The organism is Staphylococcus sp. EG-SA-14, assembly GCF_017151935.1.
Taxonomy (GTDB): domain Bacteria; phylum Bacillota; class Bacilli; order Staphylococcales; family Staphylococcaceae; genus Staphylococcus; species Staphylococcus aureus.
Window position 1 is genome coordinate 1 of record NZ_JACVZM010000002.1, and the last position, 115343, is coordinate 115343.

General features: G+C 32.6%; 102 protein-coding genes and 1 pseudogene (1 of these 103 running past the window's edge). 4 read left to right on the forward strand and 99 right to left on the reverse strand.

Going from position 1 to position 115343, the window contains the following annotated elements:
* From IDG63_RS14655 to hflX, 11 genes and pseudogenes are all read right to left on the reverse strand, one after another.
* A pseudogene (locus tag IDG63_RS14655) lies at positions 1-66 on the reverse strand (hypothetical protein); the annotation flags it as partial.
* Between the two features lie 128 nt (positions 67-194).
* Positions 195-299, reverse strand: coding sequence for a hypothetical protein (locus IDG63_RS02275; RefSeq protein WP_000477492.1), 105 nt, complete (start codon positions 297-299; stop codon positions 195-197).
* A 511-nt stretch (positions 300-810) separates the two neighbouring features.
* On the reverse strand, positions 811-996 hold the full coding sequence (locus IDG63_RS02280; protein WP_000006110.1) for a hypothetical protein: 186 nt from the start codon (positions 994-996) through the stop codon (positions 811-813).
* A gap of 427 nt (positions 997-1423) precedes the next feature.
* Positions 1424-1534 carry a hypothetical protein gene (locus IDG63_RS02285; protein ID WP_001788716.1) on the reverse strand — a complete coding sequence of 37 codons (111 nt, stop codon included), beginning with the start codon at positions 1532-1534 and terminating at the stop codon, positions 1424-1426.
* A 700-nt stretch (positions 1535-2234) separates the two neighbouring features.
* Positions 2235-2441 carry a hypothetical protein gene (locus tag IDG63_RS02290; RefSeq protein WP_001002340.1) on the reverse strand — a complete coding sequence of 69 codons (207 nt, stop codon included), beginning with the start codon at positions 2439-2441 and terminating at the stop codon, positions 2235-2237.
* 296 nt (positions 2442-2737) lie between these two features.
* Entirely contained in the window at positions 2738-2956 is a 219-nt protein-coding gene (locus IDG63_RS02295) for a helix-turn-helix domain-containing protein (protein ID WP_075111596.1), read from the reverse strand.
* A 687-nt stretch (positions 2957-3643) separates the two neighbouring features.
* Positions 3644-3841 carry a helix-turn-helix domain-containing protein gene (locus tag IDG63_RS02300; protein WP_001793526.1) on the reverse strand — a complete coding sequence of 66 codons (198 nt, stop codon included), beginning with the start codon at positions 3839-3841 and terminating at the stop codon, positions 3644-3646.
* 498 nt (positions 3842-4339) lie between these two features.
* Entirely contained in the window at positions 4340-5680 is a 1341-nt protein-coding gene (glnA, locus tag IDG63_RS02305) for a type I glutamate--ammonia ligase (RefSeq protein WP_001126603.1), read from the reverse strand.
* 18 nt (positions 5681-5698) lie between these two features.
* Positions 5699-6067 carry a MerR family transcriptional regulator gene (locus tag IDG63_RS02310; RefSeq protein WP_000624945.1) on the reverse strand — a complete coding sequence of 123 codons (369 nt, stop codon included), beginning with the start codon at positions 6065-6067 and terminating at the stop codon, positions 5699-5701.
* A gap of 243 nt (positions 6068-6310) precedes the next feature.
* Positions 6311-7549, reverse strand: coding sequence for a methionine gamma-lyase family protein (locus tag IDG63_RS02315; RefSeq protein WP_000652052.1), 1239 nt, complete (start codon positions 7547-7549; stop codon positions 6311-6313).
* Positions 7550-7567: 18 nt separating this feature from the next.
* A complete protein-coding gene (gene hflX / locus IDG63_RS02320) occupies positions 7568-8806 on the reverse strand; it encodes a GTPase HflX (protein WP_000068614.1) in 1239 nt (412 codons plus the stop codon).
* Between the two features lie 111 nt (positions 8807-8917).
* On the opposite strand from hflX, the gene IDG63_RS02325 reads away from it, so the two are divergent.
* The gene (locus IDG63_RS02325) at positions 8918-9394 is read left to right on the forward strand and encodes a glutathione peroxidase (protein WP_000448078.1); all 477 of its coding nucleotides are present in this window, start codon (positions 8918-8920) and stop codon (positions 9392-9394) included.
* A 221-nt stretch (positions 9395-9615) separates the two neighbouring features.
* On the opposite strand, the gene hfq is transcribed toward IDG63_RS02325, so the two are convergent.
* The 16 genes from hfq to IDG63_RS02405 form a co-directional block, all read right to left on the reverse strand.
* Positions 9616-9849, reverse strand: a complete 234-nt coding sequence (hfq, locus tag IDG63_RS02330) for an RNA chaperone Hfq (protein WP_000561358.1) — start codon at positions 9847-9849, stop codon at positions 9616-9618.
* Positions 9850-9863: 14 nt separating this feature from the next.
* A complete protein-coding gene (gene miaA, locus IDG63_RS02335; RefSeq protein WP_001641463.1) occupies positions 9864-10799 on the reverse strand; it encodes a tRNA (adenosine(37)-N6)-dimethylallyltransferase MiaA in 936 nt (311 codons plus the stop codon).
* A 17-nt stretch (positions 10800-10816) separates the two neighbouring features.
* Positions 10817-11731: an alpha/beta fold hydrolase gene (locus IDG63_RS02340; RefSeq protein WP_000136946.1), complete on the reverse strand. Its 915-nt coding sequence runs from the start codon at positions 11729-11731 to the stop codon at positions 10817-10819.
* A gap of 149 nt (positions 11732-11880) precedes the next feature.
* A complete protein-coding gene (locus IDG63_RS02345; protein ID WP_001218601.1) occupies positions 11881-13554 on the reverse strand; it encodes a glycerol-3-phosphate dehydrogenase/oxidase in 1674 nt (557 codons plus the stop codon).
* A 157-nt stretch (positions 13555-13711) separates the two neighbouring features.
* Positions 13712-15208: a glycerol kinase GlpK gene (gene glpK, locus IDG63_RS02350; RefSeq protein ID WP_000417385.1), complete on the reverse strand. Its 1497-nt coding sequence runs from the start codon at positions 15206-15208 to the stop codon at positions 13712-13714.
* Between the two features lie 128 nt (positions 15209-15336).
* Complete coding sequence (locus IDG63_RS02355; RefSeq protein ID WP_001103743.1) at positions 15337-16155, reverse strand: MIP/aquaporin family protein; 819 nt, start codon at positions 16153-16155, stop codon at positions 15337-15339.
* 464 nt (positions 16156-16619) lie between these two features.
* On the reverse strand, positions 16620-17162 hold the full coding sequence (locus tag IDG63_RS02360) for a glycerol-3-phosphate responsive antiterminator (RefSeq protein WP_001077635.1): 543 nt from the start codon (positions 17160-17162) through the stop codon (positions 16620-16622).
* Positions 17163-17167: 5 nt separating this feature from the next.
* Positions 17168-19177 carry a DNA mismatch repair endonuclease MutL gene (gene mutL, locus IDG63_RS02365; protein WP_000516265.1) on the reverse strand — a complete coding sequence of 670 codons (2010 nt, stop codon included), beginning with the start codon at positions 19175-19177 and terminating at the stop codon, positions 17168-17170.
* A 12-nt stretch (positions 19178-19189) separates the two neighbouring features.
* The gene (gene mutS / locus IDG63_RS02370; protein WP_000073352.1) at positions 19190-21808 is read right to left on the reverse strand and encodes a DNA mismatch repair protein MutS; all 2619 of its coding nucleotides are present in this window, start codon (positions 21806-21808) and stop codon (positions 19190-19192) included.
* A gap of 302 nt (positions 21809-22110) precedes the next feature.
* Positions 22111-22602 carry an energy coupling factor transporter S component ThiW gene (thiW, locus tag IDG63_RS02375; RefSeq protein ID WP_000842277.1) on the reverse strand — a complete coding sequence of 164 codons (492 nt, stop codon included), beginning with the start codon at positions 22600-22602 and terminating at the stop codon, positions 22111-22113.
* 26 nt (positions 22603-22628) lie between these two features.
* Positions 22629-22994, reverse strand: a complete 366-nt coding sequence (locus IDG63_RS02380; protein ID WP_000282386.1) for a YlbF/YmcA family competence regulator — start codon at positions 22992-22994, stop codon at positions 22629-22631.
* Positions 22995-24539 (reverse strand): tRNA (N6-isopentenyl adenosine(37)-C2)-methylthiotransferase MiaB, encoded by a 1545-nt coding sequence (gene miaB / locus IDG63_RS02385; protein WP_001001521.1) that lies wholly within the window; start codon positions 24537-24539, stop codon positions 22995-22997.
* 133 nt (positions 24540-24672) lie between these two features.
* Positions 24673-24966, reverse strand: coding sequence for a thiamine-binding protein (locus tag IDG63_RS02390; protein ID WP_000655666.1), 294 nt, complete (start codon positions 24964-24966; stop codon positions 24673-24675).
* A gap of 93 nt (positions 24967-25059) precedes the next feature.
* Complete coding sequence (locus IDG63_RS02395; RefSeq protein ID WP_000190138.1) at positions 25060-25926, reverse strand: 2-oxoacid:ferredoxin oxidoreductase subunit beta; 867 nt, start codon at positions 25924-25926, stop codon at positions 25060-25062.
* Positions 25927-27687: a 2-oxoacid:acceptor oxidoreductase subunit alpha gene (locus IDG63_RS02400; RefSeq protein ID WP_000804317.1), complete on the reverse strand. Its 1761-nt coding sequence runs from the start codon at positions 27685-27687 to the stop codon at positions 25927-25929.
* Positions 27688-27826: 139 nt separating this feature from the next.
* Entirely contained in the window at positions 27827-28624 is a 798-nt protein-coding gene (locus IDG63_RS02405; protein ID WP_001222105.1) for a TIGR00282 family metallophosphoesterase, read from the reverse strand.
* A 173-nt stretch (positions 28625-28797) separates the two neighbouring features.
* Here IDG63_RS02405 and IDG63_RS02410 point away from each other — a divergent pair, with 173 nt between their 5' ends.
* The gene (locus IDG63_RS02410) at positions 28798-29013 is read left to right on the forward strand and encodes a hypothetical protein (protein ID WP_000026308.1); all 216 of its coding nucleotides are present in this window, start codon (positions 28798-28800) and stop codon (positions 29011-29013) included.
* 296 nt (positions 29014-29309) lie between these two features.
* On the opposite strand, the gene rny is transcribed toward IDG63_RS02410, so the two are convergent.
* The 46 genes from rny to ylqF form a co-directional block, all read right to left on the reverse strand.
* Complete coding sequence (gene rny / locus IDG63_RS02415; RefSeq protein WP_001050913.1) at positions 29310-30869, reverse strand: ribonuclease Y; 1560 nt, start codon at positions 30867-30869, stop codon at positions 29310-29312.
* A gap of 353 nt (positions 30870-31222) precedes the next feature.
* A complete protein-coding gene (gene recA, locus IDG63_RS02420; RefSeq protein ID WP_000368166.1) occupies positions 31223-32266 on the reverse strand; it encodes a recombinase RecA in 1044 nt (347 codons plus the stop codon).
* 164 nt (positions 32267-32430) lie between these two features.
* On the reverse strand, positions 32431-33582 hold the full coding sequence (locus IDG63_RS02425; RefSeq protein WP_000020361.1) for a CinA family nicotinamide mononucleotide deamidase-related protein: 1152 nt from the start codon (positions 33580-33582) through the stop codon (positions 32431-32433).
* 226 nt (positions 33583-33808) lie between these two features.
* Positions 33809-34387, reverse strand: coding sequence for a CDP-diacylglycerol--glycerol-3-phosphate 3-phosphatidyltransferase (gene pgsA, locus IDG63_RS02430; RefSeq protein WP_001025093.1), 579 nt, complete (start codon positions 34385-34387; stop codon positions 33809-33811).
* A gap of 33 nt (positions 34388-34420) precedes the next feature.
* Positions 34421-34813, reverse strand: a complete 393-nt coding sequence (locus IDG63_RS02435; protein ID WP_000859443.1) for a helix-turn-helix domain-containing protein — start codon at positions 34811-34813, stop codon at positions 34421-34423.
* Positions 34814-34831: 18 nt separating this feature from the next.
* Entirely contained in the window at positions 34832-35659 is an 828-nt protein-coding gene (locus IDG63_RS02440; protein WP_086095890.1) for a YmfK family protein, read from the reverse strand.
* A gap of 104 nt (positions 35660-35763) precedes the next feature.
* Complete coding sequence (gene ymfI / locus IDG63_RS02445; RefSeq protein WP_000646227.1) at positions 35764-36468, reverse strand: elongation factor P 5-aminopentanone reductase; 705 nt, start codon at positions 36466-36468, stop codon at positions 35764-35766.
* Positions 36468-37754: an EF-P 5-aminopentanol modification-associated protein YfmH gene (gene yfmH, locus IDG63_RS02450; RefSeq protein WP_000664766.1), complete on the reverse strand. Its 1287-nt coding sequence runs from the start codon at positions 37752-37754 to the stop codon at positions 36468-36470. Before yfmH ends, ymfI begins: the two co-directional genes overlap by 1 nt.
* Positions 37754-39019, reverse strand: coding sequence for an EF-P 5-aminopentanol modification-associated protein YfmF (gene yfmF, locus IDG63_RS02455; RefSeq protein WP_000089941.1), 1266 nt, complete (start codon positions 39017-39019; stop codon positions 37754-37756). Before yfmF ends, yfmH begins: the two co-directional genes overlap by 1 nt.
* 30 nt (positions 39020-39049) lie before the next feature.
* Positions 39050-39763 carry a GntR family transcriptional regulator gene (locus tag IDG63_RS02460; protein ID WP_100127015.1) on the reverse strand — a complete coding sequence of 238 codons (714 nt, stop codon included), beginning with the start codon at positions 39761-39763 and terminating at the stop codon, positions 39050-39052.
* A 4-nt stretch (positions 39764-39767) separates the two neighbouring features.
* On the reverse strand, positions 39768-42137 hold the full coding sequence (locus tag IDG63_RS02465) for an FtsK/SpoIIIE family DNA translocase (protein ID WP_000035773.1): 2370 nt from the start codon (positions 42135-42137) through the stop codon (positions 39768-39770).
* A 255-nt stretch (positions 42138-42392) separates the two neighbouring features.
* Positions 42393-44066: a ribonuclease J2 gene (gene rnjB / locus IDG63_RS02470; protein WP_100127014.1), complete on the reverse strand. Its 1674-nt coding sequence runs from the start codon at positions 44064-44066 to the stop codon at positions 42393-42395.
* Positions 44067-44301: 235 nt separating this feature from the next.
* Positions 44302-46398, reverse strand: a complete 2097-nt coding sequence (pnp, locus tag IDG63_RS02475) for a polyribonucleotide nucleotidyltransferase (protein WP_000076693.1) — start codon at positions 46396-46398, stop codon at positions 44302-44304.
* A 369-nt stretch (positions 46399-46767) separates the two neighbouring features.
* Positions 46768-47037, reverse strand: a complete 270-nt coding sequence (rpsO, locus tag IDG63_RS02480) for a 30S ribosomal protein S15 (RefSeq protein ID WP_001018328.1) — start codon at positions 47035-47037, stop codon at positions 46768-46770.
* A 114-nt stretch (positions 47038-47151) separates the two neighbouring features.
* Positions 47152-48123: a riboflavin biosynthesis protein RibF gene (gene ribF / locus IDG63_RS02485; RefSeq protein ID WP_000864185.1), complete on the reverse strand. Its 972-nt coding sequence runs from the start codon at positions 48121-48123 to the stop codon at positions 47152-47154.
* A gap of 14 nt (positions 48124-48137) precedes the next feature.
* Entirely contained in the window at positions 48138-49055 is a 918-nt protein-coding gene (gene truB / locus IDG63_RS02490; RefSeq protein ID WP_000282305.1) for a tRNA pseudouridine(55) synthase TruB, read from the reverse strand.
* 169 nt (positions 49056-49224) lie between these two features.
* On the reverse strand, positions 49225-49575 hold the full coding sequence (gene rbfA / locus IDG63_RS02495) for a 30S ribosome-binding factor RbfA (protein ID WP_000097322.1): 351 nt from the start codon (positions 49573-49575) through the stop codon (positions 49225-49227).
* A gap of 385 nt (positions 49576-49960) precedes the next feature.
* Positions 49961-52078 (reverse strand): translation initiation factor IF-2, encoded by a 2118-nt coding sequence (gene infB / locus IDG63_RS02500; RefSeq protein ID WP_000043635.1) that lies wholly within the window; start codon positions 52076-52078, stop codon positions 49961-49963.
* Positions 52079-52082: 4 nt separating this feature from the next.
* Positions 52083-52400 (reverse strand): YlxQ family RNA-binding protein, encoded by a 318-nt coding sequence (locus IDG63_RS02505; protein ID WP_000020853.1) that lies wholly within the window; start codon positions 52398-52400, stop codon positions 52083-52085.
* On the reverse strand, positions 52397-52681 hold the full coding sequence (gene rnpM / locus IDG63_RS02510) for an RNase P modulator RnpM (protein ID WP_000727423.1): 285 nt from the start codon (positions 52679-52681) through the stop codon (positions 52397-52399). Before rnpM ends, IDG63_RS02505 begins: the two co-directional genes overlap by 4 nt.
* A 20-nt stretch (positions 52682-52701) precedes the next feature.
* Complete coding sequence (gene nusA / locus IDG63_RS02515) at positions 52702-53877, reverse strand: transcription termination factor NusA (RefSeq protein ID WP_000097462.1); 1176 nt, start codon at positions 53875-53877, stop codon at positions 52702-52704.
* Positions 53878-53897: 20 nt separating this feature from the next.
* Complete coding sequence (gene rimP, locus IDG63_RS02520) at positions 53898-54365, reverse strand: ribosome maturation factor RimP (RefSeq protein ID WP_000036631.1); 468 nt, start codon at positions 54363-54365, stop codon at positions 53898-53900.
* A gap of 289 nt (positions 54366-54654) precedes the next feature.
* A complete protein-coding gene (locus tag IDG63_RS02525; RefSeq protein ID WP_016169070.1) occupies positions 54655-58965 on the reverse strand; it encodes a PolC-type DNA polymerase III in 4311 nt (1436 codons plus the stop codon).
* 263 nt (positions 58966-59228) lie between these two features.
* A complete protein-coding gene (locus IDG63_RS02530) occupies positions 59229-60932 on the reverse strand; it encodes a proline--tRNA ligase (protein WP_206176351.1) in 1704 nt (567 codons plus the stop codon).
* A 19-nt stretch (positions 60933-60951) separates the two neighbouring features.
* Entirely contained in the window at positions 60952-62238 is a 1287-nt protein-coding gene (gene rseP, locus IDG63_RS02535) for an RIP metalloprotease RseP (RefSeq protein WP_000121116.1), read from the reverse strand.
* A 211-nt stretch (positions 62239-62449) separates the two neighbouring features.
* The gene (locus IDG63_RS02540) at positions 62450-63232 is read right to left on the reverse strand and encodes a phosphatidate cytidylyltransferase (RefSeq protein ID WP_000868412.1); all 783 of its coding nucleotides are present in this window, start codon (positions 63230-63232) and stop codon (positions 62450-62452) included.
* A 6-nt stretch (positions 63233-63238) separates the two neighbouring features.
* A complete protein-coding gene (locus IDG63_RS02545; RefSeq protein ID WP_086095891.1) occupies positions 63239-64009 on the reverse strand; it encodes an isoprenyl transferase in 771 nt (256 codons plus the stop codon).
* A gap of 372 nt (positions 64010-64381) precedes the next feature.
* Positions 64382-64936 (reverse strand): ribosome recycling factor, encoded by a 555-nt coding sequence (gene frr / locus IDG63_RS02550; RefSeq protein ID WP_001280006.1) that lies wholly within the window; start codon positions 64934-64936, stop codon positions 64382-64384.
* An 18-nt stretch (positions 64937-64954) separates the two neighbouring features.
* Entirely contained in the window at positions 64955-65677 is a 723-nt protein-coding gene (gene pyrH / locus IDG63_RS02555) for a UMP kinase (protein ID WP_000057330.1), read from the reverse strand.
* Positions 65678-65813: 136 nt separating this feature from the next.
* Positions 65814-66695: a translation elongation factor Ts gene (gene tsf, locus IDG63_RS02560; protein WP_000201387.1), complete on the reverse strand. Its 882-nt coding sequence runs from the start codon at positions 66693-66695 to the stop codon at positions 65814-65816.
* 34 nt (positions 66696-66729) lie between these two features.
* The gene (locus tag IDG63_RS02565) at positions 66730-66843 is read right to left on the reverse strand and encodes a hypothetical protein (protein WP_001789890.1); all 114 of its coding nucleotides are present in this window, start codon (positions 66841-66843) and stop codon (positions 66730-66732) included.
* A 33-nt stretch (positions 66844-66876) separates the two neighbouring features.
* Positions 66877-67644 (reverse strand): 30S ribosomal protein S2, encoded by a 768-nt coding sequence (gene rpsB / locus IDG63_RS02570; RefSeq protein WP_000268484.1) that lies wholly within the window; start codon positions 67642-67644, stop codon positions 66877-66879.
* Between the two features lie 198 nt (positions 67645-67842).
* Positions 67843-67935 (reverse strand): hypothetical protein, encoded by a 93-nt coding sequence (locus IDG63_RS02575; protein ID WP_031788481.1) that lies wholly within the window; start codon positions 67933-67935, stop codon positions 67843-67845.
* Positions 67936-67985: 50 nt separating this feature from the next.
* Entirely contained in the window at positions 67986-68759 is a 774-nt protein-coding gene (gene codY / locus IDG63_RS02580) for a GTP-sensing pleiotropic transcriptional regulator CodY (protein ID WP_000055337.1), read from the reverse strand.
* A gap of 24 nt (positions 68760-68783) precedes the next feature.
* The gene (gene hslU / locus IDG63_RS02585) at positions 68784-70187 is read right to left on the reverse strand and encodes an ATP-dependent protease ATPase subunit HslU (protein ID WP_000379054.1); all 1404 of its coding nucleotides are present in this window, start codon (positions 70185-70187) and stop codon (positions 68784-68786) included.
* A gap of 65 nt (positions 70188-70252) precedes the next feature.
* Positions 70253-70798, reverse strand: a complete 546-nt coding sequence (gene hslV / locus IDG63_RS02590; protein WP_000072681.1) for an ATP-dependent protease subunit HslV — start codon at positions 70796-70798, stop codon at positions 70253-70255.
* Positions 70795-71691, reverse strand: coding sequence for a tyrosine recombinase XerC (xerC, locus tag IDG63_RS02595; protein WP_001015602.1), 897 nt, complete (start codon positions 71689-71691; stop codon positions 70795-70797). The genes hslV and xerC overlap by 4 nt, the downstream gene beginning before the upstream one ends.
* Before the next feature lie 416 nt (positions 71692-72107).
* A complete protein-coding gene (trmFO, locus tag IDG63_RS02600) occupies positions 72108-73415 on the reverse strand; it encodes a methylenetetrahydrofolate--tRNA-(uracil(54)-C(5))-methyltransferase (FADH(2)-oxidizing) TrmFO (protein ID WP_000195254.1) in 1308 nt (435 codons plus the stop codon).
* A 155-nt stretch (positions 73416-73570) separates the two neighbouring features.
* A complete protein-coding gene (gene topA, locus IDG63_RS02605) occupies positions 73571-75646 on the reverse strand; it encodes a type I DNA topoisomerase (RefSeq protein WP_001557331.1) in 2076 nt (691 codons plus the stop codon).
* A 173-nt stretch (positions 75647-75819) separates the two neighbouring features.
* Complete coding sequence (gene dprA / locus IDG63_RS02610) at positions 75820-76692, reverse strand: DNA-processing protein DprA (RefSeq protein WP_000593192.1); 873 nt, start codon at positions 76690-76692, stop codon at positions 75820-75822.
* 172 nt (positions 76693-76864) lie between these two features.
* Positions 76865-78109 (reverse strand): FemA/FemB family glycyltransferase FmhC, encoded by a 1245-nt coding sequence (gene fmhC, locus IDG63_RS02615; protein WP_000672867.1) that lies wholly within the window; start codon positions 78107-78109, stop codon positions 76865-76867.
* A 27-nt stretch (positions 78110-78136) separates the two neighbouring features.
* Positions 78137-79255 carry a LysM peptidoglycan-binding domain-containing protein gene (locus tag IDG63_RS02620; protein ID WP_001041666.1) on the reverse strand — a complete coding sequence of 373 codons (1119 nt, stop codon included), beginning with the start codon at positions 79253-79255 and terminating at the stop codon, positions 78137-78139.
* Positions 79256-79481: 226 nt separating this feature from the next.
* On the reverse strand, positions 79482-80390 hold the full coding sequence (gene sucD / locus IDG63_RS02625) for a succinate--CoA ligase subunit alpha (RefSeq protein WP_000110254.1): 909 nt from the start codon (positions 80388-80390) through the stop codon (positions 79482-79484).
* A 21-nt stretch (positions 80391-80411) separates the two neighbouring features.
* On the reverse strand, positions 80412-81578 hold the full coding sequence (gene sucC / locus IDG63_RS02630; RefSeq protein WP_001020808.1) for an ADP-forming succinate--CoA ligase subunit beta: 1167 nt from the start codon (positions 81576-81578) through the stop codon (positions 80412-80414).
* A gap of 108 nt (positions 81579-81686) precedes the next feature.
* A complete protein-coding gene (locus tag IDG63_RS02635; RefSeq protein WP_000176387.1) occupies positions 81687-82454 on the reverse strand; it encodes a ribonuclease HII in 768 nt (255 codons plus the stop codon).
* Positions 82438-83322, reverse strand: a complete 885-nt coding sequence (ylqF, locus tag IDG63_RS02640) for a ribosome biogenesis GTPase YlqF (RefSeq protein ID WP_000236715.1) — start codon at positions 83320-83322, stop codon at positions 82438-82440. The genes IDG63_RS02635 and ylqF overlap by 17 nt, the downstream gene beginning before the upstream one ends.
* 400 nt (positions 83323-83722) lie before the next feature.
* On the opposite strand from ylqF, the gene yfhO reads away from it, so the two are divergent.
* The gene (gene yfhO, locus IDG63_RS02645) at positions 83723-86329 is read left to right on the forward strand and encodes a lipoteichoic acid-specific glycosyltransferase YfhO (RefSeq protein WP_100127011.1); all 2607 of its coding nucleotides are present in this window, start codon (positions 83723-83725) and stop codon (positions 86327-86329) included.
* Between the two features lie 585 nt (positions 86330-86914).
* Here the strand turns inward: yfhO and rplS are convergent.
* The 17 genes from rplS to IDG63_RS02730 all read right to left on the reverse strand — a co-directional run bounded on the left by rplS (position 86915) and on the right by IDG63_RS02730 (position 105556).
* Positions 86915-87265 carry a 50S ribosomal protein L19 gene (gene rplS, locus IDG63_RS02650; RefSeq protein ID WP_000181404.1) on the reverse strand — a complete coding sequence of 117 codons (351 nt, stop codon included), beginning with the start codon at positions 87263-87265 and terminating at the stop codon, positions 86915-86917.
* Between the two features lie 102 nt (positions 87266-87367).
* Positions 87368-88105, reverse strand: coding sequence for a tRNA (guanosine(37)-N1)-methyltransferase TrmD (gene trmD, locus IDG63_RS02655; RefSeq protein WP_000687326.1), 738 nt, complete (start codon positions 88103-88105; stop codon positions 87368-87370).
* Positions 88105-88608, reverse strand: a complete 504-nt coding sequence (gene rimM, locus IDG63_RS02660) for a ribosome maturation factor RimM (RefSeq protein ID WP_001261987.1) — start codon at positions 88606-88608, stop codon at positions 88105-88107. Before rimM ends, trmD begins: the two co-directional genes overlap by 1 nt.
* Positions 88609-88795: 187 nt before the next feature.
* Positions 88796-89071, reverse strand: coding sequence for a 30S ribosomal protein S16 (gene rpsP / locus IDG63_RS02665; protein WP_000268754.1), 276 nt, complete (start codon positions 89069-89071; stop codon positions 88796-88798).
* Positions 89072-89505: 434 nt separating this feature from the next.
* Entirely contained in the window at positions 89506-90873 is a 1368-nt protein-coding gene (gene ffh / locus IDG63_RS02670) for a signal recognition particle protein (RefSeq protein ID WP_000863479.1), read from the reverse strand.
* A 25-nt stretch (positions 90874-90898) separates the two neighbouring features.
* Positions 90899-91231 carry a putative DNA-binding protein gene (locus IDG63_RS02675; protein WP_000531320.1) on the reverse strand — a complete coding sequence of 111 codons (333 nt, stop codon included), beginning with the start codon at positions 91229-91231 and terminating at the stop codon, positions 90899-90901.
* On the reverse strand, positions 91218-92468 hold the full coding sequence (ftsY, locus tag IDG63_RS02680) for a signal recognition particle-docking protein FtsY (protein ID WP_000007687.1): 1251 nt from the start codon (positions 92466-92468) through the stop codon (positions 91218-91220). The genes IDG63_RS02675 and ftsY overlap by 14 nt, the downstream gene beginning before the upstream one ends.
* On the reverse strand, positions 92468-96034 hold the full coding sequence (gene smc, locus IDG63_RS02685; RefSeq protein ID WP_000262686.1) for a chromosome segregation protein SMC: 3567 nt from the start codon (positions 96032-96034) through the stop codon (positions 92468-92470). Before smc ends, ftsY begins: the two co-directional genes overlap by 1 nt.
* Positions 96035-96180: 146 nt before the next feature.
* Positions 96181-96912 (reverse strand): ribonuclease III, encoded by a 732-nt coding sequence (rnc, locus tag IDG63_RS02690; protein WP_000043237.1) that lies wholly within the window; start codon positions 96910-96912, stop codon positions 96181-96183.
* A gap of 115 nt (positions 96913-97027) precedes the next feature.
* Positions 97028-97261, reverse strand: coding sequence for an acyl carrier protein (locus IDG63_RS02695; RefSeq protein WP_000426914.1), 234 nt, complete (start codon positions 97259-97261; stop codon positions 97028-97030).
* Between the two features lie 597 nt (positions 97262-97858).
* Complete coding sequence (gene fabG / locus IDG63_RS02700) at positions 97859-98593, reverse strand: 3-oxoacyl-[acyl-carrier-protein] reductase (RefSeq protein ID WP_086095880.1); 735 nt, start codon at positions 98591-98593, stop codon at positions 97859-97861.
* The gene (gene fabD / locus IDG63_RS02705; RefSeq protein WP_000047348.1) at positions 98586-99512 is read right to left on the reverse strand and encodes an ACP S-malonyltransferase; all 927 of its coding nucleotides are present in this window, start codon (positions 99510-99512) and stop codon (positions 98586-98588) included. The genes fabG and fabD overlap by 8 nt, the downstream gene beginning before the upstream one ends.
* Entirely contained in the window at positions 99505-100491 is a 987-nt protein-coding gene (gene plsX, locus IDG63_RS02710; RefSeq protein ID WP_000239744.1) for a phosphate acyltransferase PlsX, read from the reverse strand. Before plsX ends, fabD begins: the two co-directional genes overlap by 8 nt.
* Before the next feature lie 4 nt (positions 100492-100495).
* A complete protein-coding gene (fapR, locus tag IDG63_RS02715; protein WP_001548538.1) occupies positions 100496-101068 on the reverse strand; it encodes a transcription factor FapR in 573 nt (190 codons plus the stop codon).
* A 202-nt stretch (positions 101069-101270) separates the two neighbouring features.
* Positions 101271-103331: an ATP-dependent DNA helicase RecG gene (gene recG / locus IDG63_RS02720; RefSeq protein WP_001151518.1), complete on the reverse strand. Its 2061-nt coding sequence runs from the start codon at positions 103329-103331 to the stop codon at positions 101271-101273.
* A 189-nt stretch (positions 103332-103520) separates the two neighbouring features.
* Complete coding sequence (gene fakA, locus IDG63_RS02725; RefSeq protein ID WP_000623903.1) at positions 103521-105167, reverse strand: fatty acid kinase catalytic subunit FakA; 1647 nt, start codon at positions 105165-105167, stop codon at positions 103521-103523.
* Between the two features lie 14 nt (positions 105168-105181).
* Entirely contained in the window at positions 105182-105556 is a 375-nt protein-coding gene (locus tag IDG63_RS02730; RefSeq protein WP_000171418.1) for an Asp23/Gls24 family envelope stress response protein, read from the reverse strand.
* A gap of 442 nt (positions 105557-105998) precedes the next feature.
* On the opposite strand from IDG63_RS02730, the gene rpmB reads away from it, so the two are divergent.
* Positions 105999-106187: a 50S ribosomal protein L28 gene (gene rpmB, locus IDG63_RS02735; protein ID WP_000517908.1), complete on the forward strand. Its 189-nt coding sequence runs from the start codon at positions 105999-106001 to the stop codon at positions 106185-106187.
* A 380-nt stretch (positions 106188-106567) separates the two neighbouring features.
* On the opposite strand, the gene IDG63_RS02740 is transcribed toward rpmB, so the two are convergent.
* The 9 genes from IDG63_RS02740 to IDG63_RS02780 form a co-directional block, all read right to left on the reverse strand.
* Complete coding sequence (locus IDG63_RS02740; protein WP_000547902.1) at positions 106568-107209, reverse strand: thiamine diphosphokinase; 642 nt, start codon at positions 107207-107209, stop codon at positions 106568-106570.
* 6 nt (positions 107210-107215) lie between these two features.
* Complete coding sequence (gene rpe, locus IDG63_RS02745; RefSeq protein ID WP_000164337.1) at positions 107216-107860, reverse strand: ribulose-phosphate 3-epimerase; 645 nt, start codon at positions 107858-107860, stop codon at positions 107216-107218.
* Positions 107861-108736, reverse strand: coding sequence for a ribosome small subunit-dependent GTPase A (gene rsgA / locus IDG63_RS02750; protein WP_000847936.1), 876 nt, complete (start codon positions 108734-108736; stop codon positions 107861-107863).
* Positions 108737-108963: 227 nt separating this feature from the next.
* Positions 108964-110958 (reverse strand): serine/threonine protein kinase Stk1, encoded by a 1995-nt coding sequence (gene pknB / locus IDG63_RS02755; protein ID WP_000579564.1) that lies wholly within the window; start codon positions 110956-110958, stop codon positions 108964-108966.
* Positions 110955-111698 (reverse strand): protein-serine/threonine phosphatase Stp1, encoded by a 744-nt coding sequence (locus tag IDG63_RS02760; RefSeq protein ID WP_000888497.1) that lies wholly within the window; start codon positions 111696-111698, stop codon positions 110955-110957. The genes pknB and IDG63_RS02760 overlap by 4 nt, the downstream gene beginning before the upstream one ends.
* A gap of 6 nt (positions 111699-111704) precedes the next feature.
* Positions 111705-112799, reverse strand: a complete 1095-nt coding sequence (rlmN, locus tag IDG63_RS02765) for a dual-specificity RNA methyltransferase RlmN (RefSeq protein WP_000626900.1) — start codon at positions 112797-112799, stop codon at positions 111705-111707.
* 2 nt (positions 112800-112801) lie between these two features.
* Complete coding sequence (gene rsmB, locus IDG63_RS02770; protein ID WP_000572235.1) at positions 112802-114109, reverse strand: 16S rRNA (cytosine(967)-C(5))-methyltransferase RsmB; 1308 nt, start codon at positions 114107-114109, stop codon at positions 112802-112804.
* Positions 114106-115041 carry a methionyl-tRNA formyltransferase gene (gene fmt, locus IDG63_RS02775; protein ID WP_000161291.1) on the reverse strand — a complete coding sequence of 312 codons (936 nt, stop codon included), beginning with the start codon at positions 115039-115041 and terminating at the stop codon, positions 114106-114108. Before fmt ends, rsmB begins: the two co-directional genes overlap by 4 nt.
* On the reverse strand, positions 115034-115343 hold the 3' portion of the coding sequence (locus IDG63_RS02780) for a peptide deformylase (RefSeq protein ID WP_000985289.1). The gene runs 179 nt beyond the window's last position; 310 of the gene's 489 nt are visible here — the last part of the coding sequence; the start codon falls outside the window, past its right edge — the gene reads right to left on this strand; it ends in the stop codon at positions 115034-115036. The genes fmt and IDG63_RS02780 overlap by 8 nt, the downstream gene beginning before the upstream one ends.

Below are 115343 nucleotides of genomic sequence, written 5' to 3' on the forward strand. Positions count from 1 at the left end.
ATCTTCAGGTATATATTCATATATTATAACCTGTTCGTCTTCTTTCAATTTTATTAATGTAAGCATTTAATCCACCTTCTTTTTTATAAAAATTGAATAATCGTATTTTTTTGATACAATTTTATGTGCATAATCATAGTTGAAATTATACTTATTCATCAAATAATGTTCAAGCGCCTCATGACGCAGCAGTATTAAATCTTGTTTTTTATTGTTTTTCCTTCTCTTAAACGTTGCCAACTTACTGCGATATTATATTCTGGATAATAACTTAAAATCGAATAATTCACTTTGAACATAACAAATCACTCCTTGTACAGTGGTGAAGCAAGTATTATTATTAAATTGTAGGAGTGAAATTCCCTCCTGACTGATTAACGCTCGAATGTCCATTCAATCTTTATAAAGTAGAGATTTATTAAGATTAACAATTTGGTACATTTGAGCTTTTTTATTTCCTTCACTCGCACCTACTTAAACTTATATGTTCATTATACAAATATAAAAAGCTATAACAATTTAATGAAAATGCCCCCTTCGAAGTCGACATTGAAAAAATGAAAACTTTGAAGGGAGCATTTCAAGACGATCCATTCCAATCTTTTTTATCATTTAAAACTTAACACTTATTTTCCCTTATTCGATGCTAATTTCGTGCAATAAATTCTAAATGAAACGACATACTCCTTTTTCACAAATTGGAATCTAATATTTTTGTATTTTAATTATTATAATATCCATTTACCATATGATTTTTATTAATAGTTAAATCAAATAAACATAGCTTGATTAATTTATACAGTAGTTATATTACAAAACTTTATTGGCATATTCATATAATTTTTCTGTTGTATTCAGGGTTAGATTATCTACTTCGCGTTTGCCCTGTCTTAATTGTGAAAGTACATATTGAGAAACTCCAGTTTTTTTAGAAATTTCATATCCTGTTAAATTACTTTCAATTAATTCAATTATCTTTTTCTTGTATTCTGACATTTTTTCATCTCCATATCTGTACAATGTTTTCTGCTTTTTTTCGAAATTCTGTGAACTTAACGTATTTTTTATCTATAAATGATTTTATTATTTTTCTATTCATTAATGGCTATCATCACTTCATAATAGTTAAATTTTATATTTTCAATTTTTGTTTCTACATATTAACGACTTTTCATCATCAATTACTTTGTCAAAGATAAACGATTTGTCTTGTATACCTTACGCCTTTTACAAAACTTCAATGTTTAGTATTCATTGAAGTTTACAGCCACTTCTAAAGTTTAACCTTTTATGTATTTTTATTAGATTAGTGTCTTTCAATATTCAAACTACTAACTCCAGTAGTCTATTAAATTTGAGATATTGAGATATCTTTAGAATTTAATTTTTCCGGAGTCATATAGACTTCTCAAATACTATACATTTATTTCATAATTTTGAACCCTAATATTACTAAAATAATTATAAACGTCCCTATTAAAAATTCTATTTTCTCTTTTTTATTTGTTTTTCGCACTTTAATAGTCATCTTCATTTTACTAATGGTGAGAAAGTAATATTTTATTCAAAGAATATGACTTCGTATTAAATCAAATCTCACATTCTTATTAGTTTGCAAATTCAATAGTCCTATCAGAATTAAAATCAAAACATTCAAACTATTTTATCGTTTTTACTTCCTCGACCATTTTCACCTCCTTATAATCTATATAAATTATGTTTACCACACGATTCTTTACACTCGAAAAATTAATTTTGTTAAGAAACATTTAGCCATGTAACTTTGTAATAAAAACATTTTCAAATAAATGTACCAAAAACTTTCATGAAATAAAGTATACTTTTCAAATCTATTAATTTTAGAATCATAAAACCAAATGCTATATTACAATATAATTATCACAAATCATCATATATGCCAATTACACAATTTAATATAAAAAATTGTCAATGAAAAATTATGTGCATAAACATTATTACAAAATATGTATAGTATAGAATACTGCATTAAAGTTAACTTATTTACTGTGTTCAGCCTTTTATATCATCGCTTAAAGATCATTCAAGATTTAATGGCAATGATAATTTCATAATATGCATTTTTGATTATTTAACCATGTACAATTTCTAAAACTAAGAGATTATCTTATTGAGGTGGACAAAACGTGGACAGACAACCATGAAATCATTAGAAATTTAATTTCTTGTCCACCTAACCTAACAAAATATTTTTGTTAACATTCTGTTTTATTTTCTAATGTTCTTTGATATTCATATAACTTGATTATCGTTTTAAATTTAGCTTCTTTTATTTTAGTTTTACCTACCTTTAAATCAGTAACTGTTTGACGTGGTACACCTGAGTTTTTTGAAATACTATATGGTGTATTGTTAGTTAATAACTTTTCTATTTCACTTATAATAGTTTCAATCTCATTCATTATTAATCACACTCTCTTTCTATTTATAATTATAATAATCCTAATGCAGTAACTACGTTTAGCAATACATTGTTTCTTTGTAGTTGCCAAACTAGTTAATTCATAAACTAATACCTAATAGTATTGGCGTTTTTTATTATATATTGATAAAATTTCTTGTCTTCATATATTCTATATTATTTGATAATTTTTTATTTATATTCACATTAAGCTATCCATATTTAATATACTTTAAAATTAGATGATTTAAAAGGCTCACTCCATGATATTTCAAAAGATATGGTCTTATTTTAATCTTAAATCATTATTTCTAATTGTTTTTGGTAATTATAGAGTTTTTCCGCTGTTTCTAAAGTTAAATTATTCACTTTTCTTTTCCCGCTTCTTAATTCACTTATACCACCATAAGAAACACCAGTGTCTTGATTAATTCTATAATTAGATATTGATTTATCATTTAGTAATTTTTCTATTGTATTATAAATTTCTTTAAACTGGTTCATAATTTTTGTCAAATTGAAAGAATAGTTTATTTTTTTCTAGTTAAATTAATAATAAATAATATTAAAGTTGCAATGTTAAGATAGAGAGTTAATTTTTTCCTTAATTCTCTTGTCATAAATACCACCTCCCTATTTAATGTGGTAAAGGTCTTTTGCCCTTTACCTTTTTAAAAGAACGATTTGATAAAATAAAGTACTTGAATTATTAAGCTCGTCACAGCTATTCGAAATTTAATTTTGCTATTCGTTCTTTTTCTTTAACCATTCTTATCATTTTTTCTCCTTTCCTCTTTATAGTTATTTAACATTCCACAAATTGGGGTAAGTGACATGTTGAACTCCCATATCCACTGGCAAGATTTATAATTTGTAATTCTAAATTATAATAGCCTATATTTTTCAAAATCTCTTTTTTTATGATTAACATCCATCTAAGAGCACCTAAAGGTTTTTATGTAATGTAATAAACATTTCCATTTATACATATACATCTTGTAAAAAAGAAAGAACTCCATATATACTCAAAAGGTATACTGAAGTTCTATATATTATATAAAATTATTATACTATTTCGAAAAACATAAGTAAATCACTAAACATGATTTCTTTCACTTTTAGAAAACTTTTAATACTATAGTAACATCCACTCAGTCACTAGATTGGGCAGTTATTATACGCCTATTGAACTCAATGCTTATATTATAATACCTTTTTCGCATATTCATATAAGATCTTTGCATTCTTTAAGCTTAAATTTTCAATTCTTCTTTCTCCACGGCGCATAGCATTAATATTACCGTAACTTATCCCTGTATCTTTATTAATTTGATAACTCGATATCTCTTTGTTTTCTATCAACTTTTTGATTGTATTGAATATTTCATCATAGCAATTCATAAATTAGATGAGGCGAAATTTTTAATTTTTTAGAATATCAATAGTAGTATAACTAAAATGAAAATACCGATCGATAAACAAAAAGATATTTTTTGTTTCTCTTTTCATATAGTATTACCCCCTTAATAATGCGTAGTAAGGTCCCTCTTTTCGGGGTCTTACCTTAGAACGTTCTGCAAATGAATTCGATGAGAAGTAATATGAATATGGCTATTTTCAAGTAATACTCAACGTTTTCGCGACGTTCTTTTATCGCCTCATCTCATCACCTCCAAATATATTAAAATTCATGTGAACTAAAATATAAAATGGTCTTCCCCAGCTTTAAAAAAATAAATACATAAAACATTTACTTGACCAAAACTTGACCAAAACCTGACCAAATCCATTTTTTAACAAAAGTGGTCAAGTGAAATCCCATCTTTCCAAATCAAAAAAGAGCTAAAGCAAAACGCTCTAGCCCTTGATATTACTGATTTCCCATCATTGTTTAGCGTATTAATATTGCTTCATGTACTGATCTCTTTCCCATTCAGATACTTGAGTTCTGTAGTAATCCCATTCAATTGATTTTGAATTAATAAATTGATTATAGATATGATTTCCTAAAGCTTTTTTAATAACTTCATTTTCACGCATTGCTTTTAATGCAGTATAAAGTGTTGAAGGTAAGTCTTGAATGCCTACTGCTTCACGTTCTTCACGGTTCATTTCGTAAATATTTTGGTTAACTGGTTCTGGAACTTTTAATTTATTTTTAATACCATCTAGTCCAGCTTCTAAGATTGCAGCTAACGCCATGTATGGGTTTGCAGCTGGATCTACTGAACGTACTTCGATACGAGTAGATAATCCTCTTGAAGATGGTACACGGATTAATGGTGAACGGTTTTTACCACTCCATGCAATATAACATGGTGCTTCATAACCAGGTACTAAACGTTTATATGAGTTTACTAACGGGTTACATACAGCAGTAAATCCGCGTGCATTTTTAAGCACACCTGCTGTAAATTGATATGCAGTTTCCGTTAAGCCCATTTCAGTATTTGGATCAAAGAATGCATTTTCTTTACCTTTGAATAATGAAACGTTAAAGTGCATACCGCTACCATTCACACCGAATAATGGTTTAGGCATAAATGTTGCGTGTAAATTATGTTTACGTGCGATTGTTTTAACAACCAATTTAAATGTTTGGATATTATCACATGCTGTAACAGCATCTGCATATTTAAAGTCAATTTCATGTTGACCAGGGGCAACTTCATGGTGACTAGCTTCAATATCGAAGCCCATATCCTCTAATTCTAAAACAATATCACGACGACAGTTTTCACCTAAATCTGTAGGTGCTAAATCGAAATATCCACCATCATCATTAAGTTCTAAAGTTGGTTCCCCTTTTTCATCCAACTTAAACAAGAAGAATTCTGGTTCAGGCCCTAGGTTAAAGTCTGTGAAGCCTAAATCTTCCATTTCTTTTAATACACGTTTTAAGTTTGCACGAGGATCCCCTTCAAATGGTGTTCCATCTGTTTTATATACATCACAAATTAAACGTGCAACTTTACCTTGTCCAGCAGTCCATGGGAAGATTACCCAAGTATCTAAATCTGGATGTAAGTACATATCTGATTCTTCGATACGTACGAAACCTTCGATAGAAGAACCGTCAAACATCATTTCGTTATCAAGTACTTTTTCTAATTGGCTTACAGGCACTTCAACATTTTTAATTGTTCCTAAAATATCAGTGAATTGTAATCTTAAATATCTTACATTTTCCTCTTCTGCAAATTTACGAATGTCGTCTTTAGTGAAAGTACGTTTTGGCATTTTAAAATCCTCCAAATTTTATTTAATAAATCGGGATAAATCACCACGATTTATTGGCAAAGTTTCTCCAATAGGCTTTTGCGTGGCATCTACAATCATCTTTTTTCTTATCTCTTGTTCATCTGTTGTTAAATGCTCTTGTGAGTCATAAATGATTTGTTTAATCCCTTTGATATTAAATCCTTTTTCTAATAATGATTTAATTTCTAGTAATCTTTCCAAATCATTGAGTGAGAACAGACGTTTTTGACCTTCTGTTCTTTCAGGTTTGATGAGTTCATGTGTTTCATAGTAACGTATTTGCCTTGGCGTTAAATCCGTTAACTTACTTACTACACTCATAGAGAAGACAGCCATATTTCGTCTGATTGCATCATTCGATATCATTGTTCCTCTCCTCTACTTTTGAACTTGTTAATAACTTATCATAATTTTTTTAGGATTTCAAAAATATGTCAGGTTTTCTGACATAAAGCTCAAAACATTGATATAACTGCAATTCCGACCTTTAAAACGCCATAAAACAATCTACAGCTAAAATATTTTTTCAATTTTTAAAAATAATCTGATAAATCTTCGTAAAAAAATTTCACCCAAAACACATTATCATTTAGGGTGAAATTTAATCTATTATATAAGTCCTTGTTCTTTCAACTGATTAACAGCTCTTGTCACAGCAATTTTAACGTGTTCATATGTTAATCCTCCTTGAACATATGCTTCATAAGGAGGACGAATAGGTCCATCTGCAGATAATTCAATCGATGAACCTTGAATAAACGTACCAGCAGCCATAATAACATCATCTTCGTAACCAGGCATATAACTCGGTTCTGGACTAAAATGTGCATTAATTGGGGATGCGTGTTGAATACTTTGACAAAATGAAATCATTTGTTCTTTCGTTTTAAATTTAACTGTTTGAATTAAATCAGTTCGTTTTTCGTAGTACTTCGGCGTTGTGTTCATATTCATTTTTTCTAAAAATAAACTAGTAAACAATGCACCTTTAAGACTCTGACTGACAACGTGTGGTGCTAAAAAGAAACCTTGATACATTTCAAGCAATGCATTTAATGATGCACCCGCTTCTTTACCAATACCAGGTGCTGTCAATCTATAACCACATCGTTCAATTAAATCTTTTCTACCAGCAATGTATCCACCAATCTTAGCTAAACCACCGCCAGGGTTTTTAATTAATGATCCTGCTATTAAATCGGCACCACATTCTATAGGTTCACGTCTTTCAACAAATTCCCCATAACAGTTATCCACAAATATTAAAATATTAGGATGCACTTCTTTCAACCTAGTAATCACCTGTTCAATTTCATCTAGAGGAATTGAAGGTCTTTGATCATAGCCTTTCGAACGTTGAATCGCTATTACTTTGGTACGCTCAGAAACCCCATCTAACACACTTTCAATATCGATCTTACCTTCTTTAAGTGCAATATCTTTATACGATACACCGTGCTCCATTAAACTTTCAATACCATTTCCGTTTACACCAATGACTTCAAGTAAAGTGTCATATGGACTTCCCGTTATATAAATTAATTCATCACCATGTTTTAATAAACTTTGTAATGCAATAGTAATCGCATGCGTACCTGAAATAATTTGCGGACGAACAATTGCATCTTCTGCTTTAAATGCCTGCGCATATATTTCTTCTAAATGATCACGTCCAAAATCATCATATCCGTATCCTGTTGATCCTTGTAGATCACTTTCGGTTGCTTTGACATGATGAAATGCATTTAATACTTTTTCTTGATTAATATATGCTGTTTCTTCAATTTCTTTAAAATATGGTGCTAACGTTGATTCGACGTCAGCTACTATCTTACTTATATCTTTCATTTGAATTTCGTCCTTTTATTATTTTTTAAATCCTTTTATACGATAAACATTTTCAATTTCATCATATTTAAGTTCAGTCACTAATGTATGTTGTTTTAGAAAATATAATCGATCTGCATTATTCGTCGCAATTGTCTCATCATAATAAGTTAATTGCCTTTTGATTTCATCAATAAATAACGTCTTAACAAGTAATTTATCACCATCATTTTTAGAAGAAACAAAAACATTAGGCAAATCACTTGCTGGACAATTTGATGCATGATCACATAAGTCCTTTTTATTAAAAATAACTATTTGAGAAATATGACTCATATCTAATTGTTTGATTAAATCATTAACTGTGTCATACTGCGTACGGTATTCAGGATGGCTACTATCTACGACATGTACTAATAAATCTGCACCTTTAGCCTCTTCTAAAGTTGATTTAAAAGCTGCAATTAACGTCGTAGGTAGTTTCTGTATAAAACCAACAGTATCTGAAATAATTAAATTAAATCCATCATTTATTTGAATTTGTCGTGTTTTAGGATCTAACGTTGCAAATAATTGATCTTTTTCATACGTCTCTTCATTTGCTAAAACATTAAACCATGATGATTTACCAGCATTTGTATAACCAACTAAAGCTACTTGAAACACCTGATTTTGATTTCTTTTATTTCGATATCTTTCGCGATGTTCTTCTACCGTCCGCAATTGATGTTTAATTTCATTCATACGAGTTCGAATATGTCTGCGATCCATCTCTAACTTCGTTTCACCAGGGCCTCTAGTTCCAATACCGCCACCTAAACGAGAAAGGCTTTTACCATGGCCTTGCAATCTAGGTAATAAATAATCAAGTTGTGCTAGCTCTACTTGCAATTTACCTTCTTTACTTCTTGCTCTTAATGCAAATATTTCAAGAATCAACTGAGTTCTATCAATAATTTTTACACCTAAAGCTTCATTTAGTGATTTGGATTGTGCAGTCGTTAATTCATCATTTGTGATGACTACATCAATATCTTTGAACTCAATAAATGCTTGAATTTCTTCAATTTTACCTTTACCAACATAATATTTGCGATCTACACGATCTCTGTTTTGAGTAATTTGACCCAACACTTCAAGTTGGCAAGTCTCTGATAAAGATGATAATTCCTCCATTGTAGACTCAAAATTAAATTGCTTATCATCTTGAGCATGTACACCGACTAAGACAGCTTTTTCTAGTTTATTTTTAGTATCATGAATTTGTTGCTGAGCCATGTTATACATCTCCTTAATAAAATCCTACTCAAAGTATTCTATCATAGAGTTTTAGTAAAGACTATTACACGATTTTGTGGTACATTTTAAGTAAATCGAAAGGATGATACAATGGAGACAATTTATGATTTTGTAGTAGAAACAAATAAAGGTGTTACTTACAAATTAGATGCATATAAGGGTGACGTTATGCTAATTGTTAATACAGCTAGCGAATGTGGCTTTACTTCACAATTTGAAGGTTTGCAATCATTATACGAGAAATACAAAGATCAAGGGTTTGTAATTCTAGGTTTCCCTTGTAATCAATTTGGTGGTCAAGAACCTGGATCAGGCGAAGAAGCAGCTCAAAACTGTAAATTAAACTATGGTGTTACCTTCCCTATGCATCAAAAAATAGACGTAAAAGGGGAACATCAATTACCTTTATTTAGATATTTGACTGCGGCACAACACGGATTCTTTAATGAGAAAATCAAATGGAATTTCACTAAGTTTTTAGTGGATCGCGAAGGTAACGTTGTTAAACGATTTGCACCTCAAAAAAAACCTGTTCAAATCGAAAGAGAAATAGAAAAATTATTATAAAATATACTAGCTCATAGCAAATAAAACGCTTCATATAAAGTCGTATCATATATTGACTCGACCTTTATATGAAGCGTTTTTATTACAAACATTCCTCTATTGTATCTTGTCATTTGAACATCATTTAATTGATGTCACATATGACTTTATTTCTATATCTATTTATCATACTTCAAACGTTATGTACACGAGTCATTAAATCGTGCCCATATGATTACAACTTATTCTTCACTTTCAGTAGATGCTTGACCTTCAGTTTCTACTGTATAAGTGCTGATCGCATGTTTGTAAATCAAGTGTTGTTTGCCTTGAGAATTTAAGCTTACGACATACTTGTCGTATTCTTCAATAACACCTTTCATTTGGAAACCGTTTAGAAAGAATACAGTTACTTCAGTTTGGTTTGCTTTAAAATTCTCTAGTGCTTTGTCTTGGATGTTTTCGTTTGCAATCATCTGTCGGACTCCTTTTACTTAATCTGGGTTGTAATCTCATCTAACATCATTTGAAGTGACATATTATCTTTATCTAACCAATGAACACTCATTTTATTCTTGAACCATGTCATTTGTCGTTTTGCATATTGGCGTGAATGTTGCTTTAAATCATTGACAGCATCTTCATAAATCATTTGTCCGTTAATCACAGGTATTAATTCTTTATATCCAATAGCTTGCATACTTTGGCAAGATTCATAGCCTTGTTCAACAAGTTGTTGCACTTCTCTAAATAATCCGTGATCCAACATAATATCAACACGTTTATTTATTCTTGAATATAATGTTTTACGCGACATTTCAATCCCTAATAATAATGTATCATAATTTTCAGTAAATTGTTGCACTTTCTTGCGATTACTCAAAAGTTTTTTTGTTTTTAAATAATATTCAATAGCGCGCAATACTCTTTGGCGGTTGTTAGGGTGAATATTTTCTGCAGAAACCGCATCAAATTGAGCTAAATAATCGTGTAGTTGCTGATTATCTAAATGTTCTAATGCAGATAACTTTTGTTTAACTATGGATAATTGTGCAGGTGTAACTGTTTCATCTTCTAATTCATAATTATATATTAATGATTGAATATATAAGCCTGTTCCACCTGCTATGATTGGAACTTTACCTCTATTCGTTATATCAGTAATTAAATCTTCTGCTAATCGCTTGAATTCATATGCTGAAAATGTATCATCAGGATTCAAGATATCAATTAAATGATGTGGAATACCATCCATTTCTTCAGGTGTTACTTTTGCAGTTCCAATATTCATATGTTTGTAGACTTGCATAGAGTCACCGCTTATGATTTCACCATTGATACGCTTCGCGAGTTCGATGCTAAGCTCTGTTTTACCTGAAGCAGTTGGCCCCACAATTACTACAATAAAAGGCTTATTTTTATTCATATTTAATTCCACTTTCTTTATTTTTTATAAAATTGATTCAACCATTTAAACAAGTCTTCCCAAATTTTGTCATGATCTTTTTCAAATAACACTTCATGACGTTTATGATGATAAAGATTCACTTTAACATTTTTAATGCCAGCTTTTCTATATATATTCGCCAATTTTAAAATCCCTTTACCATAATCACCTAAAGGATCGTCATATCCTGAAACTAATAATATAGGCATGGCATGATTTAACATTTTCATATTTTTTAATTGTGATGTATGTAGCATATAATAGGCTGTTTGATATAATAATTGATTTGACACATTAAATCCACTATATGGATCTTTAATAAAGTTATCTACTTCAATTGCATTACTAGAAATCCAATCACTTTGTGTACGTAATGGACGTATTTTTTTATTAAAACTATTTGATACTAACTGGTTAACCCATTCAACTCGTTTCTCAGCACCATAAATTTTTGTAATCAGTTGTAACACTTTAACGGTTGGTAATCCTTTCCATAATGGATACATACCAGTACCACTTAAAATTAGACCATCAACATATTGCGGATATGTTTCTACAAACAATCTAGCTATAACGGATCCCATTGAATGTCCGATTATAATGTATGGTTTATCAACATTGCCTCTCACTGTTTGCGCTACTTCAAAGGCATCACCGATAACTCGTTTCATATCATCGTAATGCCCTCTTGTTGATTCATCAATATTAATACCATGTCCTCGATGATTATGACGTATCACATCGAAGCCATGCTTTGAAAGTGCATGTGCTAATTTATCGTAACGTTCCATATGTTCAGCCATACCATGAAATATATGAATAATTCCTTTTGAATCTACATCTGTAAAATTCACTTTAACTTCAATATTCGTATTATCTTGTACAGTTAATTTAAATTGTTTTTCAGTCATCATCTCACACCTTTAATAACAACGTTTTTATATTCGCTTTTATTATTATCATACATTTAGTGATGCATAGTTTCAATTGACTAATGTATCTCGTATAAAAAAACTGATGCCCTTAAAACAGGACACCAGTTTATGATTGTACAAATTAATTATTCTTTAACTGCTGGTTGATTATTTCCATGTTGCGCTTCTTTAATTGCTTGCTCAACTTCTTCAGTATATGCTTCAATTTGAGCTGGAGAGTAATCAAGCATATCTGCCATAATATCGATGACAGCATCTTTATAATCTAATACATCTTTAATATTGAAATACATTTTACCAGAACGACGAACTAAGAAATCGTTAGGTTTGTATACCATTTCTTGTTGAATACTATAAACAAGTTCTACATAAATTTCTAATGGTAACTTGCTATCATGGTATTGAGATGTTTGCGCAATGTTGAACAATTCATCAACATTTGAACCATATTTAGATGCTAAACGTCTTGCAACATCTTCATCAATGCCGAATCCTTTAGCTACATCTACTTTTTGCTCTACAAACGCATCAAAGTTCTTGCTACCACCTACATCGCCACCTGAAATTGCCAGACCTTTTGTATTACATGGACTAAATGTTAAACCGTAGTCTTTTTTCAAGCGTTTAGATACTAAATCAACAATGTCTTGAGCCATGTGACGATAGCCTGTTAATTTACCACCTGCAATAGTTAATAAACCTGATTTACCTTCCCAAATTTCATCCTTACGAGAGATTTCAGAAGGGTCTTTGCCTTCTTCGTAAATTAATGGTCTAATTCCTGCCCATGTTGATTCAATATCTTCATCTGTAACATTAACACTAGGGAACATGTAATTAATCGCATCGATTAAATAGTCTCTGTCTTCTTGTGTAGTTAATGGTGAAGATTTGATATTGTCATAGAATGTATCTGTAGTACCTACATACGCTTTTCCTTCACGTGGAATTGCAAAAATCATTCTTCCATCTTTTTCAGTATCAAAGTATACTGCTTGACCTAATGGGAATTTTGATTGATCAATAACAACATGTACACCTTTAGTTAAACGTAATTTTTTATTATTGCGTGCATAATCACCACTTCTAACATCATCAACCCATGGGCCTGCTGCATTAACCACTTTTTTAGCCTTAATTGTATAATTTTCATTAGTTAAATTATCTATAACTTTAACACCATTTACTTGTTGATTTTTATCATAAGTGAAGTGTTCAGATTTAGTATAGTTGATAATTTCTGCGCCTTTTTCAGCAGCACGCTTCATAACTTCAATAGTTAAACGCGCATCGTCAGTACGATATTCAACATAGTAACCGCCGCCTTTTAGACCTTCTTTTTTAACTAATGGTTCTTTAGCTAAAGTTTCTTTTTTAGATAACATTTTTTTACGTTCAGACTTCTTAACACCTGCTAAACGATCATACATTCCTAAACCAATTGATGTTGAGAATTTACCAAATGTTCCACCTTTATGCATTGGTAAAAGCATCCACTCTGGAGTCGTAACATGAGGCCCATTTTCATAAACAATCGCACGTTCTTTACCAGTTTCGGCAACTACTCCAATTTGGAATTGTTTTAAGTAACGTAAACCACCATGGACTAATTTTGTAGATCTTGAGCTTGTTCCTTGTGCAAAGTCTTGCATTTCAACTAATGCAACTTTCATTCCTCTTTCACTCGCGTCTAGTGCAATACCTGCACCTGTAATACCGCCACCAATAATTACTAAATCATATTCATCATTTCTTAAATTCTTTTTAATATGTTCTCTCTTAAAAGTAGACAATGCCATTCCAAAACGCCTCCTAAAAAATGTAAAAACGAGAGACTTGTCCCACATAAACAATCCTTCAATTGTACATGTTCGAACAAATCTCTCGTTTCTCGATTCAAATATTAACTTAAATTGATTGTATCACAATGTTTATACAAAAGTCTAATCTACAAGTTTATTCTGTTTTAAAAACTTGTGTTGCTTCAACAGCTTTTTTCCAACCTCTATATAATTTTTCTCTTTCGCCTTCATCCATTTTCGGATCGAATTTTTCTTCTAATTTCCAGTTTTTAGCGATATCATCTTTACTCTCCCAGAATCCAACTGCTAAACCTGCTAAAAATGCAGCACCTAAAGCTGTAGTTTCTTGAATTTCAGGTCTTTCAACAGAAGTATTAACAATGTCTGCTTGGAACTGCATAATAAAGTTATTTTTAACTGCACCACCATCGACACGTAAACTTTGGACATCAATACCAGAGTCTTTTGACATTGCTTCCATAACGTCACGAGTTTGGTAACATAATGATTCTAAAGTTGCACGGATAAAGTGCTCTTTTTCAGTTCCACGTGTTAAACCGAAAATCGCACCACGTGCTTCAGAATCCCAATATGGTGTTCCTAAACCTACAAAAGCTGGAACAACATAAACACCCTCAGTAGAGTCAACTCGTGTCGCATAACTTTCTGATTGTGGTGCTGAATTAATCATTCTTAATCCATCACGTAACCATTGGATTGCTGAACCCGAAACAAAGATGGAACCTTCAAGCGCATAATTTACTTTTCCATCAATACCATAAGCAATTGTTGTTAATAAACCACTTTCAGATTTAACCGCTTTGTCACCTGTATTCATTAACATGAAGCCACCAGTTCCATATGTGTTTTTCACGTCACCACGTTCGAAGCAAGCTTGTCCAAATAATGCTGCTTGTTGATCACCAGCTACTCCAGCGATTGGTACTTCTTGACCATAGAAGTGGTAATCAATTGTCTTACCATATACTTCACTCGAAGCTTTAACTTCTGGCAACATATTTTTAGGTACTGTAAGTAGTTCTAATAACTCATCGTCCCATTCTAAATCATGGATATTAAACATTAATGTACGACTCGCATTTGAATAATCAGTAATATGCGCAGCTTTTCCTGATAATTTCCATACTAACCAAGTATCAATCGTTCCAAATAATAGATCGCCATTTTCTGATTTTTCTCGTGCACCTTCAACATTGTCTAGAATCCATTTAACTTTTGTACCTGCAAAATACGGATCTAAAAGTAATCCTGTCTTATCTCTAAATGTTTGTTCATATCCTTGTTGTTTTAATTCTGAACAAATTGATTGTGTTTGACGTGATTGCCAAACAATTGCGTGATAAATTGGGCGGCCAGTATGTTTGTCCCAAACAACCGTTGTTTCACGTTGGTTTGTAATACCGATACCTGCAATTTGATCAGCTCTAACATCATTTTCATTAATTACTTCCGTCATTACAGCTAACACAGATGTCCAAATTTCATTTGCATCATGTTCAACCCAACCTGATTGTGGAAAATATTGCTTAAACTCACGTTGTGCTACCCCTGCAATTTCCCCTTTTTGATTGAATAAAATCGCTCTTGAGCTTGTTGTTCCTTGGTCTATAGATAAAATATATTTTTCCATTAGTAGTATCTCCTTTATTAAAAAATAATCGCTAACCCATTGTACAAAATCTGTTAAATTTTGGCGAAAAAATAGCATAATCCATGAATCAAACATGTTAAATTATGCTATTTACGTTTCTTTTTATTTTAGTAAATTGATTCGATATCACCTTTTTTTGATGATTTATTTAAAATGTAACCTAAAATCAAAGTAATAATAACTACAACAATTGCAATTGCACAACCAATATTAAATGTATGTTTATAAAATACAGCGTATACCACTGCACCTAATAAACCACCGGCAATTGGTCCTAAGATAGGAACGATTGCATATGACCAATTTGAACCACCTTTACCAGCTATTGGTAAAATCGCATGTGCAATTCTCGGACCTAAATCACGTGCTGGGTTGATTGCATAACCAGTAGCACCGCCTAAACTTAATCCGATTGCAACAATTAATGCTCCGACAATTAAAGGATTTAAACCATCGGCAATTTTGTTTACACCGATAAATAAAATACCTAAAGTTAATGCCATTGTTCCGATAATCTCACTTAAAAAGTTGGCAAAGTAATTCTTAATAGCCGGTGCTGTAGAGAAAACACCTAATTTCGCGCCAGCTTCTTCTGTCGCTTTCCAATGTGGCAAGTACATTAACCATACAATTGTTGCTCCGACAATTGCACCTAACATTTGAGCAACAATATAACCAGGAACTAATGACCAATCAAAACTTCCGTCTAATGCAAGAGCTAAAGACACCGCTGGGTTTAAATGTGCACCTGAGAATTGACCGACAGCAAACACACCCATTGTAACCGCTAATCCCCATCCAGCTGTGATGACAATCCAATCAGCACCATTCGCAGCACTTCTCTTTAAATTGACATTGGCACAAACGCCACCACCAAAAAGGATTAAGATTGCAGTTCCTAGGAATTCTGCTAAATATACATTCATATTAAATGTCCTCCCAAAAAGACAAAGAGATTCCTACACTAGCAGTTTGGCTCGTAGAAATCTCCCGTCTCTATTCTATGTATTAACTTTTATTATATTTGTTATGATACTATCGATATGAAAGCGTTGTCAATGGTTTTTGTAAAAATTTTGTCAAATTTAATTTTTCAAGTCTTTATAAAAGTAGTTTAATTTGAAAACTAGAAATACCAATCCTAACTAATTTATTTATGACGCTCTTTTGTTTAATTGACATTCTTCAGCCATATTTTTTATGACTAGTTGCATTTTTTACTAATAAACACCTCTAAAACTTTAATGATTTTAATCGTTTTAGAGGTGCTAATTATTTTATTTGATTATTTTTTGTTTGATACCTACTGCATATCCCATATGAAAACGGCTTTTTTATTATGTTATATGACTAAATCTCGTGAAAAATGAAATTTTTGCAGACTTATGATTTACCAAAGTTTATCATAACTAGTAGTTACATATTTCGCTCCATTTTTAACAGCTTCATTGACTTCATCTATTGTATTAATTAGGCCACCTGCAATGACTTGTGTGTTTGTTTCTTTCTGAATATGATGAATCGCTTTACTCGCAACACCTGGAAGTACTTCAACAAAATCAGGTTCAACTTTTTTTATCAAATCTATACTGCGTTTCAATGCTTGACTATCAATAATAAATACTCTAAAAATCGTTAAAGTATTTAATGATTTAGCTTTTTTTATTACTTTAGATTTAGTCGATACGATACCTTTTGGCTTGTATTGCTGAATAATAAATTCACTTGCAAATTCATCGTGGCTTAAACCTTTTATCAAATCTATATGAATAAAACACTCTATATGATTTTGCTTCAGCAATTCCATAATACTTTTTATATGTCCTATATGCATATCTAGAAGCACACACATTTTATAGTCTGTTTTAATCAGTTTCTCTAAATCTTTAATGTTTCTTATAGCAGGCAATATGTTGTTATTCACTTGATTCATCCTCTCTACATCACACGCTTAAATAATTTTTCTAATTCGTATTTTGAAAAATTAATGATTATTGGACGACCATGTGGACATGTAAATGGATCTTCCGCTTCTCTTAATTGATCAATTAAATCAGACATTTCATGTTTTTGTAAATAATGATTCGCTTTAATAGATTTTTTACATGACATCATGATTGCTACATCTTCACGTAATTTTTTAATATCTACTTTTTTCTCTTCCAAAATTAGCTCAATCATATCTTTAATGATTTCTTCTACTTCATCTTTAGGGAACCAAACTGGATAGCTACTTACAATATAATCATGACCACCAAAATGTTCTAACATGATACCTACTTGTTGAAGCTCATTTTTATATTGATCAATGACTAATTGTTCATCCTTTGAAAAATGAAATGTTAACGGGATTAATAAATCTTGTACTTCATTGGTAACTTCACCTATTTTATCTCGAAAATATTCATATTTTATTCTTTCTTGAGCTGCATGCTGGTCAATCATGTACATGCCAAATTCATTTTGAGCAATAATATACGTCCCATGTACTTGGCCAACAATTTCCATATATGGAATTCTTCGTTTAGGGTCTTTACTTTTTGTTCCTTTAATATCGTTTACATCATAATAATCATCAGACGCTTTATTCTCATAATTTTGCACAGATGCATCGTCATTTGAATCAAATGTTTGATCCATTTCTTGTAAAATTTCTTGTTGTTTTTTGAAGTAGTCTTCATCTTTTTCACGTGTATTATTATAACCAGAAGATTCATCATCAGTTATTAAACTTTCAGATGTTTTCGTTACGAATGGATTATATGAATCTTCTTTTATAACTATCTCATCGTTTTGATTTTCTGCCATAAATGACTTACTGTTACTTTCTTCAGATGAAAACGTCTTCTCTTGGTTATTCTCTGTGTTTTGTCTTTGTTCAAATTCGATTTTTTGTTGTTCGAATGAATGTAATACTTTATTTTTTTTTGGCACATAATCCAAGTTATTTTTAGGAATTAATATACGGTCTTTAAATGCTTCTTGTATTTTGCTCACAATCAATTGGTATAGTTGCTCTTCTTTTGATAAACGCACTTCTAGTTTTGTTGGATGAACATTTACGTCTACTAAGATTGGATCCATTTCAATATTAATATAACAAATCGGGAACCTACCTATTGTTAAGAGTGTATGATACCCTTCTAAAATCGCTTTATTTAACATAAAGTTTTTAATGTATCGTCCATTAATAAAAATAGAAATATAGTGCTTATTACTTCTAGAATGTTCAGGCTTTGCAACAAAACCTTCAATGTGATAATCACTTGTATCTCCAGATATATGTACTAAATCTCGTGCAACTTTCATCCCATAAATCTCTGCCATCACTTCATTAGTTCGTCCTGAACCATTTGTACTTAACATTGTTTTGCCATCTGAAATGAGTGCTATTCGAATGTCCGGATGGCTCATTGCCATTCTGTTGACAATATCTGTTATTTTACCTAGTTCAGTGTATAAACTTTTAATATATTTTAAACGTGCTGGTGTATTATAAAATAATGATTCTACAAGTATATCTGTTCCTTTTTTCGCTTTTGCAGGCTTATGATTTAATATTTCACCATTTTCTACATATATTTCATTTCCATTAGCATTATCCGTGCAAGTCTTCAATGTTACTTTAGCAACTGATGAAATACTGGCTAGTGCTTCACCACGGAATCCTAATGTCCTAATATGAAATAAATCTTCATCTTGATCTAATTTACTAGTCGCATGTCTATGAAATACTAATCCTAAGTCTTCCGCTTCAATTCCGCTTCCATTATCGACTACGCGAATAGATTGGACGCCAGATTCCTCTACTTCAATGCTTATTTCTGTAGCGCCTGCATCTATAGCATTTTCCAACAGTTCTTTCACAACAGAACTCGGTCTTTCAACTACTTCACCTGCTGCGATTTTATTTGCTAATGAGGTTTGGAGTTCTTTAATTTTCCCCATTTTGCAACACCTCTATTTTAATTGATTTTGTAATTCACTTAACTTCACCAATGCCTCAATTGGTGTCATATTAGATAAATTCAAATTTTTAATTTGTAGTTCAATCTCGCTTTCTTGATCATTTTCAAACAAATCAAATGATGCTTGTTCAAAGTCTTTTTGAGATAAAGTATCAGTTGTTTCTTCAACACTTAAGTTTAAATTTTCTTGATTAATTTCAGGTTCATTTTCGACCATTTTTAAATTTGATATCGATGATTTTTTACCAGCAGACGCTTCAAACTCGCTTAGGATCACTTGTGCTCTGCTAATAACTTTTTCAGGTAAATCAGCTAATTTCGCAACTTGAATACCATAACTATCGTCAACTGCACCATCTTTGACTTTATGCAAGAATATAAGTTCACCTTTATATTCATTAGCAGCGACGTGAACATTTTTTAGACTTGGTAATGCTTGATCTAATGTTGTCAATTCATGATAATGTGTTGAAAATAACGTTTTAGCATGTGATGTTTCAGCTACATACTCTATCATTGCCTGCGCTAAAGCTAAACCGTCATACGTTGAAGTACCACGTCCAATTTCATCGAAAATAATCAAACTATCCTCTGTTGCATAAGTTAATGCCTTTTGTGCTTCTAGCATTTCTACCATAAACGTACTCTTACCTGAAACCAAATCATCTGCCGCACCTATTCTAGTGAATATTTGATCAAATATAGGTAACACTGCCTCTTTACAAGGGACATAAGCTCCCATTTGGGCCATTATACTAATTATGGCAACTTGTCTCATATATGTCGATTTACCAGACATATTCGGACCTGTAATTAAATATATAAATGTTTCATTATCTAATCGACAATTATTAGGCACATAGTCATTATAATCCATTACTCTTTCCACTACTGGGTGCCTAGATTCCACTAATTCTAATGTTTTATTTTCACTAAATGAAGGCCTAGTGTAATTATATTTTTGAGCAATTTCTGCAAAGCTCTGTAAACAATCTAGCTCTGAAATAATTTTAGCTTGTTGTTGTAAACGTTCAGTATATTTTTTAACTTCTTCACGTAGCTGAACAAATAATTGATATTCTAATTCGATGGCTTTGTCTTCCGCACCTAAAATGATATCTTCTTTTTCTTTAAGTTCATCAGTTATAAAACGTTCAGCATTCGATAACGTTTGCTTCCTCATATAACCAAATTCACTTGGTTCAAAATTTTGCAAGTTGGCACGTGTTATTTCTATAAAATAACCAAACACTTTATTAAAGCTTATTTTCAATGATTTTATTCCTGTACGTTGTCTTTCTTTGGCTTGTAATTCTGCTAACCATGTTTTTCCGTTTTTTGAAGCTTCAAGATATTCATCTAATTGCGTATTAAAACCAACTTTGAATAGTCCGCCATCTTTAACTGAAATTGGTGGTTCTTCTACTAAACTCTGTTCTAATATATCAAGTAAATCATCAAGGGGTTCTAGTTGATTAACTTGTACAAGCGTATTCTGATTCATAGAATTTAGTAATGCTTTAATATTCGGTATTTCAGAAATGGAATGTTTAAGTTGAATTAAATCTCTCGCATTAACATTTCCGTAACTAACACGCCCAACAAGACGTTCAATATCATACACTTGATTAAGATATGTTCTTAAGGTGTCTCTTTCTATGAAATGAGCACTAAATTCATCAACGATATCTAATCGTGCTTCAATTTGTTCTTTACTTATTAGTGGTCTATCTATCCATTGTTTTAAGCGGCGTGCTCCCATTGGTGTTTTCGTTTCGTCCATTAGCCAAAGTAGCGTTCCTTTTTTTGATTTTAATCGAATGCTTTCCGTTAACTCAAGGTTTCTCTTAGCATAAAAATCCATTTTCATATAATCTATAGCTGCATATTGAACAACATCCTCGATATGCGATAAATCACGTTTTTGTGTATGATGAATATAATCTAGCAATAATTGTGTCGCTTGATACATTAATTTATGTTCAGTTTGATTCACACTATAGATTTCTGATGATAACGTTTCCCTGACTGTTATTGTTTCTGTCACCATATTAATTTGTCTTTTTAAATTATCGGAAATATTGTCATTGATAACAACTTCGTTAGGGTTTATCGTCGTAATTTCATTTAATAAAGTCGCTTCATCATTAAAATGTGTAACCTTTAATTCGCCAGTAGAAACATCACAGTAACTAAGCGCAATTTCAGGTTGATTCATAACAAAACTTAAAATATAGTTATTTTGTTTATCATCTACACCACCTTGCTCCATCACAGTTCCTGGAGTCACAATTCTTACTACCTCACGTCTAACCATACCTTTCGTTTGTTTCGGATCTTCCATCTGTTCACAAATAGCTACTTTATATCCATTATTAACAAGTGTATCTATATAACTATCTGCAGAATGATACGGAACACCACACATCGGAATTGGATTTTCTTTTTTAGCATCTCTTTTAGTCAAAGTAATTTCAAGTACACGTGATGCCTCCTTGGCATCTTCATAAAACATTTCATAGAAATCACCTAGTCTAAAAAATAATAAGCAATCTTGGTATTCTGATTTTATTTTTAAATATTGCTGCATCATTGGTGTAACATTAGACATATTATTTCTTCACAACCCTTGTCTCTTTTTAAAATTTGTCTTTACAATATATTCGTTTGTAAGCTTTTTAATTATTAATTATTTAACTTATACATTTTAACATACTTACTTTTACAAACCTATTCATACCATATAATCACGAAGCATCTTAAATGTATAAGAAAACGCCTCAAACCTAATAAAATGTGTCAATAGCATGTTTAGAATTAAATTAAAATTCTAACATTCAAGACATTTAATTAAGTAAGGGCGTTCAATATTAAAATGAACAATGACTCTGTTTGAAATCATATATCATAAATTTATTTTATAAACCTTTGAAGAATACCACGTTTTTTTAGAGTAATTAATAAGAAATAACTTATAATAGATCCGATAGCACTTGAGACTATGAACGTAATCATTAACGGTTTAATGAAGAAGTCTTGAAGCCCGAGGAAATATGCTAATGGTATACAAATTAAACTTCCGATGACACCAGTTCCAAGTACTTCACCGACCGCGGCCATGAATATATGTTTACGATATATGTAAAACATACTAGCCAATAAAACTCCAATCATACTACCTGGAAATGCAAAAGCTGTACCAGTACCAAAAAGAACTCTTAAAATTGATGATATAAGCGCTTGAGCTAATCCATACCAAGGACCTACTATGACCGCACTTAATACATTTACAAAATGCTGTACTGGTGCTGCCTTAACTGGTCCTAGAGGAATGATGATAATACTGCTTAATACAACATTTATTGCAATTAAAAGTGCAGTTATAGCCAGTTTTCTTGATTTCATATGATTGTTCTCCTTTTTGTTTGTAATTAATCACTATGTTTGGCTTTATTATGGTCATTTAAACGTGTTTCCATTGTTGATACAAACATTTTCAATAATTGATTCGCTTCATATTGTGAAGTTTGAAACTGTTCAACTATGGGCAATGTATTTATTTCTGCTTCTATACTTTGAATGGTATGTTCCGACTGTTCTAGCGCATTTTGTTTCCCGTAATTTTGAAAGTTTACTGCTTGTTTTTGATGCTTTTTTAACATATCCATTTTAGTCTTTATCGTTTGGTTCTGATGAATCTGTGCTTCAATTTGTTGATATGTTTTGATAGTATCCAAATTTTTAATTTTATTTGCAATATTATCCGCTTGTTTCAACACGTCATCTTTATTATACATTTATTGAATCACCATTTCCGGCTCTACTTCCTTTACAAAACTGCCATTTAATGAATACTGTTTAGCTTCATCTATTCGTACTTCCACTAGTTTACCAATCATTTCTTTAGGCGCTTTGAAATTAACTAGCTTATTTTTATCAGTGTAGCCAGCAAGAACCTGATCATCTTTTTTACTACTACCTTCACAAAGTACTGTTACAGTTTGTCCTTCGTACTTACTCATAGCTATTTGTGAATAATGACCAACTTTTTTATTCAAACGTTGCAATCGTTCCTTTTTGACATCTAAAGGTACATTATCTTTCATTTTAGCAGCAGGCGTACCATCACGTTGTGAATACAAATACGTATATGCATGTTCAAAACCAACTTCATCATACAAAGTTAAAGTTTCTTCAAATTGTTCCTCTGATTCATTTGGATACCCTACAATAATATCTGTAGTTAATGCTACATTTGGAATTCTATCTTTGATTCGTTTTACTAAATCCAAATAACTTTCTCGTGTATATTTTCTACCCATTATTTTTAATACTGCATTATTTCCAGATTGAACTGGCAAGTGGATATGAGGAACGATATTACCACCCTCTGAAATAACATCAATCATGTGATCTGTGAAGTCCCAAGGATGACTTGTTGTGAAACGAACTCTTGGAATCGCTATTTTAGAAATTGCTTGTAAAAGGTCTCCTAAGTCATATTCTATATCCTGTAAATCTTTACCATAAGAATTTACATTTTGACCTAAAAGCGTTATTTCTTTGTAACCTTCACGAGCAAGTTCACGTACTTCATCTATAATGTCTTCAGGTCTGCGGCTTCGTTCTTTACCTCTTGTAAATGGAACAATACAATATGTACAAAACTTATCACAACCATACATAATATTGACCCATGCTTTAATGTTGCCTTCACGGACTTTTGGAAGATTTTCAATAACGTCTCCTTCTTTAGACCATACTTCAACAACCATTGCTTTAGATAAGTATGCTTCTTCTAAAATTTCTGGTAAATGATGAATATTATGTGTACCAAATATCATATCTACATTTTGATACGATTTTAAAATTTTATTCACTACTGACTCTTCTTGTGACATACAACCACAAACTCCGATTAAAATATCAGGTCGTTCTTTCTTCAAATGCTTCAAATTACCTATTTCACTAAACACTTTGTTCTCGGCATTTTCTCTAATCGCACATGTATTAATTAAAATAACATCTGCAGTGTTAATATCAGTCGTTGCTTGATAGCCTAATGCTTCAAGTATACCAGCAATGACCTCAGTGTCATGTGCATTCATTTGACATCCATATGTTTTAATTAAAAATGTACGCTCGTTCCCCATACCGCGATATTTTTCATCAATTTGGAAATCTCTATTATAACGAACTTCTTGTTTACCTCTTTTTTTCGCTTCTTTTAAATTAGGCGGTTGATAAACATGTTCAAAATATTTACTATAATCTTTTTCTGCTTTCTTATCTCTCTCAGCTAAAACATCCACAGAACTTGCTTTTCTTTGTTCTTCGTTCACTTTACAAAATCCTTTCTATTTGCCCGTATCATTTAATAATTATATTAAATTTAACTATAAAGTGCAAAAACAGTTAAAGTTATACGTCATCTCTAACAAGCCAATTCAAATCCAGTTTACTTCACTTTTAATGTTATTCATCATATTTTTCAGTTAAAGTTTCAATAGTGATGCCATCTGGCACATGATAAAACTTAACTTGGCTAATAATACTTGGACATTCAAGTTCCACCATTCGTTCATTTAATGATTGTATTAAAATTAAACATTCATTCATATTTCCTTGTACTGTCGTTTCTAACGGACCTACTCTAAAATGCAAACCAGATTCGTCAATTATTTTAATCGCCTCGTCTACGTAAGGTATAACATTGTCATTGTTTGGTGTTTTAGGAATTATTTGTATACTCATTAATGTGTCTTTCATTTTTAAAAACTCCTTTATTTTTTGTAATAGTAAAAAACTGAGTAGCATAAATGGATCTGTTATAAATACATTTATACGACTCAGTTTTAATTATTAAATAAATTGTTCAGTTAATGCATTGAAGGTGTCTTCAGTAATTTTGATATCTCTTTTAGCAAGTGGTGTATCATCTAACTCTTTAATTTGAGATTCATATGATGGTGTTTCTTTATCTTGATAAACAATACCAGTTACTAAAGATTCATGTTCAATAACAGTTTTAGTCGCTAATTGTTTATCTGTAGAATCATAATTTTCAATGTCATCAACACTTGTTAAATGTTCTTTAAACCAATCGTATGTGTTAATTTTATTATAAGTCACACATGGTGAAAAGACATTAACGAATGAAAATCCATCATGATTAATTGCATCTTCAATTAGTTTTGTTAATCCTTTAATATCGCTTGAAAAACCTTGGGCTACAAATGTGGCACCAGATGATAATGCTAATTCTAAAGGCGCAACATTTTTTTCTATATTACCTTTTGGCGTTGTTTTAGTAACAAATCCTACTGCTGATGACGGCGATGTTTGTCCCTTTGTCAAACCATAAATTTGATTATCCATGACTATATACGTCATGTTCATATTTCTTCTTAAAGCATGGATTGTATGCCCCATACCTATAGCATAACCATCACCATCTCCTCCAGATGCAATAACAGTTAAATCTTTATTCGCCATTTTTACACCTTGAGCTAAAGGTAATGCACGTCCGTGAATAGAATGAACGCCATAAGAATTAATATATCCTGAAAGACGGCCAGAACATCCTATACCGGTGATGATAGCTACTTCTTCAGGTTCTAACCCTATATTTGCGGCTGCTTTTTGAATTGCAGCTTGTACTGAGAAATCGCCACATCCAGGGCACCAGTTAGGCTTAACATTATTTCTAAAATCTTTAAATGTCGCCATCTATACCATCTCCTTTATTTCAGTAGCAATTATTTTGCCTTTTACTTCGATTTCATGTGGTAGGAAAGGTGTCCCATCATACTTTGTATAATTTTCAATCTTATCATGAATATTGACATTCATTTTTATAATACTAGCCAATTGTCCTTGATAATTGTGCTCCACTACAACGACTTTCTTCGCTTTATTAACTGCATCTTGAATAACGCTTGTTGGGAATGGATGCAATTGTCTAATTTGTATAGTGTTAACTTTTATGCCTTGTTGATTCAAACGGTTACTACCTTCTTGAATTGCACCTTTTGTAGAAATAAAACCGATATAAAGAATATCTGCATCTTCATGTTGTAAGTTAGCTTCTACTGGCGATTCAATTAGTAACTGCTCAATTTTACGCATTCGTTTTTCCATTTGTTGTTGTCTATTTGATGCAGATTCACTAGGTTTACCTTCTTCATTGTGTTCCACACCAGTTATATGATGAATACCTCCTTTAATACCGGGGATAGGTCTAGGAGAAACACCATTGGATGTTAACGCATAACGCTTGAAATAACCTTTATCATCTTCTTCACGTTCAATATCAGATTGAATGATTTCACCACGTTTAATTTCAATGCGATTATAATCTAATTTTTCAACAGTTTGTTTACCTAAAGATAATTGCAAATCACTTAAAACTATAACAGGGCATTGATATTGTTCTGCTAAATTAAAGGCTTCCATAGTTAAATAAAATGCATCTTCTGCATCAGTTGGTGCTACAACTATTTTTGGAATATCACCATGTGTACCATAAATCATTTGCATTAAATCTGACTGTTCTTGTTTCGTAGGTAATCCAGTAGAAGGTCCACCTCGTTGAGTATTAATAATGACTAATGGCGTTTCAGTCATACCAGATAATCCAATTGCTTCCATCATTAAAGATAAACCTGGACCAGCACTAGCCGTAAACGCTCTGACTCCACCATAATTTGCACCAATAGCCATAGTTACAGCAGCAATTTCATCTTCTGTTTGAATAACCGCTCCGTTTACTTTAGATATATTGGCAATCATATATTCCATAACTTCAGACGCAGGTGTAATAGGATATGCCGCCATAAATTGTGAACCTGCAGCAATTGCACCTAATCCAATGGCATCGTTACCAATCATATATAGATGTGGTAGTGCATCTGTTGACTCTAATTCAAAGTCCCCGTCGATTTCAGGTAAGCGGGATTGCATTAATTGATAACCTTCGTTTAATGCTTGGATATTGACTTCAACTACCTTGTCACCTTTTTTAGAAAACATATTAGTAATAAGTTCTTCAAATGTATTTGTATTCAAATTCATCAATGCGCTAGTAGCACCTATTGCAACCATGTTTTTCATTAATGCTGTACCTAATTCTTTAGCGGTTGCTGTAAAAGGTAATTCAATAAGCTGTGCATGACATCCTTCTGGTTTCACAGGTTTAGCCTTGGCATCAGCTAAAATAATACTGTCTTCTCTCATTTCATGATGGTTAACATCAATTGTTTCTTGGTCAAATGCAATCAAAATATCTAAATCATCACTAATTGCATGAACAGGCGTCGTAGAAACTCTAATTTTATTATTCGTATGTCCACCTTTGATACGACTTGAAAAATGTCTATATCCATATAAATAATATCCTTTTCTATTCATAGCCGTAGCGAAGATTTCCCCAGTTGATTCAATACCTTCGCCTTGTTGACCGCCAACTTTCCACGATAATTGTGGTTTCATAGTTATATGCCTCCTATGGATATATTTCATATTAAATGATAACAAAAAGAACCACCGATTTACTATGTAAACAGTGGTACTATATTAAATTCATACTAATGGACGATAGGGTCCAATTCGAATGTTTACTTACGTAATTTTAAAATGTTGAAAATGGATGGTCATCATTTATCAATATACGTTCGATGTGCTTTGTTTTACCTTCTTTGTCTAAATCAATAACAACACCAGATAATACACTTCTACCTTCATTTGGAACAACATGTCTTTGTGGCAAACTAGTGATAAAACGCTCAATTACCTCTGTTTTATTTATTCCTAAAATGCCATCATAAAAACCTGTCATACCAACATCCGTTATATACCCTGTCCCCTTTGGTAAAATACGTTCATCTGCTGTTTGAATGTGTGTATGCGTTCCAACAACAGCGCTAGCTCTACCATCTAAATGCCATCCCATTGCATACTTTTCAGAAGTTGTTTCTGCATGAAAATCAACAAATATAAACGGAGTTTGTTCTTGTGCTTCCTTGACTAATTGATCTGCCTTTTTAAAAGGATCATCAATATCTGGCATAAACGCTCTTCCTTGCAGATTAATAACTGCAAGTTTAATATCATTAATTTGTATAAATCTCATACCAATTCCCGGCGCTTCATCCGGAAAATTCGCTGGTCTTACTAGACGTTTTGCTTCATCTATAAAATCATAAATTTCACGTTGACCATATGTGTGATTACCCATAGTCATGAAATCTACACCATTTCTTAGTAATTGTTTATATATTTTTTCAGTCAAACCTTTACCATGTGCTGCATTTTCAGCATTTACAATTGTAACTGTTGGTTTATACTTTTGCTTCAGTTGAGGTATGTACGTTTCAATTGCGTCTCGTCCAATTTTACCTACGATATCCCCTATAAACATTATTCTCATGTTTTGTTCATCCTCTCATAAATACTAGTTTAATTCATACGTTCTAATATTTAAAGTAAATATTAAATTCTTTGAATTATTTTTCTTCAATTATAAAGAGACATTACTTTGTCTGAAAACTTCAATATGTTAGTATTAAGACATCAAAATAAATAGGAGTTGTAAATAAATACATGTCTATTAATATTGATCCAGAAAAATTTGCAGAATTAGTGGTTATGTCTAACCCATCAAAATTCGAAGATGCAGAGGATATAGCTAAAGAAAGTTTAAAGCTTTACATTAATGCATATCGTTTAGCAGAGAGATATTCAACAATTGCAACAAATTGTTATGATACTGCAGAAGTTATAAAAGAATTAAAGAAAACAGATTTACAATTAAAATAACTCAACTTAGAAATAAATCCTAATTAATATTGCAGAAGAGAAGATGTGTTACATCTTCTCTTCTTTTTTATTGGATAGAAAAGCAATCATCTTTATAGGTTTACATAATATAAATATAGTAATTGCGAAGCCTAAAACATTTTTATTAAAAGCAATAACTTCTTATTTAATATAAGGTCCGTCTTACTTTCAAATAACTACTGTTTAATATAGTTATTACCGATAAAGTGCTGTCTAACTAGATTAAGACTACAACTTAAAAAAGCTCCCTCACTAATTTGTGAGGGAGACAAAAATTATTTCGCATATTCTACTGCTCTAGTCTCTCGAACAACTGTCACCTTGATATGACCAGGATATTGTAATTCATCTTCAATCTGATTTTTAATATCTCTAGCCAATCGATAAGATTTTAAATCATCAATTTCTTCAGGAGATACAATCACTCGGATTTCTCTACCTGCCTGAATCGCAAATGCTTTTTCTACACCATCATAACTTTCTGATAACGTTTCTAAACGTTCTAATCGACGAATATAATTCTCTAATGTTTCTTTTCTTGCACCTGGACGAGCCGCAGACAATGCATCTGCAGCAGCAACAAGGATAGATATAATAGATGTAGGTTCAACATCACCATGATGAGAATGGATTGCATTAATAACTGTTTCATTTTCACCATATTTTTTCGCTAATTCTACACCGATTTCAACATGACTACCTTCTACTTCATGATCAATTGCTTTACCAACATCATGTAAAAGTCCAGCTCGTTTCGCTAATGTCTCATCTTCGCCTAGCTCAGCAGCTAACATACTAGCAAGATGCGCAACTTCAATTGAATGTTTAAGTACATTTTGACCGTAACTCGTACGATAGTTTAAACGCCCTACAATTTTTACTAAGTCAGGATGCATATTATGTGCGTTCACTTCAAATGTAGCTTGTTCACCTGCTTCTCTAATAATATCGTCTACTTCTTTTCTAGCTTTTTCGACCATATCTTCAATTCTACCTGGATGAATACGTCCATCAGATACTAAGTTAACAAGTGCTGTTCTAGCAATTTCTCTTCTTATTGGATCAAAACCAGATAATATAACCGCTTCTGGTGTGTCATCAATAATTAAATCAATGCCAGTTAAAGTTTCAAGTGTGCGGATGTTTCGTCCTTCTCGTCCAATGATTCGACCTTTCATCTCATCATTAGGTAAGTTAACTACTGATACCGTTGATTCACTTGTGTGATCTGCTGCTAATCTTTGTACTGCTGTAGCTAATAATTCTTTTGCTGTTTTATCAACTTTTTCTTTAGCTTCTTTTTCTTTTTCTTTAACAAGTACTGCAATATCTTGTGACAGTTCTTCCTCTACTCTTTGAAGTTGCTCATTAATAGCTTCTTCTTGAGTGAGACCGGAGATGCGTTCTAATTCTTGTTCATGCTTCATTATTAACGTTTGAACACTACTCTCTTTTGCATCTACTTGTTGTTGTTTTTCTTCAATTTTTGATTCTTTTTGCTCTAAAATCTCATCTTTTTTATCTAATAGATCAGATTTGCGCTCTAAGTTTTCTTCTTTTTGAAGAAGTCGGGTTTCTTGTCTTTGAAGTTCGCTACGTCTTTCTCGTAGTTCTGCTTCAGTTTGTTCTCTTAGGATTTGGTTTTCTTCTTTTGCCTCAAGTAATTTCTCTTTTTTGATATTGTCAGCTTCTTTATGTGCTTGATTTACAATATCTTCGGCAGTTTGTCTAGCTTGTGATTGCTTTTGAAGCAACAAATTTCGGGCAACAACATACCCTCCAACAACTCCTAGAATGATCCCCAGCAAAATGAGTAGGAGGCTTAATAAATTCACACAAACACCTCCTTTTCTAGGGTTTGCTCTTTATATGAAATTCAATATGACTTTATGAAATTATATATAAATCATACAAATTAATTGTACGGTTTATAGGAGATAAGTGTCAAGTTATCAATTTGCACTTTTGCACTATATTGAATGCTATTTCTACTATTTTCTAAAGTTTTGAAGCTCGATTATAAAACTATTGATAATGTAATAATAAATAAAATAAAAAACCTTATAGTCTCGATTTGTAGTGTATCCCATAAAGTTAGATATTATTCTAGCTTTATGAGATGAATATCACTTTCAATCAATCCTATAAGGATATTTGCTAAGTTTAACTATAGATATAAATTTGTGTACTATTCTTCGTCAAATAATGACTTTGGTGCATCTTCTGTTTCTTCAACATCACCATCAGATATACCTAATTTTTCTCTCAATTTACGATCAATTTCTTCTTTAATTTGTGGATTTTCTTTCAAGTACATTTTAACATTTTCCTTACCTTGACCCATTCGTTCGCCATTGTAAGAATACCATGCTCCTGATTTATCAACGATGTCGTTTTCAACACCTAAATCAATAAGTTCACCCTCTTTAGAAATACCTTGTCCATACATAATATCAACTTCAGCTACTCTAAATGGTGGTGCCACTTTATTTTTAACGACTTTAATTTTAGTTCTATTACCTACAATTTCTTGTCCTTGTTTAAGCTGTTCTGCACGACGTACTTCTAGTCTTACTGAACTATAGAATTTTAATGCACGTCCACCTGGTGTAGTCTCTGGATTACCGAACATAACACCAACTTTTTCACGAATTTGGTTGATGAAAATAGCAGTTGTATTTGATTTAGAAATAGCACCTGAAAGTTTACGTAACGCTTGTGACATTAAACGAGCTTGTAAACCAACGTGAGTGTCTCCCATTTCTCCTTCAATTTCAGCTTTAGGTGTTAAAGCAGCAACTGAGTCTACAACTACAATATCAACTGCACCACTTCTAACAAATGCTTCGGCGATTTCAAGACCTTGTTCACCATGATCCGGTTGCGATAAATATAAATTATCGATATCTACGCCTAATGCTTGAGCATATTCTGGATCTAAAGCATGTTCAGCATCGATAAATGCTGCCACCCCGCCATTACTTTGTACTTCAGCAATAGCGTGAAGCGCTACTGTTGTCTTACCAGAACTTTCAGGACCATAAATTTCAATAATTCGTCCTTTAGGATAGCCACCTACACCTAGCGCATTATCTAATGTAACTGAACCAGTTGATGTAGTTGAAACTCGGCGACCTATATTGTCACCCAACTTCATTACGGCACCTTTACCGAAAGATTTCTCCATATTTTTAATTACTGTATCTAAAGCTTTTTGACGATCGTTATCCAAAGCGAGACCTCCTAATTGAAATTGCTATCTTTTAATTATCTTACCAATACTATACAAGGATTCAAAATAAAATACAAGTGTTTTGCGAATATTTGTTCGTATAAAATCTTGAAATCAAAACGCAAAAACGAACAAACGTGCTTATATTTTTATCGATAATACAATTAATTTGTTGTTCTAAGCCAATTTAATAATCTTATGAGCGCATAATTTTGACTTCTGTTCTTTAATAAATTTCTAGATTTAGACATTTTAAATTGCTCAGTTTTAAATTCAAAGTTATTATCATAGCCTATATGAACTACACCATCATACTCTAATAGAATAATTGCTGATGACACATTAAACAATTTATTAACAAATTGCACTGCATCTTTTAATTGCTGCTCAATAGGTTTATTAATATCAACAAAGTTTTCATTGTGATTAATCATACCCTTTAGAACATCGTTTAAATCCACTTCTTTCAATCGATGATATAAAGCACCATTAGTAATACCATCATATATTACAAAAGGTTCATGAATTTTCTTTATTACAGCTTGCTCAATTAATGTGTCATCTGAACCATAATAATATTCTCCAATACGATCAAGAATTTCTTGTTTAACAGGTTGAATCAATGATTGTGCTTGTTCTTTTGAGTCGGCATTTGCAGTCAATCTAATATATACTTCATGACTTCCCGCCAAAGGCGCAATCGTAGGATTAGTCTGTTTATCGATAAGATCTATTAATATTGTTTCTACTTTAGATTCACCTATTCCCGCAAATCTTAATAGTTCAGAATGTATAATTCGATTATGGTTTATAAAATGTGACAACAATTCATTTTTCACCATTGGTTGCATTTCTTTCGGTGGACCTGGTAATAAAATAATTTGTTTGTTTTCAAAATTCACCATCATTCCTGGAGCCATGCCATGATGATTTGTTAATACAGTTGAACCTTCAATTACTAAAGCCTGTTGTTTATTATTAGGTGTCATTTCTTGTCCTTGTTCCTCAAAATAGCTTTCAATATATTTTAAAGAAGGCTCATCAATAACTAAATCTTTACCAACAATCTGGGCCACTGTATGCTTCGTTAAGTCATCTTTCGTAGGACCTAAGCCACCTGTTAAAATAACAGTATCATATTTTTCTAGCGCATGACGTACACTTGATTCTAAACGTTTTTTATTATCTCCAATAACTTTATGTTCTAATACATTTTGTCCAATTTCATTAAATACTTTAGATAGAAATTGTCCGTTGGTATTAGCGATTTGACCTAGCAATAGTTCTGAGCCTACAGCAATAATGGCAATTGACATTTATATCCCCCTTGTATCGTTTAATTCATTTTTTCATGTATTTCATTTAAAAATTCACATCAATTTTAGATTCAATGTATCAGATGCTACTACAGATTTTCCCTAAAAAAATGAACAAATATTGTTTTACAATATATCATTATAAACAATTGCGTGGCTAATTTCTAAAATTGGGATTAAAAAAACTAGATTCCATATGAAAATGAAATCTAGTATAAACAAATATTTATTTTTGTTTAAAAACATCTCTACCTTTATAAAAGTATTCAATACCAGATAAGATAGTAAAAATAACGCCAATGTATAATAAAATTTGTCCTAATGACAAACCAATCAATGTTGCCAATGGATCACCTAATAACAACCAAGTAATTGCTACCATAGTAACTGCTGTTTTAATTTTACCTAATTGACCAGCTGCACTTACGAATCCTTGTTCAATTTGTAGTAAACGTAAACCAGTTACGGCAAATTCTCTGGCAATAATAATGATTGCTACTACAGAATTTGTTAGTCCTAGTTGCACAAGTACAATTAAAGCACTTGCAACTAATAATTTATCCGCTAATGGATCCAAAAATTTCCCCATATTTGTAACTAAATTCCATTTTCTAGCTAAATAACCATCAACAAAATCGCTAAGGGAAGCCAATATAAAAATAAAACCACTGATTAATAACTCAATTCTTATTTCATATCCTCCTAGAAATGACACATTGCCAAATCCAAAATCAACTAACGCAAACAATATAAAAACTGGTATTAACACTACTCTAAAAACCGTAATCTGGTTCGGAATATTCATTATACATCCTCATTTCTCACTAATTTATTTCTGTTAAAATATTAAAACTAACATGATCCATAACAATAAAGTTATTAAAACTGTAATACCCATGATTACTAATAATTGTATTGGCTCTTTTGATTTACTCTTATAATCTAAGTCTTTATTATTATTGAAAACTGTAATTACTTCGTCCCATTCGGCTTGGTTCGATGGAATTTCATCTTGATGAGCTTGAATTAATTGGTTAGGTTCAATATTTACTACGCTTGCATATTTTCTAATAAATCCTTCGCTGTAATTTTTATTCGGTAGTTGATCGAATTCATTATTTTCAATATGCACTAGCATTTCACGTTTAATTCCAGTACGTTGCTCTAATTCTGTTAAAGTCATTCCTAACCTTTCACGTCTACCTTTTAGCGCTTCACCGACCGTTTTCAATTCATAGCCTCCTTACACTTACTCGAAGAAACCAAAACCACCACCAAACGGATCTCCAAAATCTAAATTATTCTTACTTTGGACTGTCTGTTTCTTCATTTCTTCGTAATGTATTTCTTGATTTTCATTTTCTCTCAATTCGATAATATAGTCAAAATCTTCCATTGTACAAGTACTTGTTTCAACAAATAAATCTGGATGTTCAACGACTTTGATTGATGGTAACCTCATAACTTCGTTAACAAGCTCTTGATGTTTTGGATTAGATTCTCTGGCAGTAACTGCACCATCAATAATGTATACATGATTGGCATCATATTCCCCTTTAATTAGAGAGCTACGTACAGTTTGTTTTATTAAAGTAGAACTAATAAATAACCATCTCTTATGTGCACAAACACTTCCCGCAACAATTGATTCAGTTTTACCAACCCGTGGCATACCTCTAATGCCAATCAACTTATGACCTTCTTCTTTGAACAATTCAGCTAAAAAGTCTACTAACAAGCCTAAATCTTCACGCTCAAATCGAAAGGTTTTCTTATCTTTTGCATCTTGCTCAATATATCTTCCATGTCTTACTGCAAGACGGTCTCTTAATTCTGGTTTTTTAAGCTTTGTTATTTCAATTTCATTTATACCACGAGCTATTTGCTCAAAACGTTCAACTTTTTCAAGATTGTCTGTTTTAATTAAAAGGCCTCGTTTACCTTGATCAACACCATTAATTGTAACAATACTTATACCTAACATACCTAATAAACTAGATACATCACCTAAAAGACCCGGTCTATTAATTTCAATTTCGTATTCTAGGTACCATTCTTTTTTCTCTGCAACTGTCATGGTGAACCTCACCCCTTGTTTAATTAACAAATTATGATTCATTGTAATATTCATATTATAACATCAATCATAAAAACATTTGCTCATAAAAATAGTTCTATATTTTAAATATACCAAGCACCATTAACTTTCTGTATAGTTCCAGTAACACTTCTAGCATTTGGGTGATATAAATAGGCGCATGTATGAGCAACCTCACTCGGTAAAACCAATCGCTGTTGTGGTAATTCAGTTATCATTGCTTGAAGTTCATCTTCTTGCCACTCACTTGCCATATTACCGGCTACAAATCCAGGTGCGATAGCATTTACTGTCACTGATGTTAGTGCAAGCTCTTGACTAAGCGCCTTAACGAAACCTAATTGTGCACTTTTCATCGCCGAATAAATAGTTTCCATACTAGCTCCTGTCTCACCCCAAATTGATGAAATTACAATAATTCTTCCATTGGCACTTTGACGTAAAACATCAACGAAATATCTACATAATCGAATTAATTGCAAGACATTTAACTGATAACATGCATCAATATCATGGTCTTTCATATCTTGTAAAACACCATATAAAGACTGACCACTTGCATATATTAAACAGTCTAATGATTTAATGTCACCAAATGTTTTGTCAATATCAATTGTTTGAGATAAATCCGCTTGTATAAAACGAACTTTATCATCATTAAATTTGCTAGTTAATTCATTTATATCAGTACGATAATATTGCACATAAACTTCAAATCCATCAGTTAATAATTGTTTGACTATCTCAGAACCAATTGAACCAGAACCACCTAATACTAATGCTTTCATTACTTTTTAATCTCCAAACGACTATCGACTTGCTGATCTAAATTTAAATATAACGATGACGTTTCGTTAATACTATCTAACGTGATATTTTCAACAATGTCTAACATGTCAAACACGCTAACACCTTCAAAATACAATTTAGTATATTGATTAGCAATATATTCAGGTGAGTTTAAACTTGATATGAATTCACCTATAAATTGCTTTTTCAAAAGTTCAAATGCTTCTGCATCTTGGAAATTGCCTTTTTTATCACGCAACTCATCTAATAATAATTTTTTTAATTTATCTGGTTCTTCAGTAGCACTTGTCACGATTGAAAAACTATACGTCGGCTCTAGTACAAATTGATAACCAAATGTATCATCGATAAGTCCTTCGTTTAATAAATTCTGATAAAAATCTGTTTCTTCCCCAAAAATTAACTCAAAGAATAATGACATTTCTAAATCACGTTGTACATATTTTTGAGGCGCTTCTTGTAATGGTTTATTTTTAAAACCAAGCATTAGTCTTGGTGATTGAATTTTCATAGATTCAGTAACAAATGCTTCTTTAACATCCTCCGGTTCATCAACAAGTCCTCGTTCGATTTTGGGTTGGTTAACTTTATTACGAGCATCCTCGTGTTGTTTTACTATTCGACATATTGCTTCAGGATCCACATCGCCAACAACAAATAAAACCATATTTGATGGATGATAAAACGTTTCATAACATAGATACAAATCATCTTTTGTAATATCGTATATACTTTCTACACTACCGGCAATATCAACACGTATTGGATGTTGTTGATACATTGCACGCAATGTATTAAACATTAATTTATATCCAGGTTGCTCTTGATACATTTTTATTTCTTCTGCAATAATACCTTTTTCTTTATCAACAGTTTCTTTTGTAAAATAAGGCGTTTCAACCATTGTAAGTAAACGTTTAATGTTGTTTTCAATATTATCAGTTGCACTGAACAAGTAGCTTGTACGATCAAAGCTTGTAAACGCATTTGCTTGTGCGTTATCTTCAGCAAACGCAGTAAATAAGTCTTCTTCTTCTTTTTCAAATAATTTATGTTCTAAAAAGTGAGCAACTCCATCAGGTACAGTAACAAATTGGTCTTGTCCAAGGGGTTTGAATTGATTATCTAATGAACCAAATTGTGTAGTGTAAGTGACAAATGTCTTTTGAAAACCTGGTTTGGGGATAATAAATAATCGTAAACCATTTTCTAATTCTTGTTCGAATACTCTTTCGTCTATTAATTCATAATAACGCTCTTTCATTATTTATCCCCTCCTTTTGTCAACACATAGATTGTATCTAAAAATGCTTTTTCAGCAACAGAAACAATATCTTCGCGACTTACCTTCTGTATATCATTTATAAATGTTTCTTTGCTTTGTGGTTGCTCTAATAATATTTGGTTATGCATAATCTCTATAATACTTTTCGGACGATCTTCAGATTCATATCGATGAGAAATGATTACTTTTTTAGCTAACTCTAATTTTTCTTCAGTGAAATCTCCTGCTTTTATTTTTTCAAATTCACTTATAATAGTGTCTTTTGCAGTTTCGTACTTATCACTTGAAACCCCACTCAAAACAAATAAATAGCCATTTTTGCCATCAATTTGTGAATGTATAGAGTACGCTAAACTTTGCTTTTCTCGCACTTCATTAAATAAAACAGATGAAGGATCTCCTCCAAACATCATGTTAAATACAACAAAAGCAGCATATCCACTTTGTCCATATTGTGTTGGAAAACGATATCCCATATTTAATTTAGCTTGATCCACGTCATCATATTCAACAATATAATCAACTTCTTCATCGTGTAAATGATGTGTAGAATGTTGGAATTGATGTTTATCGAATGGTTTAAGTGCAAATTTTTCACGTATTTGTTTCTCAACACTTTCAGGTTCTACATTGCCGACAACATAAACAGAACATTGATCATTATTAATCATTGATTGATATGTATGATATAGTGTTTCAGCAGTAATATGTGGGATTTGTTCTAGTTGTCCTGTAGATAAGTATTTGTATGCTTCATTTTCAAACATATGGTCGAGTAATTTTAAAAACGAATATTGTGCTTTGTTATCTACCATTGCTTCTATTTTTTTGGCTAATAATGTTTTCTCTTGGTTAACAAAATTATCATTGAATGCTTTATTTTCAATTAATGGATTCCAAATGATTTCTTGTAATAAATCTAATCCTTGATTAAATAATGATTCACCGTTTCTTAAATAGCGTTCATTAACAATTTCTAATGAAAATGTAATGACATGCTGATCTTTGAATTTTGAAATTGTACTATTCACATACGCACCATATAAATCGGCTAAGTGATTATTAAACGACTTATCGGTTGGCCATTTCTTAGTTGCTCGAACTAATAATTTGCTTAATAATGATCTAGCTGTAATTGTGTCATATTCTAAAGGTGCCATAAATTTAAAAACTATAGTAGTTGTTTTAAATTTAGTTGTTGGTGAAACTTTGATATGTATATTTGGTTGAGATTGTCTACTCAAATATATAGCCTCCTCTATATCTTCTTACATCTATATTTTTCTAGTGATTTTAAATTGAACTAAGCTATTTTTCATATAATTTAATGAATACAAAATAGGTTCATCTAATTCATTGTAGTGCGTAATTTTTAATAAAATCAAACCTTCGTGTGGCGAAGCATTCAGTATTTCGGATATTCGAGGTTCATAATTTACCGCTTCAATTTCTGTATCAGCATAACAAATATTATGATTACTTTGTTCTTTTATCGCACTTAGAATCGATCCATTGCTCATTTGATACTCTGTACATGTTAATTCTTTTTTAGCAATTTTATCTAAACAATAGACGACCGGTTCTCCATCGGCAGTTCGTAATCGTTCTATAATGGTTACTGGATATCCTTCTTCAACGCTCAACAAATTTGCATCTAACATAGTTGCTGGTTGCTCATCAAAATTTAAGTATTCAGTTCCGCATTCAAATCCTGCATTTTTAATCATTTGCCCAATACTTATAAGTTCATTCAATGGATAAAAGAAAGGGGGCAGTGACTTAACACTTGTGCCCTCTTCAAAATTATCTTTAATGACTTGTTCAGTAATCAATGCCTGAATTGCTTCATAAACATCGTCGGTTTTTACATTTAATTCTCTGGCAATTGATAAATTACTTGGAAGTTGGTCACCATATTCCAATTTATTTTGCTTAATCAAATTTAAAATGTATTGTTTAACGTTATATACCGCATTCATTTCTGACATTTTTTTACACCTCGTCATTATTAAGATCTATTAAAACTTGTCTAGGCTTGCTTCCTTTTTGTGGACCGATTACCTGATTGCGTTCTAAATCATCCATCAACCTAGATGCTCTATTATAACCAATTCTAAATTGGCGTTGTAACAATGATGTACTTGCCTTTTGTTGTTCAACAACAAACAAATACGCTTCATCATATAAAGCATCTTCACTTTTCATTTCCGATTTATCCACTGGTGCATCTGGTTCCATTTCTTTTACATAATTTGCCTGTTGTTGTTCTACTACATAATTTACAACATCTTGCACCTCTTGGTCACTTAAAAACGCCCCTTGAATACGTGTTTGTGATGAGTCACCATTTCCAACGTATAACATGTCACCTTTACCAAGTAACTTTTCTGCGCCGCCAGTACCAATAATAGTTCTTGAATCTGTTTGAGAACTCACAGCAAAAGCTATTCTAGATGGAATATTATTTTTAATGATACCTGTAATTACATCCACAGAAGGTCTTTGTGTCGCTACAATTAAATGTATACCTGCTGCACGTGCCATTTGTGTAATACGTTGAATCGCATTTTCAACTTCTTTACCAGCTACCATCATTAAATCTGCAAGCTCATCTACAATAACAACGATATAAGGTAATTCTGGTTGCTTCTCATCTAATTCTTGATTTTGCTTACGGATTAATTCGTTATAACCTTTAATGTTTCTAGTTGATGAATGTTGGAATAAATCATAACGTCTTTCCATCTCAGCTACAATTTTTTCTAAAGCTTGAGCAGCTTTATGAGGATTTGTAACAACCGGAATTAATAAGTGTGGAATTCCGTTATAAACATTTAGTTCAACCATTTTCGGATCGATTAACATAAGTTTAACTTCATGCGGCTTAGCATTTAATAAAATACTTGTAATAATACCATTTATACAAACAGATTTACCACTACCCGTCGATCCTGCCACCAATAAGTGTGGCATTTCATTTAGTGGAACAGTAATTGGATCACCTGATATATCTCTTCCTAATCCAACTTCTAGTTTATTATTAGACGGGAATTTTTCATCTAAAACTTCTTTTAGTGAAACTAATGAAATTTTCTCATTTGGCACTTCAATACCTACTGCAGAACGACCAGGTATTGGCGCTTCGATTCTAACATCTTTTGCTGCTAAAGCTAATGCAATATCATTATGCAAGTTTACAATTTTACTCACTTTAACCCCTTGAGCTGGTTGAATTTCATATTGAGTTACTGCAGGACCAATTTTAATTTGTGTCACTTTTGCATTTACCCCAAAATCTTTTAATGTATTCTCTAGTACTTGTCCTTTACGTTGCACTTCAGCTTTAGATGTTGCTTTTTGTTTTGCAGGTTGATTAAGTAAAGTTAACGGTGGAACAACATACGATACATTCGTAACTTCACCAGCTTCTTCAATAGTGTTTTCACTTTCAACACTGTTATGAGTTTGTTCTGTTAATTGTTCTTGCTGATCTGCTTGATGATGATTTACGATGTTATTCGAACTATTCTCTGCATCAAACACTCGCTTTTTCCGACTTGGTTGACTCTGACTTTTACTTTCATTTTCAGTATGCCCATAAATTGGAATATCTCTTTCTTGAGGCACTTCCGTAAAATCACTCACATCTTTTATTTGTGGCTGTTCATTTTGACGTGCCTTTTGTTCTTCTTTAAGTCTCGCTTTTTCTTCACGCTTCAATTGTTTTTCTTGGTTTCTTTCCGACATTTTTTCATTAAATGAACCGAACCAAGCTTTTATATTTTCCAGTACAACTTTTGCGACTTCACGATGTTGATGGTTTGTTAATAAAATAACACTTGAGCATAATAATAAAATAGTAATAATACATACACCAAATAATGAAATTAAAGGTACGCTTAACTCTAATAAATAAAAGCCTAATACACCGCCACCAAAATTTGGGAAATGACTGTGTTGGTATGACTGATACACATAAGAAAGTACAGGTTCTCTTTCAGCTTTGATACCACTATTAAAATGAAAAACTAACTGTGATACAAATAGCAATGCAATTTGCAATACAATCGAACCAGCCGTTCGTCTAGTTTTAGGAATACGTTTAGAGTATGTAATAAAACCAGTTGCTAAGAGTACTAAAATATATGTTAAATATCTACTGTACCCAAATAAATAATTAAAGAAGCTGTCAATTAGACGACCTATTATTCCTAATTGGAAAACACCCAACACCATTAATACAACTACTAAAATAGCTATGACATAACGTATCGGATTATCATTCTTCTTTTTCCTCGAATTTGTTCTTTTTTTTGATGTTGTTTTTTTCTTAGCTGTCGATTTCTTTTTTGCTTGTGCCAATTGACGCACCTCCTTATGTTGCCTTAGTTAAAACGACGTTATTATATATAATTTCCTATTTGATGTTTAGAATATGTAGTCCAAACAGACGATGAAAGAGGTTAGAACAATATCATCTATGTATCAATTTACTTAAGATAACAGATTAATCGTTACCCCTTCAATTGACCATCATAAAATATAAGTAAATTGTCCATGACAACCATTATATTTCAGTGACTTGTTCTGACCTCTTTTATGTTAATGACTTTTTGATTAAATTTCAGAAATTACTGGAATAATCATAGGACGACGTTTTGTACTTTCGAATAATAGTTTACTAATTTGATCACGCATATTTTGTTTAATTTCAGACCATTCTATGCGTTTTTCTTGTAAACCAGCCTCTACTATTTCACGTACTTTCTCTTCTGCTTCACTTAATAAGTCTTCACTTTCACGTACATATACAAACCCACGAGATTGAATTTCAGGTCCCGCAGCTATACGTCTATTTTTAGGATCTAACGTTACTACAGCAATAAAGATACCATCTTCTGCTAAAAGATGACGGTCTCTCAACACGATATTTCCTACATCCCCAATACCAATACCATCTATTAAAATATTTCCTGAATTTACCTTTTCATTTAATATCATATCTTTACCGTTGTAATTAATGACATCTCCTTTTTCCACAAGGAAAATCTTTTCTGGTGCAACACCTGCTTCAGCTGCTAGCTTCGCATGTGCTATCTGCATTTTAAATTCACCTTGTACAGGAATAAAGTATTCAGGTTTCATAATATTAATCATCATTTTTAATTCTTCCATGCAACCATGACTTGAAGCATGAATCTTCTTGTTATTTGGAATAATATGTGCGCCAGCACGTACAAGCTCATTTAATGTATTCGCAATGATAACTTCCATATTTGCAGAAGCCGTAATTGCTAAAAATACAGAATCGCCTTCTTCGATATTCATAATTTTATGCTTATGTTGCGCCATTTGACTTAAGGCTTCTACAGGTTCTCCTTGCATACCAGTAGCTATAATTATCACTTCATTTTTAGGATAATTATCAACTTCTGTTATAGGAATTAGCAAATCTTTAGGAATGTCGAAATACCCCATTTTACGAGCAATATTAAATGAACTTTCAAGTGATCTTCCTAAAAATGACACTTTACGATTTAGCTTGCTAGCAATATTTAAAACTTGCTGTATACGTATAAAGTTCGAAGCATAACATGAAACAATCAAGCGACCTCGCACTTTTGCAAAAGCGTCATACATATGATGTTCAATCACATTTTCCGGAGTATTATATCCAGGTTTCTCTGCCTCAGTAGAATCACTGATTAAGACAAATACGCCTTCTTCACCAATCTCTGCCATACGTTTAATATCTGGTGCATAATGTCCATGTAAACTTTGGTCAAACTTAAATTCACCTGTATACACAATGGCACCATATGAAGTATGAATACAAACACCTAGACTATCAGGAATACTGTGTGTCGTATTAAAGAAACTAATATTCACGTTTTTGAATCTCATAATTGAATCATTATTAACTGTGTAGTAGCGAACTTTTTTATCAATATTACGGGCTTTCATATTTTCTTTAATTAACGCTATTGTCAATTTAGATCCATATACTGGTGCATCTAATTGTTCTAAAACATAACTCACTGCACCAATCGCGTGCTCATGTCCGTGTGTAAGGAATATACCCTTCAATTTATCTTTATTTTCAAGTACGTATGAAATGTCTGGTATAACAATATCAATACCTAGCATTTCGTCTTCTGGAAACATAAGTCCAGCATCTAACATAAACATTTCATCGTCTACTTCAACGATATACATATTTTTAGCAATTTCGCCAACACCGCCTAATGGTATAATGCGAATATCTTTATTCTTTTTCTTTATTAAACTCAAAATCTTACCTCCTAAATTTGTTACCCGTCCATATATAAACTCACTATTCATTATAAGTTAAAAAACACTTGATGTACACTATTATTCACTATACATACAGGATAATTAACAGTTGCACACAAAATAATAAAGCGTTTTAAAATGTTCAATACAACAAATTCAAAATGGATCACTTCGTAAAAAATGGCATAAAAAAATCACATGACGATACATTGTCGTCATATGACTTTAAATATTATTCTTCTAATGCTCTGTGTGAAGCATTTACTCGACCTTGTTTATCAATTTCAGTAATCTTAACTTCAATTGTGTCACCGATTTTTAATACATCTTCCACTTTTTCAATTCTATTTTTTGAAATTTGTGAAATGTGAAGCAACGCATCTTTACCCGGGAATAGGCCTACAAACGCACCGTATTTTTCAATACGTTTAACAGTGGCTTGATAAGTTTGACCTACTTCCGCTTCACGTGTAATTTCCTCAATGATTTCACGAGCGCGATTTATCATAGCTTGATCAACGGCACCAATAAAGATAGTACCATCTTGTTCAATATCTAATTTAACGCCTGTTTCATCAATAATTTCGTTAATTTTTTTACCACCAGGTCCGATAACATCTCTAATCTTATCTGGTTTAATTGTCATAGTTACAACTTTTGGCGCGTAAGCACTTAATTCAGTACGTGGTTGATCAATTGTTTGTAACATATGATTCATTATTTCTAAACGACCACGTCTCGCTTGTTCTAGAGCCTCTTCGATAATTTCACGCGTTAAACCGTCAATTTTAATATCCATTTGAATTGCTGTAATACCTTCTTTAGTACCAGCGACTTTAAAGTCCATATCACCTAATGCATCTTCCATACCTTGGATATCAGTTAAAATCGTATAGCTATCTTCACGTGTAACAAGGCCCATAGCAATACCAGCAACTGGTGCTTTAATCGGTACGCCCGCATCCATTAATGCTAATGTTGATCCACAAATTGACGCTTGAGATGATGAACCGTTTGATTCAAGTACCTCACTTACAATACGAATTGTATATGGGAAATCAGCAGTATCAGGAATAATATATTTTAATGCTCTTTCACCTAACGCACCATGTCCAATTTCACGACGACCTGGCGCACGTACTGGACCAGTTTCACCTACTGAAAAATTCGGGAAGTTGTAATGATGCATGAATCTTTTTTCTTCTTCAGGTCCTAAACCATCAATTAATTGATAATCGCCTAAAGCACCTAATGTTAAAACTGAAAGTGCTTGAGTCTGACCACGTGTAAATAGACCTGAACCATGCGTTCTAGGTAAAATACCAACTTCAGAATCTAATGGACGGATTTCATCAGGTTTACGGCCGTCTGGTCTAATTTTTTCATCTGCAATTAAACGTCGAACTTCTTCTTTCACTAATTCATTTAAAATTGCATAAACTTCTTTAATAAGTAATTCATTCTCTGGATCTTCTTCATCGATAAATTCATTGACGATTTCTTCTTTTAAGTTATCAAGATTTTCATCTCGTTGTTGTTTATCAAATGTTAAAACTGTTTCTTTAAGTCCTTTTTCTTCGGTTAAAGATTTGACACGTTCAACTAGCGCTTCATCACGCTCTACTGGAATAAATTCTTGTTTAACAGGTTGAATGTGGTCGACGATTTGTTGTTGGAAATCAACTAAACGTTGAATCTCTTCATGACCAAAGAAGATCGCCTCTAACATTTCTTGTTCAGTAATCTCACTAGCGCCTGCCTCTACCATGTTTACTGCATCTTTATGACCAGCTACTTCAAGGTCTAAGCGAGAAACTTCTTTTTCTTCTACTGTTGGGTTAATGATATATTTACCGTCAATATAACCCACATTTACACCGGCGATTGGCCCTTGGAATGGAATATCCGACACACTAAGCGCCATAGATGAACCAATCATTGCAGCCATTTGTGGTGAACAATCAGGATCTGCACTTAATACCATGTTCATAATTTGAACATCATGCTTATATCCTTTAGGGAATAAAGGTCTAATTGGTCTATCAATTAATCGCGCAGTTAATGTTGCATCGTCACCAGGACGTCCTTCTCTCTTTTTAAATCCACCAGGAATTTTACCCGCAGCGTACATTTTTTCTTCATAGTTCACTGTTAATGGGAAGAAATCTCCATCACGAGGTTCTTTTGATGCAGTTGCCGTCGATAACACGACTGTATCTCCATAACGAACCAATACAGCGCCATTTGCTTGTTTAGCTAATTGCCCTGTTTCAATCGTTAAAGATCTTCCTGCCCATTCAGTTTTAAAAACTTTCTTTTCTTGAGACATTATAAATCTCCTCTCTTGAATCTAATAGTTATATCATATCATTTATTATCGTATTTTAATATTAGTTATAAAATATTGAATTGGAAAAAAAGAGAGCGGGATATCCATCTATTATTTACAAAATAGACTTATCGTCCCACCCTTATCAGTATAAATATAAGTTATATTTTTTAAAAAAACATACTTTATTTTTAATATCTTGATTATTACTCTAGGTGTACTTATATCATCTTTATCTCATTGTAACCTTATTATTCACTCAATATTAGCTTAACATATAATAAATGTTAATATTTGTAAAAAGCTTTTTTAATATAAATTAAGGTTGGAACATAAATATGCCCCAACCTCAAAGACGTTATATTAAGATTAACGACGGATACCAAGTGATTTAATTAATTCACGGTAACGTTGAATATCTTTACTACGTAAGTAGTTTAATAAATGTCTACGACGACCTACCATTTTTAATAATCCACGACGTGAATGGTGGTCTTTTTTGTGTGTACGTAAGTGTTCGTTTACTGCGTTGATTTCTGCAGTAAGTACAGCGATTTGTACTTCTGGTGAACCAGTATCAGTTTCGTGTACACGGTATTCTTTAATGATTTCGTTTTTACGTTCTTGTGAAATTGCCATAATCAATTTCCTCCTTAAAATGTTTGAATACTCCTTAATCCGAGTTAGGCGTTGGAGATTCGACCTACTAAGAAAAAGGTGTGGTATAGATTGTTTATATAACTATACGCAACTCTAGATATTATAAGCTACTTCATCACCAAAATCAACTGCTAATAAATATTTAGCACGCGATTTATCATCGTTCATTTGTTTAACTAATGGGTCGATACCATCAAATTTAATCTCAGGACGTAAGAAATGATGCCAATTCACGGTCACTCGTTCACCATAAATATTATCCTCAAAGTCAAAGATATTCACTTCGATGACAACTTCTGCTTTGTTAGGATCATGAAATGTTGGCTTTACACCTATGTTAGCTACCCCTCGATATAATTTATTTTCAGTGCCGATTTCAATACTAACAGCATAAACACCTTTACGAGGTAACAAATAATCATCACTAGGTTGAATGTTAGCTGTTGGGAAGCCAATAGTTCTTCCCCTTTTTTCACCTTGCACTACAGTGCCTTTAATAGAATATATATAGCCTAAAGCATCATTCGCTTTTTGCAACTCACCATTGATTAAATCTTGACGAATAGAAGTTGTAGAAATTTTTTCATTTTCAATTTCTTGTTTACTCACAATTGTCGTATTAAACGCATCATATTCTTGAAGTACAGTCATATTACCTTTTCCAAATTTACCAAAAGTAAAATCAAAACCAGCAATGACTTCTTTTACATTATTTTTAATTATATAATTTTCAACAAAATCTTCTACGCTCACATTAGCAAACCTAGATGAAAAATTAACCACTATACAATAATCAATATCATGTTGGCTAATTTTTTCGATTTTATCTGAAAGTGGCGTTAAATACGTTGTTCGTTTTCTTTTAGGATTCAACACGACAGACGGATGCGGATCAAATGTCATCACCGCTTTTTTTAAACTGCGTGCCTCAGCTATTTCGTTTAATATATCAAAGACTTTGTCATGACCTTTATGCATGCCATCGAAAAATCCGAATGCCATTGCAACATCCTCTGTAATATACTGTTTTGATTGTATAGGATGTGTCACTTCTATGACTTTCATAAATTCTATCTCCTTTAATTAAAGACTTTTTTAGGTTTAATTTCTGATTCTTTTGTAGGGTGTACCATATAAATTGCTAATACTTTTTCTGAATCATCATCAATAAATACAATTTGGTCTTTAATTTTGTTATCAAATTCATTTTTATTAAATTTCTGCCCATTTAAAATACGTTTTTTTATGTGCGAATCTTTAATTTTAATGCTTGGCAAACCCTTTAATCCATATTCTAAAGGAAACAATTTATTTTGCAATGAATCCTGCTCATGAAGTTCTTTTATTTGTTCTAATGTAAGGCTATCTTTCAACACAAATCCACCAGACTCGATTCGTGTTAATTTCGACATATGTGCCGGAAAGCCTAATTTCACACCAATATCAGTTGCTAGCGTTCTAATATATGTACCTTTACCACAGATGACGCGTATTTTAAAATGACACTCATTTTCTTTAAAATCTAATTCAGATATACGCCCAATGTCTTTAATATTAACTTTACGCTTTGGTCTTTCAACTGTTTCATTATTACGCGCATATTCATATAATTTTTTACCATTTACTTTGACGGATGAGTACATCGGCGGAATTTGTTCAATGATACCTTTAAAACTTTCTAACAATCGGTCAATATCGTCCTTATTAAAATCTGCTGAGTGTACACCTTTTGTTTCCAATGTATCACCCGTTTGATCTTCAGTCGTTGTACTTCTTCCTATCGATACAGTTGCTTCATAAGCTTTGCCCATATCCATAACATAATCACTAACTCTCGTTGCATTACCTATACATACCGGTAACACGCCTGCAACTTCGGGATCAAGCGTACCCGTGTGACCTATTTTTTTAGTTTTTAATATTTTACGCAATTTGAATACAACGTCATGACTTGTTAAACCGCGCTCTTTATATACTGGTAATATCCCATTATACATATAGTCACCTTCTTTTTTTAAAATATATTTTAATAGCGTATCAACTGAATTTATTCATAAAAAAACTGGAAAATGTTAACTATTTCTACACATCTATGTATTAACTGTTTAATGTTAATATACCGATATTAAGAAATTATCAAACATTTTCCAGATACCTAACACTAAATTATCTATCTTGTTTGTGTAAATCTTGAATCATTCGTTCAATTTTATTACCATATTCGATTGATTGATCATATTCATACATTAATTCCGGCATAATACGTAATCGCATTCTAGAACCTAATTCAGACTTAATGAAGCCTTTTGCTTTATCAAGTGCTTTAAATGTATTTTCTACTTCTTTATCGTTACCTAATACAGTTAAAAATACTTTAGCCTGCGATAAATCATTTGTTAAAACAACATCTGTAATTGTAATAAAACCAACTCGAGGATCTTTGACTTTATTGTTGATGATATCCATTAATTCCTTCTTCATTTGTTCACCAACACGCTCTGCTCTCATACTGCTCATTCTTGTCACCTCTTTATCTTTAAGTTCAATTGTTATTTGCATTTTTTAGTGTAACAATGCTTAAACAATTATTTTAGCTCACACGTTATTTTAATAAATTAAGCCTATAAAATCAAATAAAGTTTGCCGTAAGATAGGCATTTCAACAGAAAATTTTCCAATAATAGTCGACATTATATTTTGTCATTAAAAATCATTCTAGGCCACCACAAAATTTTATACAAAATCATGTCCATATAACGTAACTTTTAATAGGTAATCTATTCTAATAAAAAACCAAAAGCTAGTATCAAATATGCTCCCTATAAAGTAGACACTTAAAAAGTGCAATATTTATAGGGAGCATATCAATCTTAACTATACTTTTAGCTTGTAATTTATTTAATTAACGCTTAATTTCAACCATTTCAAATGCTTCGATAACATCGCCTTCTTTAAGGTCATTGTAGTTTTCAATTGTAATACCACATTCATAACCTTTTGCAACTTCCTTAGCATCATCTTTGAAACGTTTAAGTGTATCTAATTCGCCTTCATATTGAACAATACCATCACGAATAATACGTACACCAGCATTTCGCGTAATTTTACCTTCAGTAACATAACATCCAGCAATAGTACCAACTTTAGAAACTTTGAATGTTTGACGAACTTCAGCTTGTCCGATAACTTGTTCTTCAAATTCTGGATCAAGTAAACCTTTCATCGCTGATTCAATTTCTTCGATAACATTATAAATAACTCTGTGTAAACGCATATCAACATTTTCAGCTTCTGCAGCACGTTTTGCACCACTGTCTGGACGAACATTGAAACCAATGATAATACCATTTGAGGCATTAGCAAGTGTCACGTCTGACTCATTAATTGCACCAACCGCTGTATGAATGATACGAACATTTACGCCTTCAACATCAATTTTCATTAATGATGCAGCTAAAGCTTCAACAGAACCTTGAACATCACCTTTAATAATAACGTTTAAATCTTTCATTTCACCTTGTTTCATTTGTTCAAATAGGTTATCTAATGAAACATTTTTACTTTCTTGACGTTGTTGTACAATGCTAGCTTCGTGTCTTGATTCACCAATACGACGAGCTTGTTTTTCATCACTAAATACAACAAAGCGATCCCCAGCTTGTGGCACATCATTAATACCTGTAATTTCAACAGGCGTTGATGGACCAGCCGTTTTGATTCTTTGACCTAAGTCATTAACCATTGCACGGATACGGCCGTAAGTATTACCAACTACAATCGCATCACCAACATTTAATGTACCATTTTGTACTAATAATGATGCAGAAGGACCACGTGATTTATCTAATTCAGCTTCGATAACTGTACCAACAGCACGGTTTTTAGGATTTGCTTTAAGTTCTTGAACTTCTGCAACTAATCCTATCATTTCTAATAAATCGTCGATACCATCACCACTTAATGCAGAAAGTGGAACGAAAATTGTTTCGCCGCCCCAATCTTCAGGAATTAAACCATATTCAGTTAATTCTTGCATAACTCGATCAGGGTTTGAAGTTGGTTTATCAATTTTATTTACTGCAACAATAATTGGTACTTCTGCTTCTTTAGCATGGTTAATTGCTTCAATTGTTTGTGGCATAACACCATCGTCAGCTGCAACTACTAAAATTGTAATATCTGTTACTTGTGCACCACGCGCACGCATCGTTGTAAATGCAGCATGTCCCGGTGTATCTAAGAAAGTGATTTTTTTGCCATCGTTTTCAATTTGATATGCACCAATATGTTGAGTGATTCCGCCTGCTTCACCTGCTGTAACTTTTGTATGACGAATTGAATCTAATAAAGTCGTTTTACCATGGTCAACATGTCCCATAATTGTTACAACTGCTGGTCTCTCAATTGCTTCTGGATCATCTTTTTCGTCTTCGAAGTAGATTGATAAATCTTCTTCATTAATCACAACTTCTTCTTCAACCTCAACGCCATAATCATCGGCAATTAATTCGATTGTTTCTTGATTTAATGATTGATTGATATTAGCAACAATACCAAGTAAGAATAATTTTTTGATAATTTCTGATGATTCAACATTTAATTTATCCGCAAATTCGCCTACTGTAATACCTTCTTGATATGTCACTTTTGATGGTATTTCTTTTGGAGCAGCTGGTTGATTTTGTGGTTTATTATTCTTGTTATTTTTCTTATTATTTCTATTATTCTTTTTATTGCCTTTGTTGCCTTTATTATTTTGTTGTTGATTCTTTTTGTTATCTTTTTGTTGCCCTTTATTTTGGTTTTGATTGTTTGATTTTTGGTGATTATTTTGAGTGCTTTGTTTATTGTCGTTCTTTTGTTCTTTTTTGAACTTTTTATCTAATGCTTTAATTTGGTCATCTTCCAAAGCTTGCATATGATTTGAAACCTCAATATTCATGCTTTTTAACTCATCTATAATCTCTTTACTCTTTAGATTTAATTCTTTCGCATATTCGTAAATTCTTTGTTTACTCATATAATCACTCCTTATGATATTCATCTATCATTGATAGCAACTTTTTAGCAAAGCCTGGGTCAGTAATCCCTACATTAACACGCTCACCTTTTCCAAGTGCTATTCCCAATTCATTTCGATTTCCAAACTTTCTGAATGGAACTTTGTAACTCTTACATTTATCTGTAATTAATTTAGCTGTATTATCAGACGCATCATTTGCAACAATAACGAGCTTCAAATTTCCTTTTTTAATCTCATTAACAATGACTGATTCACCTGTTTTTACTTTACCAGCTCTCATTGCTAATCCTAAAAAGTTTAATATTTGATCTATACTCATTTTGGGATCTCTTCTCTATAAATTAATCTAATAATTTCTTTGTAAACAGGATCCAATTGCTCTTTAGATGCTTTAAAATATTTTTCTAAAATTTCTTTTTGTTGTGCTTTTTCAACCATAGCAACATCTTTAGAAACATATGCGCCACGGCCTTGTTTCTTTCCAGTAACATCCGCAAAGATTTCGCCTTCTTTATTAACAACAACACGAATCATATCTTTTTTGGGATGCATTTCATTTGAAAGAATACATTTTCGCATCGGAATTTTTTTCTTTTTCATAGATACTTCACTCCAACCTATTATTCAGATTCTTTCTCTACATTTGTTTCAACTGAAACATCATTTACCTCTTCGGTTGATTCTGTTGTGTCAGCATCTTCTAAAGCAACATCTTCTTCAGTTACTTTTTCAGCTTCAACTACTGGATAGATACCCGCTTCACGCGCATCTGTTTCTGATTTAATATCAATTTTCCAGCCGGTTAATTTAGCAGCTAGACGTGCGTTTTGTCCTCTTTTACCAATCGCTAATGACAATTGATAATCAGGAACAACAACTACTGTAGATTGATTTGTTTCATCAACAATAACTTCTAAAACTTGAGAAGGGCTTAAAGCATTTTTTACAAATACTTTTGGATCTTCATTCCATTGAACGATGTCGATTTTTTCACCACCTAGCTCTTCAACAACAGCTTCAACACGTGCGCCTTTAGCACCAACACATGCACCAACAGCATCTATATCATTGTTTTCAGAGAAGACACTAATTTTAGAGCGATCGCCAGCTTCACGTGCTACTGATTTAACAATTACAGTACCATCGTAAATTTCTGGAACTTCTTGTTCAAATAAACGTTTTAATAAACCTGGATGGCTACGAGAAACATAGATTTGAGGACCTTTTGTCGTTTGTTCCACTTTGTTAACATATACTTTGATACGTTCGTTAGGAATATATTTTTCGTTAGGACTTCTTTCTGCTTCAGATAAAACAGCTTCGATACGACCTAAATTCACATATACATAACGATGGTCAACACGGTCAATAATTCCAGTAAGTATGTCTTCTTCTTTGTCTATAAATTCTTCAAATAAAATTTCACGTTCAGCATCACGAAGACGTTGCATTACTGCTTGTTTCGCTGCTTGAGCACCTACACGACCAAAATCTTTAGGTGTTACATCTTCTTCGTATATATCACCAATTTCATATGCAGGGTTTTTAACAAGCGCTGTACTTAAATCCACTTCATCTCTGTCGTCAAATACTTCTTCAACAACATCTTTACGAGCGATAACTTTGAAAGTACCTTGATCCATATTTAATTCCACACGGACATTTCTTGCACTATCATAATTCTTTTTGTATGCAGTAATTAAAGCTGCTTCAATAGCATCAATTAATACTGCTCTAGGAATCTTCTTTTCTTTTTCTAAATACTCAGTAGCTAATAATAATTCATTACTTGACACGTTTTTTCCTCCTCATCACGTTAAATCATAACTGCGTGACGTGCTTTTGCTATTTTGTCTCTCGGTATCTCTATATCTTTCGTTCTTGCTTTGATTTTAACTTGTACTACAATTGTTTCATTATTGACTTCTTGTAAAATGCCTAACCATTCCTTTTCACCTTCAATTGGTACATATAAAGAAACAAATACAGGTTTAGTTATTGCATTTTGGAAATCTTGTTCTTTTTTAATTGGACGTTCTGCACCAGGTGACGCTACGTCTAAATAATACATTTCAGGAATAGGATCATTTGCATCCATAGCTTCACTTATTTTTTCAGAAGCTAGCGTACAATCATTTAAATCTACGCCACCTTCTTTATCAATAGAGATTCTAAGAAAATGATCTCTACCCTCTTTGACATATTCAACGTCTACAAGTTCAAAATTCAAGTCTTCCATAATTGGTTTAACAATCACTTCTACTTGTTCTGTAATTTTACTCATACAGGCCTCCCTTTTTGGCAAATAGAAAAGAGCGGGAATCTCCCACTCTTCTGCCTGAGTTCACTAATTTTTAAGCAACTTAATTATAGCATAAGTTTATGCTTGAAACAAATGACTTCACTATTAATCAGAGATTCTTGTAAAAGTTTGTTCATTTATTTCACCATTACATTCGAATAGACTCGTAAGACGTTGAAAAGAAATACAGGCATAATTTTATGTCCAGCAACAATTTTGTATTTCTTTAACTACGCCATACGCATTAAATAAATACCTTGATTATTTCATTTTACATATCAAATATCGAAAGTTGAGCTTTATCTGGTAAATTCGGTAATGAGCCTAACTCATCTAAATACTCAATAATTTTCTGAGATAATCCAGCTTTTTTGTTTAAATCTTCTTTTGATAAAAATGGGCCATCGTCACGAGCTTCAACAATTCGTTTCGCAACGTTTTCGCCAAGCCCAGGCACTGATATGAACGGCGGAATAAGTGTATCGCCTTCAATGATAAATTCGAACGCCTGACTCTTTTCTAAACTAATCGGTTGCATGCGATAACCTCGATGCGCCATTTCATTCATAATTTCCAAGACTGTTAATACGTCTTTTTCTTTTTTACCTAGATCCATATAGCGAGAATACATGTCTTTTACAGTATTTCGAATGCTTGTTTTATCTTTAATCATCGTGATTAAATCAAAGTCTGACGCACGAATTGTAAAGTAAGATGCATAGTAATAAAGTGGATGATGTACTTTGAAATATGCGATACGTACTGCCATTAAAACGTATGCTGCTGCATGGGCTTTAGGGAACATGTACTTAATTTTAAGACATGAATCTAAATACCAATCCGGCACTTCATTTTCTTTCATCGTTTCAATCATTTCTTCAGTTAAACCTTTACCTTTACGTACTGACTCCATTATTTTAAAAGCCATTGATGGTTCTAAACCAGCATACATTAAATAAACCATGATATCATCACGACAACCAATTACACTTGATAAATCACATATACCGGTTTTAATTAATTCTTGAGCATTGCCTAACCACACATCTGTACCATGAGATAATCCTGAGATTTGAACTAATTCAGAAAATGTTGTTGGCTTTGTATCTTCTAACATTTGACGCACGAACCCTGTACCGAATTCTGGAACCCCAAACGTACCTGTTTTACATAAAATTTCATCTTCAGTAACACCTAAACTTTCAGGTGTACTAAATATTTGCATGACTTCTTTGTCATCTACAGGTATCGTTTTTGGATCAATGCCCGATAAATCTTGAAGCATACGAATCATTGTTGGATCATCGTGTCCAAGTATATCAAGTTTTAATACATTATCATGAATAGAATGGAAATCAAAATGTGTCGTCATCCATGCTGAATTTTGATCATCGGCAGGATATTGTATCGGCGTAAAATCATAAATATCCATGTAATCAGGTACTACAATAATACCCCCTGGATGCTGTCCAGTTGTACGTTTAACACCTGTACATCCTTTAACGAGTCGATCTATTTCAGCACCTCTTTTGTGGATGCCTTGATCATTCAAATAACCTTTAACATAACCAAAAGCAGTCTTTTCAGCAACAGTACCAATTGTACCTGCACGGAATACTTTATCCTCACCAAATAATACTTTTGTGTAGTTATGGGCATTCGGTTGATATTCACCACTAAAGTTTAAGTCGATATCAGGAACTTTATCTCCCTTAAATCCTAAAAATGTTTCAAACGGAATATCTTGTCCTTCTTTAATAAGTGGCGCTCCACAAGTTTCACACGTCTTATCAGGTAAATCAAATCCTGATCCTACTGAACCATCATTGAAAAATTCACTCGTTTTACAGTTCGGACAAATATAGTGTGGCGGTAACGGGTTTACTTCAGTAATCTCAGTCATTGTCGCTACAAAACTAGAACCTACTGAACCACGGGAACCAACTAAGTATCCATCATCTAATGATTTTTTAACTAAACGTTGCGAAATTAAGTAAATTACCGCAAATCCATTACCGATAATACTTTTTAATTCTTTTTCTAATCGATCAATTACGATTTGAGGCAGGTCTTCACCATACAGTTTACGCGCATTTGCATAACTTAGTTCTCTAATTTCTTCGTTAGCACCTTCCATACGCGGTGTGTATAATTCATCTTTAATAGGAACAACACGTTCAATTCGATCTGCTAATTCGTTTGTATTTTTCACAACAATTTCATGCGCTTTTTCTTCACCTAAAAAATGAAACTCGTTTAACATTTCATCTGTAGTTCTAAAATGTGCTTCCGGTAAAGTTGAGCGATTAAGTGGATTGCCGGGTTGTGATGCTATTAAAATTTTACGTGCGATACCATCATGTTCAAACAAATAGTGTGCATTTCCTGTCGCAATAACAGGTATACCCGCTGTGTCACCTGCATGTATTAAACGTTGATAAATTTCATGTAATGTTTCAGTATCTCTAATAAGCTCTCTATCAATTAAATCTTGATAAAGTGCCGGTGGTTGAATTTCAATAAAATCATAATATTTGGCAATTTTTTCAACTTGGCTCTGGTCCTTCTGCATAACTGCCGTAAATAATTCACCTTCATCACACGCTGTACCTACCAATAATCCCTCACGATATTCATCTAACAATGAACGTGGAATTCGAGGTGTACGGTAGAAATACTTCACCAATGATGCACTTACAATTTTAAATAGATTTTTAAGACCTTGTTGGTTTTGTACAATTAATGTGACATGACTAGGTCTTGCACGTTTATATGCATCTTCATTACTGAGTTTTTTGTTGATTTCGTTATGATTTAATACGCCTAATTCTTTCATTTGTTGAACCATTTTTATGAAAATGTAAGCTGTTGCTTCTGTATCATAAATGGCACGGTGATGTTGCGTTAATTCTACGCCATATTTTTTAGCTAAGAAATTCAAACCATGTTTACCATATTCAGTATTAATCGTACGAGATAATTCTAAAGTATCGATAACACCATTCGTTGATGGTCCAAATCCAAGACGTTCATATCCCGTATCGATAAAGCCCATATCAAACGAAGCATTATGCGCTACGAATATCGCATCGCCAACCCATTCTTTAAACTCTGTAAGTACTTCTTCAATCTCAGGGGCATCTACTAACATATCATCAGTAATATGCGTCAAATTGATAATCGTTTCCGATAATCGTTCATGCGGATTACTAAACCTTTCAAACTTATCGATGATTTCACCGTTATGAACTTTCACAGCTGCAAGCTCGATGATTTTATCATACTGATTTGATAAACCAGTTGTCTCAACGTCGAACACAACATAAGTAGCATCTTTTAATACGACATCTTGTGGTTTGTATGCAATCGGAACACCATCATCAACTAACATACCTTCCATACCGTATATCATTTTAATGCCATGTTTTTCCGCTGCTGCGTGAGCATCTGGAAATGCTTGCACAACATTATGGTCTGTAACTGCAATGGCTGGATGTCCCCAGTCTGCTGCCTGTTTAACATACGCACCAATATTGGGTATACCATCCATTTGGCTCATTGCAGTATGCAAGTGGAATTCTACACGCTTTTCTTCAGCCTTATCTTTTTTCGTCGCTTTTTTAATCTCTTCAATATCAGACATCATCATAACTAAATCTCTAATAAATGTATCTTCTTCAATACGACCTTGAGCCCTAACCCATTTACCAACACTTAGCGCTTTAAAATGTTCTAAATCATCTTTGTTTTTACGAGTAAACATTTTTAAAACTAATGAGTCAGTATAGTCTGTCACTTTAATTTCTACGATATGACGACCACTTTTAAGTTCTTTTAAGTTTATATCAAAAATGACACCCTCTATTGCAACTTTAAACTCTTCCTCAATAATAGATTCAATTGGTTTAATATTTTCAATTTGAATCGGCTTACCAATTTGACACTTATCGACAGCACTTTCGTTGTTATCTTGTTGTTTCGCTTTTTCAGCTTTCATTTTTTCAAGTTTCTCTGTTGCCAATCGTGCACTTTGTTCGTCTTCTTCTTGAATATGTGCTTCTAAAGAAGCTAAGTTTTGTTCTTGATCATTATCATTTGTTTCGAAGATGATTTTATCGATATCAAAACCACAATTTCTAAACGCTTTGATAAGACTTCCATTGCATGCCTTATCAAAATGATTACGTTCAATGTCATTTGATACCATTACTTTTAATACTTTTCCAGACATAATAAGCTTTTTCTGTTTCAATTGACCTTTAACTTTTGGAGATAAAGCTGTTTGGTCAATACAGTGCCCAAAGTATTTAATTGCATGTTCATCTTGATTCGTGCCATTTGTTACCGTAAAACGACATGTAACGTTGGCGATATCTTTAAACTCTTGCTCTATTGCATTTATAAATAATAAATAATCTTCATGAGCTAAGAATTGTGGTAATGTAATATGAAATTCCCATGTTCTGTTTTTGTTAGAAACATCTATACGTGTCAGTTCACCTGAATTTAAAATTTTAGCATCTAATTGATTTGAAATTTTAATTTGATCAGCAAGCACTTTAAATTTTTGTTGCTCTGTCATTGCCAAGACAATTACCACCTTAAATAGAAATTACTTTTACGTGTTCGAACAATATTTAGATTATGTGAGCATAGTAATGATAGAAAATTAAATGCTTTATATTTGGCTAATCATTATATTGTTAAAACAAATTTATCTTTAATTATACTATGTCTTCAGTCATTTTTCATCGAATAATCATTATATCAAAAATAATAAGAGCAGGACATAAGCATCAGATTTCTTTCAGCTTTTTCCTACTCTTATAATTCATTCGATCTTAATTATTTTAAGTTATCATATTTATTTGTAATGACAGTCATTAAGTCATCAATGTGAACTTCTTCGCTATCACCTGTTAAACGTTCTTTAACTTCTACAATACCTTCCGATGCACGTTTACCAACAACAATTCGCAGTGGTAAACCAATTAAATCGGCATCATTAAATTTGACACCTGCACGTTCCTGACGATCATCGTACAACACATCAAATTTAGTATTAAATTCAGCATATAGTGCATCTGCTAGTTCTCGTTGATCATCTTTCTTAGGATTAATAGAAATTAAATGTAAATCAAACGGAGTAACTGATTTAGGCCAAACAATTCCATTATCATCGTGATTTTGTTCAACAATCGCACTTAGTGTTCTAGAAATTCCAATTCCGTAACAACCCATAATTAAAGGTTGAGCTTTTCCTTGGTTATCTAAGAATGTAGCATTCATTGATTCTGAATACTTAGTACCCAATTTGAATACTTGACCAACTTCAATACCTTCAGCAAAATGTGCAACGCCTGAACCATCACTTAACTTTTCGCCTTCTAAAATAAAACGGAAATCGCCATATTCATCAACGTTGAAGTCTCTACCTACATTTACATTAATTAAGTGATAGCCATCTTCGTTAGCACCGACAACTAAATTATTTAAATCTTGCACAAAATTATCTGCATAAATTTTGATTTTTTTATCAATAACAGGACCTAGTGAACCCGGATTTGCACCAACTAAATTAACAATTTCGTCTTGTGTTGCTAATTCAATATTATCTGTGCCGAAATAAGATTTTAATTTAATGTCATTAATTTCATGATGGCCACGCACTAAAACCATAATATATTCGCCATCAACTTTGAAAATCATCGTTTTAACGATTTCATCTACTGGTCTACCTAAGAAGTCTGCCAATTCTTGCGCAGTCTTAACATTTGGTGTTTCAATTTTTTCTAAAGGTTGCACAGTAGTATGCTTATGATTTGGTTCGTAAACGACTTCTGCTTTTTCGATATTAGCAGCATAGTCACTTTCTTTACTGTAAACGATTGTATCCTCACCGATAGCACTTAATGCCATAAATTCATGTGTATGGCTACCGCCTATAGCACCTGAATCTGCAACTACTGGTCTTGCGTTAATGCCCACTCTCTCAAAAATACGGCTATACGCTTGATACATATCTTGATACGTTTGATCTAATGATGCCTCGTCAGCATGGAATGAATACGCATCTTTCATAATAAATTCACGCCCACGAAGTAAACCAAAACGTGGTCTCTTTTCATCACGGAATTTAGATTGAATTTGGAATAATGTCATCGGTAATTGTTTGTATGATTTCAATTCATTTCTTACTATTGATGTAACTAATTCTTCATGTGTTGGACCTAATGCAAATCGTCTTCCATGTCTATCTTGTAAACGCATTAATTCTGGGCCATATGCACCCCAACGTCCTGATTCTTCCCATAATTCAGCTTGTTGTAACGCTGGCATTAAAATTTCAACAGAATCGATACGTTCCATTTCTTGTCGCACAATTGCAGTAATATTATTTAACACACGTGTTGCTAGCGGTAAATAACTATAAATCCCACTTGTACTTTGTTTTATCAAACCCGATTTCAATAATAAACGATGACTTTGTGCTTCTGCTTCTGATGGCACATCACGCATCGTTGGTATAAAAACTTTGGATTGCTTCATAATTATTTATCCTCCTAAATTATAAGAAATATCGTCGAATATCATTCCACGTTACTAATATCATAATAACGACCATGAAAATGGCACCAATAGCAATAATCGTTGTTTCCGCTTTTTTATTAACTGGTTTTCTGAAAATCGCTTCATATATAACAAATAAAATACGACCACCGTCTAGTGCAGGAATAGGAATTAAATTCATAATACCTAAGTTTACACTTAACAACGCAGTGTAACCAATTAAGCTAATGATACCTGCTTTAACAACTGAGTCGACGTTATGATAAATACCAACCGGACCATTTAACATATCAAATGAGAATCCGCCCGTAAATATACTAGCCAACATACCGACTACAGCTGTAAAAATATAAGTACTACCGATTAAAAAGCTTTTAAATCCGAATACAATTGGTTTAAAAAGTGTATGTTCACTCGCTGGTTGGAATCCGAGAACATACTTCGTCTCTGAACTTACTTTAGTCAGTTTTTTTTCAGTCTTTTTAGGTGTTAATTCAACTGACTTTGTTTTACCATCACGTTCAAATTTAACAGTCGTCTTATTATCTTTAACTTTATCTAACGCCTTATCAACATCATCAAATTCAGATATTTTATATTTGCCAATTTGGACGATCTTATCACCTTTTTGTAATCCTGCTTGTTGAGCTGGATACTTATCTGCGACTTGTTCTACAGTAGACGTAGGCGTGCCTTGATAATATGCAAGACCAATAAATAGGACTAAAGCTAATATAAAGTTAAATAACGGTCCCGCAAATAATGTTAAAAATTTCGGCCATGGCTTTTTATGTGCAAATTGTCTGTCTCTCGGAGCAATTTGAACTAAGCTACCATTTTCAACAAAGAAAGACTTTCTAGCAATTTTAAAATGATGTCTTTCGTTATCATAAGCAGTGATACCTTCTATGAATAAGTCATCTTTAAAATCACATTTTTTAACTTCGATTGCTTCAATTTGTTGAAACTTATGATGATCATCTAATATGATATGTGTTATTTCATTTTCTTCATTCAGTTTAATTTTAACGTTCATACCGGGCTCGACTGGTGGCTCTTCTAAGCCATCTCCTGCCATACGAACATATCCACCAACAGGCAATAACCTAATAGTGTAAAGTGTTTCGTTTTTTCTAAAACTAAAAATTTTCGGTCCCATACCGATCGCAAATTCTGGACACATAATGCCTGCTCTTTTCGCAAAAAACATATGGCCATATTCATGAACAGTTACTAGTACACCAAAAACAATAATAAATGCAATTATTGTAACTAAATAGCTCACTCGCTACACCTCGATTGTTTATAAATTTCTTTTATTTTAAAAATGATTGCTGTATACGTAACATAAGTCATTATAATATGATACTGACAAATCACAAAATATAACGTCTAATTTTCAAAGTTAATATTGCGTATAATTTTCAAAAGGAGTTCTGAGATTCATTAAATTATCTCAGCAACTCCTCTTTACGTTTATTGATTTGTTCTCAGCATTAAGCTTGTATTAATAAAATATTTAATAATGGTAACACAAACATAAAGCTGTCAAATCGGTCTAAAATACCACCGTGTCCAGGTAGTATACGACCTGAGTCTTTAACGCCGAAATGACGCTTAAATCCTGATTCCACTAAATCACCTAATTGACCAAATAAACTTAAAATCAATGTCACTCCAAGTAATATCCATACATTCATATTGAAATCTACAAAATATAACATTGCAAGTGGTACTATCAAACTACAGAACAAGCCACCTATGAATCCTTCGATTGTTTTATTCGGACTTATTACTGGCCAAAGCTTATGTTTACCCATCATTTTACCAAACAAGTAAGCCCCTGTATCTGTAAGCCAAACAATTAAAAAGGCATATAATATGTAATGTAATCCTTCTGATCTCGTTTCATAAAAGAACATAAAACCAATGCCTACATAAGCCACAGACATTAAGCAAAATGCAGCATCCATAAAACTAAATCTGTTTTTAGATAAGACAGTATAACTTAATACAATAAAGCTCATTGCAATTAAACTTTTTAATTGAATTACTTGTACCCATGGCCCTGCATGTTGTGGCAACATAATGATGATAAGACCAACTGCACTAATTAAACCAGGAACTGAAACAAATTTAATCATATTCATATTCAACAATTCTTTTAATGCAATCAATGCTAATATATTAGCAAATATCATTAACACAAGGCCGCCTTTTAACAAGATAGGCAAGAATACGATTAAGGCAATAATAGCTGTCAGCGTTCTAACTTTCATACTATACTACTCCTCACTCAATCCGCCAAAGCGTCTTTGACGTGACTGATAAATTTTTATACATTTAATTAATTCATCTTCGTCAAAGTCAGGCCATAATTTTTGATTAAAGATAAATTCACTATACGAAACTTGCCAAATCAAGAAATTACTTATTCTTTGTTCTCCTGAAGTACGAATTAACAACTCTGGATCAGGATAGTCTTTTGTCATTAAATGATTGTTTATATATGTTTCATCTATGAAATCACTATTTAAACCTTGTTGATGAAGCTCGTCAAACATATTTTTAATACTATGAACAAGTTCTGCTCTGCCACCATAATTAATTGCAAATATTAATTTTAAGCCGGTATTATTAGCTGTCTTTTCTTTAGCATTATTAATTGCTTCTATCGTTGATTTTGGCAACTTATCAGTAAATCCAATTGTTTCAACTTTGACATTTTTTTCAATTAGTTCCGGTAAGAATGTCTTTAAGAAATTGACAGGCAAATTCATAATATAATTTACTTCACTTTCAGGTCTTGACCAATTTTCAGTGGAAAAGGCATATAAAGTTAAGTACTTAACACCAATATCACTAGCTATCCTAGTAATTTTTTTTATTGTTTGCATACCTTCGTAATGGCCTTTAATTCTAGGCATTTTTCGCTTCTTAGCCCATCGCCCATTACCATCCATAATAATAGCGATATGTTCAGGTATATTAGACGAGTCTAATTCTTCATTATAATTATTTATAGTGTTCTTTTTATTTATTAGCTTTTTAAACATGGTCTTTCCTCCGAGCCTGATCATCTCTGTCATATAGTATAAGTTACTAAACAATCATTATCATTTTATCATACTCATTTAATGCATTGAATAAGCAAATAAAAAAACTGTACCAAAGTCTGACTCGGTACAGTTTACACCAGAAATGTGACATACATACTGAGGTTAAAAATTACATAACTTTATTATAGCAATATACCTAATGCCTATTATTTATAAAGTATATGTTTAATTAACTTGTTTAAACACCATTTTTATGCTCATTGTGAATTTAAATTATCACATGCATCTTTGATTTAATTAAACATGCCCATTTTAAATGTTACATTATCGTTTAATACTGGCATTTTAATATGTCATTGTATATTAGTTTTATACTGACATAATATCTTTTTCTTTATCAGCAATCATTTGATCAATTTCTTTTATTGAATTGTCTGTTGCTTTCTGAACATCTTCAGTACCACTTCTCAACTCATCTTCAGTAATGTCGCCATTTTTTTCATCTTTTTTCAACTGATCATTCATATCACGACGAATATTTCGAACAGATACTTTAGCTTCTTCACCAATTTTCTTAACATCTTTAACGCGCTCTTTTCTACGCTCTTCTGTTAAGGCAGGTACTGCAATACGTATCACTTCACCATCACTTGTTGGGTTGACACCTAAGTTAGCCGCTATTATCGCTTTTTCGATGTCAGCTACAGAAGTTTTGTCGTATGGAGAAATAACAAGTAAACGTGCTTCTGGAACATTGATGCTTGCTAATTGTTGTACAGGTGTTGGTGCACCATAGTAATCAACTGTTACGCCGTTTAATAAATTTGAATTAGCTCTTCCTGCACTGATATTAGCTAATTCACGTGATAAGCTTTCGATTGATTTTTGCATTCTTGATTTAGTTTCATTAATAATGTCACTCATTATTTTACACCTCTAAATTTATTTTGTAATTAACGTACCTATCTTTTCACCCATAACAGCACGTTTAATATTTCCTTCTTCCATAATAGAGAAAACAGTTAACGGAATGTTATTATCCATACAGAATGAGGATGCTGTTGAATCCATTACTTGTAAACCTTCTTGAAGCATTTGAATATGCGTTAAATGTTCATATTTTACCGCATCTTTGTTTACTTTAGGATCTGCAGAATATACACCATCTACATTATTTTTGCCCATTAAAATAACATCTGCTTCAACTTCTGCAGCACGTAATGCCGCTGTAGTATCTGTAGAGAAGTATGGGTTTCCAATACCTGCAGCAAAAATAACTACGCGTTTCTTTTCTAAGTGTCTAATTGCACGACGACGAATATAAGGTTCAGCCACTTGCTTCATTTCAATAGATGTTAATACTCGTGTATCACAATCCAATTGTTCTAAACTATCTTGTAATGCTAAGGCATTCATTACAGTTGCAAGCATACCCATGTAATCAGCAGTTCCACGGTCCATACCTAAGTCACTACCTGTTTTACCTCTCCAAATGTTTCCGCCACCAACGATTACTGCGATTTCACAGTCCATTTTAGCAACTTCAGCCACTTGCTCAGCAACACTTTTAATAATTACTGGATTTATGCCAAATCCTTTTTCTCCAGCTAACGCTTCACCACTTAGTTTCAAAACTACACGTTTATATTTAGAAATTTGAGCCATTTTCTTATCCTCTCTATCGTGAATATATGTAACATATACAAGTAAAGAAGACACAGTTGTCGTTTTATTAGAATGATTTACATTTTAATAAAGCAACATTAAAGGTGTCTTCTTCCTTGTTTTACTTTATGACAGATTATTTCATTTGTCCTTTAACTTCATCCGCAAAGTTTTCTTCGCGTTTTTCCATACCTTCGCCTACTTCATAGCGTACGAAGTCAACAAGTTTTCCACCTTTTGTTTTTAAGAAAGCTTCAACTGTTACATCAGGGTTTTTAACGAAGTCTTGATCTACAGCACAAATTTCTTGTAAGTATTTACGTAAACGTCCTTCCACCATTTTTTCAACGATGTTTTCTGGTTTACCTTCATTTAATGCTTGTTGTTTTAAAACTTCTCTTTCGTGGTTGATTTCTTCTTCGCTAACTTGTTCAGAAGAAACATATTTAGGGTTGATTGCAGCGATATGCATAGCAACGTCTCTTGCTGCTTCTTCGTCAGTTGAACCTTCAACAACTGTTAATACACCAATGCGTCCACCCATGTGTAAGTAAGCGCCGAAAGCATCGTTATCAGTTTTAGTTCTGATAGCAAAACGACGAACACTTAATTTTTCACCGATTGTTGAAATTGCTTCTTTAATTCTTTCATCAACTGATTTACCATTTGGTAAAGTTGTTTCCATTAAAGCTTCAACAGTTTCAGCTTTTGTATCTAATACTTGATTAGCGATTTCTTTAACTAACTCTTGGAAACCTTCGTTACGAGCAACAAAGTCTGTTTCAGAGTTGATTTCAACGATAACTGCGTCGTTACCTTTAGTTTCTACATGTACTAAACCTTCAGCCGCAATACGGTCTGCTTTTTTAGCTGCTTTAGCAATACCTTTTTCACGTAGGTAGTCAATCGCTTTATCGATGTCACCATCAGTTTCAGTTAGCGCTTTTTTACAATCCATCATACCCGCGCCAGTTTTTTCACGTAATTCTTTAACAAGTTTTGCTGAAATAGTTGCCATTCATTATTCCTCCAATAAGTTATCATTTTATATATTATGATTTTAGCATTATTATAGGCAAGATTGCCAATACTCTAATTGAATATTTGTAATTTGCCTCGATTTTCTTTTTAAAAAAGGTGATAAGCATTAATATCTTATCACCCATTTAAACTATATCTAAGTCAGATTCAACAGTTGATTATTCTTCAGTTGCTTCTGTTTCTTCTGATTTTTCTTTTTCATCTAAATCGATGTTTTGTTCTGCAGCTACTTCTTCATTAGAAACGCCTTGTTGACCTTCTAAGATTGCATCTGCCATTTTAGCAGTTAATAATTTAACCGCACGGATAGCATCGTCGTTTGCTGGGATAACGTAGTCAATTTCGTCAGGATCACAGTTAGTGTCAACGATACCTACGATAGGAATATTTAATTTACGAGCTTCAGCAATTGCATTACGCTCTTTACGTGGGTCAACTACGAATAATGCTTGAGGCATTGATTTCATATCACGAATTCCGCCTAAGAATTTGATTAAACGGTCGTATTCTTTTTTAAGTTCTACTACTTCTTTTTTAGGTAATACTTCGAATAAACCATCTTCTTCCATTTTTTCAATTTCAGAAATACGTTTGATTCGTTTTGAGATCGTTTTATAGTTAGTTAATAATCCACCTAACCATCTTTGGTTAATGTAGAATTGACCAGCACGTTCTGCTTCAGATTTAACTGATTCTTGTGCTTGTTTTTTAGTTCCTACGAATAAGACTTGTCCACCATCTTCTGAAACTTGTTTCAAGAAGTTGTATGCCTCGTCTACTTTTTTCACTGTTTTTTGTAAGTCGATGATATAAATACCATTTCTCTCAGTGAAGATATATTTTTTCATTTTTGGGTTCCAACGACGTGTTTGGTGACCGAAGTGAACACCCGCTTCTAGTAATTGTTTCATTGAAATTACTGCCATTATAAATTCCTCCTATTGGTTAATTACCTCCATAGCAAACTATTGTAAAGACAATATACAAATATTGCACCCTTTACACAATCACGTTTGATATGTGTGTATTGGCTTTATAGCCGAAAATAAATATAACATAATGCCGTGTCTAAAGCAAATGTTTTTCAAGTATTTTTTCATAAATTTAAAGGTAATTCTATCAAGTTAATGTGGAATATCAATTTGATTGAAAATTAGACAAAAATAAAGAAATGACTTCAACATAATCATCAAAGTCATTTCGTTGACTACCGCCAAGATAACATCGTCACGACTAGGACATTGAATTATGTCCCAGACTCATCGACTTATTTACTTTTTTCTAATTCATCTAAGAATTTTTCTTTTTTAACTTTAATGAAAGTACCTTTCATTCCTAAAGAACGTGATTCAATTACACCAGCACTTTCTAATTTACGTAGTGCATTTACAATTACAGATCTAGTAATACCAACTCTATCTGCAACTTTTGATGCGATTAATAGACCTTCCGTACCGCCTAGTTCTTCAAAGATATGTTCAATTGCTTCTTTTTCAGAATAAGATAATGAATTAATTGCCATTGTAATAGCAGCTTTATCGCGCGCTTCTTTTTCTACTTCACTATGCTTCTCACGTAAGATTTCCATACCAATAACTGTAGCAGCATATTCACCTAGTACCAAATCATTTTCATTAAAATCATCATGTACTCGACCAAGTACTAATGTACCTAATCTTTCCCCTCCACCTAAAATTGGGAAGATAGTTGTACGACTATCTATGAATAATTCTCTGTTTTCAGGTGGGAATACTGTTAATACATTGTCGATATCAATATTTGATTCTGTTTGTTTAACTTCCATTAATCGTTCTGTATATTCACTTGGAATATGTCTTTCTTCCAACATTTGAATAATTCTTTGACTTTTTAATAATTCATTTAGACTCGACCCTAAAATTTTACCTCGACGCGATACAATAAATACATTTGTTACAGTTACGCTACTAATCGTTTGTGCTACATCTTTAAAATCAACCGCAATACCTTTGTGTTTTTGAAGTAACGTGTTTAACTCTCTCGTTTTAGATAATAAGCTCATGAATTTTTCTCCTTTTGTATATTTTTATAGAATAAATGCACTTAAATCTTTATTTGTTGAAATTGATTTTAATTTATCATCAACATATTGTGGGGTAATATCTACAACTGCATTCGGCATACTTGGTGCTTCGAATGATAAATCTTCTAACATCTTTTCTAAAATTGTATGAAGTCGACGTGCACCAATGTTGTCTGTATCTTGATTTACTTGATAAGCAATCTCAGCTAAACGAGTAATTGCTTCATCGGTAAAGTTTACAGTAACTTCTTCTGTTTGAAGCAATGCTTCATATTGTTTAATTAATGACAATTTTGGTTCTGTCAAAATTCTTACAAAATCTTCTACCGATAAACTATCAAGTTCAACTCTAATCGGAAAACGACCTTGCAATTCTGGTATCAAGTCACTCGGCTTAGATACATGGAAAGCTCCAGCACCTATAAACAGCATATGTTCAGTATTCACAGTACCATATTTGGTTTGAATAACGCTACCTTCAAGTATAGGTAAAATATCTCTTTGAACACCTTGTCTTGAGACATCTTGACCACTATTATGATTATTCGTCGCAACTTTGTCGATTTCATCTATAAAGATGATACCCATTTGTTCTGCTAATTCAAGCGCTTCTTGGTTAGCGCTTTCTTGATCAATTAGTTCATCCGCATAACTATCAGCTAAGATTTTCCTTGCCGTCTCAACAGCAACTTCTCGCTCAACTTTCTTTTTAGGCATTAATTGATTCATCATCTCTTGCATTTGCTGATTTTGATTTGTACCTAGCATACCTAAAGCACCAGGATCTTGTTCGACTTTAATTCTTACCTTTTCTTTTTCAAGTTTGCCTTCTTCTAGCTGTCTCTTAATTTCAGAACGTTTTGTTTTAATTTCCTCAGTAGGTGGTTCTTCTTCATCTTCGTTATTTTGTCCGAAATTTGGAATTGCACCTCCGAAAAGTGACTCTAAAGGATTATTCGTTTGAGACGCTTTCTTTTTCATACTTGGAACTAATAACTTAACAAGTTTTTCATTGGCCTTAGCTGTTGCTTCATCTTGTACCAATGATTTTTTCTGTGCCTTGACTAATCTTACTGAAACATCAACAAGATCTCTAACCATACTTTCAACATCTCGTCCTACATAACCTACCTCAGTAAATTTAGTAGCTTCTACTTTTATAAATGGCGCGCCGACAACTTTGGCCATTCTTCTTGCAATTTCAGTTTTACCAACGCCGGTTGGTCCAATCATCAAAATATTTTTAGGTGAAATTTCTTGCTTTGATTCCTCATCTAATAAACTTCTTCTGTATCGATTACGTAAGGCAATTGCCACTTTACGTTTAGCATCATTTTGTCCAACGATGTATTCATTTAATTTAGATACGATTTCTTTTGGAGTTAATCTTATTCCAGCTGTATCCATTAATTTCATTCCTCCGTCTTTTAACTAAAATTAATTGCTCGTAATTATTTATCGTGCTCTGATTATTATAGTGTTTCAACAACAATATTATCGTTGGTAAAGACACAAATATCAGCCGCTACTTTCAAGCTCTCATATGCCATTTCTTCAGCAGACAAATGCGATGCATGGCGTTTCAATGCACGTCCTGCGCTTAATGCGTAGTTGCCTCCTGATCCAATAGCGATAAGGTCATCATCTGGGGCAATAACTTCGCCAGTTCCACTGACAACTAAAATAGCATCTTTATCCATTACAATTAGCATAGCTTCTAATTGACGTAATTGTTTATCGCCTCGCCATTCTTGTGCCAATTCAACAGCAGCTCTTTCTAAGTTACCACTAAACTGTTGTAATTTTGTTTCGAATTTTTCAAATAACGTAAACGCATCTGCTACACTACCTGCGAAACCAGCTAACACTTTACCTTCATATAAACGTCGCACTTTTCTTGCCGTTTGTTTCATGATGACTTGTTGACCAAGCGTTACTTGCCCATCTCCAGCCATAGCTGCTTTCCCATTATGTCTTACAGCATAAATTGTTGTTGCATGTAATGTTGTATTACTCATGTTTCATTCTCCTTTTTCGCTCGAGGATGTGCATTTAGATACACTTTTCTTAATTGTTGGTTAGATACGTGTGTATATTTACCAGTTGTTGACAAATTAACATGACCTAATAACGATTGTACTGTTCTTAGGTCTGCACCTTGATTCAATAAATGCGTTGCAAATGTATGTCTGAGCTTGTGGGGATGAATCTCACTTACGCCTGCTGTTCGTTTAACAATATCATTTAAAACATATCGTACACCGCGTTCAGTGATTGCTTCACCCTTCATATTTACAATAAGAAAATCATGATTGCATGACTGAATTGGTTTGAAATGTTCTAAATAATTTTCGATGCTTTGTCTACAATAAGCACCAAACGGTACAAAGCGCTCTTTGCTCCCTTTTCCTAATACGGTAACACCATTCGCGTAAAAATCTATATCTTGTTTTTTAATATTAACTAATTCCGAAACACGGATACCTGTAGCATATAACAATTCAAGAATAACTCGATCCCGTAAACTTTTTGAAGTGTCCTCTTCTACAGTTTTAAATAACGCTTCCATTTCTTCTTCGTAAAAGAATTGCGGAAGATATTTTTCTTTTTTCGGATGTACTAATTGAACAAATGGATTAATAATGTTCTCATCAAGCGTCATCCAATATTCATAGAAAGTTCTTAACGTTGAGATTTTACGAGAAACAGATGTTCTTTTCAAATGATTTGAATATAAATAGCTCAAATAATTTCTAGCATCTCTGTATTCAAAAGTTTTCAACTGTAAATGTTCTTGTTCTAAAAATTGATTAAACTGAATTAAGTCATCTTGATATGATTTCAATGTATGTTCCGAAAAATTCCGTTCAACTTTCAATGTATTTAAAAACGCTTCTTGAATATGATTCAATACATTTACCCTCCATCAATAAGAATTGTAGCATATACAGCAAAGGGCTTACAGTAATTTGATAATCAATTCTAAATCTTTTGAGAATTAAATAATTGTAACTAATCGGAAAACCTGTTAATTAGAATACCTCTTTTTTAAATTAATTACTAAAAGTCTTTATTAATAGCCTTGCCATTTATTATTTCATTGCCTTTTAAATAAAGTTTATTTAAAACATTCTCTTACATGTTACATCAATCAACTTATTGCGTGTTATTTATTTAGATATTTTTTGAATGCGAATTCTAAATTGTCAGAAATACGTAACAATTCCAAAATTAAAAAGACTAGGATAAGTATTTTCCATTTAGAAAGTCATTACTTACTCGTTGATGACTTAAGAATGAATAGCATATCTAGTCTTTCTAACTATTTTATAAAGTTTTTTTGAAATTTTCTAAGTAATCCAAAGCTCTATTAGCTTGTGCTTCATAGCGTTCTTTTTTATCTTTAATTCTAGTTTCTAAAGATGGTAATAACCCGAAGTTAGCATTCATAGGTTGGAAATTCTTATTATTTTTAGCATGAGAAATATAGTAAGCCATACTTCCAATCATCGTTTCTCTAGGAAATACTACCTCACCTTTGCCTAATATTTTATGCGCAAGATTGATACCTGCAACTAAGCCGCTAGCTGCGCTTTCTACATAACCTTCAACACCAGTCATTTGTCCCGCAAACTGTATGTTTGGTTGTGAAATCAATTCATATTTCTCGTTTAATACGTCCGGTGAGTTAATGAAGGTATTTCTATGCATCACACCATATCTAACAATATCAACATTTTCTAAACCTGGAATTAATTTAATAACTTCTTTTTGAGCTCCCCATTTTAAATGCGTTTGGAAGCCGACAATATTGTAGAGTGTGCCAGCAGCATCATCTTGTCTTAATTGAACCACTGCATAAGGACGTTTCCCAGTCTTTGGATCTTCTAATCCTACTGGTTTCATTGGTCCAAATAGTAATGTCTTGCGTCCGCGTTCTGCCATTACTTCAAAAGGCATACAACCCTCGAAATATTTTTCTTTTTCAAATGAATTTACAGGCGCAACTTCAGCTTCTAATACTGCATCATAAAAGCGATTAAATTCATCCTCAGTCATAGGACAGTTTAAATATGCAGCTTCACCTTTATCATAACGGGACTTTAAGTAAACTTTATCCATATCAATAGATTCTTTTTCAATAATTGGAGCAGCCGCATCATAGAAATAAAGTTGATCTTTACCAGTAATGTCCACTATTTCTTGCGCAAGGGTTTCTGTAGTAAGTGGTCCTGTTGCGATAATTGTGTATCCATCTGGAATGGCATTAATTTCTTCATTAATAACTGTGATATTTTCATGATTTTTAAGTGTTTCAGTAATATAACCTGAAAAATCGTGTCTATCAACTGCTAATGCACCACCAGCTGGAACTCGTGCCTTATCAGCCGCTTCAATAATTATAGAATTCAATCTTCTCATTTCTTCTTTTAAAACACCCACACCATTAGTTAAAGCATTTCCTCGTAATGAATTGGAACATACAAGTTCCGCAAATTTATCAGTATGGTGCGCTGGTGTTTGTTTAACAGGTCTCATCTCTATTAGATTAACTTTAATTCCTCTTTCAGCTAATTGATATGCCGCTTCTGAACCGGCAAGACCAGCACCTATTACATTTACAGTTTGAGTCATTTCTATACTCCTTTTATTGTCATTTATGTCTTTTAATTATGTTGTTATGTTTATATTATCCGCACTTATTTAGATTAATCCATTACTATCTTTAAAATAAGATTCACTAATGATTCTATTTAACAACCTTAAAATGTATCTAGGAAATAAAAATATTATTTCTGCGCTGCCTCTTTATAATCGCAATTTGAACATATTACTTGTGTTGTCTTGCCTTTTTTATTTTCAACAAGATATTGGTTACATTTTGGACAATCTCTTCCAATCGGCTTATCCCAAGAGATAAAGTCGCATTCAGGATATTTCGAACATCCATAAAAGACACGATTCTTTTTAGATTTTCTTTCTACGACGTCACCATCATTACATTTTGGACATTTAACACCAATAGACTTAACTATCGCTTTTGTATTACGACAATCCGGGAAGTTTGAGCAAGCCATGAACTTACCATAGCGTCCCATTTTTATAACCATAGGAGAACCACAAACTTCACAGTCTTCACCGGCTGGCTCATCTTTGATTTCAATCTTTTCCATCTCTTCTTCAGCACGTTCAACATCTTGTTTAAAGCTACTAAAGAAACCGTCGATTACTTTTCTCCATGTAATGTCGCCTTCTGCAATCTTATCAAGTAACGTTTCCATATTCACTGTGAATTCCACATCAATAATCTCTGGGAAGTATTCTTTCACTTGTTCATGAACTATTTCTCCCAACTCAGTAGGAACAAAACGCTTACTTTCTAATTTGACATAGTTACGCTTTTGAATCGTATCTATTGTCGGTGCATAAGTTGATGGTCGCCCAATTTTCAATTCTTCTAGTGTTTTTACTAATCTCGCCTCAGTATATCTTGGAGGTGGTTGTGTATAGTGTTGAGCTGGTTCAATTTGAGTTGCTGTGACTTTATCACCTTGCTCTAATTTAGGCAGTTTATTTTCCTTTTCGCTATCACTATCATCTTTAGTTTCTACATAAAGTGTCATAAATCCTTTAAACTTGATTGTTTGACCATTCGCTCTAAATTTAATGTCACCTTGTGTTATGTCTAATGAGACTGTATCAAGTATTGCTGGAGCCATTTGACTAGCAACAAATCGTTCCCAAATTAATTTGTATAATCGGTATTGGTCTTTCGTCAAAAATGACTTCATATCATCTGGCGTACGCATAGTACTTGAAGGTCTAATAGCCTCATGGGCATCTTGGTCACCTTGTTTCCCTGATGCTTTACGTTTAGAAGTGTAAGATTCACCGTATTTATCAGTTATATACTGTTTTGCTTCAGCTTTGGCAGTATCTGAAATACGTGTAGAATCGGTTCTCATATATGTTATTAAACCAATCGTACCTTGTTTTTTCAAATCTATACCTTCATATAATTGTTGTGCGACCATCATTGTTTTTCTTGCTTTAAAGTTTAATTTACGTGCCGCCTCTTGTTGTAATGTAGAAGTTGTAAATGGGTTTGCTGGATTACGCGTTTTTTCTTTTTTAGTCACGTTTGTAATTTCGAATTGATCTCCATCTAGTGCAGCTGTAATTTTCTCAACATCTTTTTTCGTTTTTAATTTAAAAGGTTTATTTTTATAATGAAGGAATTTAGCATTGAATTTTGATTTTTTGTATCTAAATTCTCCTTCAATAGTCCAATATTCTTCTGGTTTAAAGTTTCGAATTTCATTTTCACGGTCAATGACTAAACGAAGTGCAACAGATTGAACTCGACCCGCTGACAAACCTTTTTTTACTTTTTTCCATAGAACTGGCGAGATGTTATAGCCAACCAATCTATCTAATATTCGACGCGCTTGTTGTGCATCGACTAAGTTCATTTCAATTTCTCTAGGATTTTTAAAACTTTCTTTAACAGCGTCTTTAGTTATTTCGTTGAAAACAACGCGATTTTCTTTAGAATCTTCAAGCTCTAAAATTTTTGATAAATGCCAAGCAATTGCTTCACCTTCACGGTCGGGGTCACTTGCGAGAAAGACGTTTTTCGCTTTTTTTGCATGTTTTTTCAATTCTTTTACAACAGGACCTTTTCCGCGTATTGTTATATATTTTGGTTCGTAATTATCTTCAGTGTCGACACCCATTTGACTTCTTGGTAAGTCTCTGACGTGTCCCATTGAAGCTATAACTTTATATTTCTTACCTAAATACTTTTCAATGGTTTTTGCTTTTGCAGGCGATTCAACAATGACTAAATTATCTGCCAATGTCATTTCCCCCTCGCTAATCTAATTACTAAAGATAAATGATAAACGCTTAATTTTGCTTTTGTCAACGTTTTATATCTAAACAAATCATTTTCCCTGTCTATTTTTTATAGATTTTATTAAAAAATAAATTACAAAGGGTAACAAAAGAAATATGAAGCAACTCATTATTTTTAGTTTTAAATATAGTAGTCTTCAAATATATCATTAGCGTTTAATACTACCTTAGCACCTTCTTGGATACGTAATAAATTACCTTTTGTCATAGGATTAAACATAGATCCAGGTAAAACATAAACATTTCTATTTTGCTCTAATGCAAAATCTATCGTGATGTGACTGCCACTTTGTTCCTTAGCCTCAGTAATTAAAACCCCTTTTGACAAACCGCTGATAATTCTATTGCGCTCAGGAAATCTATATTTAGCAATTGGTGTATGTGGTGGATATTCGGATATAACTAAACCTTTTTCTTCTATTTTATTTCTTAATGCTAATGTACTTTTGGGATAATGTGTTTGATGGCCAAAGGCTAAAACTGCAATTGTAGGGAGATTGTATTTTAAAGCTATTTGATGTGCCATTGCATCAGCTCCTTGAGCAAGGCCGGAAACAATTGTTAAATATTTGCTTTTATCATTTGATAATAAAAATTCTAAAGACTGTTGGGTATAACTTGTAGAATCTCTTGCACCTACTACTGCCAAATGATGCATATTATTTATTAATTTGATGTTCCCTTTATAGAAAAGAAGTAATGGAAATTGATATATTTCTTTTAATAGCACTGGGTATTCAGAATCCATATATGTAATGTAACTTACTTTTAATTTCTGCAGTTCTTTAATAATATCGTTATGATCAAGTTTTATAAAAGCATAGTATTTACGTAATAAATGAACATTTTCTTCCCTATTCACCCATTCACATAAATAACTATCTTTTTTTCTTCCCTCCTCTTTAATTACATTAGGATATGCCATTAAAAATTGATGAATTTGTTTAGTCGAAAAGTGTGCCCAGTATAACTTAAGCAAAAATAGTTTAATCAATAAATCAACTCCTTTTTGTAATCATACAAAATCATATTCTATTTTTGTTTTACATTTCTAATACAAAAACATTGTCGATGTAATGTTATTTTAAGGAGTAAAAATACTGACTTAAAAAGTGAAAAGTATGTTGGAAAGAATTTAAAATTTCAATTTCCAACATACTTTATAATTAAACCTTATAAATAAGTTTTGCAAATTTATATAGAATTGGTCTTACTGGTTTGATGAAATCACCAATTAATTCTTCAACATGTGCATTAAAACCCTTTTTAAATTGTTGAACACCAAAATCATCCGCCTCATTACTAAAGACGCCTGTTATTCCATAAAAATTATACCTATTAATATTATGTGATTTTGCATATTTTATCATATGCCATTGTAGATGATATGCACCCATATACTGATTATATTTCGGATTTGATCCACTTGATAGATAATAAACTTCATCATCAGTACATATAAATAAAGCAGCAGCTAAATCCAAAACAGGTCCATCTTCAAATATTAGTTCTTCGGTTTTACTAATTCTATTATTAATACTAGATAATTGCATATTTAACTGATTTAATTTTGATTTATTTTTTTTAGAATTTGGATTTTCATTTAATGCTCTGTTCACAGTCATCATTTCATTTTCGATTTTCAATAATTGTATTTTTAATTTATCTTGATATTCATTAAGATTTATACAAGCTATCTTTAACATTGCCTTATCTTTATATATTTCTTGCATTCGTTTAAAATAATCTTCATTCATGAAATGAAAACCATGTTTTTCTTCAGCCATTTGAAACAATTTATAAAATCGATTTGTTTCTTCAATAGATAAATCTTCAACCTTAACACCAATCTCAATAGTCTTTTTTATATTTCTTCTAGTTTGGTATTCCATTTCTTTTAAAAGTTGATTCTCATCTTTATCTTTTAAATCCAATACAGAAATCCACCTAATTTGACTTTTATTTGAATATCCTGTTGTATAACCTTGATGGAGATACCCAATTTTCCCTAGCATCTTTACTATCACTGAATTATTATAATTCTTTATTATCCTACCATTTGCATCTCTTAAATTCTCTATTAAATATGGATCAACAAGAATAAATACTCCTCTATTTTTATAAATGAATTTAGATAATTCTTTAAAAAAGTAACAAACTAATTTAGCATCGAAATAATCAAGTAAAGGACCTCTATGAGAGTAGAAATATTTGTAGAATTTAAAAATTCGTGCCTCTGTTAATAAACATGCAGCTATAACTTCATTTTTATCATTCTTCACTCCCACAATATGTGCTTCATGATTTATTTTATTTCTATAATTATATAATTCTATAGACTGTGTATAATGTTTGAAGTGCTTTTTGGTGTAGTTGGTAAATTCTTCTTCACTTAAAGTTGAAAATTTCATATTTCAATGTCCTGCCTTCGATTTAAATTATGCTTTTTTAAATGGTCTAATAAAAATCATATCATTTTCATAATTATGAACAACTTTATGTGCAACCTCTGCTTTACGCCATCCACCATTATTCCAGTTTTGATCTAAACTTTGGAACTTCATTAATTTTCCATCATAATCACCATTTAAGACAATAGCTGTATGACCATATCCTCCACCAAATCTTCCACTAAAAACCACTAAGTCCCCAGGTTCAGCTTTGAAAGTTGGTGTGTTGTGATAAATTTTAGCTTCACTATTAAAATTATTTGCATATGGTATATCTTTAGCTCCATATCCTTTTAATCCATGACCATAAAGATGATTCCAATATACATTAACTAAATCGAAACATTGCCATCCATAACTACCGTCGAAATCCCATCCTCTATTCTCTAATGTTTTCAAATAATTTAATGTACTGCTATTACTATTACTTTTATTATTTGAAGACACTGTTTTTGGTTTTGGTTCTACTAATGGTGTCATTGGCACTTTTAATTTTTGACCAATAAATATTAAATTAGGATTTGCTATATTATTTGTATTTTGAATATTTGAAACTGTAGTTTTGTATTTTAATGCTATAGCACTAAGTGTGTCTCCTTTTTTTACAGTATAGATTTGTGTTTTTGGAGCTTCTCTAAAACTGTAGTAACCAAAGTAATTATTAGTAACTTTATTCGTTTTCTTCTGATTAGAATTTTGAGCTTCCAAGTTTGCAATTTTAATTTCTTTAGTAGGTTCATTGTTATTAATAACTAGATTGTTACCTTGGCTTGAGTTTTTCGGAGTATTTGAAATCTTTATATCTTGATTAATTTCATTTCCGTTTGAAATTGCTGATTTGTTGTCTAACTTTAAACTTGTGTCCGATGTTTTAACAGCACCTTCATTTTTTATTTTGTCTTTTGTCGTATTTTTATTAGCATTTAACTCTGATTTCGCGAATACATTTTGCTCATACCCTCTTGTAAAATCTTTAGATTTATCAATTTCATCTGCATATGCTTTGTTCGACATACCCAAAGCCAAAAACATACCTATTGAAATTGACAAAATTCCAATACTAACTTTTCTAATTGAATAGCGTACTTTACTTTGTTGTTTATTCATGATGAAACACTCCTTACAATAATATACAAACATTATAACATAGTGCGCTATATATTTTAATTAAAATTTTCTTTGTTTTGTAAAGCTATTGTAGGAGGTAAAATAATTAACTTGTCTTTCCAAAATATGAAAAGTGTACTAAAATTCATCGCACGACAAATAGCCCATTTCCAATACTTTTATAAAGTATGGAATGGGCTATAGCCATTTATATCATCTTTTAACTTTATTTATTAACAGTTAATAATGCTTCATAAATACCTGCTTCTTTAGCAGCTTCAATTAATGTTGAACCAATTTCTGAAGGTGTTGCCGCTGTTTTCACACCACAACTATTTAATGTTTTAATTTTCTCTTCAGCAGTACCTTTACCACCTGAAATGATTGCACCAGCATGTCCCATACGTTTTCCAGGAGGTGCTGTTTGTCCACCGATAAAGCCTACAACTGGTTTTGTCATATTCGCTTTAATCCATTCAGCTGCTTCTTCTTCAGCCGTACCACCGATTTCACCAATCATAACAACTGCTTTCGTTTCGTCATCTTTATTGAATGCTTTTAAAACATCAATAAAGTTTGTTCCGTTGACTGGGTCTCCACCAATACCAACAGCTGTAGTTTGACCAATACCTTCTTCAGTCAATTGGTGCACTGCTTCATATGTTAATGTACCTGAACGAGATACTACACCAACATGACCTTTTTTGTGAATATAGCCAGGCATAATACCAATTTTACATTCATCTGCTGTAATCACACCTGGACAGTTTGGACCAACTAAACGTGTTTTTCTACCTTGTAAGTAGCGTTTAACTTTAACCATGTCTAATACAGGAATATGTTCAGTGATACAAATAACCATATCTAAGTCTGCATCAGCTGCTTCTAAAATTGAGTCTGCAGCAAATGGTGCTGGAACGTAAATGACTGAAACCGTTGCCCCGGTTTCATTTTTAGCTTCTTCAACAGTGTTGAAAACAGGAACGCCTTCAACAACTTGACCACCTTTACCAGGCGTCACACCTGCTACTATTTTCGTACCATAATCAAGCATTTGTTTTGTATGGAAAAGGGCAGTAGACCCTGTAATACCTTGTACCATTACTTTAGTATTCTTATCTATAAATACACTCATCTTAGTGCTCCCATCCTTTCCTTATGCTTCTTTGACTAGTTTAACAATTTTTTGTGCACCTTCAGCCATTGTTGCTGCTGGTTCAATTGCTAATCCTGAGTCTTTTAAGATTTTTTTACCTAACTCAACATTTGTACCTTCTAAGCGTACAACTAGTGGTAAAGTTAAATCTACTTCTTTTACAGCTTCAACGATACCTTCTGCGATAACATCACATTTCATAATGCCACCGAAAATGTTTACAAAAATACCTTTAACATTTTCATCACCTAAAATGATTTTAAATGCTTCAGTTACTTTTTCTCTAGTAGCGCTTCCGCCTGCATCTAAGAAATTGGCTGGGTTTCCACCGAAATGATTAATCGTATCCATTGTTGCCATGGCTAAACCTGCACCATTAACCATACATCCGATGTCACCATCTAATGCAATGTATGATAAATCATGTTTAGACGCTTCAATCTCTTTCGGATCTTCTTCTTCTAAATCACGTAATTCTACAACATCTTTATGTCTGAATAATGCATTATCATCAAAATTAATTTTAGCATCTAATGCCAATACATCACCATCAGCTGTTGTAACTAATGGGTTGATTTCTACGATTGAACAATCTTTTTCAATGAATACATTATAAAGTGCTAATAAGAATTTAGCTGCTTTGTTAACAGATTCTTTAGGAATATTAATATTAAACGCAATTCGTCTTGCTTGGAATGGTGAAAGTCCGATTACTGGATCGATAGTTTCTTTGAAGATCTTTTCAGGAGTCTTCGCAGCAACTTCTTCAATCTCAGTGCCCCCTTCTTCAGACGCCATCAATGTTACTTGGTCAGTCGCACGATCAATAACGAATCCAACGTAATATTCTTTTTGAATAGCACAACCTTCTTCGATATATAAACGCTTAATTTCTTTACCTTCTGGACCAGTTTGATGTGTCACCAAAGTTTTCCCTAATAATTCTTTTGCATATGTTTCTACCTCAGATAAAGATTTAGCAATTTTTACTCCGCCTGCTCTACCTCTACCTCCAGCATGAATTTGTGCTTTTACAACATAAACATCAGAATTTAATTCTTTTGCTTTCTCCACCGCTTCTTCAGCAGTAAATGCTACTCGTCCTTCTGGAACTGCAACGCCCATTGAACGAAATATTTCTTTACCTTGATACTCGTGGATATTCATCTTCCATCCTCCTGTTACTTAGGTTAAGTTCCCTTACAATTATAAAAAATGTAAGCGCTATTGTAAACTTAAATGCTACTTTTTTATCATTTAATTGAATTTTACGATTTACAGTAACGATTTTATAGGTTCAAAGCTTTTTCTATGCTCTTTCATAATGCCAATATCATCGATTGCTAGTAAATGTTGTTTGGTACCGTAACCCGCGTTTTTTTCAAAACCATATTCAGGATAATCTTTAGATAACTGTGTCATATAATCATCACGAAAAACCTTTGCCATGATACTTGCCGCTGCAATAGATACACTTCTTGCATCACCCTTGATTAAAGATACTTGAGGCAGTGCATTATCAAGCGTCATCGCGTCTATCAATAAATGCGTTGGTTGTACTGATAATCCATCAATAGCTCGCTGCATGGCGATTTGAGTAGCTTTATAAATATTAAATTCATCTATTTCTTCAGCTGTCGCGATACCATATGCAAAAGCAGTAACTTCATTTTTTAGTGCTTCATTTAATTCTAGACGTTTCGTAACAGGTACTTTTTTCGAGTCATCAAGGCCCAAATAATTGTGATTTGAATTTAAAATTGTTGCGCATGCAACGACTGGACCTGCTAAAGGTCCTCTTCCAACTTCATCAATACCACAAATAATTGCATTAGGATGCTCTTTTAATATTTCATTTTCAAAGTAAGTCATTTCAACATACTTTTCTTTTAAAGCTTGTTCTTTTTCTAACGCTTTTCTGCGCCTAGCTATGGCATTTTGAACACCTTTTCGCTCATCTAAAAAGCATTCATGATTTTCTAATTCTTCTATTGTATTAACCGCATTAATCAACTGCTTAACTTCTTTAATTGTTAGCGTCATTTGCTAATTCCTCAGTCATATCTTTAAAAATATCAAAACAATAATTTCCTATTTTAGCATTTCGAATATCATAAATAATCAGTTCAATGACTGCTTCGTAATCAATTTCATTACCACGTCGAATTAAGCCACGTTTTTTCCCTATCGCATCAAACCACGCTATGATTTCTGCATCTTCAGGAACTTCAATATTATAATGTGACTTTAATCGCGCTAAATCATGTTGAATTAAAAAGTTCAATCCATATATAGCTACTTCATCTAAGTGCACAATGCTATCTTTAATCGCGCCTGTTAAACTCAACTTCTTACCGACTTCTTCATCTTCAAATTTAGGCCAAAGTATCCCTGGTGTGTCTAATAGTTGTAATGCATTACCAACTTTAATCCATTGTTGTTGTTTGGTCACACCTGGTTTATTACCAGTCTGCGCAATACTACGCTTTGCCAGTTTATTTATTAATGTGGATTTACCAACATTTGGAATTCCAACAATCATCGCTCTAATCGCTCTTGGCTTAAGTCCCTTTGCTTTTTCACGTTCAAATTTTTCAGCAGTCGCTTTAATTGCTGCAGCTTCCACTTTCTTTAAATTTTTACCGTGCTTAGCATCCACCGATACAGGATAGTATCCTTTATCAATAAAAAATTGTTCCCATTTTGACATCTCATTTAAATTAGACATATCTTTTTTATTTAATATAACAACACGTGGTTTTTGGTTAATAACTTCATCTATCATAGGGTTTCTTGAACTATATGGAATTCTTGCATCTACTAGTTCAAACACTACATCTACTTTTTTTAATTGTTCACTTACTTCTCTTTTGGCTTTCGCCATATGTCCTGGATACCATTGAATAACCATTCAATTCACCTTACTTTCGTCAATTCTTTTCTCATTATTAAAATCTATAACCTGTTAATTATAGAACAAATTCATTAATTCAACTATATTTATTTTAACATTGTCACACTTCTTAACAATGCTTTAGATTTAGGTATAAGTGATTATTTCAAGTTTTCTACAATTAAAAATCATCATTTGTTAAATCTAAGTTACTTATTAAGTGACATTCATCTTTATCAGTATGACATTTTTATTATTCAATATATTTGTTTAATGATAAACTGAAAATGATCCAAAGTTTAAGTAACTATGATAAGGTATCTGTTCCACAGTCATCTTCGTCTTTACCTATCAAGAACCTCATTAACTTTAGTTTCAGTTAAACTTAATTTTAAATTTGAAAGTTGAGGATAATGTTGTGTTAAAAAAGTGGCTAAATTCAAACGTCAAACAATTCTTTGTTATAACTTTCATTAGTGTAATATTAACGCTTATTTTATTTTCTACTCATATCTATGATTATATTGTGAATGGTACTGTTTTTAGTGGGGCTGGAGATGGATTCCGTCAAATGACGCCATTTCAAATGTATTTGTATGAACATTTAAGTAGTTTTTCTAGTTTATATGATGCATCGTTTGGATTAGGTGGCGATTATATGAAAGGACTATCATATTATTATTCGCTGTCACCTTTAATGTGGCTAAATTTTCTATTCATTAAAATAGGAGAAACGGTTGGTATATTTAATCCGACAACAATACATTTTTGGCCGACAAACCAACTTATTATGGCCATGATAAGAGCTATCATAACATTTGTCGTGACCTTCTACTTATTTAAAATATTACACTTTAAACGCTCAACAAATATGATCGCTACGATTTTATACGGCATGTCAACTGTCGTTATATACTTTAATTTTACTTGGTCATTTTATGGAAGTTTATTATATTTATTACCATTATCGATTCTTGGTTTGGAAAGATATTTTCAACAACGCAAAATCGGTATTTTCATTGTTGCGATAGCCTTAACACTATTTAGCAATTTTTATTTCAGTTATTATCAAGCTATTATTATAGGTTGCTACTATTTATATCGACTCATTTTCACTTACAAATATGACATTGTCTCTAGAACACAAAAATTAATTTGCGTCATATCTGCTACAGTTTTGAGTGTGTTATCAAGTGTATTTGGTTTATTCACTGGCATTTCTGCGTTTTTGGAAAATGACAGAAAGCAAAATCCCAATGTTGATATACCGTTTTTGACACCACTTGATTACCATTATTTTTTCTTTAGCGATGGATTTTATATTACGATTTCAATTCTTACTATCGTTGCATTATTGTCATTCAAACTGTATCGTTTTTACTTTTATAGACTTTTCGCAATAGTAACATGGTTATTATTTATTGGTTCATTATCACAGTATTTCGACAGTGCTTTTAATGGTTTTTCATTTCCAGAAAGGCGTTGGGTGTATATCTTAGCACTATCATCAAGCGCTCTTTGCGGATTGTTTATTCAACATTTATCAACATTAAATATGAAATATTATTTAATCAGAACAATACCAGTAAGCATCATCGCATTACTTTATGTATTACTATCACCGACACACCCACTTGCACTTATAGTAGGTATTATCCTGCTAATGGTGCTTGCCGTTATTTTAAAATTTAGTTTATGGCGTTATAAAAAATTAACCGTTGCAATATTAGTATTAATCGTTATGATTCAACAAATCGTCATTTTAGATAACAATAAAAATATGGCAATCAAACCTTATCAACAATCATTATCAACGTTGAAACAACATGATTACCATAGTAACTATGTAAACCAGCTTATAAAAAAGATAAATCAAAATGCAACTGGTCCATTTAATCGCATTGATTATATGTCAGACTATGCATTAAATTCACCATTTATATATCATTATAATGGCATTTCATTATATTCTAGTATTTTTAATGGAGACATATTAAAATATTATGACAAGACACTCCAAATTAATATGCCAATCGATAAAAACAGCACTTATAGATTACTTGGCAATCGTCAAAATTTACTATCGCTTTGGAATGTGAATGATCGAATTAGAGTAAATCATGATGACAACTTACCATATGGATTTAAAATTAAGTCTGAACACAAAGACAATAAAGTTCGTTGGATTCATTCTAAAAATACCATCCATTATCCAAGTGCACATATTACAAATAAGGTCTTTTCCAATAAAGAATTAAAATCTCCATTAGATAAAGAACAAGCAATGTTGCAAGGGATTGTTTCTAACAATATTAAAGATGTTAATACACATTTTAAAGCCAATAAAAATTTACTATCAGATTCAACAATTAAATTAAATAGTGCAGCCTGGCAATCTCCTACAAAACATTTATTACAAGTTAAACAAAATAATGGTGGTCTAACTGTACAGTTGCCAAAATCAGTTTCTAATCAATTTAAAGATTTGTATTTTGAAATGGATTTAGAATTACTTTCGCCGGATAAAGCTCATGATGTTAAAGTGAATGAATATACACAAGAAAGAAATAAACTCACTTATAAATATCGACGCGTTGTAACACCCGTAACGATACGCATTAAAGCTTCAGATAGAATTAGATTATCATTGCCTAAAGGTAAGTATCGAGTAAATTTAAAAGGGATATACGGCGAAGATTATACCACGCTTAAAGACGCTTCAAATTCATTAGAAGCTGTCAAAGTTAGTAAGACAAAGCATGGTTATACTATTACTAAAAATAAAAATTCATCTGGGTATATTGTTTTGCCAACAGCATATAATCAAGGTATGAAAGCGACATCAGGTGATCAAAGTCTTAAAGTTGAACAAGTAAATGGTGTTATGACCGGCATTAAAGCACCTAAAAATATAACAAAGATTCAATTGAGCTATACCCCACCATACTATTATTTGCTTATAACAATTACTATATTTGGCATTATATGTAGTATTATTTTCACGAGATGGGCAAGACAAAAATAATGTGGCTACGCATATATTTAATGGGAGTGGGACAGAAATGATATTTTCGCAAAATTTATTTCGTCGTCCCACCCCAACTTGCACATTATTGTAAGCTGACTTTCCGCCAGCTTCTATGTTGGGGCCCCGCCAACTTGCATTGTCTGTAGAAATTGGGAATCCAATTTCTCTTTGTTGGGGCCCATCCCCAACTTGCATTGCCTGTAGAATTTCTTTTCGAAATTCTCTGTGTTGGGGCCCACACCCCAACTTGCACATTATTGTAAGCTGACTTTTCGTCAGCTTCTGTGTTGGGGCCCCTGACTAGAATTGAAAAAAGCTTGTTACAAGCGCATTTTCGTTCAGTCAACTACTGCCAATATAACTTCGTAGAGCATAGAACATTGATTTATGTCCCAGCCTTTTGTTTATATAACCATTTTGAGCAAACACGTTATGAATAGAGAAGGAATAAACAATTACATTATCAACTTTACATTAACTAAACAGCAAAAAAAGCCATCTATATCACTCAATAAAAGTGACCTAGATGGCTTTATTGTTTGAGTCGAATTTGACTCATACATAGCTTTGTTTAAATGCTGATTAACGAATTTCTTGGATTCTAGCAGCTTTACCACGTAAACTACGTAAGTAATATAATTTAGCACGACGTACTTTACCACGACGTTTAACTTCGATTTTTTCAATTTTTGGTGTGTGTAATGGGAATGTACGTTCCACGCCAACACCTGATGAAATTTTACGAACTGTAAACGTTTCAGAAACGCCACCGCCACGACGTTTAATTACAACGCCTTCGAATACTTGGATACGCTCACGAGTACCCTCAATGATACGTACGTGTACACGTAAAGTATCACCAGGACGGAAACTAGGTAAGTCTGTACGTAATTGTGATTTAGTTACTGCTTCGATTAATTTGTGATTTGTCATTATAAATTCTCCTCTTCAACCTATGTTCTTGCCTCGACAAATATATAGCAGCGGATCATAGTGATTTTTGTGTTTCCACACTCAGATTATGTTAGCACAATACTAACCTTTTTTCAATCCTATTTTATATCTTTCTAATATTTGCTTATCTGCATTAGTTAATGGATATTTTTCAATTAAGTCAGGTCTTTTATTATATGTGCGGATCAACTTTTGCTCATGTCTCCATGCATCAATATTGGCATGATTTCCAGACAATAAAACATCCGGAACTGTTAGACATTTAAATTCACGCGGACGTGTATATTGCGGAAACTCTAATAACCCATCTGAAAATGAATCGTCTTGATGTGACTGTTCATTACCTAAAACACCTGGAATCAGTCTAACAATAGCATCAGTCATGGTCATCGCTGGCAATTCTCCACCTGTTAAAACATAGTCCCCCATTGATATTTCATCTGTGACAAGATGTGTTCGGATACGTTCATCGTAACCTTCATAATGTCCGCATATGAAAACGATGTGGTCGGCCTTGCTTAATTCAACAGCTTTCTGATGTGAAAATGGCTCGCCTTGTGGACACATTAAAATAACGCGTGTTTGTTCTGTGACATCTAAGTCTTCCATCGCATTAAAAACAGGTTCAGGCTTTAACACCATACCTTGTCCGCCACCATACGGATAATCATCTACTTGGTTGTGCTTGTTAATTGCATAATCTCTAAAATTAACCGTATTGATTTGTAATTTATTGTTTTCTTGGGCACGTTTCATAATTGAATGATTTAAAACACCATCAAACATTTCAGGAAATAAAGTTAAATAATCAATTTTCATTAATCCAACAATCCTTCCATTGGCGTGATGATAATTTTTTTATTTTCAACATCCACTTCTTTTACAACATCAGCAATATAAGGAATCAAATATTCTTTAGATCCTTTAATCACCCACACATCATTCGCACCTGTTTCAAATATATTAATTACACGACCTATTGGTGTTTCTTGATCATCAAAAACTGTACATCCTATAATATCTGAATAATAAAATTCATTTTCCTCAAGTACGATATCTTCATGATCACGCTCTTGATAAATAGAACTCCCTTTTAAATGCTCAATATCATTAATATTATTAATACCTTCAAATGTAAGCATATGAAGCCCTTTATGCACTCTATGTGACTTAACAGTATATTCAAGGTCGTTATTGTTATGCACAACTGTCAGCACTTGACCGGGTTGAAAACGAACGTCTGTAAAGTCTGAATTGGATTTTACTTTAATTTCACCTTTAATACCATGTGTGTTAACAATTTGACCAACTTCAACTCTCATTCTATTACCTCCAACTCTATGCTTTGAACACTTCTATTTTAATTGAAAATAATTCAAAGAAAAAGGGCACCATTATGGTACCCAATACGTTCTATATTACTAACATGTGATATTCCCAACGTATCATTGAGTAATAACTGTCAGTGTAAACGAGTTATTCTTATTGTTAGAACAATTTTACGCTAAATTACTTAGCTTTCTTTTGTTCGTCAAATTTTTTCATAATACCTTCTTTTGATAAGATATTGTGAACTGTATCAGTTGGTTTCGCACCATCATTTAACCATTTTAAAGCTAACGCTTCGTCAACTTTAATTTCTGGAGCATTAGCGCTCGTTGGGTTATAAGTACCGATTTGTTCGATGATACGTCCGTCACGTGGAGAACGAGCATCTGCTACTACGATACGATAGAATGGATTTCTTTTTGAACCTAAACGTGTTAAACGAATTTTAACTGCCATTTATAAAATCTCCTTTAAGTCATGTTTTAATTTTTATTTTCTACAAGAAATAATATTAACAGGTGTGTGAATGTTTGTAAAGAGTTTTTTCTTTACCAGAAAAATTATTGAACCTTTTTCTTACAAAAATAACTATGTGATTACTAAATTAGACTGTTAATAGGTTATAAAAAATCATAGTAGCCTTCACCACATACGTGTTTAGTTAATTTATCTCGTAAGGACATGAATGGTACCACTTCTAACGCACATGTTCCACCAATATAACTTATTAATATTAGCAACAATAACCTCATGTTCTAGCAAATCCGCAATTTCAGTTTTTAATTATTATTGTGTATCTAAAAATATGCACCCCATAAAGTTATATTCTTTAGTATAACTTTCGGGATGCACATCTCATTGCAACAAAAATCAGCGTGTTATATTAAACATTAAAACGGTAAATTCATACCTTTTAACATATTTTGCATTTGATTGCGTTTACCTTTTTTACCTTTACCGCCACCAGTGAATTGTTTCATCATTTTCTTCATATCGTTAAATTGTTTCATCAAACGATTGACTTCTTGTAATGAACGACCAGACCCTTTAGCAATACGCTTTTTACGTGATACATTCAATGTGTCTGGATTGTTTCTTTCAGCCGGCGTCATTGACTGGATAATCGCTTTAATATGATCAATTTGCTTTTCACTCATATTAAGCTTATCTAGCCCTTTCATTTTATTCATACCTGGAATCATTTTCATAATATCATCCAGTGGTCCTAGATTTTTCACCTGATCAAGTTGTTCTAAAAAATCATCTAAAGTAAACGATGACTCACGCATCTTTTTCTCTAAATCTTTTGCTTTTTCTTGATCCACATCTTGTTGCGCTTTTTCAATTAAACTTAACACATCACCCATACCTAAAATACGTGATGCCATACGTTCAGGATGGAATAGCTCTAAACCATCTAACTTTTCACTCATACCAACAAATTTAATTGGTTTTTGTGTCACCGAACGAATAGATAAAGCTGCACCACCACGTGTATCACCATCTAATTTAGTTAAGGTAACACCTGTGACATCAAGTTGATCGTCAAAAGATTCTGCAACATTGACAGCATCTTGACCCGTCATTGAATCGACAACTAACATAATTTCGTTTGGTTTAGCAATGTCTTTTACTTCTTTTAATTCGTTCATCAATGCTTCATCGATGTGTAATCGACCTGCTGTATCAATGATTACAAAGTCTAAATGTTCTTCTTTGGCATGTTTTAATGCATTAGTTACAATTTGTTGTGGCTTTACTTGATCTCCTTCACTGTATACAGGAATATCAATTTGTTTCCCTACTGTTTGTAATTGATTTATCGCTGCTGGACGATAAATATCTGCTGCAACTAACATAGGTTTTTTGTTGTATTTTTTACGCATCAATAATGCTAATTTACCTGCAGTTGTTGTTTTACCAGCACCTTGTAAACCAACCATCATAACAACAGTAGGTGGTTTATTTGACATATTAATCGACGTATTTTCTCCACCCATCAACTGCGTTAATTCATCTTGAACTATTTTAATAACTTGTTGCCCTGGTGTTAATGATTGCATTACATCGGAACCTAATGCGCGTTCTGATACTGTTTTAATAAATTCTTTTACCACTTTAAAGTTTACGTCAGCCTCAAGTAACGCTAATCTTACTTCACGCATCATTATCTTTATATCAGCTTCAGTAAGTTTACCCTTACCACGCATTTTTTGCATCGTCGCTTGCAGGCGTTCTGATAAGCCTTCAAATGCCATATCGATGTCCTCCCTCAATTTATATCTATTCTAAGTCTTCTAATTGTTGAATATAACGTTGTATTTGTTCTGGATTACTTAAATGTTGTTTCATTTCATCATATATTTCTCGGCGTTGCTCAAATTTCTGGTATAATTCCAATTTCTTTTCATAATCTTCAACTAAATCGCCAGTTCTTCTTATATTATCATAAACTGCTTGTCTACTCACATTAAAAGTATCTGCGATTTCACTTAAAGAATAATCTTCGAGATAAAATAATTCCAAATAATTACGTTGTTTATTCGTCAATAAGGATTGATAAAAATCAAACAAATAATTCATTCGTAACGTTTTAACTAAATCATTTTGACCCATGATTATCGTCCTTTTCTTCTGTTACAATTTGATCATTTTCAACTGTTGTTATTTCTTCATTTTGTTCAATCATATCAGCGAATAAGCCGTAGACATAACTTTCAGGGTTAAATGGTTGTAAGTCATCTAATTGCTCACCTAAACCTACATATTTAACTGGAATGTGCAATTCATTACGAATGGCTAATACGATACCACCTTTGGCTGTACCATCTAATTTCGTTAATACAATACCTGTAACATTTGTTACTTCTTTAAAGTTTCTAGCTTGTGACAACGCATTCTGACCAGTTGTAGCATCTAAACATAGTAATGCTTCATGAGGCGCATCTGGCACTGCTCGATTAATTACACGCTTAACTTTTTCTAATTCTTGCATTAGATTTGTTTTATTTTGTAAACGTCCAGCGGTATCACAGATTAAAATATCAACACCTTTGTTTTTAGCGGCATTAATCGCATCATACATAACAGCAGCTGGATCAGAACCTTCACTTTGGCTAATTACGTCTACACCAACACGTTCGCCCCAAACTTTCAATTGATCAATAGCACCCGCTCTAAAAGTATCGCCCGCAGCTAACATTACTTTTTTACCTTCCATTTTATATCGGTAAGCTAATTTTCCAATTGTTGTTGTTTTACCAACACCATTCACACCGACCATTAAAATGACATTCAAACGACCATCTTCTAAGTTCATAGCTTCTGAATTATCATCTTCTTGATGGTAAATCTCTACGATTTTTTCAACAATGACTTCACGCAAATCTTCAGTATCTTGAATATTACGTCGTTGTGCTTCCATACGTAATTCTTCAGTTAACGTCATCACTGTATTAAAACCGACGTCTGCAGTGATTAACATTTCTTCTAAAGCTTCAAAAAAGTCTTCATCTACTTTACGATATCTCGCTATCAAATTATTTAATTGTTCTTGGAAATTTTGACGAGATTTTTCGAGTCCTGCTTTAAATTTAGCCCCCATTTTTTGAGCTTCAATTTCTTCAAAATCTTCAATTGATATTAAGCCATCGTCATCAAAATCCGCTTCACTCAACTTGCGTGGCTTCTTTTTCACTTCAGCATTTTCTGCTAAATCATTTACGTCCTGCGTTGAACCTTCAGAATGTGTATCTTCTAATTTGTCTTGACCTTGTTCTTCTGTTAAGGATTTAACTTCTTCATTTTCTTTATTTGTTGCAAACTTATCTTTTAAGCGTTTAAAAAAGCTCATTATTGCTCCTCCTTCAACACATCATCTATTGTATTTAAATTCACACTCACAAGTTTAGTAACACCTGATTCTTGCATTGTTACACCGTATAACCTATCTGCAAATTCCATTGTTCCTTTACGGTGTGTAATAACAATGAATTGTGTTTCGTCTGATAACTCATTTAAATATTTTGCGTATCTAATAACATTTGCTTCATCTAGTGCAGCTTCAACCTCATCTAATATAACAAAAGGTGCAGATCTTACTTTTAAAATTGCAAATAGTAAAGCAATAGCAGTTAATGCACGCTCACCACCACTCAGTAACGATAAATGTTGCAATTTTTTACCCGGTGGTTGTACCACAATATCAATACCAGCTGTTAAATAATCGGCTTCAGTTAATTGCAATTCTGCATCGCCTCCACCAAACAATTGTTTGAACACAGCTGTAAAATGTCCTTGAATAGCATGGAAAGTTTCTTTAAATCTTTCAGTAACCTCTTGATCCATTTCACTTATAATTTGCTCTAATGTTTCTTTAGCTTTACGAAGATCTGTACGTTGTTCACTTAAAAATGTATAACGTTCATTTAACTCTTCAAATTGTTCAATTGCATTTAAGTTTACAGGACCTAGTTCATCAATCGACATCTTCATTAACTTAACTTTTTTACGTAATGCGTCAATCGATTCATCACTCGTATATTCAGATTTCGCACGTTCAACAGTCAATTGATATTCATCATTTAAATGATCTATCGCATGATGAATTAATACATCTAGCTTTGATTGTTCAGCTTTAATATCTTGGTAGTGATTTTCGATAGCTAAAATATCTTGGTGACAAACTTGTAGTTTAGCTTCTTGCGCATCGATTTGTTCATTCAACTCAATACGTTGTTGTTTCAATTTATCTAATTCATCAGATAAGCGTGTTCTCGTTTCTTGTTGACCATTAATTTGATCTTTAATATTTTGAAAAGCTTGTTCGCCCATCACTTCATCCGAATTAAAGAATGCAATTTTTTCTTTAACATCTTTTAATTGATGTTTAGTTTGTTGACTTTGATTATTTAATCGATCAATTGTCTGTTGTTGTGTTTTAATACGCTCTTTAACCACAGCAAGATCAGATTGTTTCTGATGTAAGGTTTGTTGTGTTTTAGTAACGCTTTCCTTACCTTCTTTAGAAAGTTTTGTGTAGCGTTCAATTTCATCTTCTAGTCGTTTTAAAGATGCTTTAATACTTTCTAGATGAGTTTCTTTTTCACTCAAAGTTTGTCGACTTTTGTCACTCGTATAACCATCATTTTTTTCAAATTCGAATTCTTCATGATCATTTTTTATTTGTGTTTCTTGTGTAGTTAATCTATCGAGCTCCATTTCAAAATGATGCACTTGCTCTTTAAGTGTATTATGCTTTTGACTTTTTTCAAAATACAGTTCACTTAATTGATCACTTTTTATCTTCAACTCTTTAAATTGTTGTTCAAATGATTCTGTTTGACGCAAGTAATCTTCTAATTGGTGTCTCATTGTTGTCAACTCGTCTTTTTGAGACAGAATACTTTTTGACTTACGAGCGCCACCACCAGTCATAGAACCACCAGGATTTACAATATCACCTTCCAAAGTAACAATACGAGTTCGATATTTAATCGCACGTGCCAATTCATTTGCATGCTTTAAATGATCAACGATAATCGTATTACCTAATAAATTCCCGATAATATTTTGATATTCTGGTGCTACTTTAACTGCTTCCGAAGCAATACTAATAAATCCGTTTGCCTCTTTAGCAATAGATTTAATATCAGTCGCTACCACTCTACTCTGTATAACATTTAATGGTAAAAACGTCGCACGACCTAAATTACGTTCTTTTAAAAATTGAATAGCCTGGCGTCCATCTTTTTCTGAATCTACAATGACATGTTGTAATGAAGCACCTAATGCTGTTTCAATTGCCTGAGTTAATTTAGATGGCACATCAATAATTTCCGCAACTGCACCATGAATACCCTTTAATTCTTTATTTTTAGCTTTCAAAATATGTTTGACGCCATTGAAAAAATAAGTATATTCTTCCTCTTGCGTTGCCAAACTATCAATACGTGTTTTCATTTTTTCGGTATATCGATATGCTTGATACAATTTCTCTTCGTATTCATTTTGTGCTTTTTTTGTATCAGTGAGATCTTTTTCTATATTTTTAATTTCTTTATCTACAGCAGAAAGTTCTTTGTTGGTCTGTTGATATTCTTTTTTTGTCGTTTTTATTTGACCCTGAATATCTTTCAATTGCTCAAAAACTTCAACTAATCGAGAATCTAGTCTTGATTTTTTAGCCTCATTCTCTTCTATAGTATGCTTTAAAAAACGAATATCATTGTTAACATCTGATTGCTCTGACATTAATGTATAGTATTCGTTTTTAATTTCTTCCAATTTTTCATCATGTGCTTCGTCTGAAACATATAGTTGTTCTTCAAGTTCACGAATGACAGCATTGAGTTCTTTTTGTTTACTTTTCAGAGACTTATAAGTATCTTGAGCTTCAGAAATCTCATTTGATATATTTTCTAAAAGCTCAATTAAATTTTCTTGTTCTTCTTCATATCGTGCATTTGTTTCAGATTGATTTTTCTTACGTTCTTCTAAAACATTTAATTGTCCCGTATATTTTTCAAAGGCTTCCGTAGCTTTTACTAATTGATAATTAAGCGATTCAACATCATTATCAAGTTGATGACGTTTACCTTTATATTGTTGAATTTGTTGGCTTAAACGTTGCTTGTCAGCTTCTTTATTTGCTTGTTGACCTTGTAAATCATTTAAACGTTGATCTAATTGTCTATTGTCATTTGTATATTGATCAATATCGTGCACTGTAACTACAATGTCACTATGTTTCATTTGGTGTGAAAGTGTCTTATATTCTTTAGCTATAGCTGCCTCCTCTTTTAGAGGTTCTACACGACCTTCCAAATCATATAAAATGTCTTCTACTCTCGTTAAATTATCTTCTGTTTGGTCAAGTTTATTTAATGATTCAGCTTTACGTTTTTTATATTTAAGTACACCAGCCGATTCTTCAATAATTTGACGTCTATCAATTGGTTTAGCATTTAGTATTTCATCAACTCTACCTTGCGAGATAATGCTATATGCTTCTTTTCCCAATCCAGAATCTAAAAATAAATCGGCAATATCTTTTAATCTTGCACGGTCATTATTTATGTAGTACTCACTTTCACCACTTCGATACAATCTTCTTGTTACAATAACTTCGTTTTCATCAACACTGAGCTTTTTAGAATGATTATCTAATCTTAACTGTACTTCAGCATAATTTTGAGCTTTGCGATGTTCTGCACCTGAGAAGATAATATCTTCCATTTTTGAGCCACGTAATGATTTAGCCGATTGTTCACCCAACACCCATTTAATAGCATCTGTAATATTACTTTTACCGCTTCCATTTGGACCAACAATTGCAGTTACACCTTTATCGAATTGAACATTGGTTTGATCTGCAAAAGACTTAAATCCAATGGCATCTATTGATTTTAAATAAACCATCCTAAACTCCTTATCACAATTTTAAAGAACACATGTATACGATATTTTAGTATTTGTATATTAAATTTCGAAGTTGTTCCATAAAATATTAAAAATTCTTCCTTAAATCCTAAATCGAACACCTATATGTCGTATCATATAAATTTCTATTTAATTTGTTTTAATTGCTTATAGGCACTTTCAGCAGCACGTTGTTCTGATTCTTTTTTCGTTTTCCCTTTACCTTCAGCTATTGCTTCCCCTTGCAGAATAACTTCTGAAGTGAATAGACGATGATGTGCCGGTCCCTCTTCTTTTATTAAATTATAGGTTACATCACCTTTATTTTGCTGGTGCACATATTCTTGGAATTGTGTTTTAAAATCTACCACGCCTAATAACTCATTTTGTTCTACATGTGGGAAAATAACTTTCTCAGCAAATTTCCAAACTATATCTAGTCCTTGATCCAAATACAATGCCCCAATAAATGCTTCGAATGCATCTGATATTAATGATGGTCTTGTACGTCCTCCTGTTTTCTCTTCACCTTTACCAAGTAAAATCATTTCGTTCAATCCAATTTTATTCGCAAATATTACAAGTGAGGGCTCACATACAATAGTGGCACGCATTTTTGTTAAATTCCCTTCTGGCAAGTTGGGATGTTTATCAAATAAATATCGTGAAACCGTCAATTCTAATACCGCATCACCCAAAAACTCTAAACGCTCATTATGGTCTAAACGATTCATATTAAAATCATTAATAAAACTCGAATGCGAAAATGCTTGTTGGTATAAATCAATATTTTGATAAGTAAAGCCTAACTCTGTCATTTTAGTATCAAAGCGCTTTCTAAAACGATTAACTATCTCACTTTTCTTTTGTTTAGACATTATTTTATCTCCTTTATGTGTTGCTCTTGAATCATCTTTAATTTTACGTTAAAACTATTGATAATTAAAGAAAAAAACTGAGTCGACAATACTGACGACCCAGATGTAAGATTTATTATTTTTCAAGACTGTTAATAAATTTAACAGCATCACCAACAGTGTTGATTTTTTCAGCTTCTTCATCAGGAATTTCAGTACCAAACTCGTCTTCTAATTCCATTACTAATTCAGCGATATCAAGTGAGTCAGCGCCTAAATCATCTTTGAAAGATGCATCTTCAGTTACTTTATCAGCGTCTACACCTAAACGGTCAACGATGATATCTTTTACTTTATCGAAATTTTCCACGTCGATTCACCTCCTTTAAAAATGCCTATACATAGACTATTATATTTTCCCATTTTAAATTCTAAAAAACAAGTAGAAATTTTAGAAACACTTATCAATTTATTGATTAGTGTTTCTTATGCATGAGCTTTAGCTCAGGCGTTCCTCTAATCTTCTTATCAATTTATTGATTAGTGTTTCTTATACATGAGCTTTAGCTCAAGCGTTCCTCTAATCTTCTTATCAATTTATTGATTAGTGTTTCTTAGGGAGAAATTCTCGAACCTTATCTAGGTTGCTTAGAATTTCCCCCGCAAAGTTGACTAGGTCAGGCAATTCTCCATTGGATGACCAGTCAACCACTGCGTCAATGAGCTTTAGCTCAGGCGTACCTCTATCCCAGTTATCAATTTATTGATTTCTGCGTCTTTATCTTGAGCTTTAGCTCAAGCGTTCCTCTAATCTTCTTATCAATTTATTGATTAGTGTTTCTTAGGGAGAAATTCTCGAACCTTATCTAGGTTGCTTAGAATTTCCCCCGCAAAGTTGACTAGGTCAGACAATTCTCCATTGGATGACCAGTCAACCACTGCGTCAATGAGCTTTAGCTCAAATATATTACATGTACATTCCACCATTTACATGGATTGTTTGACCTGTAATATATTTTGCTTTGTCTGATGCTAAGAACGCTACTGTATTAGCAATATCTGTGTCTTGACCAAAACGTGCTAACGGAATTTGAGTCAACATTTGTTCTTTAAGCTCATCACTTAAAGCATCTGTCATATCAGAAACAATAAAACCAGGTGCAACTGCATTTACAGTGATACCACGAGATGCTAATTCACGCGCCGCAGATTTAGTTAAACCAATAACACCTGCTTTTGTTGCAACATAGTTTGCTTGTCCCGGATTACCTACTGCTCCAACAACACTTGATAAATTGATGATAGCACCACTACGTTGTCTTAACATTTGTGGTATTGCTTTTTGGATACAGTTAAATACACCTTTTAAGTTTGTGTCAATAACATCATCCCACTCTTGTTCTTTCATACGCATTAATAAATTATCGCGAGTAATACCTGCATTATTTACTAAAACATCTAAAGAACCAAATTGGCTAACTACTTCTTTAATCATTGCTTTAACTTCATCAGCATCGGCAACATTTGCTTGAATCGCAAAACTGTCAACACCTTTAGCTTTGATTTCTTCGACTACTGCTTCAGCTTTCTCTTTGCTGCCTGCATAGTTTACTGCTACATTATATCCTTCTTCTGCTAATTGTAACGCAATACTACGTCCAATTCCTCTTGATGCACCTGTTACTAAAGCACTCTTAGTCATTTTCATTCCATCCTTTCACATCTTCTAAAGTTTGAATTGATGTTAACTTAACATCTCTATTTATTTTTTTAATTAAGCCAGATAAAACTTTTCCAGGACCAATTTCAATAAAATGATCAACACCTTGGTCTATTAGCCATTCTGTTGAGTTAATGAATTGTACTGGTGAATATAATTGCTTGACCATATTAGATTTAATTACTTCTTTGTCAGTTTCACCTTGCGCATTTACATTTTGAACTACAGGAAACTTAGCATCACGCCATTCAAATTGATTAATGTAACTTGAAAAATCTTCTTCAATCACTTTCATTAGCGATGAATGGAATGGTCCAGATACTGCTAAAGGCATGACACGTTTTGCACCTAATGATTTACCTTTTTCTACTAGCTCATCAATTAAAGCTTTGTGACCTGAAACAACAATTTGACCTGGGCAATTAATGTTTGCTGGTTCAATTATTTTGTCATCAGATGATAATGACTTACAAATTTCATCGACTTTATCAAAATCTAATCCCAATACTGCAGCCATGCTTCCTACACCAGTAGGAAATGCTTGCGCCATTAATTGACCACGTTTTCTAACAATTTTAACTGCATCTTCAAATGATAATACGTCAGCTGCAACTAAACTTGAATATTCACCTAAACTATGCCCCATAGTAAAATCAGGATTCAAATTTTTTAGCGCTGCTAATAATGCCGAACTATGCGTCAATAAAGCTGGTTGTGTGTTTTCAGTTTCACCCAATTTACCTTCTTCATCAGTAAACATTGTCTCTAAAATATCAAAGTCTAATGTGTTCGCTGCTGAAGTTAAAATTTCAGTTGCTTGATCATTGTTGTTAAACAAATCTTGCGCCATACCAACTTTTTGGGCACCTTGTCCCGGAAAAATAATTGCTGTTTTACTCATTTGATTCACCTACAGTCTCTTTCATTGTTTGTACAATATTTTGTTCTCCTGCGATTTTCGCTTGTCTAATTGCAGAATAAAAAGCTTTAGCATTTGAACTACCGTGTGCTTTAACTACAGTACCTTCCAATCCTAATAATACGGAACCACCGTATTCTGAGTAATCCATCTTTTTAGCGAATTCAGCTAAATCTTTCTTCAATATTGCACCTGCTAATTTATTTTTAGTACTACTCATAATCGTATCTTTTAACATTTTACCGATTGATTTTGCAGTACCTTCTAAATTTTTAAGGACCATGTTCCCAGTATAGCCATCGGTAACTACAACATCTGTATCGCCATCCATTAATGTCTTCGCTTCAATATTCCCAACAAAATTCAATGAATGATCATGATTTAATAACTCATATGATTTTTTCGTTAAACTATTACCTTTAGCTGGCTCGGTTCCTATATTTAATAATGAGATTTTCGGATTATCAATACCTCTAATTTTTTGAGCATAAATATCCCCTAGTTGCGCATACTGTAATAAGTGTTCAGGTTTAGCATCAGCATTTGCACCAACGTCTAAAAAGACAAAACCTTTTCCATCAATCGTTGGCAATGTTACTACTAAAGCCGGTCTAGCTACACCTTTAATACGTCCAACAATGAATAAACCAGCTGACATTAAAGCACCAGTATTACCTGCTGACACACATCCATCTGCTTCACCAGATTTCACAGCTTCAGCCATTTTTACCATTGAGCTATCTTTTTTACGTTTAATCGCTCTAACAGGCTCATCTTCCATTTCAATCTTTTCAGAACAATGTCTAAATTCGATTCGTTCATGGTTCAGATTATACTTTTTTTCGTCACCGAAAAGTATAATTTCTAGATCTTTAAAGTCTTCAACAGCCTTTTGTACGGCTTCTAATACGATATCAGGCGCATTGTCGCCACCCATCATATCAATTGCTAATTTAACCATAATTTTATCCTCGCTTATCATAAAACATTTTAAAATTTCCTTTGAAAACTAATGTATGTTTAACATATGACTTTACTTCGACGTAATAATGTTTTGCAGTTTGATTTACAACTCGTGCTTCTGCTCTTACCGTATCATTTAATTTTACTTTTTCAATAAATTGAATGCTACTCTCATGAGTTAAAACTGTTGGTTGCTTAATTAGCGCAACACATAACGAATTTGCCTGAGCAAACAGCACATGACCACGCGCAATTCCAGTTTTATGAAAAACAGAATCCGATGTAATATCTAAAATTGATTGCGCTTTAACATTTGGATTGACTTGAATCAAATCACCAATAAATTCTTGTTCTTCAATAGAACTTATTTGGTCATAATTCTTTTCAGCAACTAATTTAATACGCTTCCTTAATTCTGGTATGTTTAAATAAGTGCGATCTAAACGAATTGTTTGTATACTCACTTGAAATAAGTCGCTTAGTTCATGGTCTGTGATGAAGGGATTGCTATCAATTTGTTGTCTGATTGCTTCTCTACGTTTATCTTTCTTTAGTTTCAACGTCTCACCCCTCATTTTTTAGTACCTAGTCTTAAACATTCCTCACATATCATAACACTTTCTATTTAACCGACTCAACAAATAACTGTATTATTTAGCTATTATTTAGTCGAAAATTTATAAATTGTTAAAATACCACTTTACATTTAAATAGTTCAAGTGTCATATCACTCAATTAACGAAGTGTTGCACTCAAATTGACAAATCAGCATGGTAATTAGTCAAAACTGCGATGTAATAAATTTTCTTCAACAAAATGACGTAAATGTTGATACGTATTTTCAAAGAATACGCCAGATTGAATAAGTTCAGCTGCTTCATCACGAGCAACTTCTAACATACGATAATCTTCAACTAAATTGGCAACTAAGAAATCTGGCAACCCACTTTGTTTAACACCAAAGAAATCTCCAGGACCACGCATTTCTAAGTCTCGTTCACTCAATTCAAATCCATCCGTTGTTTGTGTCATAATTGTCATTCTTTCAATTCCTGTTTCTGTTTTAGGGGATGCAATTAAAACACAGTAACTTTGCTGGTCACTTCTACCTACACGACCACGTAACTGATGTAAAGTTGATAATCCAAAGCGATCCGCATCATAAATCATCATAAAAGTTGCATTCGGTACATTAACACCTACTTCAACAACAGTAGTAGAAACTAAAACATCTATCTCATGATTACTAAACTTTTGCATGACCTCATCTTTTTCATCGGCAGACAACTTACCATGCAATAACCCTACACGGGAAACACCATAATACTGTTGTAAAGACTCGTACAATGCGACAACATTTTGAACATCTTCGAGATGCTCAGAACTTTCTATTAGCGGGCAAATGACATATGCTTGACGACCTTTTTTCAACTCTGAGGTCATTTGCATCAAAACTTTATCGTATTGCTCATGCTTTGCCCAAGTAGTAATGATAGGTTTACGACCTTTTGGTAATTGTTTAATTGAAGACACATCCATCTCACCAAAAACTGATATTGCTAGTGTTCTTGGTATCGGCGTTGCTGTCATAAATAACACATTCGTCATTGCACCTTTTTCTCTTAAAAGCTGGCGTTGATTCACACCAAATCGATGTTGTTCATCTGTAATTACTAAACCAACATTATGGAAAATCACATCATCTTGAATCAAAGCATGGGTTCCAATTAAACAATCAATCGTACCATTTTCAAGTTGTTCTAAAAGTATCTTTCGTTTCTTACCTTTTACTGACCCAGTTAACAATGCAACGTTCATAGAATCTCCAAATAAAGCCATTAAACTTTCAGCATGTTGCTCTGCTAAAATTTCAGTTGGTACCATCAATGCTGATTGATAACCAGCCGTTTTTAACGCATACATACAAATTGCAGCAACAACTGTTTTTCCTGAACCTACATCACCCTGAAGTAATCGATGCATACGTATTGGTGCTTTTAAATCTCTAAAAATTTCATTAACACTGGATTTCTGTGCTTCAGTTAGTTCAAAAGGTAAACGAACAATAAATGATTTAACTTGGTCTATGTCATAATCAATTTCAATTGCTTCGTCAGATGACTTTTCTAATCTATTTAGCCATTGCATACGTAATTCGAATAAAAATAGTTCAGTAAATGCATAGGTTCTACGAGCACGTAATAAATCCTCTTTACTTTTAGGATGATGTAACGTGTTCAAAGTAAAGTCCAAGGTCTCTAATTTATATTTTTCTCTTAGTTCATCAGTTAACCATTCATGAATTGTCACATCATTTAATGCTTGTCTAATTTGGTCTCGTATTTGCTTTTGTTTAATACCTTCCTTAATACGATAGACTGGTTCTAATTGAACATCTGCGTTTTCTTGAGTTTGTGTCCCTTGTGAATTAAAGAAAACCCTATTACCAGTAATTTCCTGTTTAACCCTATTCCACTTACCTTTAACAGTTATAGTTTGATTTAATTCGATTTTCTTTTTTAAATACGGTTGATTGAAAAAAATACATTTGACAGCAATATTATTTACCATTAAATGAACGGTTAATTTTGATTTATTTCTTCCAAAAAATACAACTACTGGAGCTGTATATACTTGTCCTTCTATCGTAACGTTAGATTGATCTTCTGCTTGATTCAAATCAATCACTGTATTATCTTCATATCTAGTTGGCAAATAAAGAACAAGATCTTCCACTGTATGAATATTTAGTTGTTGCAATACTTCTATTTTCTTAGGACCTATACCTTTTAATTGTAAAAGAGAATATGGACTTTCTATTAAGTTTACTTTAGCCAAAATAAATCACCTATGTTTTATTTGATTTTACGTATCATTTAGTATGTTATTTATTTTATCATGACTAAGTTGAACATGACATTGTTAGCAACTCGAGAACGATACTTTTAACCCGCAATATCACTAAAATAGCAAAATAAAAAACTACCAACTGATGATTTATCATTGGTAGTTTTTTATTTTAAATTTTTATTCTACTGAAAAGAAATATTGATAAATTGGTTGTCCACCTTCATGAACTTCCACTTCTACATCTGGATATTGCTCTTCGATCCAGTTTATCATGTTATCTGTAACTGCTTGCTCTGCATCTTGACCAATAATCACAGTCAATATTTCACTATCTTCTGCTAACATCTCATTTAACAACTCAGTAACCGTTGTTAATTGATCACTTTGGCTGCTTACAATCTTATCTTCAATCAAGCCCATAAACGCGTCTTTTTTAATCTCAACGCCATCAATTTTCGTATCACGAACAGCGTACGTTAATGAACCAGATTTAACGTTATTTACTGAATCAGCCATTTGCGCTTTATTTTCTTCAAGTGTTGCGTCCACATCATATTGGAATAGTGCGCTTATACCTTGAGGAATAGATTTCGTTGGAATAACAACAGCTTCTGCATCAACAATACTCGCTGCTTGTTCACTTGCCATTAAGATATTTTTATTATTCGGTAAAATAATTGCACGTTTACATTTTGATTGTTCAATGACTTTAACGATATCTTCTGTAGAAGGATTCATCGTTTGTCCACCACTAATGATATGTGTGGCACCCATTGATTTAAATATCTCTGAAATACCTTCACCCATAGAAATAGTAATAATTGCTGTTTCAACCGTTTCCATTTTCGGTTTAGCTGTGTGCTGTTCTTTTCGAATCACTTCACGGTGCTGTTCTCTCATATTTTCAACCTTAAGTTTAATTAATTCACCATATTGTTGACCATAATTAAACACTTTACCTGGGTATTCGGTATGCACGTGAACTTTCACAATTTCTTCATCATTAATGACTAATAAAGAATCACCAAATTGACTCATATCTTGCCTGAATTCTTGTTCATCAAAGGCTTTTTTATTCTTTCCAAAACGAACCATCATTTCAGTACAATAGCCATAAATAATATCTTCAGTATTAATTACACCATGGAAATCATGTTCATCATGTACAAATTCATCTTTATCTATCTTTGCAACTTTGGCTTCAACTTTTTCACCTTTAAGCGCTTTTAAGAATCCTTCGTAAACGCATAACAAACCTTTACCGCCACTATCAACAACACCAACTTCTTTAAGTACAGCTAATAAGTTTGGTGTGTTTTCAAGTGATTCATTGGCTTTTACAATAATGTACTCCATTAATTCTATACAATCTTCAGTATTATTTGCTTTTTCTATTGCAGCTTGCGCAGCATCTTTTGCAACTGTAAGTATTGTACCTTCAACTGGTTTCATAACAGCTTTATATGCCGTTTCAACACCAGCTTGAAAACTTTCAGCTAACAATTTTGAATTAATTTCAGATTCACTTTCAATATTTTTACAAAATCCTCTGAATAATTGTGACAAGATGACACCAGAGTTACCTCTTGCACCCATTAGTAAACCTTTCGAGAATGTTTTACCTAATTCGCCGATATTTTTCGACAAATTATTCTCTACTTCTTCGCGACCTGAAGTCATAGTAAGATTCATATTTGTTCCTGTATCACCATCTGGCACTGGATACACATTCAAAGAATCTACCAAATCTGCATTGTTAGATAAATTTTGTGCCCCTTGTATAATCATATCGGCAAATAATTTACCATTAATTTTGCTAATCATTTCAAGTTGTCCTCCTAAGCTTTCTTGCCTGTATTATTCACACGTACACCTTGTACATATATATTGATTGAATTTACTGATACATTAAGTGATTTTTCCAAAGTATATTTCACTGTTGATTGTACATTATTGGCAACTTCAGATATTTTCACACCGTAACTTACAATAATGTACATATCTATATCCACTACGCCATTATTTTCAGTTACTTTGATGCCTTTAGCATAATTTTCATGTCCTAGTATTTCCGCAATACCATCTCTAACTTGTTGTCTAGATGCCATACCTACAATACCATAACATTCAACGGCCTTTCCACCTACAACCGAAGCAATCACTTCGTTTGAAATATCAATTTTACCGTAATCATTTGAAATCTCTAATGTCATATCTTTGTCCCTCCTAAATTTCAAAGTTTATTATTCGTTTTCCCTAATCACTTTTAAAATTTTACCACTTAGTGTAGTCATAAACGCTTTAAGTTTCATTGATTATTTTTATAAAATATCAATGGTACAACTTATCAGAATGACTTACGCTTAAATCACCTATTATATTTTGAGTAAACTGAATTTACACTCATGACGATTATCTATAGGCGTTTTCTTTTAATAGATGTAGTATCATTAAATAAAAATTTTAAATGTTTCATTCACTTATTTCTCTAAAATATCATACTACATAACTTCACAGTCTACAATTATATCACAAAACTCAGTATTTTTGACTTTTATGTGAAAATTATTCATTGTTTTTCAAATGAAACTATGCTATCTTAATTAAGTATATAAGTAGTTATGTGTATTTATATTTATTAAAGGAGGTACTCATATGGGTAAACAATGTTTCGTAACAGGTCGTAAAGCTTCGACTGGTAACAGACGTTCACACGCTTTAAACTCTACTAAACGTAGATGGAACGCTAACCTTCAAAAAGTTAGAATCCTAGTTGACGGTAAACCTAAAAAAGTTTGGGTTTCTGCACGTGCTTTAAAATCTGGTAAAGTAACTAGAGTTTAATAAATATATTGCACATAAAAAATGTGACCTTATGTGGAGGACACATTTACTTAAGAACTAAGAGCTCAACCTCTTAGTTCTTTTTTTGTTACCAAACAATACATAATGGTTCATAGTGAAATTCGAACTATCAATATAATTTGGTTAATACGTTTAATAATGGTTCTCTGTCAAATTGGACTTATGGGTTCAATATCGATTTTGGCACATAAATCAATGTACTAGGACCTACAATTTTCCTTTCAATAATAAATCACGCCATAATCTTCATTAATTACAGCGTGATTCATCTATTATTATGTTATAAATTCTATCTATAAACGTCACTTTATTAAATAACTCATGCACTTTATTAAAAATCCTCACAAATTTGAATATACTTAATTTAAATCTGTACTTCTAATTTGCAAAATCAACCCATCATGTACAGTTACTTTCGCTTGCAAAGACTCAATTTCATTTGAAATAGTTAAAGTAGAACCTATATTAAGCATTTGTCTAGCTAAATTATATTTAAAACCTGCTAGAGAAAGTTCTATATCATCAGTCATCGGTATAAATGAAATGTACGGATAACTCTTATCTTTTTCAACTGTATGTTGACCTTTAGGCAATAATTCAATTTTATTTTGTTGATCGATAACTTCTATATGAACATCATGTTTATAATATGCTTTTTTCAATAATAACTGAATTGCCCCAAAAAAGTGATCTAATCGTCCGCCTGTTGCACCATAAATTGTAATACTATCAAATCCAAGTGCAACAGCTTTATCAACCGCTAAAGCTAAATCCGTATCAGCTTTTTCAGCTTGAACTGGTTTGATTTGTAACTGTTCTGTTAGAAGTTGGCGTTCTTCTTTACTGACTGAATCAAAGTCTCCCACTGAGAAAAAAGGGATAATTTGATGCTTCAATAAAATCAAAGCACCTCTATCAACGCCGCCCCATTTACCTTCATTACTTTTGGCCCAAATATCTTGCGGCAAGTGTCGATCAGAACATAATAAATTTATATGCATATACACTCAACCTTTCAATGCTTGTGTGACTTTTTTATAATCCTCTTGTTTAAAGAAAAATGAACCTGTTACTAGCATTGTAGCACCATTTTCAACACAAACTTTCGCTGTATCGGTATTTACGCCTCCATCAACTTCAATATCAAAGTTTAATTGACGTTCCATTTTAATAGCATTAAGACCCGCTATTTTTTCTACGCATTGATCAATAAATGATTGACCACCAAACCCTGGGTTAACTGTCATCACTAGTACATAATCAACAGTGTCTAAAATAGGTTCAATTTGTGATATTGGTGTACCAGGATTAATTACTACACCAGCTTTTTTATCTAAATGTTTAATCATTTGAATAGCACGATGAATATGAGGCGTTGATTCGACATGAATTGAAATCATATCGGCACCATGTTCTGCAAATGATGCAATATACTTTTCTGGATTTTCAATCATCAAATGTACGTCTATAGGTAATGTTGTGCCTTTTCTTACTGCATCTAATATTGGTAAACCAATAGATATATTAGGCACAAATTGACCATCCATAACATCAAAATGAACTCCGTCGACACCTGCTTCTTCAAGTCGTTTTAATTCATGTTGTAAATCCAAAAAATCAACAGATAATAATGATGGATATAGTTTTGTCATTTAATATCTAACCTTTCTATTTGAAATTTCATTAAATAGTTGTAAATAATGGTCGTATCTAAATTGCGCAATATTCCCTATCTCTAATTGATGCTTAACATTACAATTAGGTTCTTTGATATGATTACAATTCCTAAACTTACATGTTTCACCATATCGATTTAATTCAAGAAAATAATCTTTTATTTCATCTTTATCTATATGATCAAAATCTAAAGCACTGAATCCAGGTGTGTCTGCAATATAACCGTTTTGACGTTCGAATAGTTCGACATGTCTTGTAGTATGCTTTCCTCGATTTAATGATTTTGATATATCATTTGTCTCAAGATTAAGTTCTGGACGATAATGATTTAAGAAAGTGGACTTACCGACACCTGATTGACCACTAAGTACTATAAGTCCAGCTGGCCAAGCTTCTACAATTTTTTTTCGATCATCATCATTTCCAATAAATTCAGTCTCATAGCCAATATTTTCATATATTTTCAACAACTCATTAATTTCGAACTGCTTTTCAATTGGTGTTTTATCTTTTTTAGTCACCAAAACTCTCGCATTTAACTGATACGAATGTGCAATAACTAAAAATCGATCTAATAATTGCGTTGAAAAATTTGGCTCGACAGCACTCATTACAATTACTAGTGTATCTATATTACTTACAGGTGGTCTTTTCAACTCATTTTTCCGCTCAAACACTTGATGAATATAGCCTTCGTTAATGTTTTGTACTTCAAATTCCACTATATCACCAACTACCGGTGAAAATTTTTTCTTTCTAAATAATCCTCGTGGTTTTGTATTGAAACGTTCGCCATTAACGTCTACTTGATATACCCCACTAATTGATTTCACTATTCGACCTGTCTTCAAAATGGCACCTCTCGATTAATTTTACTGCATTTATTATATCAAAGACTGGAAAATTAATATATAAATGATCATTTCAAATGATATAAATATTGTGAGAGTGATACAGAATTGATAGACAATGCTCACCTGTATATGATGACATGAAGCATTTTAAAACTACCGCAATCTCAACATAAAAATACCGAGACTTCCAAATAGAAACCTCGGTACATTTACTTCAATTATATTTATACATCATCATAGCTGACTTCTTTTTCAGCTACAGTTTTACCGTCAACTTTAACAATATAACTTGCTGTTTTTCCTTTTTCAATTCTTAAAGGAATGTCTATACGTTGATCACTAGTAATGTCGAAACTACCTTTTTCAGTTGAACCGTCATTATCTTTATCTTTAATATAAACTTTAACTTTTTGTGACTTATCATTTTTACCAGTGTATGGTACATCTACCGATTCAGTTGTCGTTTTGACATCTGATGAGTCACTTTTTTTACCTTTAGAAACAACAAATGAAATCGTTGACCCCTCATCTACTGATTTTCCTTTAGGAGATTGAGAAATCACATCACCCTCATCAATATCGTCACTATACTCTTCCTTACTTTCAACTTTAAACCCTTTTTCTTCTAAGGCTTTTTTAGCTTTGCTAAAGGATTTATGCTCAAAGTCTTCTACATAAACTTGCTTAATGCCTAAAGATTCATATAGTTTAATATTAGAATCATGAATAGCGATTTCAGTATTTGCGGTTACACTTTGATTTGCAATGTATCCTTTTGGCGCTTGATTATTATATACTTTTTCAATCGTAACATCTTTAAGACCTAACGATTTTAATTTCTGCAAGGCTTCCTCCTTAGGTAAACCAATGACATTTGGCATTTTAACCTTTTCAGGGCCTTTTGATATAACAACATCAACACTGTCACCACGTTCAACACGTTCACCTGTATTAGGAGTTGTCTTAATAATTTCATTTTCAGGATATTTATCACTATAACTTCTAGAAATTTTACCCAATTTCAGGTTGTTTTTATTGAATATTTGCTCTGCTTCTTTTACAGATTTCCCGATTACATCAGGTGTCTCTTCGTATTTATTACCAAACATTGCCATTGCCACAAAAGAAACAAGTGCAATCATTAACAACGAAAAGATTAGTGATAAGAGCACAATCTTTCGTGTTGACTTCTTTTTAGGTTTTGGTTCGTAAACCGTACCTTCTGGCTTTTGGAATTGCTGATGATGAGCAGGCCCATTTACAATAGGTACTTGCGTCGTTTCACGTTTAGGTTGATTCGACTTATGTTCACTAATATGCTTTGCTAGATCTTCTTTTTTCAAAGGTACCGCTATCGTTTTCATTTTATCGAGTTCATAGACATCTTCATTCGCTCGATTTTCATGTAAAACACTACTCAAATCATCTTTCATTTCTTGAATTGTTTTGTAACGATTCGCTTTGTCTTTTTCTGTAGCGCGTAAAATGACATTACTTAAAGATTGCGGAATATCCTTACGTACATCTGTTGTCACATTTGGCACAGAATCCTGAATATGTTTAATCGCAATGCTAACTGCAGTTTCTCCATTAAAGGGTGGTTCACCAACAAGCATTTCATATAACACAATACCTATAGAATAAATATCTGTACATTCATCCGTTGCCTCACCTTTTGCTTGTTCTGGCGAAAAGTACTGCACAGTACCTAACACATGATTAGTCTGAGTTAAAGACGTCTCACTTAAAGCTTTAGCAATTCCAAAATCAAATATTTTCAACGTTTTATTGCTGTCAATTAATATATTTTGTGGCTTAATATCTCTATGTACAATACGCATATCATGCGCATGTTTAATACCATCCAATATTTGATTCGTAAAATTAATCGCCGTGTCAACACTTAATGGCCCATGACTTTCAATATACTCAGACAAAGTCGGACCTTCAATATATTCCATTACTAAGTAGTAACAGTCATCTTCTTCATCAACATCGATCATACTTACTATATTTTGATGTGATAGCTGTGATGAGTTATGTACTTCTCGTTCAAAACGTTTTAATGTTTCTTCTTTTTCTCTAGGTGGTATAAAAATCGCCTTAATTGCAACTTTAATGTTAAGTATCGTATCTTCAGCAAGATAAACGGTACTCATGCCACCGCCGCCAAGCTTATCTACAATTTTATATCGTTCATTTATTATTTTACCTATCATACTTTATCACCTTCAATAGCCGCGAGTATGAAAGTAACGTTATCTTTCGAATGGTTATCTAATGCCAATTGCATTAATTGATCACCATGATCTTCTATTGTACCTTCTTTTACTAACAAACGCTTAATTTCATTGTCTTTAACATAATCAGTTAATCCATCTGAATTTAATAATAAATAATCATAAAAATTTAATCGCTTAATAAACAAATCTGGACTCACACGTTTATCTGTGCCCATCACCTTCGTAATAATATTACGTTGTGGATGTGTAAATGCTTCTTCCGGCGTAATTTGACCCGTTAAAACAAGATGATTAACAAATGAGTGATCACTAGTAATTTGATCAATTTGTCGACTATTAATAACATAGGCTCTAGAATCACCGACATTTGCTATCACAACTGATTTTTCAAAAACAAGTGCACAAACACATGTTGTACCCATACCTTTATATTCTGCATTTTCTTGTGCATAGTGATATAACTGAAAATTTATATCTTTTATATTATTACGCAACCAATTTTCAGCTTGATGTTCTTCTATAAGATTTTCCGCTTCAAAACGGGATTTCAACTCATCTGTAACAAATTTACTTGCAACTTCTCCTGCTTTATGGCCGCCCATACCATCACACAGAACTAAAAGTTGTTGATTAGTTCGATTATAAAAAATACCACCCGCATCTTCATTCTTATCTCTATGTTGTCCAGTATCAGTAAAAAATTGTGCCTCTAGCATTTGTCTTTACCTCGTTTCTACTTGTCGTTCCTTTGCTCTTAATTGACCACAAGCTGCGTCAATATCCGAACCTTGTTCACGACGTATTGTGGCATTAATTCCTAGTCTCTTTAATTCTTTTTCAAATTTAAAGATATCATTTTTAGCCGTTTTCACATAATTTCTTTCTGGAACATGGTTGACAGGAATTAAGTTAACATGGCAGTTTAAGCCTTTTATTAAATGTGCTAATTCTCTTGCATGTTCTAGTTGGTCATTCACACCACCAAACAGACCATATTCAAAAGTAACACGACGATTTGTTTTTTCTTGATAATATTGAATTGCTTCGATTAACTTCTCAACATTATATGCACGGTTAATTGGCATCAAGCGTGATCGCACTTCATCTTTTGCGGCGTGTAAGCTTACAGCAAAATTAATTTGGATATTTTCATCCGCAAAGTCGTATATTCTAGGAATGATACCTGATGTTGATACTGTAATGTGACGTGCACCAATATTTAAACTATTATCATCATTGACGATTCTTAAAAAGTCCATCATTTCATCATAATTTTCAAATGGTTCACCGATACCCATTATGACAATTTGAGATACGCGCTCTTCTGTAGCATCAAGGGCTTTTTGAACTGTTAAAACTTGTGAAACAATTTCGCCAGCTTCAAGGTTTCTTTTTAAGCCGCCAAGTGTAGAAGCACAAAACGTACATCCGATACGACAACCTACTTGTGTCGTTACACATACTGAATTTCCATAATCATGTCTCATTAAAACAGTTTCAATTGTATAGCCATCTTGTAATTCAAATAAGAATTTAATTGTACCGTCTTTACTTTCTTGTTTTACTACAGTTGTTAAAGTTGTAACAGTAAAGTTATCTTTTAAAAGCTGTCGTAAGTCTTTCGATAAGTTCGTCATTTCATCAATCGAATCTACTCTTTTTTGATATAACCATTCAAAAATCTGTTTCGCTCGAAATTTTTGTTGACCTTGTTCAACGAGCCAGTTTTGCATTTCGTCAAATCGCAATGAATATATTGATTGCTTGTCAAAATTTGGAAGAAATTTATTCTTCTTTTTCTTTTCAGCAGTTATCATTCCTAATTGTCCTTTCTTTTTATCTTAGTGATAAAGAATCCATCTGAATTAAAGTCTTGCGGCATGATTTGTAACGTTTTGACCAACTCTCCAGTTATCGGATGTTGAAACGGTTCAAATTCGAAGTTTTTATTATTTTTCAAAAACGTATAAATCACGTTTTCATTTTCTAGTTGCTCAATTGTACATGTTGAATAGATGATTTCGCCACCTATTTTTACATTGTTTTTTACATTTTCCAATATTTCAAGCTGTAATTCAACTAGTGACTCAATATGTTGTTTGCTTTGAGTATACTTAATCTCCGGCTTATGTCTCATTACACCTAATCCGCTACATGGTGCATCAACAAGTATCTTATCGTATGTTTTATCATAAGGTTTTGTCGCATCATGTTGAAAAGCTTTAATATTTGTTAATCGTAATTTTTTTATATTAAAATTAATTAAGTCTATTTTGTGATCATGTATATCTGAAGCGTCAACTTGCCCTTCTGGCATTAAAACTTCAGCAATGTGACAAGCTTTACCGCCAGGTGCACTACATGCATCTAATACGTGATCATGTCGGTCTACATTCATAATGTGTGCAACAAACATTGAGCTTTTATCTTGAATTGAAACGAATCCATCTTTAAATGAACGAGAATGAATAATTGGTTGTCCACCTATATGGAGACAATAAGGTAAGTCATGATCTTTTTCAACGTCATAACCTTCGTCTTGCAACTTTTCAATAATATCATCTAATGATGCTCGCGTCAGGTTGGCACGCACAGTTGTTGATGTCGTTTCTAAAAATGACTGTAAAATTGTTTCAGTTTCTTCGAGACCATAATGTGTTGCCCAATGATCTATAATCCACTTCGGCATACTATACTCGATTGCCATTCTTTTTTTAGGATCTGCAATTTCATTAAAATCAGGTAAGTCACTACGCATCATTGTACGTAAAATACCATTTACGACATTACCATTATGATAGCCACCGCGTTCTTTTGCTATTTCAACTGCTTCATTAATAATGGCATGATTTGGAACTTTATCTAAATAAACATATTGATAAATACTCATCCATAATAATTGCCTAACCCATGCCTTAATCTTTGTTTTCACAAAAGGCTTTAAATAAAAATCTAACGTATATTTTCTTTTAACGGTTCCGTAGACAATTTCTGTAAATAAAGCCTTATCCATTGCATTTAATTCATTTTCTGACAACACTTCATTGATACGCAAGTTACTATACGCACCTTCATTTAATATATCTTGAATCGTGTCAAAAGCAAGACTTCTCACGTTTTCTATCATATAAGTTTCTTCCCTACTAGTGTGTTTTGCGCACCACTTAAATAATTGGCAGCTAACATTCTCTTTTTCCCAGCTAATTGCATATCTTTAATTGCAACAGCTTCATTATCATTTGTAGCAACAATAATGGCTTTTTTAGTCGTTTCTATAATGGTTCCAGGCTCGTTTATCTTATTAGTCTCAACGAGTTCAGCATCGTATATTTTCAAGTTAGTGTCATCCATAGTTGTATAAGCAACTGGCCATGGTGATAATCCACGAATTTGATTAAACACTTGTCTTCCTGGTTTATTCCAGCTAATTCGCTCATCTTCGCGTCGAATATTGGAAGCAAATGTTGCTTGCGTATCATCTTGAGGTACACTTTCATTTGTGCCCTCTATAATAGATGGTAAAGTTTCTTTTAATAAATCTGCCCCTAATACACTTAATTTATCATGCATCGTACCGACATTATCATTTTCTTCTATTTTAATTGCTTGTTGCGAAATAATATTACCCGCATCTAATTTTTTAACCATATACATAATTGTTATGCCGGTTTCTTGTTCACCATCGATAATTGCCTGATGAATTGGTGCACCACCTCTATACTTTGGTAACAATGATGCATGTACATTAATTGCGCCAAGTTTTGGTAATGCCAACAATGATTCAGGTAATAATTGTCCAAAAGCAGCAGTTACAATTAAATCTACATCTAATTGAAGCAATTGTTCTAATTCTTCTGATCCACTTAATTTTTCAGGCTGATATACAGGTAAATCATATTTCATTGCAACTTTTTTAACTGGTGGTGGTGTCATAACACGTTTACGTCCAACAGGCCGATCTGGTTGCGTTACGACTGCAATGACATCATGTTCTGCAATAAGCATTTCTAAAACAGTTGTTGAAAAGTCTGGTGTACCCATAAATATTATTTTAGTCATTTATAAAATATGCCTCCACTTCTTTATCTGTTAAAATACGGTCCGCACGTTCTGTAAAAGGGATACCGTTCATTTGATCTATAATATGCAAAATCATTCTTGCTACATCTTCATGTGCAGTTAGTTCAACTTTGTTCCCATTGACGTCATAACTTTCGACAACGATCATTTTACTTCTTGTCACTTCGCCGTAAACATCTGGCAATGTAATTGAACCTTCTAAGTCTGTTATTGTTTCATTTGATTGACTAATAATTTTCGGATTAACAAGTTGTAATAATCCTTCCATTTCCATATCAATA

Bases quoted from the DNA above. Each gene is read 5' to 3' on its own strand.
- sucD (WP_000110254.1), bottom strand. From the start codon at position 80,390: ATGAGTGTATTTATAGATAAGAATACTAAAGTAATGGTACAAGGTATT.
- IDG63_RS02275 (WP_000477492.1), bottom strand. From the start codon at position 299: ATGTTCAAAGTGAATTATTCGATTTTAAGTTATTATCCAGAATATAAT.
- topA (WP_001557331.1), bottom strand. From the start codon at position 75,646: ATGACATTGGCAGATAATTTAGTCATTGTTGAATCGCCTGCAAAAGCA.
- glpK (WP_000417385.1), bottom strand. From the start codon at position 15,208: ATGGAAAAATATATTTTATCTATAGACCAAGGAACAACAAGCTCAAGA.
- tsf (WP_000201387.1), bottom strand. From the start codon at position 66,695: ATGGCAACTATTTCAGCAAAACTTGTTAAAGAATTACGTGAAAAAACT.
- ymfI (WP_000646227.1), bottom strand. From the start codon at position 36,468: ATGAAAGCATTAGTATTAGGTGGTTCTGGTTCAATTGGTTCTGAGATA.
- ribF (WP_000864185.1), bottom strand. From the start codon at position 48,123: ATGAAAGTCATAGAAGTGACACATCCTATACAATCAAAACAGTATATT.
- glnA (WP_001126603.1), bottom strand. From the start codon at position 5,680: ATGCCAAAACGTACTTTCACTAAAGACGACATTCGTAAATTTGCAGAA.
- fabG (WP_086095880.1), bottom strand. From the start codon at position 98,593: ATGACTAAGAGTGCTTTAGTAACAGGTGCATCAAGAGGAATTGGACGT.
- IDG63_RS02380 (WP_000282386.1), bottom strand. From the start codon at position 22,994: ATGTATAATAAAGATGACGTGTTGAAACAAGCGGATAATATTGCAAAT.
- IDG63_RS02545 (WP_086095891.1), bottom strand. From the start codon at position 64,009: ATGTTTAAAAAGCTAATAAATAAAAAGAACACTATAAATAATTATAAT.
- rnpM (WP_000727423.1), bottom strand. From the start codon at position 52,681: ATGAAAAAGAAAAAAATTCCGATGCGAAAATGTATTCTTTCAAATGAA.
- IDG63_RS02425 (WP_000020361.1), bottom strand. From the start codon at position 33,582: ATGTCAATTGCCATTATTGCTGTAGGCTCAGAACTATTGCTAGGTCAA.
- rpsB (WP_000268484.1), bottom strand. From the start codon at position 67,644: ATGGCAGTAATTTCAATGAAACAATTACTAGAAGCGGGTGTTCACTTC.
- sucC (WP_001020808.1), bottom strand. From the start codon at position 81,578: ATGAATATCCACGAGTATCAAGGTAAAGAAATATTTCGTTCAATGGGC.
- IDG63_RS02390 (WP_000655666.1), bottom strand. From the start codon at position 24,966: ATGAAAGACACATTAATGAGTATACAAATAATTCCTAAAACACCAAAC.
- infB (WP_000043635.1), bottom strand. From the start codon at position 52,078: ATGAGTAAACAAAGAATTTACGAATATGCGAAAGAATTAAATCTAAAG.
- rnc (WP_000043237.1), bottom strand. From the start codon at position 96,912: ATGTCTAAACAAAAGAAAAGTGAGATAGTTAATCGTTTTAGAAAGCGC.
- IDG63_RS02540 (WP_000868412.1), bottom strand. From the start codon at position 63,232: ATGAAAGTTAGAACGCTGACAGCTATTATTGCCTTAATCGTATTCTTG.
- IDG63_RS02360 (WP_001077635.1), bottom strand. From the start codon at position 17,162: ATGAATCAAGTGAATAACAACATATTGCCTGCTATAAGAAACATTAAA.
- trmFO (WP_000195254.1), bottom strand. From the start codon at position 73,415: ATGACTCAAACTGTAAATGTAATAGGTGCTGGTCTTGCCGGTTCAGAA.
- truB (WP_000282305.1), bottom strand. From the start codon at position 49,055: ATGTATAATGGGATATTACCAGTATATAAAGAGCGCGGTTTAACAAGT.
- hfq (WP_000561358.1), bottom strand. From the start codon at position 9,849: ATGATTGCAAACGAAAACATCCAAGACAAAGCACTAGAGAATTTTAAA.
- IDG63_RS02675 (WP_000531320.1), bottom strand. From the start codon at position 91,231: ATGGGTCAAAATGATTTAGTTAAAACGTTACGAATGAATTATTTGTTT.
- pyrH (WP_000057330.1), bottom strand. From the start codon at position 65,677: ATGGCTCAAATTTCTAAATATAAACGTGTAGTTTTGAAACTAAGTGGT.
- hslV (WP_000072681.1), bottom strand. From the start codon at position 70,798: ATGAGTAATACAACATTACATGCAACAACAATTTATGCTGTAAGACAT.
- IDG63_RS02410 (WP_000026308.1), top strand. From the start codon at position 28,798: ATGTCTATTAATATTGATCCAGAAAAATTTGCAGAATTAGTGGTTATG.
- IDG63_RS02740 (WP_000547902.1), bottom strand. From the start codon at position 107,209: ATGCATATAAATTTATTATGTTCTGATCGACACTTGCCGCAAGATATT.
- IDG63_RS02345 (WP_001218601.1), bottom strand. From the start codon at position 13,554: ATGGCATTGTCTACTTTTAAGAGAGAACATATTAAAAAGAATTTAAGA.
- rbfA (WP_000097322.1), bottom strand. From the start codon at position 49,575: ATGAGCAGTATGAGAGCAGAGCGTGTTGGTGAACAAATGAAGAAGGAA.
- IDG63_RS02530 (WP_206176351.1), bottom strand. From the start codon at position 60,932: ATGAAGCAATCCAAAGTTTTTATACCAACGATGCGTGATGTGCCATCA.
- rimM (WP_001261987.1), bottom strand. From the start codon at position 88,608: ATGAGAGTTGAAGTTGGTCAAATTGTTAACACACATGGTATTAAAGGT.
- IDG63_RS02310 (WP_000624945.1), bottom strand. From the start codon at position 6,067: ATGATATCGAATGATGCAATCAGACGAAATATGGCTGTCTTCTCTATG.
- smc (WP_000262686.1), bottom strand. From the start codon at position 96,034: ATGGTTTATTTAAAATCAATAGATGCCATTGGATTTAAGTCTTTTGCA.
- rimP (WP_000036631.1), bottom strand. From the start codon at position 54,365: ATGAGTAAAATTACAGAACAAGTAGAAGTGATTGTTAAACCAATTATG.
- IDG63_RS02440 (WP_086095890.1), bottom strand. From the start codon at position 35,659: ATGACAGTTGCAGAGAAAAAAGAATGGTACCTAGAATACGAAATTGAA.
- IDG63_RS02505 (WP_000020853.1), bottom strand. From the start codon at position 52,400: ATGAGTATAGATCAAATATTAAACTTTTTAGGATTAGCAATGAGAGCT.
- rpsO (WP_001018328.1), bottom strand. From the start codon at position 47,037: ATGGCAATTTCACAAGAACGTAAAAACGAAATCATTAAAGAATACCGT.
- rsmB (WP_000572235.1), bottom strand. From the start codon at position 114,109: ATGATAGAAAACGTGAGAAGTCTTGCTTTTGACACGATTCAAGATATA.
- IDG63_RS02525 (WP_016169070.1), bottom strand. From the start codon at position 58,965: ATGACAGAGCAACAAAAATTTAAAGTGCTTGCTGATCAAATTAAAATT.
- fabD (WP_000047348.1), bottom strand. From the start codon at position 99,512: ATGAGTAAAACAGCAATTATTTTTCCGGGACAAGGTGCCCAAAAAGTT.
- IDG63_RS02565 (WP_001789890.1), bottom strand. From the start codon at position 66,843: ATGGGTGATAAGATATTAATGCTTATCACCTTTTTTAAAAAGAAAATC.
- IDG63_RS02730 (WP_000171418.1), bottom strand. From the start codon at position 105,556: ATGACATTAGAGATTTCAAATGATTACGGTAAAATTGATATTTCAAAC.
- trmD (WP_000687326.1), bottom strand. From the start codon at position 88,105: ATGAAAATTGATTATTTAACTTTATTTCCTGAAATGTTTGATGGTGTT.
- IDG63_RS02355 (WP_001103743.1), bottom strand. From the start codon at position 16,155: ATGAATGTATATTTAGCAGAATTCCTAGGAACTGCAATCTTAATCCTT.
- ylqF (WP_000236715.1), bottom strand. From the start codon at position 83,322: ATGGTTATTCAATGGTATCCAGGACATATGGCGAAAGCCAAAAGAGAA.
- thiW (WP_000842277.1), bottom strand. From the start codon at position 22,602: ATGAAATCAAGAAAACTGGCTATAACTGCACTTTTAATTGCAATAAAT.
- IDG63_RS02400 (WP_000804317.1), bottom strand. From the start codon at position 27,687: ATGAAACCACAATTATCGTGGAAAGTTGGCGGTCAACAAGGCGAAGGT.
- rpmB (WP_000517908.1), top strand. From the start codon at position 105,999: ATGGGTAAACAATGTTTCGTAACAGGTCGTAAAGCTTCGACTGGTAAC.
- rpsP (WP_000268754.1), bottom strand. From the start codon at position 89,071: ATGGCAGTTAAAATTCGTTTAACACGTTTAGGTTCAAAAAGAAATCCA.
- plsX (WP_000239744.1), bottom strand. From the start codon at position 100,491: ATGGTTAAATTAGCAATTGATATGATGGGTGGCGACAATGCGCCTGAT.
- mutS (WP_000073352.1), bottom strand. From the start codon at position 21,808: ATGTCTAATGTTACACCAATGATGCAGCAATATTTAAAAATAAAATCA.
- fmhC (WP_000672867.1), bottom strand. From the start codon at position 78,109: ATGAAATTTTCAACTTTAAGTGAAGAAGAATTTACCAACTACACCAAA.
- rplS (WP_000181404.1), bottom strand. From the start codon at position 87,265: ATGACAAATCACAAATTAATCGAAGCAGTAACTAAATCACAATTACGT.
- miaA (WP_001641463.1), bottom strand. From the start codon at position 10,799: ATGAATAAAAATAAGCCTTTTATTGTAGTAATTGTGGGGCCAACTGCT.
- IDG63_RS02635 (WP_000176387.1), bottom strand. From the start codon at position 82,454: ATGACGCTAACAATTAAAGAAGTTAAGCAGTTGATTAATGCGGTTAAT.
- IDG63_RS02340 (WP_000136946.1), bottom strand. From the start codon at position 11,731: ATGACTGAAAAACAATTTAAATTAACTGTACAAGATAATACGAATATT.
- IDG63_RS02395 (WP_000190138.1), bottom strand. From the start codon at position 25,926: ATGGCGACATTTAAAGATTTTAGAAATAATGTTAAGCCTAACTGGTGC.
- mutL (WP_000516265.1), bottom strand. From the start codon at position 19,177: ATGGGGAAAATTAAAGAACTCCAAACCTCATTAGCAAATAAAATCGCA.
- codY (WP_000055337.1), bottom strand. From the start codon at position 68,759: ATGAGCTTATTATCTAAAACGAGAGAGTTAAACACGTTACTTCAAAAA.
- fapR (WP_001548538.1), bottom strand. From the start codon at position 101,068: ATGAGGGGTGAGACGTTGAAACTAAAGAAAGATAAACGTAGAGAAGCA.
- rpe (WP_000164337.1), bottom strand. From the start codon at position 107,860: ATGACAAAACTATATCCATCATTATTATCTGTTGATTTTTTGGATTTA.
- fakA (WP_000623903.1), bottom strand. From the start codon at position 105,167: ATGATTAGCAAAATTAATGGTAAATTATTTGCCGATATGATTATACAA.
- IDG63_RS02315 (WP_000652052.1), bottom strand. From the start codon at position 7,549: ATGAAAGATATAAGTAAGATAGTAGCTGACGTCGAATCAACGTTAGCA.
- pknB (WP_000579564.1), bottom strand. From the start codon at position 110,958: ATGATAGGTAAAATAATAAATGAACGATATAAAATTGTAGATAAGCTT.
- ffh (WP_000863479.1), bottom strand. From the start codon at position 90,873: ATGGCATTTGAAGGCTTATCAGAACGCCTGCAAGCGACGATGCAAAAA.
- hslU (WP_000379054.1), bottom strand. From the start codon at position 70,187: ATGGATACAGCTGGAATAAGATTAACTCCAAAAGAAATCGTATCTAAA.
- IDG63_RS02760 (WP_000888497.1), bottom strand. From the start codon at position 111,698: ATGCTAGAGGCACAATTTTTTACTGATACTGGACAACATAGAGATAAG.
- IDG63_RS02405 (WP_001222105.1), bottom strand. From the start codon at position 28,624: ATGAGAATAATGTTTATAGGGGATATCGTAGGTAAAATTGGACGAGAC.
- IDG63_RS02460 (WP_100127015.1), bottom strand. From the start codon at position 39,763: ATGTCAGAAATGAATGCGGTATATAACGTTAAACAATACATTTTAAAT.
- IDG63_RS02620 (WP_001041666.1), bottom strand. From the start codon at position 79,255: ATGAATAAACAACAAAGTAAAGTACGCTATTCAATTAGAAAAGTTAGT.
- fmt (WP_000161291.1), bottom strand. From the start codon at position 115,041: ATGACTAAAATAATATTTATGGGTACACCAGACTTTTCAACAACTGTT.
- rlmN (WP_000626900.1), bottom strand. From the start codon at position 112,799: ATGATAACTGCTGAAAAGAAAAAGAAGAATAAATTTCTTCCAAATTTT.
- yfmH (WP_000664766.1), bottom strand. From the start codon at position 37,754: ATGAAAGAGCGTTATTATGAATTAATAGACGAAAGAGTATTCGAACAA.
- frr (WP_001280006.1), bottom strand. From the start codon at position 64,936: ATGAGTGACATTATTAATGAAACTAAATCAAGAATGCAAAAATCAATC.
- hflX (WP_000068614.1), bottom strand. From the start codon at position 8,806: ATGGCTCAGCAACAAATTCATGATACTAAAAATAAACTAGAAAAAGCT.
- IDG63_RS02325 (WP_000448078.1), top strand. From the start codon at position 8,918: ATGGAGACAATTTATGATTTTGTAGTAGAAACAAATAAAGGTGTTACT.
- IDG63_RS02285 (WP_001788716.1), bottom strand. From the start codon at position 1,534: ATGAAGATGACTATTAAAGTGCGAAAAACAAATAAAAAAGAGAAAATA.
- ftsY (WP_000007687.1), bottom strand. From the start codon at position 92,468: ATGAGCTTTTTTAAACGCTTAAAAGATAAGTTTGCAACAAATAAAGAA.
- pgsA (WP_001025093.1), bottom strand. From the start codon at position 34,387: ATGAATATTCCGAACCAGATTACGGTTTTTAGAGTAGTGTTAATACCA.
- IDG63_RS02300 (WP_001793526.1), bottom strand. From the start codon at position 3,841: ATGAATTGCTATGATGAAATATTCAATACAATCAAAAAGTTGATAGAA.
- IDG63_RS02290 (WP_001002340.1), bottom strand. From the start codon at position 2,441: ATGAATGAGATTGAAACTATTATAAGTGAAATAGAAAAGTTATTAACT.
- IDG63_RS02280 (WP_000006110.1), bottom strand. From the start codon at position 996: ATGTCAGAATACAAGAAAAAGATAATTGAATTAATTGAAAGTAATTTA.
- pnp (WP_000076693.1), bottom strand. From the start codon at position 46,398: ATGTCTCAAGAAAAGAAAGTTTTTAAAACTGAATGGGCAGGAAGATCT.